Origin of the sequence: Nakamurella sp. UYEF19, from assembly GCF_040546275.1 — a bacterium.
In the GTDB taxonomy this organism is placed as follows: domain Bacteria; phylum Actinomycetota; class Actinomycetes; order Mycobacteriales; family Nakamurellaceae; genus Nakamurella.
Genome location: NZ_JBEPNO010000011.1, coordinates 56587 through 171929, shown reverse-complemented (window position 1 = coordinate 171929; position 115343 = coordinate 56587). Strand labels below are relative to the sequence as shown.

The following is a 115343-nucleotide window of genomic DNA, read 5'->3' as shown; positions in this document are numbered from 1 at the left end:
CCGAGGGCGTGTTGGACGGGTCGAAGCAGGAGATGGCCAAGATCGGCTTGACCGTCGATGCGTTCCAGATCCAGTCGATCGACGACATGAAGCTCGGCTACATCGCGGCGATGGCCGCCCCGCACAACGCCGCCATCCAACGGCAGGCGCAGATCGCGCAGTCACAGGCGGACATGGCCGCGGCCGAGGCCGAGCAGCAGTCCATGCGGGCGCAGGCCGAGTACGCCCGGCAGACCACCATCGTGCAGGCGCAGTTGGCGGCGGAGGTGTCGGTGGCCAAGGCCAAGGCCGATCAGGACGCGGCGGAGGCCGAGCAGCAGTCGGCGCGGGCGCGAGCAGAGTTCAGCCGTCAGACCAAGGTGGTGGAGGCGCAGTACGACTCGGAGATCCTGGTAGCCAAGGCGAAGGCCAATCAGGCTGCGGCGCAGGCCGAGCAGGAGTCGCAACGGGCCCAGGCCGAGTTCAGCCGTCAGACGTCGATCGTGCGGGCCAAGGCGAAGGCCGAGGTGGACAAGGCCGAATCTGAAGCGTCCCAGGCGGGGCCATTGGCGCAGGCCACTTCGCAGCGCGAGGTGTTGGCGGCGCAGACGGAATTGGCCACGCGGAATGCCGAACTCCGCAAGCAGCAGCTGGTCGCCGAAGTCGTGAAGCCGGCCGAGGCCGAGGCCGAGCGGATCAGGGTCTTGGCGCAGGCCGACGCCGAGCGGACGAGAATCCAGGCGGAGGCGGCTGCCTCGAACAATCGGGTCTCGTTGGATCAGCTGCTGATCGAGCAACTCCCACAGATCGTCCGGGAAGCCGCACAGGGGTTGGCGAAGGCCAACGTCACCGTGCTGAACGGATCCGACGGACTGGGCGAGATCGCCTCTGGACTGGTAAGTCAGGGATTGGCGATCTTCGATTCGGTCAGAGCCGGAATTGCCGCCAAACCTGAAACCGATCTTGACCGCAAAGGCATCAGTAGGGGGCCTGGAGATCGGTGAACATCGGGAAATGTCGGACGTTGCGCGTGAGAAGGCTCGAGCCGGTGAGCATCGCCGTCGCGGCGATGGCAAGGTCGGCGCCGTCGATGGTGTGGTGACTGGGCAGCCATCTTCGACCGAGCGCTCCTGCCTTCTCTGCGACATCAGCGTCCACCGGGTGCCACCGAAGGGTCGAGAGCAGCAATCGGGTGGCTTGTTCTTCCGCCGGTCTCATGCCTGCGAGCACCTCGAGTCGGGTGATCTCGCTGGCCAACAGCGGCGCCGATTCGCGGGCGTTCTCCAGTACGGCCGCTGCACCTCCATGGCCTCTCAGGTAATCGATCAGGACAGCGGTGTCGACGAGAACCGTCACGAGTCGTGGCGCAGGCGCGACCCGGATCGCAGATCGTCGACCCAAGCGGCGCCGTCCATGTCGTGGTCGCGCCAAGCTCCGAACGTGCGCCGCATGATGGCCAGGTCGTCCTCGCTCGACCGCTCCGCGCCATAGACCGTCTGAACGGCGTCACGAATCAGCGCCGCGATGGACCGCCCGGTCCGCGCCGCTGCTGCATCGAGAACCCGACGCTCGTCGTTCGACAACGAGATCTGCGTCCGATTCATCATGATGTAAGCCTACATCACTTGAAAGCTGGGTCAGGAAAGGTGGGTCAGGTCATCGGCCCTTGCATCTATGCAGAGACGAAATGCACAGAAATTTAGTTGCTCGACGACAACTATCGGTGCATGATTGCGGGCGGCAACTAGATGTACTGCGCAAGCAAGTGTGAGAGGGAGGGTGGGAGATCGTGACGAGCAACGTGACCGAGGCCGAGCAGATCGGCCACTTCGACCAGGCCGCCGAGATCGCCGACGCCCTGATCAGTCTCATGCGTCTCTACGGCAACCTCAAGGCCAAGGTCGCGAACACCGCCGATCCCGAGATTGCCGCCCTGTTCCTGCTCGTCAGGCTGGTCAAGGACGGGCCGCAGCGGGCCAAGGAGCTCGCCGAGACCACCAGCGCCGACCCGTCCACCGTCTCCCGACAGGTGGCCACGCTGGTCAAGAACGGCCTGATCGAGCGCAAGGCAGATCCGGAGGACGGGCGAGCGTCCATCCTCGTGCCGACCGAACTGGGCGTGACGCGGGTGCAGGAGCACTTCGTCAACCGCGGCCAGATGATCGAGCCGATGATCGCCGATTGGCCGGATCTCGACCGCAGCGACTTCCTCCGACTGCTCCGCTGCTACACCAACCGGCTCGAATCCCGCCGCGACGAGGTCATCCACACGATGAGCCGGACGCATTCCCTCCAGAACCCGAAACCCGTGCTGCCCGAACAACAAGCAGCGACACCACCACACCCGCAAGCCAGCACCGAGAGGTCCAACTGATGGCCACCACCGAAACATCCGCGCCGAAGAGCGTGGCCCCGCCCAGTCCGGCGGGGTTGTCCCACAAACAGATCCTCACCATCCTGGTCGGCCTGCTGCTGGGCATGCTGCTGGCCGCCCTCGACCAGACGATCGTCTCCACGGCCATCCGGACCATCGGTGACGACCTGCACGGGTTGAACATCCAGGCCTGGGTGACGACCGCGTACCTGATCACCTCGACGGTGACCACCCCGCTCTACGGCAAGCTGTCGGACATCTACGGCCGGCGCCCCCTGTTCCTGTTCGCCATCTCGATCTTCATCGTCGGGTCGGCGGCGAGCTCGTTCGCCACGTCGATGCCGATGCTGGCGGCCTTCCGCGCCTTCCAGGGCATCGGAGCCGGTGGTCTGTTCTCGATGGCCTTCGCCGTGCTGGCCGACATCGTGCCTCCCCGCGAACGGGCCAAGTACCAGGGCTACTTCCTCGCCGTGTTCGGCACCTCCTCGGTGATCGGGCCGCTGGTCGGAGGGTTCTTCGCGGGCAGCAGCAGCATCCTGGGCATCGCCGGATGGCGCTGGGTCTTCCTGGTCAACGTCCCGATCGGGGCCATTGCCCTGGTCGTCGTCTACAAGGTGCTACACATCCCGCACGTCCGTCGTAACCACCGCATCGACTGGTGGGGCGCCCTGGCTCTCGTCATCGGCATCGTCCCGATCCTCATCGTCGCCGAGCAGGGGAGCGCCTGGGGCTGGGCCTCGGGACGCATCCTCGGCCTGATCGCTGTTGCGATCGTCGGAGTCGCCGCATTCATCTTCGTCGAGTTCAAGATGAAGGACGAAGCGCTGATCCCGATGCGGCTGTTCAAGGCCCCGACCTTCAGCATCGGCCTTGGCGTCAACGCCCTCGTCGGTGTCGGTATGTTCGGCGCCATCTCGATGCTCCCGCTCTACCTGCAGTTGGTGAAGGGTGTGACTCCGACCCAGTCCGGCCTGCAGTTGCTGCCGCTGATGGTGGGCCTGATGGTAGGCGCCATCGCCTCCGGCCAGCTCACCTCCAGGACCGGCAAGTACAAGATCTTCCCGGTGATGGGTACGGCGATCCTGGTGGTGGCGTTCCTGCTGCTCCTGACGATCAAGGTCACCACCAACTACCCACAGCTGGCCGTCTACTTCGCGCTCGTCGGTCTCGGGTTGGGGCTGTGCATGCAGACCCTGCTCATCGCCGTGCAGAACTCGGTGCCGGCCCGGGACATCGGTGTCGCCACCTCGTCCGCGACCTTCTTCCGTCAGCTCGGCGGAACGCTGGGTGTCGGCGTCTTCTTGTCCTTGCTCTTCAACACGCTGCCGGACAACATCGGCAAGGCGGTCAGGGTGTCCTCGGCCGACCCCTCGTTCCAGCAGGCGGCAGGCAAGGCGGCAGCTGCTGCCGGTCAACCCGTCCAGTCCTACCTCGGGTCGCTCGGTGGTCAGTTGACGATCGACTCGTCCTTCCTGAGCAAGATCGATCCGCTGATCGCGCACCCCTACCAGGTCGGATTCGTCAGCTCGACGCACGTGGTCTACATCTGCGGTGCGATCTGCATGGCGATCGCTTTCGGGCTGGTCACGATGATCAAGCAGGTTCCGCTGCGCACCATGTCCGCGCTGCAGGAGACGCAGATGGAGCAGGCCAGCCTCGACGCCGAGACCCTGCCGACCCCGGCCGGAACGACCGCCACCGCAACGGCGACGGCCACTCTCGGATCCGCCGGGGCCGCCTCGGATGTGGGCGGTCAGGGTGTTCCCGCGTCCGCGCCATCGGAATCCGTGGACGGCACTGCCGGCCACCACGTTCCGGCACATTCGCCGGAGGCAACGGGCGAGCACGTCGCGGTGGCCGATCTGATCGCCGAGTCTGACCTCCTGGCCAACGGCCAGAGCGTGGGATCCGGAACCGATCACGGCAAGCACGAGGCCTGATCCAGCGCAGAATCCCTGACGAACACTGCGCATACGGAAGTGCACTGCGCATACGGAACTGCGCTGCGCAGACGGAACTGCGCTGCGCATACAGAAGTGCGCTGCGCAGACGGAACTGCGCTGCGCAGACGGAAGCGACCGAAATCGCCGCGTTGGCAACGAATTTGGTCAGAACCGTATGCGCAGCGCGGAACCCTCTCGCGGGCCGCCCGCCCCGGCGCCGCCGCTCCTCGCTTCAGCCCATGCAGAAGTGCGCCGCGCATACGGAAGTGACCGAAATCGCCGCTTGGACGAGGAATTCGGGCTCAACCGTATGCGCCGGGCAGAACGGTATGCGCGGAGTACGCGTAGGTCGCCGCGCGGCGGGGCTGTTACTGCCAGGGGGCGATGAACGGGAGCCGGCGGTCGTCGACGGCGGGCGTCGGGCGGCCGTCCACCGAGAGGTAACGGCGGCGCGGGCCCTGTGCCGCAATGGATTCCACCGCGCCGACCAGACGGTCGACGTGCTCGGTGGTGGTGCCGAGACCGACCGAGGCCCGGATCGCGTGACCGGTGCCGTCCTCGACGTTGCAACCAGCCGCACCCAGCAACTTGCGCACCAACGGCTGCGCGCAGAACGCGCCGTCGCGGACCCCGATGCCGTGCTCGGCCGACAGGGCCGCGGCGACCACGGCTGATGACTGGCCGGCGATGGTGAACGTGAGGACGCCGATGGTCTCCACCTGCCCACCGAAAAGGGAATGCACTGTTACACCGGGGATCTCGCGGAGACCGTCGCGGAGCACGTCGGTCAGCGACTGCTCGCTCGCGGCCAGCGATGGTCGGTCCGCCTTGGCCAGCACGTGGCACGCCGTGGCCAACGCGACCGCACCCGGAACGTTCGGCGAACCGGCCTCGTGACGGTCCGGGAGCGGCTTCCACGTAGTCTCGTCATCGGTAACGGATGCCGTCGCGCCGCCGCCGATCAGGTACGGGTCGGCCGCGGCCAGCCAATCCGCGCGACCGACCAATGCGCCGGAACCGTAAGGGGCATAGAGCTTGTGGCCGGACAGGGCGACGTAGTCGACACCGAGCTCGGCGATCGAGAACGGGCGGTGCGGCGCCAGCTGGGCCGCGTCGAGGGCGACCCTGGCTCCACGGGAGCGAGCCACCGCGGCCAGCGCCCGGACCGGCCAGATCTCGCCGGTGACGTTGGACGCGCCGGTGACGACCAGGAGAGCCGGGCCGGCGGGGCGGGTGCGCAGCGCGTCATCGACGGCACTGACGGCCTCGGCCGGCGACGACGGGGCGGCCAACCGCACCACGTTGATCCCCGGACGGTTCCAGGGCAGCAACGCGGCGTGGTGCTCGGTCTCGAACACGACGACCGTGGTCCGCGTCGGCAGGCAGTGGGCCAGCAGGTTGAAGGAGTCGGTGGTGTGCTTGGTGAACAGGACGACGTCGTCAGCGCGCCCACCGACGAAGTCGCGGATCGGTGCGCGGGAGCCCTCGTAGAGCGACGTGCAGACCTTCGAGTGCCAGCCGGCGCCGCGGTGGACGCTGGCGTACCGCTCGAGCAGCGCGTCGACGGTGTCGCGGACGATTCGCAACGCCGGAGCCGAGGCGCCGTGGTCGAGGTTGGCGTACTCCACCTGGCCGCCACCGGCCAGCGGGACCTGCGAGTGGGCGCCGACGATGTCCAGCCCGGGAGCGTGCGGGTGGACGACTCCGTGGGCGGGAGCGACGGGGGATTCGGCGCACCAGCGGGGCCGTTCGGCGGCTGACGTCGCGGAAATCCAGTCGGGACGGTCGAGAACAGCGGTCATCAAAGATCCTCAGGGTCCTTCGGACCACCGGATAGACCAGGGGCCCGCGCTTGCCGGATGCACCTCGCACCAAGCCAGGTCTTCATCCGGGGCACCCCACCGCGGTAGGAGGGTTGCCGGCCAGCAAGCCGGAGCTATCCGCTGGCACTCATGACCTTCGAGGGAGGACGCTAGCAGAGGTGACGCGAGGTGCGGAAGCCCTGTCTCTTCGCAACTTCTGCGGGCTCGATGTGACCTGGCCGACGCCGGGCCGTCTGCTCCGGTGGAGTCGGGTCCACGAGTCGACGGTGTTTGCGCAGGTCACGCTCAATCCGTGACAGGTGATGCCAGGGCTGCCTCGGCGTTTTGGAGGTCGGTCCGCTGATGTCGTATGCTTCCGTAGCTCCCAACGGACAGCCGTTGGAGCCGGGTGTTTTTTGATTCAACGGTTCCCGGCTTCATCGTCTAGGCCCCCATCGTCTAGCGGCCTAGGACTCCGCCCTTTCACGGCGGCAGCACGGGTTCGAATCCCGTTGGGGGTACGCAGTAGGCCTTGTTTCACCTCAAGGCCCCGTAGCGCAGTTGGTTAGCGCGCCGCCCTGTCACGGCGGAGGTCGCGGGTTCAAGTCCCGTCGGGGTCGCCAAACGCGGGCCGGGTCCAGTTCACTGGGTCCGGCCTGTTGTTTGAGGCCAGGTAGCTCAGTCGGTACGAGCGTCCGCCTGAAAAGTGGAAGGTCGCCGGTTCGATCCCGGCCCTGGCCACCACATCTGAACTCCCCCAGTCCGCTACGGCGAGCTGGGGGTTTTCTGCGTCAGCGCTGAGTCCTGGTCCCGCCCGCGGTCGCTGCGCTGGGCCCTCGTGAAGGCGGTGTCACGGGCCCCGGCCACGCCGACGTCGATGGCGCCCAGCAGCGATCCGTCCGGACCGGTGGCCGACACCGTCACCTCCGGCGGGCGCAGCGGCACGAGCTCGCGGAGGCGGCTGCGGATCGGGCCGAGCAGCAGGTCGCCGTTGCGGCCGATCCCGCCGGCCAGCACCACCTTCCCCGGATCGATCACGGCCACCACCGCCGCGATGACGGTCCCCAGGTGGTAGCCCTCCTCGAGGACCGCGCGGTCGGCCGCCGGTTGCCCGGCCCGTGCTGCTGCGAAGACCTGCTCAGACGACGAAACATCCGCCAGGCCCTCGTCTCTGGCCCGGTTGACGATGCTCTGCGGTGCGACCGATGTCTCCAACCGCGGATGACGGTGACCGGGGCTGAAGGTTGGGTCGCCCGGCGCGAACGGCAGGTAGGCCAGTTCGCCGGCCGCGCCCTGTGCACCCCGCAGCAGCCGTCCGTTCAGCACGATCCCCATGCCGAGGCCGGTCCCCGCCGAGACGAAGACGAAGTCGGGCCCCGACCCGCGGGCCGTCTCGGCGATCGCGGCCAGGTTCACGTCGTTCTCGATCTGCAGCGGGGCACCCAGCCGTCGCCGTAGTTCGGGCACCGTGTCCGTGCGTTCCCAGCCGGGCAGATTCGGTGCCAGGCGGATGATGTCGTTCTCGGCGTCGAACACGCCGGGACCGCCGAGGACCACGAGGGTCAGCTCGTCCCACTGCCGCCGGGCCGCCTCGACGGCGTCCCGGCTGACCTGCTCGATCTGGTCGAGCAGGATCCGACCGGAACGCAGGCGCGTCTTGACCTCGCTCCGCTGCAGCACCTCCCCGGCCAGCGTCACCACCGCCACGCGCAGCCACGCGCGCCCGACATCGAGGGCGACCACCGTCCCGGCGCGGCCGTGGATGCGGTAGACCCGCGGGGTCCGACCGGTGTTGCCGGTGCGGCGGGCCTGCTGGTCGAGCAGGCCGAGACGCTCGAGGTTGTTGACGGCGAGGGTCACCGTCGGCTTCGACAGGCCGGTGCTGGCCACGAGTTCGGCCACCGAGGCTTCCGGACGTCCGGCGATGTCGTCGAAGACCGCGCGCTCGTTGATGATCCGCACGGCGCTCGACGTCGTCACCACCAGCGGACCGCGCCGCCTGAGACCGATTCCGGATGCCATGCCGGAGATCATGGCACGGCCGTCGTTACCGGTTGCTGCGCAAGCTGACCGACGTGGTGACCGTCGCCGTCCCTGGTGCCGACACGGTGATGGTGACCCGGTGGGATTCCGCACCTGAGTAGGTGTGGTCGCCCTGCACCGCGTAGAGGCCGTTGATCGAGGTGTTGACCGCCGGATCCCCGCTGAGCGTGCCGGGGCTGCTGTGGCCGTCACCCCAGTTGATCTTGACCGTCAGGGTGTCGGTCGTCCGGCCCGGAGCGGCCACGGTCGCCAGCGGGCCCTGCACCGTCCGGGTCCGGTCGAGGGTGGCGGCACCGGCCGTCAGGTCCAGCCGCCACCGGACCTCCGGGGTCGGGTAGAAGTTCACCCCGGCAGCCTGGAGGCGGTCGCCCTGGGCGCCGAGACGACCCAGGAAGTACTGGTAGGCCGGGCTTTTCACCGTCCGGGTGACCTTCGGCGACCACGCCAGCTCGGCCAGCGCCAACAGGCGCGGCATCACCAGGTAGTCGATCTCGGACAGGTTGCGGATCGTCTCGGTCCACATCGCGCCCTCGACCCCGATGACGTCGTGGTCGGTCACGCCGGTGACGTAGGTGCTCGGGTCCCAGTTGTAGAACTGGTCGATGTCGCAACCCTTCTCGCAGGCCCACGTCTGGCCCAGCACCGCCGGCACCGTCTCGGTGTAGCGCTGGTCGAGGTAGGCATGCGTGGCCGGCGCCATGACGATCTTCATGTGCTTCTTGACCGCATCGGTGGCCGAGACGGTGTCCGGATCGCTTCCGGAGGCCGGGTTCCAGTACTCGGCGACGGATCCGGGCGCGAGAGTGGTTCCTGGCCCGGAGATCTCGGCCCAGCCCATGGCAGTTTTGCCGGTCGCCTTGACGATCCGCGCCTCACGGTTGACCAGCGCCGCATAACGGTTCTCCGCCAGGGTGGTCGACGGGGTCTCGTCGCCGCCGAGGTCGTAGTACCGGCTGGAGGACATCGCGCCGAGCTGCTGGACGATGGCCGTCAGGAGGGTCCAGGTGTTGGCGCTCTCCGGGCAGAGTGCGCTGTAGCCGACGTCGCCGGTGTAGTTCCACACCGGCGGATGGTTGGTGCTGCAGTTGATGTCGGCCGGGTGACCGTCGAGGTAGGGATTGGCGGTGTCGCCGAATTCGGCATTGATGATCGCGTTGGTGTGGCCGGGGCTGTCGACCTCCGGGATCACCGTCATGAAATGTGCTGCGGCGTAGGCGACGAACGAGCGGTACTGCGCCTGGGTCCAGAAGCCGCCCGGATCCACCGTCCGACCGTCGGTGCCCACTGCCCCCTTGGCGCCGATCGACGTCAGGCGGGGAAAACCGTTGATGACGATGCGGAATCCCTGGTCGTCGCTCAGATGCAGGTGGAAGGTGTTGATCTTGTAGGCCGATGCCTGGTCGATGAGTTCCTCGGCCACGGCGGGTGATTCGAAGTGCCGTGCGATGTCGAGCATGATGCCGCGGTAGGCGTAGCGCGGGTAGTCGGTGATCCTGGTCGAGGAGATGGTCCACGGACCGGAGCGCCGTGTCGGGCTGTCGATCCAGGACGGCAGTAGCTGACGGAGTGTCTGCACGGCGTTGAACAGCCCGTGGGTCGTCTTGGCCTGGAGAAGCACGCCGTGGGTCGTCACCTCGACCCGGTAGCCCTCGGCCTGTTGATCTGCCGAGAGGCCGGGGACCGCGCCGAGGCTCAGGGTGATGTCCCCGTTCCGGGCCGGACCGGAGACGACGGGCAGGGCAAAGCCGGTCGACGGTCGGAGGTCAGCACCCAAGGAGCGGGCGACTGATGTCGTAGCCGACTGGGTCGCGACGATCCGGCTGCCCTTGGCGAGGGTGAAGACGCCGGTGCCGGGGACGGAGGTGACCGGCTTCGGGACAACGGAGGAGATCGCCGGTGCGCTGGTGCTCAGGTAGGCAGACGCGGGAACCGCGGCAGGCAAAGGATCGGCCGCAGCCGCCGGGACCGCCAGGCCGGCGACCGTCAGCGACAGCGCGGCGAGCAGCGCGACCGTCCGAAACGGACGGAAGGGATGAAAAGCACCGTAGGCACGGGAATGTCGCATGACTGCTCCTACCGGAGAGTTGTTCGGACAGCTCACGAGAACCCAACCGCGGTTCGAACCCAGTAAGTCAGACTCCCTTACGAAGGTCAAGGATCGATCGGCGGTCGGTCGCGTCCGTCCTCGCGCCGGCCTCGTTCAGGCCCAGGGGATCGGCAGGGTGCCCAGGGCCAGCAGGCTGCCCTTGAGCTGCCGACCTCCGGTCGTGACCACACCGCACTGCAGGCTCGCTTCCGCCGGAATCTGTGCTCCGGAGACCTGCGCACTGTCGGAGGTGGCGGCGTACAGCTGCACCGACAGCCCACCGTCGGCCGTCGGGTCGGCGATGCCGGTGAGTTCGCGGACCACCCGGAGGCAACTCGCCTCCAACTCGGCGCGCGTTGCGGAATGCTGGCCGGTGAAGCCGCCGGCGAAAATCTCCAGGACATGCGGCAAGCCGCACGCGCCGCTTTCGCTTCCCTGGTCCCACGCAGCGGTCTTGATGCAGTAGCCGATCAGGTTCCGGTTGTGGCCGTTCTGCAGGGCATGACGAAGCGATTCCGTGTAGGGAGCCGCGTCCGAGTTGGTCGAGGCGATCACGTTCGGGAGAACCGAGACGACGCATGCCAACCAGTGTTGCCCGGCTGCCTCCTGGCGCGGAGAGGGTCTGGACAGGGCCGGCCAGGCCACGGCGGTCCCGGTGGGCGACCAGAGGCCGAAGATCGGCTGCGTCGCCTGACCGAGGTAGGCCGAGTTGCTGTCGTAGCAAACGTTGATGTTGGGGTCGCTGATGCTCTGGTACGTGGCCGTCCCTTCGACCACCACGGGACTCGGATCACTGATGACGCGGGTGATCTCGCCGTATCGGAGACCATTGCACGGCCCGATCTTCTGTCGCGGGTAGACCTGGATCAGCGACGCGCTGCCGCCGGCGGCCACCGTCGGGCGCTTGACGGGGTCGGTGACGCAGTCACCGACCCCGGGAGGCCCGGGAATCGGCGTGGCCTGCGCGGTTCCGGTCACGAGGTGCGGCCGCAGGCCCGACATGACCAACACCGCGAGCAGCGCGACGGCCATCACGAGTAGTCCGAGTCGGCGTGGCGTCATCTCATCGCTCGCTGACCATCGCGATTCCCCCATCTTCCGGTCCTCATCGTATCGACCCGGCGTGCCCCGAGGAGTTGGCTCCCGCCCACCGCGGCGCTACCCGCCGTCGGTGGTCTGCTGCTGGCTGTCGGGCTGCGCGGCGCCCTGGCGATGACGCCGGCTCGGCGCCGATGGCGACGCGTTCAACAGATTGAGCCCCTCATACCTTCTCGACCGTCACGGTGACGCTCGACAGCAGCTTCTTGGGCCTCCAGCGACGGGAGACGACGACGTAGTCAGCACCTTGGAGCTCGACGATTTCGCCCACTTCCGGAACAGCGCTCATGTCGAAGGTGCCGAGCTTGCTGTCGTCCTTGCTCGACGACGAAGACGCCAGGAAAATTGTGTTCATGTGACCCATCCTGCTTGAGCTTTCGCTCCGGCGGCAGCATCCAGCGACATGACGCGGGTACACCCTGCGCCGCAGTCAGAGTCCGTAGACCCGCTCGGCGTTGTGGCGACCGATCATCGCCGCGACTCGGATTGCGTCCTTCTCGGCCCAATCGCCCTGACGGATCCAGCTGCCGAGCACGTCGCCCATGCCGCGGCGCCAGAGGACGGCGCCGAGCATGTGCAACTCGGGTGGGCCGAAGGCGTCGGAGGAGTACAGCTGCTTGGCGAACGGGGCCAGCTCCAATGATTCGGCCAGCAGCGCCGTCGAGCGCGCGCCCACGTGGTTCACCGAGAGGCCGACGTCGAAGTACACCTGGTCGAAGGCCTGCGCCAGGTACCCGGCCTGCCGCTGGAACGGATAGCAGTGGAGCAGCAGAACCGGCACGGCGGCTACCACCGGGTCGCGCAACAGGGGGAGCAGCAGCATTGGATCGACCCGGTGCAGGTCGAGATCCCGGTCGCCGAAACCGACGTGGAACTGGATGGGCAGGCCGGCCAGCGCCGCCTGGTGGATACCGAAGGCCGCGAGCACCGGGGACGTCAGGCGGATGGCTCGCCCCTCGGCGACTTCCGTGGCCCACTCCTGCACCGCCGCAACGACTTCTGCGGATGACGGCACAGCCCAGTCGATGTCGAAACCGCACCGGTAGGCCACCACGGTCTTCGTGCCCACCACCTGCGGGCCGAGATCACGAAGCCCGGTGCGGAGGGCCTCCACGTAGTCCCGCGGCCGGATCCCTTTGGCCATCAGGGATTCCGCCAGGGATTCCAGCCGGATGATCTCCACCGACTCGCCTCCCGACCAGGTCGACAGCACCGGAGCCGATACGATCTGATCGCCGGCGAAACCGGTGTCGACCACCCATGTCCCGACGCCGGCAGCGGTCAACATGCGGCGGGACAGATCCTCGGTTCCCAGGGACGACCTCGCGGCAACGTAGTCGTCCGCCTCGGCGTGAGCCTCCAGCCCGAGGACCGGTGCACACCAACGCCGAACGGCAAAACCGAGCTGGGAGTCGAACTGCGTCATCCACGGTGGGATCGGATCGGGGGAGCCCTCGTTCAGCGACTCCTCGAGCGTGGCTCGCGAGATCGGCCCGGCGAAACACCCGTGCACGTGATGATCGATCAGCGAGAGGCGGGTCAACGAGTCAGCCAGCCCCGTCGGTACGGCCTGAATCAGCCCGGCAAAGGGGTCGGGTGAATTCATGCCGACCACACCCTGCGGAGCGCGACAGTCATGTCCTCCAGTGGAGTCTCGGCGTACGCGGCCAGCTCCCAGCGCCGGACGGCGAGCAAGGACTCGACGATCCGTCCACCGAGAATCTGCTGGGCGAGCGCAGAATTCGCGAGCAGTTCGGCCGCCTCGGCCGGATCGTGGGACAACCGGGGGACCGGATCACCGGGGATGGACGAGGGATTCACCGCCACCTCGTCGGGAAGTGCTGCGGCCAGCTCGATCCCGCGCAATGCCAGACCCAGGACGGTCGCCACCGCCAGATAGGGGTTGGCCGTCGGGTCGATGCACTTCACCTCGATGTTGGTGCCGGACGGGTCGCCGGGGGTGGCGCCACAGAGTCGAACTGCAGCCTCCCGGTTCTCCAGACCCCAGCACGCGTACGCGCCGGCCCAGGTACCGGGTCCGAGTCGACTCCCGGACAGCGGGGAGCCGGCGAGTACCGCGATGAATTCCGGGAGGCCGGTGACGATCCCTCCTAGTGCGGAGGCACCGGCCGGCTGCAGGCCGTGGGGCCCGCTACCACCCGACAACAGCGGCTGCCCGTCGGAGACGAACGAGATGTGCAGGTGCGCACCGTTTCCCGCAGCACCGACGAACGGGAGAGGGGAGAAGGAAATGCCGAACCCGTGCCGACCGGCCACTCGCCCGAGCAGCACCCTGGCCAGCACCACCTGATCGGCGGCGCGCAGGGGAGGAGCCGGGGGGAGGGAGATCTCGAATTGATCGGTGCCGTATTCGGCATGGACCTGCTCGACCGGAAGACCGGCAGCGGTGAACGTTCGGAGTAGATCGGTGTGAAAAGCACTGCACGCCAGCAGGGGTGCGGCGCCGTAGGGCAGCCAGGTGCCGGCCGTCAGACGTTCGCCCGTCAGGTCGGTCAGGACGAACTCGAGTTCCGAGCCCACCAGAACATCGACGCCGGCGATCTGAGCCTCCGCGACCACCGTCCGCAGCCGTCCTCGTGCGCAGCCGGGGTCGGGTCGACCCTGCTGATCGAAGAACTCCACCGGACCCCAGGCGATCTGGTCGCCGATCGCGGCCAGGGAGCCGGGCTCCAGTCGAAGGCGGAGGTCGCCGGTGACGCCGATCGCCGGGGTGAAGGCGATGCCGGCGCCGTCGACGCAGAAGGCGTTGAACGTCGGTGATGCGCCGAGTCCGCGGCGGTGGAAGGATTCCACCCGTTCCGCCGGAACGGATTTCGCCCTGATCACGCCGGCCATGTCCACGATGGTGCCGACGATCAACTCGATCCCGCCCGCCTCCAGTCGGACCTGCAGAGCGGCCAGATCGGCGGTGGTTGCGCAACCCGGCAGTGCCGGTTCGGAGAACATCTGCACGGTGAGCGTCTGCCTTCGTCGACCGGTTGTTGTGCTCACCGTACGACGGCCGCTCCGGGAAGGGTCGTGTGGGGACCGGCCCATCCGTCGCGGAGGCTCGAGCAGCTCGGTGGCCGACCCGCCGGATTCGGGTCGGCCACCGAGTTGTCACGGGTAGCTGACCACCTGGCTGGCAGTGCCAGGAAGCGCTGCGGTGACGGGCGCACCGGTGCCGTCGATGACGGAGTCGATCGATCCTGATCCGTCCAGGAAGACGGTGAGGAGGTCGTGCATCCGCACGCCGGGCTCTTGCGGGACCTGGAAGGCCGTCGTGGCCGCGATGGGCAGACCCTGGTTGAAGAAGCTGTAGCTCCCCATCCCGTAGCCCTCGAACGTCCGGACCCGCGGCGACACCACGAACGCCGGATAGCCCTTGAAGGTCGGGCTCAGCGACCAGGCCGCCTGGCTGGGCGGGTCGTACGGCATCTCGTTCTGGAAGAACACCGTGCTGCCGCCCTGGCCGTCCCAGGTCACCTCGGTCTTCTGGTAGTGCTCGACGAAAAGACCGAAGGCGCTGACGTTATCGCCGTTGACGATGACGCCGTGGTCCGCCGTGTTGACGGTCCAACCCACACCCGTGCCGTGATCGGCCCGCCACGCCCAGATGTCATCCAGCACCACGTCGGAGCTGTTGACGATCAGGCTGGTGGTGGCCTTGCCGGCACTTGCTCCGCCGATCCGGAAGAAGACATCCTGGATCTGGGTCGGATCCGAAGCCTTGCCACCCCGTTGAAGTTCGCCGCAGTGGAATCCGGTGCGGGCGCCGACCTGGAGCAGCACCGGCGAATTTTTCGGGCCGGCGTCGAAGATGACCCCGGAGAGCTTGGTGCCGGGGACGTCGAGCACCACCATGGCCGCAGTACCGCGCTGCGGGCTCAGCGTCGCGAATCCCAGCCCGAGGACCACGGTGTCGGGACGGCTGATGATGATGGGTCCACCCAGTGCGTAGACGCCGGGCGTCAGGATCAGATCCCTGCCCAGCAGCAGCGCGAAGTTGATCGCCGTCAGCGGGGTCTTCGGATTGGCGACGAAGAAGTCTCGGAGCGGCTTCGAGGTACCCGCCGTGGCCCCGCTCGACCATGACGTCCCGACCGAGTTGTGCTGCACCGCAGGGACCATCACGCGGTACGCCCCGCGGGCGTCGGTGTAGAGGTAGGGCGCGTCGGCGCTGACGGACGTGGTGTCGAGGGTGGTGTACGGCTGAGCGCCGCCGAAGCTCTGGGCCGGTGCGCCGACGGTGCCGGCGAAGACCTGGTTCCAGACCCCGTTGCTCCAGCCGGCCAGGTCGCTGTTGCGCACCAGGAACTGCTGTTGGGATCCACTCACCACAGGGGCGCCGGTGAACTTCGAGTCGGCGATGAAGCCGCCGCTGGCAAACGACGGGTTGCTGCAGTAGTCCATCAGGGAGAGGAGGCCATTGACCTGGACCCGGCGCATCGGCGCGGCCTGGGACACCGCCCAGAACTCGGTGTTCTTGCGGCAGCCGGTCTCGCCGGCGACGTCGATCGTCAGGTTGGACAGCGAGCGCCAGAAGTTGTTCAGCGCCAGGCAGCTCCCGTTGTGGTCGCATTGGTTCCTGACGTTGATCGACCCGTTGATCGTGACCGCACCTGGTTCCTTGCCGAGGCCGGCGACCTGCGTGTAGTAGCCGACGTCGAAGATCAGCGGGGAGGTGGGCGTGCCGTAGGTACCGGGTTGGAAGAACAGCGAGTACCGCTGGGGGCCGAACTGGTTTCCGATCTGCTGGGCGGCGATCGAATCGACGGTCGACTGGATCCGGGCCTGCGGCATCGACGGTGAGAACACGACGACGTTCGGGCCGAGACCGGTGGCGGGCGTCGTGGTGCTCGGTGAAGCCGGCGGGCTCGCCTGGGCTGTCGACGCTCCGGCGGTGCCGACCGGGACGAGGAGGCCGGCGAGGAGAAGGCCGGCCACGATGACAACCTTGCTGCGCTGGAGGCGCATGGAGTTCCTTTCCGCCCGACCCCTGCCGGGCTGACTGCATGAGACCTATGTTCCAGGTCACAGCAGCAGAACACCTTTGTCCAGCGGCAGCAAGTGGGGACAGAAGCGGTCAGCCGGCTGTCGCCAAGGCCATCGCGTCGGCCGTCAGTTCCACCGAGCGCAGGCGGGACGCCGTGTTGGACGACTGATGGGCGGTGATCAGCTCGTCCGCGCCGGTGAGCTCGGAAAATTCCTCGAGGTAGTCGCGCACCTCGGAGGGCGTGCCCACCGCCGAGTAGCGGACCATCTGCTCGACCTGACGGCCGGCGTCGGATTCGATGACGAGGTCGGCCTCCTCATCGGTGAACGTCCGGCCGCCCCGCCCGTACAGCAGGGACACCCTGGCCCGTTTCACCAGCAGGAGCTCCCGCTGCGCCTCCTGCGTGGTGTCGGCGGCGATCACGTTGACGGCTGCGAAGGCGTAGGGCTCGTCGAGCTGGGTGCTCGGCTGGAAATCCCGGCGGTAGATGGCCAGCGCCTCGAGGAGGGCGGCCGGGGCGAAGTGGGAGGCGAAGGCGAACGGAAGTCCGAACGCGGCTGCGAGCTGGGCCCCGAACAGCGACGACCCGAGGATGTACAGGGGCACCTCGGTGCCCTGTCCCGGCACGGCGCTCACCCCGGGGACCAGGGATTTCTTGCCGAGATAGCCCTGTAGCTCCAGGACGTCATCCGGGAACCGGTCGGAAGAGTTCGGGTCGCGCCGCATCGCGCGAGCCGTCAGCTGATCCGAACCCGGTGCCCGCCCGAGACCCAGATCGATCCGTCCGGGGTGGATGGAGGCGAGGGTGCCGAACTGCTCCGCGATGGTCAGTGGCGAATGGTTCGGCAGCATCACCCCGCCGGCGCCGAGACGGATCGTCGAGGTGTTGGCAGCCACGTGGGCGATCAGCACGCTCGTCGCCGACGAGGCGATCGAGGACATGTTGTGGTGCTCGGCGTACCAGACGCGGCGATACCCGAAGGCCTCCGCCTTCTGGGCCAGCGCGACGCTCGCGGCGATGCCGTCGCCGACACTCTGTCCCTTGTTGATCGGCGCCAGATCGAGGATGGAGAGCGGAAGGTTCATCCAACTTCCAACCTCCCCGCCGTGGTGACTATTCCGCCGGGTCAGTCCTCGGCCGCGGCCGTCGGCATCCCCGCACCGATCAGCGCCATCACCGACGAGTCGGTCAACGTCGTGACATCACCCAGTTCGCGGTGGTCGGCGACGTCGCGCAGGAGCCGACGCATGATCTTGCCGCTCCGCGTCTTCGGCAGTTCGGGTACCACCATGATCTGCCGGGGCTTGGCGATCGGGCCGATCTCGTGGGCCACGTGCGCGCGCAGCTCCTGCACCAGATCTTCGCTGGAACCGTTGGGCAGGACGTGATTTCGCAGGATCACGAACGCAACGATGCCCTGTCCGGTGGTGTCGTCGGTCGCGCCGACCACGGCCGCCTCAGCCACCGCCGGATGCGACACCAGGGCCGATTCCACCTCGGTCGTCGAGATCCGGTGCCCGGACACGTTCATCACGTCGTCGACGCGGCCCAGCAACCACAGGTCTCCTTGCTCGTCCTTCTTGGCGCCGTCACCGGCGAAGTAGTAGCCCTGTTCGGCGAACCGGGACCAGTAGGTCTCGCGGAACCGGGCCTCGTCCCCCCAGATGCCCCGCAACATGGCCGGCCACGGTTTCGTCAGCACCAGCAGACCACCCGAGCCGTTGGGGACCGGATGTCCTTCGTCGTCGACCACGTCCGCGCTGATTCCGGGGAGCGCCCTGGTCGCCGAACCGGGCTTCGTCGCGGTGACGCCGGGGAGCGGACTGATCATCATCGCCCCGGTCTCCGTCTGCCACCAGGTGTCGACGATCGGGCAGCGGTCGTGGCCGATGTTCCTGCGATACCACATCCAGGCTTCCGGATTGATCGGCTCGCCCACCGATCCGAGCAACCGCAGCGACGACAGGTCGTAGCGGGCCGGGATGTCGTCACCCCATTTCATGAAGGTGCGGATGGTGGTCGGGGCGGTGTAGAGGAGCGTCACCCGGTAGCGGTCGACGATCTCCCACCACCGGCCCTCGTGCGGGCTGTTGGGCACGCCCTCGTACAGCACCGAGGTGGTGCGGTTCGCCAGGGGCCCGTAGACGATGTAGCTGTGGCCGGTGACCCAGCCGATATCCGCTGCGCACCAGTACACATCGGTGTCCGGCTTCAGGTCGAAGACGGCGTGGTGGGTGTAGGCGACCTGGGTCAGGTAACCGCCGGTGGTGTGCAGGATGCCTTTGGGCTTCCCGGTAGTGCCGGAGGTGTACATGACGTAGAGCGGGTGCTCGGCGTCGAAGAACTCCGGGGTGTGGTCCGTGGACTGCGAAGCCACCACGTCGTGCCACCAGACGTCCCGGCCGGCAGTGAAGGCGACGTCCTGGGCAGTGCGCCGGACGACCAGCACGGAGCGCACGTCCGGGCACTTCAGCAGCGCCTCGTCGACGGCCGGCTTGAGGGCCGACGGTGCTCCGCGCCGCCAACCGCCGTCGGCGGTGATGACGACTCTCGCGTCGCAGTCGAGGATCCGATCGGAGAGGGCGGTGGCCGAGAATCCGCCGAAGACGACGGTGTGCGGCGCCCCGATACGGGCGCAGGCCAGCATCGCGACCACCGTCTCGGGAATCATCGGCAGGTAGATCGCCACCCGGTCGCCGGCCTTCACGCCGAGCTCCAGCAGGGCGTTCGCGGCCTGGCAGACCTCGTCCTTGAGCTCGGTGTAGGTGATCGATCGTCGATCGCCCGGCTCACCCTCGAAGTGGTAGGCGACCTGGCCGCCGTGGCCGGATTCGACATGCCGATCGACGCAGTTGTAGGCGACGTTGATCCGGCCACCGACGAACCACCTGGCGAACGGTGCGTCCGAGAAGTCAAGCGCCGCACTCCATGGAGTCTCCCAGGACAACCGCTCGGCCTGACGGGCCCAGAATGCGGGACCGTCCGCTTCCGCTTCGGCGTAGGCCGCTGCGGTGACGTTCGCCTGCGCCGCGAAAGCGCCCGTCGGGGCGAAGCTGCGTGATTCCTGGGAGAGGTTCGACAGCGTGCTCGTCATGCGCGGGGAAAGGTCGGCAGGACCAGGCGCTTCGCGGTCGCATTCATCACGCCGGCCATCGAGCCGTACCAGGCGAGCGCCGCCGTGACCAGGCCGAGCCAGCCGCCGACCTTCGTCATGCCGGTGGAAGCACCGAACGCACCGATGGTCAGGAAGAGGAAGGTCAGCGTGAGCACGCCGAACACGGCGATCAGCACCCCGGTCGTCCGGGTCGAGCAGATGAACATGTAGACGGTGAAAATGGTCCAGCCCAACAGGAACAGGCCGAAACCCTTGCCCTCGTCCGCGCCCATGCCGGCCAGGACGCCGCGGTCGATCAGGTACCAGACCGCCATCCAGAACGCACCGTAGGAGGTGAAGGCGACGGCCCCGAAGGTGTTGCCCTTGATGAACTCCCACATCCCGGCCAGGATCTGCGCGACACCACCGTAGAAGAAGGCGAGGGCCAGGATGCCGCCGGTCACCGATGCCGGGACCAGGCCCGCGTTGACGACCGACAGGAAGAAAGTCGTCATCGCGAACGCAGCCAGTCCAAGGGGGCCAGGGTCAGCCACTCGTGATGCCGGGGTGGAGTTCTCGGTGATGAGGGGCGACGACGGCGCGGGCTTCGTCGACGACTCGGCGGGCTGGGCCGAAGCCTTGGTTGATGCGGCTGGTGCGGTCCTCATTGCCATGCGGTGGCACTCCTTCCGATCGCCGGGCAGTGCCTGGGATCAGTTGCCGGCGGCCTCGTTGCCGCCTGTGATGAAGGTGACAGGAGTCCGAGGTGGCCGGTAGGGGCGTTGCGGCGGGAGGGCGGACGCTGCGCCGGATGACGGCCCGTGTGCGACGAGCGGTCGGTCGGACGGGCCGAACGGCGCCGCGCCTCAGAGGCGTTCGCCGGACCCGGGTTCCCCGGCAGGCGCCTCGGGCAGGTGGAGCCTCGCCATCACCCGACCGACACCCGGCGGTATCGAGTGGGAGGTCGAGAGCGAGACGACCACCATCACCAGGAAGGCGATCGGTACCGACCATGCGGCCGGTTGGGCCAGCAGGGTGGCAGCCCATCCGGCGGGGAGCGGCAAGGTGATCGTCACCAGCACAGCGCTCGTCGCGAGTCCGCCGCCGACCAGGAGCCCGGCGACAGCCCCGGCCGGGGTCAGCCTCGGCCACCAGACTCCCAGCACCAGCAGCGGGCAGAACGTCGAGGCCGCGACCGCGAAGGCCAGGCCGACCACTGCGGCCAGGCTGAGGTTCCGGCCGAAGAGGCTCAGGACGTACGGGATGCCGACGGCCAGCACGGCACCCACTCTGAACGCGCCGATCCGGCTGTGCCGCAGCACCTTCCGGCCCTGGGGGAAGAAGTCCTGGGCCAGCACCCCGGCGACCGACACGGTCAGTCCGGAAGCCGTGGACAGGAAGGCGGCGAACGCTCCAGCGGTGACCACGGCGCCGAGGGCGATCCCGGGCCAACCCGGAAACATTCGTTCCGGCAGCAGGAGGACCGTGGCATCACTCTGTCCCGTCAGCAGCAGATCGGGGACGAAGGCCCGGCCGAGGATGCCGAAAACGGTGGGCAGCAGATAGAAGCCGGACAGCAGCACCACCACGATCAGGGTCGTGCGTCGTGCTTCTCGGCCGTCCGGGTTGGTGTAGAAACGGACCAGCACGTGCGGCAGCCCCATGGTGCCCAGGCAGATGGCCAGGATCAGCGACAAGGTCGCGTACAGCGGATGGTCGATACCAGAGCCCAAGGGCTGCAGCCACTGTGCAGAGGTTCGAGCCGGCAGCCGGTCGATCACCGGCACCACATCTCCGGGATGCAGGACCACGACGGTGCCAGAGCCCAGGACGTGGGCACCAACGGTGACGGTAACCGGTCCCCGCACGGCCGCACCGTCGAGAGTGCCCACGATGTCAAGTGTTCCGAGGACCGGTGAGTGCACGGCGGTTTCCGAGGCCAGCGTGACGGTGACGTCGGATCGGGCCGTCGGGTAACCCGTTCCGACCGTGTCCCCGTCGCGGCGCCACAGCGTCAGCAGCACGAGGGCCGGCACCAGGAGGGCGGTGAACTTGAGCCAGAACAGCACCGCCTGCGAGAAGGTGATGGAACGCATGCCGCCGGCGGCCACCGAGAGGAGGACCACCAGGCAGACCAGGGCCCCGCCGAGCCACCCGGGCGCCCCGGTCTGGGTGGACAGCGTCAACGCCGCCCCGCTGAGCTGCGGGACCAGGTAGAGCCAACCGATCAGCACCACGAGCACGCTGGACATCCGCCGCACGCTCGGAGACCCCAGCCTGATCTGGGCGAAGTCGGGCAGCGTGAAGGCGCCCGAGCGACGCAACGGCGCTGCCACCACGACGAGAAGTACCAGGTAGCCGACCGTGTAACCGACCGGGTACCAGAGCGCGTCGTAGCCGTAGACCAGGATCAACCCGGCGACACCGAGAAAGGATGCGGCGGAGAGGTATTCACCGCCGATGGCGGCGGCGTTACGACTCGGTGTGACGGCGCGGGAGGCCACGTAGAAGTCGGCGACGGTATGACCTCGCCGCAGACCGAGGGTGCCGACCCCGGCCGCGACCAGTGCAACCAGGCCGACTGCCAGTGCCGCCGCGAACTGCCCGTTCACGGTCGTCGGGCCCAGTCGGTGAAGGCCTTCTCGTTGCGCTCGGCGCGGCGCACCGCCAGGGCGGCCACGATGATCATCACCGGATACACGACGAGCCCGAGGATCAACCAGGGGACGGACATCCCGAACAGTCGCCAGGTGGTCCAGGCGGGCAGTACGGCCGACAGCAGGGCGACGAGCATGAGACCACCGACGCCGCCGACCGTCACCAGCAGGGCAAGTCGCCGCTGGCTGCGCATCAGCGAGGCGACGTACCACCGACCGAGTTCGGTCTGTTCCTCGATATCCCGGGAGGGTGGTCGGTGCGGTGGCCGCCGGGCGGCCTCGGTGCGGGGATGGACGACCCGGACCCGCTCGCTCGTCATCGCCGGCCGCGGACCGCGAGCCGGTCCCGTAGTTCCCGGACGTGGCGCCGGCTGACCACGAGCTCGACATCGCCCACCTGGACGGTGGTCCGCCCGTCGATCATCCGGATCTCCTCGACGTGATCGAGCGCGACCAGCGTGCTGCGATGGATCCGCGCGAAGCCGACCTCGCCCCATCGCTGTTCGAGGACGGTCAACGGGATGCGCAGCAGGTGGCTACCGGAAGCCGTCCACAGGCGGGCATAGTCGCCCTGCGCCTCCACGTAGCGCACCTGCGACCGCCGGACGAACCGGATGACGCCGGCCAGCTCCACCGGGATCGTCTCGTCCTCGGTGCCGGCGGCCGGTGGGCTGCCGAAGGTGATCACCCGGCGGACCGCCTCGGCCAGGCGATCGGCCCTGACCGGCTTCATCACGTAGTCGGTCGCCCTGAGGTCGAAGGCATCGACGGCATGATCGTCGTAGGCCGTGACGAACACGACCTGTGGTGGCTCTGCGAACTGGGCGAGCACCCCGGCCAGTCGTAGCCCGGACAGGCCGGGCATCTTGATGTCGCAGAACACCACGTCGAAGGAATGGTGGGCCAGCATCTCCAGGGCCTGCGCTGCGCCCGCGGCGGTCCTGATCTCGTGGATCCTCTCGTCCTGCCCGAGCAGGTAGGAGAGTTCCTCCCGGGCCGGCGCCTCGTCGTCGACCACCAGCACCGACAGCGATGGTGTCGCCTCGTCGTCCACGGTGGCTGACATGATGGCGAACGGTACCGCGATCGGCGTCTCCGCGCCCGGAACCCGTTGCTCTCAACCCCTTCCGGGGGCGAACTTGGGGATTCGTAGGCGCACCATGGTGCCGGCCCCCGGCGCGGTCTCGACCACCAGGCCGTATTCGTCCCCGTACAGCTTGCGCAGTCGGGCGTCGACGTTGCCGAGCCCGACCGACGTCCGGCTGCCGGGATCGGCCTCCGGACGGTCGCGACCGTCTGCCTCGCCGTGCGCGCCCCCGCCGGCGGACAGCAGAGCGGACCTGATCCGCTCCGGGTCGGATCCGGCTCCGTCGTCCTCCACCGTGATCAACGCGTCCGGCCCGTCGTCGGCTGCGGTCAGGGACACCCGGACCGTTCCCGGCCGACCCTCCAGCCCGTGGCGCACCGCGTTCTCGACCAGGGGCTGGATCACCAGGAACGGCACCGACATCGGCAGCACCTCGGGTGCGGCGCGCAGGGACACCGCCAACCGGTCACCGAACCGGGCCTGCTCCAGGACCAGATAGCGTTCGGTGTTGCGAAGTTCTTCGGCGAGCGTGGTGAATTCGGCGCCACTTCGCAGGGCATAGCGGGTGAAATCGGCGAACTCCAGCAGCAGTTCCCGGGCCCGGTCGGGGTCCGTCCTGGTGAACGAGGCGATCGCGGTCAGCGAGTTGTAGATGAAATGCGGGCTGATCTGAGCCCGTAGGGCACGCAGTTCGGCTTCGACCATCCGGGTGCGGTCACGGTCGGCGGAGGCCAGTTCCAGCTGTCCCGATACCCAGGCGGCCACCTCCTGCACCGCCCGGACCAGCAGGGTGGAGGATTCCCGACGGTAGGCCACCAGGGCTCCGACCACGGCTCCGCCGTCGACCAGCGGGCTGGCCACGGCAATGCGGGCCGGGCAATCTGGCTTCCCGCAGGAGATCTCCGGCCCGGAGAGCATCTGCGTCTCGCCGGTGCGCAACACGCCGCGCACGTGTTCGATGGCGTGTTCGGCGTGATGGTGGGACGGTCCGTCGACGGCCAGGGTCCTGACGTCATCGGTGAGCGCGACCGCGCCGGCGTCCAGCAGGGTCCGCAGATGTTTGACGGCCCGCTCGGCGCCGGCCACCGTCAGCCCTTCGCGAAGTGCGGGTGCGGCCAGGCCGGCCGTGTGCAGGGTGGCGAACGTCGCGCGCTCGGCCGACGACTCGAGATCGGCTGTGCGGAAACGTCTCAACCGTGGCACCGCCAGTAGAGCCACCATCAGCAGGGTCACCGCCACGAGCAGCACGACCACCACGGTCACCTCGGAACACCTCGCCTCGCGGATTCCCCCGCACGGCCGACGTCCATCGTCGAAGGAGGTGTTCCCTGCTGCGCACTGTAGAGGCGATCAGTGCTCCCCGCCCGTGGCCGGAGCAGTTGGACCGGTCTGGACGGTGACCTTGGGCCCTATCGAAGGTGGATCCCCCGGCACAGGCTGGAGGCATGAGAAAGACACTGCAGAACACGGATGATCGACTGGCCGAGACGGTCCTCGTCGCGCTGAAGGCCGAACCCCTCCTGGTGGGTGACCGTATCTTCGTCACCGTCGACGGCGGCGCCGCGACGCTGTACGGCCGTGTCCACTCCGACGCCGAAGCCGAACTCGCGGAGGACATCTCGCTGGGTGTCGAAGGCATCGTCGCAGTCGCCCAGTCGATGTTCGTGTCCCGGCGTGCCAGGGGGGCCGACAGCGACATCGCCCGGACCGCGGCCCAGGGTCTGCGCCGGGCACCGGATGTGCCCGCGGACGTGAGCGCCACGGTGCGGGATCGGGTCCTCACCTTGACCGGAACGGTCGACTCGCAGTACCAGCGCGCCGCCGCCTGCCGCGCCGTCGGCGACATCGAGGACGCGCACGTCGTGGTCAACGCAATCACGATCCGCTCCGACCGATCCGCTCGCGTCCAGCAAGCTGTCTGAAAGGAATTCTGAGATGACCACCTCTGCGCTACCGATCGACCATTCCGGTCTGGAGATGATCCCGATGGTTGATTGCCTCAACCGACTGCGCTCGGCACGGATGGGCCGCCTCGCATTCTTCTCCGACGGTTATCCGATGATTCTTCCGATCAACCACGGAATGGACGGCGATTCAATCGTCTTCCGCACCGCTCAGGGATCCAAGCTGGCTGCTGCCGAGAACGAGATGCCGGTTGCCTACGAGATCGATGGCACCGACGTCGATCGGCGGGCCGGCTGGAGCGTACTGGTCCGCGGCGAGGCCCGGACCGTCGACAACCCGGGTGAGGTGGACAGGCTGAATCGTCTGGGGGTGTGGCCTTTCGCCGACGCAGTGGAACGGACCCACTGGGTGCGCATCAGCACGTCCGAGATCACCGGCCGGAAGATCGTCCTCCGTCGTTGATCGACGTCGAGCAAGCGTTCCGGCACGATGCAGAACAATTCCACACGAATAGAGGGCTCTGATGAACGCACCGGTCAAGAATGTGATCGTCGTCGGTATCGACGGCTCCGAGTCGGCGCTGGTCGCGGCGAGATGGGCGGCCCACGAGGCCCACCTGCGACGGGCGGAATTGCACCTGGAAACTGCCTATTCCGTCCCGACGGGCTATGCGGGGCCTGGTGCGATGATCCCACCCGATCTCTACGACGCGGCCCGCGACAATGCCAGGCTCGTGCTGGACCAGGCGCGGGTCGCTGTGCTGGCGGACGAACCGGACCTGGTCATCACCACCAGATCGAGCATGCAATCGCCGTACGTCGCACTCCGCGACGCCTCCACTGACGTCGCGCTGACCGTGGTCGGATCCCATGGCATGGGCGTCGTCTCGGAGACCCTTCTCGGATCGATCGCGATGAGGATCGCGACCCATGGACGTTCGCCGGTGGTGGTGGTCCGGACCGATCGGCACGACCCTCGTCCCGCCGCGCCCGTGGCGCCGGACGCTCCGGTGATGGTCGGCATCGACGGATCGGGTGAGTCCGAGGTAGCGCTGGCCTTCGCGCTGGACGAGGCTTCGACCCGCGGCGTCGCCCTGCTCGCCGTGCGTACGTGGGACCAGGCTCCGTTCGACGGGTTCCTGCGGGTCTACCCGCTCGAGATCGACCGCAGCCTGATCGATGCCCAGGAGCGCAAGCTGTTGGACGATCAGATCCAGCCGTGGGCCGACAAGTACCCCCAGGTCCAGATCACTGCGCTCGTCCGCCGTGGGCATCCCGCCGGTGCGCTGATCCGTTGCGCCACTGAGCTGAAACCGGCACTCCTGGTCGTCGGCAGCCGGGGTCGCGGCGGATTCAAAGGCTTGTTGCTCGGATCGACCAGCCACGAGTTGATCGCCTACTCCGGCAGTCCGGTGGCCGTGGTCAGGACATGACGACCGTCGCGGGGAGCCGGCGCACGGACGTGCGGGACGATCCCGGACCAGGACAGCAATGGCGGACCTTCGTGGCCGGACCGTGGCAGGACGACGTCGACGTGCGCGACTTCATCCAGCGCAACTACACCCCCTACCGGGGCGACCGATCCTTCCTCCAGGGTGCGACCGGGCGGACGACCGCGCTGTGGGGCAGGCTCACCGCACTGTTCCCGGCCGAACGGGAACGGGGTGTCTACGACGTCGACACCAGAACCCCCTCGACCATCACCTCGCATGCTCCCGGCTACATCGACCGGCCGAACGAACTGATCGTCGGGCTGCAGACCGACGCCCCGCTGCGCCGGGCGATCATGCCCAACGGTGGCTGGCGGATGGTGGAGAACTCGCTGCTGGCCTACGGATACCAGCCCGATCGGCAGGTCGAACAGATCTTCACGAAGTATCGGAAGACCCACAACGAAGGCGTTTTCGACGTGTATCCACCGGCTGTCCTCGCGGCGCGCCGGTCCCACCTGATCACCGGACTCCCCGATGCCTACGGCCGTGGCCGGATCATCGGCGACTACCGGCGGGTCGCGCTGTACGGCGTCGACGCGCTCATCCGGTTCAAGCAGGCAGACCGCGGGGCGTTGGACCTGCTGCGCTCGTCCGCCGACGTCATCCGCGACCGGGAGGAGAACGCCGAACAGATCCGGGCGCTGCGGGAACTCGAGAAGATGGCGGCCGGCTACGGATTCGACATCTCCGGGCCGGCCGGCTCCGGGCAGGAAGCGGTGCAGTGGCTGTATTTCGCCTATCTGGCGGCCGTCAAGGAGCAGAACGGCGCAGCGATGTCGTTGGGCCGTACCTCGACCTTCCTGGACATCTATCTCCAGCGTGATCTCGCGGCCGGTGTCCTGACCGAGACGCAGGCCCAGGAACTGGTGGACGACCTGGTCATCAAACTGCGGGTGGTCCGGTTCCTGCGGACCCCGGAGTACGACAGCCTGTTCTCCGGCGATCCGACGTGGGTCACCGAGGCAATCGGTGGCATGGGTGAGGACGGCCGTACCCTGGTCACCCGCACCTCGTTCCGGATGCTGCAGACCCTCTACAACCTCGGGCCCGCGCCGGAACCCAACCTCACCGTGCTCTGGAGTGACCGCCTGCCGGTGGGTTTCAAGGAGTTCTGCGCCGGGGTGTCGATCGACACCTCCGCCATCCAGTACGAGTCCGACGAGCTCATCCGCACCTCCTGGGGCGACGATGCCGCCGTCGCCTGCTGCGTGTCAGCCATGCGGGTCGGCAAGCAGATGCAATTCTTCGGTGCCAGGGTCAACCTGGCCAAGGGCCTGCTCTACGCGATCAACGGCGGTCGGGACGAGATCGACGGACAGCAGGTTGCCCCGGTCGCCCCGGCGGTGATCGGAGAGGTACTCGACTACGCCGACGTCACGGCCAAGTTCGACCACCTCCTGGACTGGCTGGCCCAGACCTACGTCGATGCGTTGAACTGCGTCCACTACATGCATGACAAATATGCCTACGAGCGACTGGAGATGGCGCTGCACGACCACAACATCCTGCGCACCATGGCCTGCGGTATCGCCGGCCTGAGCGTCGTCGCCGATTCGCTGTCGGCCATCAGGTACGCCACCGTCCATCCGGTCCGTGACGAGAGCGGTCTGGTGGTCGACTATCTGGTGGACGGCGATTACCCCGCCTATGGAAACGATGACGATCGCGCCGATGACATCGCCGTCGGCATCGTCACGCTGTTCATGCAGAAGATCCGTGCCCAGCCGACCTACCGTGATGCGGTACCGACGCAGTCCGTGCTGACCATCACCTCGAACGTCGTCTACGGCAGCGCCACGGGCAATACTCCTGACGGCCGGCGCGCGGGCGCACCCTTCGCTCCGGGTGCCAACCCGATGAACGGGCGGGACACGCACGGCATGCTGGCCAGCGGGCTGAGCGTGGCGAAGTTGCCCTATCAGGAGGCGCAGGATGGGATCTCGCTCACCGCGACCATTCTGCCCACCGGTCTTGGGCACACCCAGGGCGAGCGGGCCAGGAACCTGGTCGGGCTGCTCGATGCGTACGTCATGAGCAAGGGGTTCCACCTGAACGTCAACGTGCTCAACCGGGAGACCCTGCAGGACGCCATGGTCCATCCCGAGTTGTATCCCCAGCTCACGATTCGGGTGTCGGGCTATGCGGTGAATTTCGTCCGACTGACCCGTGAGCAGCAATTGGACGTCCTGTCCCGGACCTTCCACGGTGGTTTGTGACACGGGCCGCCTCGCTGCCCGGCCCGTCCCGCACGCCCGTCGTCACGCTCCCGACACCGTCGGTCGGTCGCCCCGGCGGGTTGCAGGCGCACAGCACGCGGTTGGCCGCAGTACGAAGTGGCGAGATCGGCAGCGTCCATTCCTGGGAACTGGTGACAGCGGTCGACGGGCCGGGTACCCGGCTCACCTATTTCCTGTCCGGATGCGCTCTGCGTTGTCAGTACTGCCAGAATCCCGACACCTGGAAGCTGCCCGACGGCAAGCCGACCACGATCGGCGAGGTCCGCGGCCGGATCGACCGCTACGCGCCCCTGCTGCGGGTTGCCCACGGCGGCCTCACCATCTCCGGAGGTGAACCCCTGGTGCAGCCGGCCTTCCTCAGGCGCATCCTGCGGCACTGTCGGGAGCTGGGACTGCACACCGCCCTGGACACCTCCGGGTACCTCGGTGCCCGCGCCGACGACGCGATGCTCGATGACATCGATCTGGTGCTGCTCGACGTCAAATCCGGTCTGCCCGAGACCTATCGACTCGTCACCGGTCGGGAACTGGCCCCCACCCTGGCGTTCGGCCGGCGTCTCGCCGATCGCGATGCCGAAATCTGGATCCGGTTCGTCCTGGTGCCGGGCCTGACGGACGCGGTGGACAACGTCGACGCCGTCGCGGACTACGCGGCCTCGTTGCAGGGCCTCGGCAACGGTGGAGCCGTTCGACGGGTGGAGATTCTACCGTTCCATCAGATGGCCCGGTCGAAGTGGCATGCCCTGGAGATCGTCTATCCGCTGGAGGACACCCGACCGCCGGATGAAGCGCTGATCGAGCGTGTCCGAGGTCAGTTCCGTGCTCGTGGACTGACGGTCTTCTAGGCCGGCCAATTCGAAACCTCGCTGCTGTGAGCAGATCTGCTCCAGGCAGATCCGCTTTCAGACTTGGCGCCGGACGACCACAGTGGTGGGCATGACCACATCACCGCAGGCCCCCGAGGTCCTGGCCGAGCAATTCACCGTCCAACTACACCGACGTCACGTCCTGCAGCTGGGGCAGGAGGTCGACGACGCGGTCGCCAACCGGCTCTGCGCCCAGCTGGTGCTGCTCGCGGCCGAGGACCCGCGCCAGGAGATCCTCCTGATGATCAACTCACCGGGCGGATCGGTCTCCGCCGGGCTGGCCATCTACGACACCATGAAGGCCATCGGCCCCGACGTGGCCACCCTGTCGATGGGGCTCTCGGCCAGCATGGGTCAGTTCCTGCTTTCCGGTGGCACCCCGGGGAAGCGGTATGCGTTGCCGCACAGCCGGATCCTGATGCACCAGGGTTCGGCCGGTGTGCAGGGGACGGCCATCGACGTCGAGATCCAGGCCGCGAACCTGGAGCACACGAAGTCGCTGATGAACAGACTGAACGCGCAGTTCACCGGGCAGAGCGTCGAGAAGATCGCTGCCGACAGCGATCGCGATCACTGGTTCACCGCGGAGGAGGCCCGCGACTACGGCTTCGTTGACCGGGTCGTCTCCTCGCTAGACGAGATCAGGCCGACCGTCCGCAACAACGGACTGGGGTACTGACATGGGCCACTACACGGTGCCGACCGTCATCGAGAAGACCCCCAACGGTGACCGGGTCGTCGACGTCTACTCCCGTCTGCTGACGGAGCGGGTCATCTACCTCGGGACCGAGATCGATGACGACGTCGCGAATGTCGTGGTCGCCCAGCTGCTCTACCTCGACTCCGAATCGAGCGGGCAGCCGATCTCGATCTACCTGAACTCGCCCGGTGGATCGATGCAGGCCACGATGGCCATCTACGACACGATGCAGTTCGTCGAGGCTCCGGTGGCCACCACCTGCGTCGGACAGGCCGGATCCGGTGCCGCCGTGCTGTTGTCGGCCGGTTCGGCCGGGCGGCGGTCGATGCTGCCCCACACCAGGGTGCTGCTGCACCAACCCTCGATCGGCGGACAGGGCACCATCTCCGATCTTGCCTTGCACACCCAGGAAGTGCTCCGAGTCCGGGCGCAGATGAACGACGTGCTCAGCCGGCACACCGGTCGGAGCGTGGCCACGCTACTGGCAGACACGGAGCGGGACAAGGTCTTCACGGCCGAGCAGGCTGTCGCCTACGGACTCGCGGACCGCATCATCCCCGCGCGGAAGGAAGTGGTTGCCCCGGCTGCCTGACCCGGGTACTCCGTCAGGCAGCCATCGAGGTGACCCCGAACGGGCGGGTCGTGGGGGCGCCGAGATAGGCACCCGTGGAGCCGATCCGAGTCGAGAGGATCTGGGCGGACGCGGCGGCCAGGAGGTCGGCCAGGCCCAGACCGACTGCCCCGCAGATGGATTCGAGCATCTCCGAGGACGGATCCTTGCGGCCGCGCTCGACCTCCGACAGATACTGGGCCGACACACCGGCCCGTTCGGAAACCTGCTGGAGGGTGCGCCCCAGTTCGACCCGTTCCGATCTGAGCACCTGACCGACCAGCTCGCGCCAGAGTGGATCCGATCCCGGCGGCGGCCCGTCGGCGGGCGGCCGGGCGGTGGGTGAGGGAAATCTGACGACTGCGCCTTCGTCTCCGGGCTTCATGGACCAACTGTAGGAGCCGGTCCCTAACGGCGATAGTGACAACCAGACGTGTTCGCTCCGAGCAGATCCCCGTCTACCTCGCAGCGATCGTGTCGAGGTCGCGCACTGCGAAGCGGTGGTGCTCCCACTCCTCCTCGAGAATCGTGTGCAGGCAGGAGCGGACGGTCTCCGGATACTGGGGTGCCCACGGGTTCTCGCACGTCGCGACCAGCTCGTCGGATGTGACGGCCGCAAGGAAGTCGCCGACCATCGCGACACGACCGGCCCGGACCTCGAGCACCTCGGCGTAGTACGACGGGTCGACGAAGATCCCCAGGTCGAGCCCGTCGTCCCCGGCCTCCGCGTTCGGCATGCCGAACCGGTGGTAGGGCTGCTCGATCTGTTGGATGGCGCGACCGAGCCAGGTGTCGGTCGCCATCACCAGATGCCGCAGCGTCTGGGCAAACGACCACTCGCCGCCGACCGACACGTCGACGGTCCCTGGCGGCATGGTCGTGACGCGATCGAGGGTCGCCGCCCAGGTCTGCTGGAGCGCCCCCCAGGCGGCGCGTAGCCCGTCCGGATCGTCGGCCCGCCGGTCGGCGCGGCCGGGAAAGCGCCGGTTGAGTTCCGCGTCGACGAGTGGGATCACATCGACGCCGTTGACCAGGAACGAGCCGTCGCCGTCGAAGAGCCAGGGCGCGTCGATGTCGGCACCCTGGACCTCGACGGCGCGCATCACGACGCCGGAGAGGTCGGCCCCGACGAAGCGTGCACCGCTCAGGACCGTGTGATCGAACTCCGCACCCCGCAGGTCGTCGGAGCGGGTGAAAGCTGCCATGGTTGCCGAGAATATGTCGTCGGTGGCGCGATGGCCACCCTCGAGCGCACGGTCGGCGGAATCATTCACACCCGGATGAATTCATCAGCGGGTGTACTGTTTTGGCCATGGAGACCCTGACCTTCGGCGCTGTCCTGGCCCGTTTCGGCCATGCACTGTCCGACCCGACCCGGGCGCGCGTGCTGCTGGCGTTGCGCGAGGCGCCGAGCTATCCGTCGGATCTGGCCGAACTGCTCGGCGTCAGCCGGCAGAGCCTGTCCAATCACCTGACGTGCCTTCGCGGCTGTGGGCTGGTGGTGACCGTTCCCGAGGGACGGCGGGCGCGTTACGAGTTGGCCGATCCCCGCCTCGCCCACGCCCTCACCGACCTGATGAGCGTGGTGCTGGCCGTCGATCCCGAGTATTGCGCCGGGCTCGGTGCCAACTCGGCGGAATGCTGCTGATGACAACGGCACCCACTCTCGTCGACGCCGATCGTCGAGCCGTCCTGCACCGGCGCATCCGTCTGTTCGTCGCGGCCACCATCACCTACAACGTGATCGAGGCGGCGGTGGCCATCACCGCGGGGACGATGGCGTCTTCGGCGGCCCTGGTCGGCTTCGGCCTCGACTCCGTCATCGAGGTGGCCTCGGCCGCCGCTGTCGCCTGGCAGTTCGCCGGCAAGGACCCGGAGGCCAGGGAGAAGGTCGCTCTCCGCGTCATCGCATACTCCTTCTTCGCGCTGGCCGCGTATGTCTCGATCGACGCGGTGCTCTCCCTGGTCGGCGGAACGGAAGCGCGGCACTCCACCCCCGGGCTCGTCCTGGCCGGCCTCAGCCTGATCGTCATGCCGTTCCTGTCCTACGGTCAGCGCCGCACCGGCCGCGAGCTCGACTCGCGGTCGGCGGTCGCAGACTCGAAGCAGACCCTGCTCTGCACCTATCTCTCGGCCGTCCTGCTGGTCGGATTGGCCCTGAACTCTTTGTTCGGCTGGACCTTTGCCGATCCGATCGCCGCGTTGGTGATCGCCGTCGTCGCCGTCAGGGAAGGGCGGGAAGCCTGGAAGGGTGACAACTGCTGTGCGCCGAATGCCGGGTCGTGCTCCGATGCCTGATCACGCCCACCCACAGAGCAGTCACCCGCACGGCAATGGCCCCGCCGGCGGGCATGACGGTCACAGCCACGGCGTTGCCCTTGACGCAGACCGCCGCTATCTGACCGGCGCCCTGGCGCTGATCGTCGTTTTCCTGATCGTCGAGGTGGTCGTCGGGGTGATCGCCGGTTCGCTGGCGTTGATCACCGATGCCGGGCACATGCTGACCGACGCCGCCTCGATCGCGCTCGCCCTCCTCGCGATCCGGCTGTCCGCCAAACCCGCCCAGGGTCGCTGGACCTACGGGTTCAAACGGGCCGAGATCCTCTCGGCCCAGGCCAATGGCCTGACCCTGCTGCTGCTCGCCGTCTGGTTCGTCTACGAGGGCATCCATCGCCTGATCGATCCGCCCGAGGTCGAAGGTCTGCTCGTGTTCATCACTGCCATGTTCGGAATTGCCGTCAACATCGTCGCGGCCTGGCTGATCTCGAAGGCCAACCGCACCAGCCTGAACGTCGAGGGCGCGTTCCAGCACATCCTCAACGACCTGTACGCGTTCATCGCGACGGCCATCGCGGGTCTGCTCGTGATGTTCACCGGGTTCGCCCGTGCCGACGCCATTGCCGCCTTGATCGTCGCGGCGTTGATGATCAAGGGCGGCTACGGGTTGGTCCGGGAGTCCGGGCGGATCTTCCTCGAGGCGGCGCCGGCAAACCTGGACCCCGACCTCATCGGACCGGCCATGGCCGCCCGCCCGTGCGTCGCCGAGGTGCACGACCTGCACATCTGGGACGTCACCTCGGGCATGCCGTCGCTGTCGGCCCACATCCTGGTCGACCCGACCGGTGACTGCCACGCCGTGCGCCGCGATCTGGAGGTCCTCCTGCGGGGCGAGTACCGGATCGATCACACCACCCTGCAGGTCGACCACGCGAAGGCCGGAAGCGTGTCCGGCGAGGAGGTGTCGCAGCTGGGGGAGAACTGCGAGGAGCCCCACGGCCGCCGTCACGTGCCCGCCGGGGACGCCGAACTTGTACCAACCGTGCCCACCGCGCCGTCCGAACATCGGCCACACTGATCCGCTGACCGAGCGCCAACGGATCGTGACCGACAAGACCAGCGTCAGCCGTCGGACCCGTGACCCACCAACAAATCGATCGGGAGCCAGGACACACCAAGGGCTTCGGCGATCGCGGTCAGCGTCTCGCTGTCGGCGCCGGCGGTGTCGTTGGCCGATTTGAATCGACCGATCATGATCTGCGCGATGGTCTCCTCGACGGAGTTCTGCGCGTAGGCCAGCCACCACGGGCAGACTTGCCCGTCCCGGTGCGATCGGCCCAGGATCTGCCGGCCGGCCAGACCGGAGTAGCGGACGTTGTGCATCAGCCCCTCTCGGGGCTGATCGGTCGCGAAGGTCCCGTCGCCCAACATCTCCCGGGCGTGCAGGGACAGCGAGGTGGTGGGAGTGAACACGACGACCGGCGCAAGCCCGCGTTGGAAGAGCAGCCGCTCCGCCTCGAGATCCTTGCCCGAGACCGCGGTTCCGTACAGTCGTGCCACCCGCACGCCGGACGCCTCCACTGCGTCGGCGATGGGTTCGGCGGCGGCGGACAGGAACTCGCAGGAGATCAACGCCTGCCTCCCCGCGGCGACGGTGCTCACTGCCCACTGAGCCGTGGTGGTCGCCCTGATCATCGACGCCTTCTGCCGCAGGCGGAGTACCGCCGCGCCTCCACGGGCCACCCCGGCCGACGGGTTCGATCGGACCGCGCGGTCGGCGGCCAGATCGGCGATCGCCTGCTGGAAGGCGCTCCACGCCGTCCGGTAGGCGGCCTGCTCGGAAAGGTCGAGTTGGACCGGCATCAGGTCCAGCGGGGCCGGACCCCAGGGGGCTGCCCGGTGCAGGGTCAAGGGTGGTGACGCCTCCGACAGCCAGCCCCGAAGACGGGCGGTGGACGCCGACTGCTCGGCGGGGTCGGCAGCGGCCCGCTCGTTCCACACCCATCGCCCGTAGTTTTTCACCAGCGGCATCCCTGACTCGGCAAGGCGTTCGCCGAAGTTCGCCCAGCGGGCGGTGGGCTCGGCGTGGACCTGGGCGAGAAGTGGCGCCAGGTAGGTCAACTCGGCCGGATGGTTGGCCGGGGTCGCCGTCATGTTCAGCACGAACGGTGCCTTGTGGTGTTCATCGGCGAACCGGGTGATCCGGCGGAAGCGCTGTACCCGTTGGGTTTCCACGTTGCGGTACAGGTGCGATTCGTCGGCGATCACCAGGTCCATCCGCCAGCGTGGCCGGCCGCGGACCAGCAGGTGGGCCAGTTCGTCCGGTGAGCAGATCAGCACCCGGAGACCTTCGGTACCGGTGGCGCGGATCGTCCGCACCCAGTGCGGCACGGTGATCTGCCGTGGCCGGTCGACCAGCACCAGCACATTCGTCGCGCCGCGATCCCTCGCAACGCCGAGGATCCCGAGCCAGGCGGTCAGCGTCTTGCCGGTCCCGACGTCGTCGGTCAGCAGCATACCCCGGGCCCCTGTGCCGCCGTGCTCGCTGCGTGCCACAGCGAGAATGGCTGCAGCACCTTCGGTCTGCATGGGCCGCGGCTCCATCGCCGGTGCCGGTCGGAGATCGTCCGGGAGGGTCGCCGGCCCGCCGTTGAGGTCGTCCTCCAGCCACCGTCGCCAGCTGAACGGCTGCGACCGATAGGGCAGCAGCTCGGGCAGGAGTTCGGGGCCGCTGTAGACGTGAACTTTCCGTGCCCGGTCGTAGACCGCGCCGGGCGGGCGGGTCTGGAACGGGACGTCCAGCAGCCAGAGTCGGCCGTCCTCGGGAACCTCGACCGGCGTCGGGCCCGGCCGCCGAGCCTTCCGTGGCTGTGCCGTCCTGGTGCCGGCCGCCTTCGCGCCGGTCTTCGCCCCGGCCGCCTTCGAACCGGACGGCTTCGCCCTGGCCGTCTTCGTCCTGCGAGGGGTCGGCATGGGCCCAAGGGTAGAGGCCAGGGTGGGCTGGAGCCGCGACGTAGGGTCGAGCGATGGCCGATCGCGAACTCTGGCTCCGGTTCCTCTCGGGACCGGACATCGACTCACTGTGCATCTCCCGCCAGGAAGTCATCGGCGCGGTGGAGCACGTGGTGGCCGAGCACGGGCGGGGCCACACGGTGTTCGAACCCCGCGTGCACCTCGTCCCGGACAACGGCGGGATCGGGCACTTCAACGTGCTGCGGGGCCATGTCTCGACGTTGGGCCCGCACGGCGTCAGCGGAATCAAGGTGGTCGGCGACTTCGTGCCGAACCATCTGCAGGGGTTGCCGAGTGAACTCGGGCTGGTGACGCTCTACGACCCGACCAACGGGGTGCCGTCGGCGATCCTCGACGCCACCGGGATCACCGAGGCCCGCACCGGCGCGATGACGGCGGCCGGCGCCAAACATCTCGCCCGCCCCGACTCGAAGATCCTGGGGCACGTCGGCGCCCGCGGCACCGCCTTCTCCAACGTCACGATGCTGGACTCGCTGTTCGAGTTCGACGAGATCCGGGTGACCAGCAGGCGTCCGGAATCCCGGGAGGCGTTCGCCGAGCAGCTGAGGGCGGAGATGAGCACGCCGGTCCGGGTGGTGGACACCGCCGAGGAGGCGTTTGCCGGCGCCGACATCCTCGTCGAGGCCTCCCGTCTCGTCGAGCCGGAGCCGCTGCTCCGCACCGGGGTCGTCGAGCCAGGAGCCTTCGTCGTGCCCTACGGGACGATCAGCGCCGTCGAACTCGACCTGCTCGAGGTGATGGACAAGGTGGTCGTCGACGACTGGCGGGAGGCACGGTCCGGTCGTTTCGGAGCGCTCCGCCGCCACGTCGACACCGGCCGGCTGAGCGAGGCGAACCTGTACGCCGAATTCGGTCGAATCGTCGCCGGGGAGATCCCAGGCCGGGAGACTCCGCAGGAGCGAATCCTGCTGTGGCACCGAGGTTTGTCCATCCTCGACGTCGCCGTTGCGCAGATGATCCTGACGCGGGCCGAGCAGGCGGAGACCGGCACCATGGTGCGCTACCGATGACGGTGCCAGAGGTCACGGAGCCGGAGAGGACGGCGCCGGAGGTGCGCGTACTGGAGGTGAACGGCCCGGCCGATCTGGATCAGGCAGCCATCGCCGCCGTGGCCGTCGGTCGTCGGATCCACCTGACACCAGCACTTCTCGAGCGGATCGGTGCTCGCCGGGTGGAGGTGCTCGCCGCCCTGCAGGACGGGCGCGCGGTCTACGGGGTGAACACCGGCATGGGCGCGCAGAGCAGCATCCGGCTCACCGCGGACCAGCAGGCTCGGCACGAGCGCGACCTGTTGCCGGCGCGGGCCGTCGGCGGTCCGCCGTGGCTGCCGCCGGAGACGGCGAGAGCTGTGCTGGCCGTTCGCCTCCGGACGTTCCTGCTCGGCGATGCCGGGGTGTCACCGGAGTTGGTGACACTGCTGGTCCGGTTCCTCGAGGCGGACATCCATCCCGCGATCCCGGCGACGGGAGTGGGCAGCGCCGGCGAGATCATCCCACTGGCCCATGCTTTCGGCCCGCTGCTCGGCGTCGGCTCGGTCCTGGAGGACGAGTCGAGTACCGCTGCGGCAGAAGTGCTCCGCGTGAACGACATCACCGCGATCGAGCTCGGCGCGAAGGAGGGCGTCGCGCTGCTGCAGGGTGTCCCGGGCACCACGGCCCAGGCGCTCCTGCTGGCCCGCAGGGTGATTGGACTGGTCGAGAACACCCAGCTGGTGGTGGCTCTCGGCCTGGTGGCCGCAGCCGCTCCCCAGGACGTCCACCACGCCGGACTGGCCAGAGCCGACCCAGAGCTGGCGCAGGTGAACACCGTGCTGCGGCAACACCTTCTCGATTCGGACGCCGAGCCGAGATCGCTGCAGGCACCGGTGTCCTTCCGGGTGGCGGGTGCCGTGCTGGCCCACCTCACCCGGGCGGTGCACGGGCTGCAGGGCGCGGTCGATCGCGCGCTGGACGGCATCACGGATTCCCCGGCCTTCCTGGACGGTGACTTCCATGCCACCCCCGGTTTCCACGGTCTCGATCTGGCTGCTCACCTCGACGCCGTCAGCGTGGCGCTGGTCCACGCGGCCGAGGTGTCGGCCGCCCGGACGCATCGGATGCTCGAGGCCAGGGTCACCGGCCTGGTGGCCCAGTTGGCCGCGGACCCGGAGCAGCGGACCGGTCTGATCGCCGTCCACAAACGAGCTGTCGGGGTGGTGCACCAACTGCGCCGGACGACCTCGTCCAGCCTCGTCGGGTCGATGGAGACCTCTTTCGGCCAGGAGGACGTCCAGACCTTCAGCTGGGAGGCGGCGGCCAACGCCCGTACCGCGCTGGAGGGCTGCGTCGAGGTGCTCGCCTGCGAACTGCTGACGGCGTCACACGCGGTCGAGATGTCCGGCCGCCGGATCGGGGCGGGACTTGCGGCCGCCCTCGCGGCCGTCCGGACCGTGGTCGAACCGATCCGCCAGGACCGGTCGTTCGGGCCGGACATCGAAGCCCTTCGACACCTGCTCGGTGCGAGCCTGTTGCTCCGCGATCGACCGTCCGGGGTCTGAAACACGACTGAGCGCCTGCCAGTCGCCGCCGCGTGAGGCTGCACCGATGAGTCAAATGTTGGTAAATGTGTGGGGTCGAGCCGCGCCACACACGCTCCGCAGTGCCGTCCTGACGGATGACGACTACCGATTTGCCCAGTTCAGACCGGTTCGGCGGGTGCATCGACCGGTCATCGGGCGCGGTGACCCCGGGTTAGCCCCGGATGCGCCGCGTGGGATCCTTGTGTGCTGGATCACGACTGTTACGGCTTTGTAACCGCCGCCTGTTGACTTCACCATCATTGAGTGGGAAGTTCTGTTCGCATTCGGTGGTCGATGGTCGGCCCACCGTGAAATCGGAGGTCAAAGGTGACTGGCTCGGACTTCGGGGCGTTACTGGGCAAGACTGGCATGAATCGTCGGACGATGCTGCGGGTACTGGGCGCGGGTGCGGCCAGCGCCGCCGCCGTGCCACTGCTCGCCGCCTGCACCGGCACGTCTGCCGCAACTACCAGCACAACCAGCTCCACCACCAGTGCGGCCACCTCGGCGGCCGCCACCAGCAGTTCGAGCGTGGCTACTTCGGGTGCGGCAAGTTCGGTTGCCTCCTCCGCTGTGGGTTCCAGCAGCGCGTCGAGCAGCATCAAGCAGCTCGGCGGCACGGTGTCGTTCGGTTCCAACCAGTCCGACGCCGTCCCGAAGGCGGCCTACCAGGACGTGTTCGACGCCTTCACGAAGGCTTCGACGACTTCCGTCAAGGTCAATACGATCGACCACAACTCCTTCCAGGAGAACATCAACAACTACCTGCAGGGCAGCCCGGACGAGGTCCTCACCTGGTTCGCCGGCAACCGCATGCAGTTCTTCGCCGCCCAGGGCCTGCTGACCCCGATCGACGACGTCTGGTCAGGCTTCCAGGACCAGTACTCCGACGCCTTCATCAAGGCATCCACCGCCGCCGACGGCAAGAAGTACTTCGTCCCGTTCGACAACTACCCCTGGGCCATCTTCTACCGGCCCAGCGTGTTCAAGGCCAAGGGCTACGTCGTCCCGAAGACCCTGGACGAGTTGAAGACGCTGTCAGCCAAGATGTTGAAGGACGGCCTCACACCGATCGCCTTCGGGGACAAGGACGGCTGGCCCGCGATGGGCACGTTCGACTACCTGAACCAGCGGATCAACGGCTACCAGTTCCACATGGACCTGGTGGCCACCCACAAGGAATCCTGGACCGACCCGAAGGTCAAGACGGTCTTCGACACCTGGAAGGGCCTGTTCCCCTACCTGCAGACCGGTGCCCTCGGCCGGACCTGGCAGGAAGCAGCCTTGTCCCTGGTGAAGAAGGAGGCGGGGATGTACGTGCTCGGCTCGTTCGTAGCCCAGCAGTTCCCGAAAGGCGACACCGACATCGACTTCTTCGCATTCCCGGAGGTCGACTCGAACATCGGCATGGACGCCGTCGAGGCGCCGATCGACGGGTTCCTGCTGAGCAGCAAGGGCACCTCGGAGCAGAGCAGGCTGCTGATGACCTTCCTGGCGTCGCCGGAGGCGCAACTGACCTACCTGAAGAAGGACTCCAGCGTCGTAGCCGCCAACAAGACGGCAAGCACCGCCAACTACACGCCGCTGCAGAAGCGCTCGGCCGAGCTCATCGGCTCGGCCAAGACCATCTCGCAGTTCCTGGATCGCGACAGCCGGCCCGACTTCGCCAGCCCGGTCGTCATTCCGGCGCTGCAGCAGTTCCTGAAGGACGGGGACTCCGACTCGGTGACGAAGAGCCTCGAGGCCCAGGCCAAGACGATCTTCACCTCCTAACCAGTCACGCTCGTCCGGGCCGGCCTCCACGGCCGGCCCGGACGGGTTCTCGAGGCAGAAAGAGTCCACCTTGTGACCGCAACGCAGCAGACACCGGTTCCGCAGGCCCCGATCGAGAAGCCGTTGGCCAAGAATCGCCGTGTGCGAAGGCTGACCACGAAGGACCGGGTCGTCATCTCGTTGATGATCGGTATTCCGACCCTGATCGAGGCCGTTCTGGTCTGGTTCCCGGCCATCGGTTCGATCATCCTGTCGTTCGCCAAGTGGAACGGTGTCGGCTCGTTCGGAAAGATCGAATGGATCGGCACGACCAACTACGCCAACGTATTCGGCATCGATCCCAATTTTTGGCCGGCCGTGCGGCACAACCTCATCTGGTTGGCCTTTCTCGCGTTCATCGCCAGCCCGGCCGGCATCTTCCTCGCTGTCCTCCTTGATCGGGAACTGCCTGGCAGCAAGATCATGCAGAGCATCTTCTTCCTGCCGGTGATGTTCTCCCTGGCCCTCGTCGGGGTGATCTGGCAGTTGATCTTCTCGCCCGACCAGGGCCTGATCAACGGTGTTCTGGGCACCAAGATCGACTGGTTCGGCAACCCGAACATCAATCTCTGGGCGGCGCTGATCGCGGCCAGTTGGAAACACATCGGGTACATCATGGTGCTCTACCTGGCCGGCCTGAAGGGTGTCGACCCATCGCTGCGGGAAGCGGCGGCGATCGACGGCGCCACCTCCCGGCAGACGTTCTTCCGGGTGGTCTTCCCGGCCATGAAGCCGATCAACATCGTCATCGTGGTCATCACCGTGATCGAGGCGCTCCGGGCCTTCGACATCGTCTTCATCATCAACAAGGGCACCAACGGCCTGCAGTTGCTCGCCACGATGATCTACACGAACAGCGGAGCGGCGGCCCGTGTCGGGTACGCCTCCGCCCTTGCCGTCATCCTGCTGGTGATCGCGCTGGTCCCGATCATCAGCTACCTGACCCAGGCATTCAAGGAGGACAAGCGATGACTTCCAGGGCGAGCGAAGCGACGGGCAGTGTCGCGGGCCTGCAGCCTCCCGCCTCGGAACCCGTGGCGCGCAGGAGGGAGAAGAAGGCAGCCATTCCGACCGGCTCGCCGCTGACCCGCGGCAGCAAGGGCGGCCGCATCGGGATCCTCATCTTCCTGATCATCGCCGCCGCACTGTGGACGATCCCACTGCTGTGGACCTTCTACACCTCGTTGCGCCCCAACGACTACTTCGCCGACCACTCCTTCTTCTCGGTGGGTGGTCCGTACAACTTCCAGAACTACGTCGACGCCTGGCAGCAGGCCCAGCTGCCCAAGTTCTTCCTGAACTCGGCGATCATCACCATCCCCGCCGTGGCCCTGACGCTCATCCTCGCCTCGTTCGCCGCGTTCAAGCTGTCCCGGGTGTCCTGGCGGTTCAACGTGCCGCTGCTGATCCTCTTCACCGCCGGAAACCTGCTGCCGCAGCAGGTCCTGGCCACCCCGCTGTTCCAGATCGCCAAGCACACCCCGCTGCCGGCGTCGATCTCGGATTCCGGCTCGTTCATCAACACCTACTACATCGTCATCGCGGTCAACGTCGCATTCCAGCTCGGTTTCTGCACGTTCGTCATGAGCAACTACATGAAGGCGCTGCCGATCGAGCTGACCGAGGCGGCGCAGGTCGACGGCGCGAGCATCTGGAAGCAGTACTGGAAGATCATCCTTCCTCTCTGCCGGCCCGCGCTGGCCGCCCTGGCAACGCTCGAGGTCATCTTCATCTACAACGACTTCTTCTGGGCGTTGCTGCTGGTGCAGAAGGGCGATCGCCTTCCCATCACCTCCGGTCTGAACAACCTCAACGGGCAGTTCGCCACCAACTACAACCTGTTGTCGGCGGGCGCCCTGATGTCCGCGATTCCGGTGCTGATCGTGTACCTGGTGCTGCAGCGTCAGTTTGTCGCCGGTCTGACCCTCGGAGCCAACAAGGGATGACGGAGGACCTGAAGGCGGCCAGGGGTTCCCTGGCCGCCACCCTTCCCGACCGTGCAGAACACTTCTCAGCGTCGATGGCCAAGGTCACCGAGCGGCTCGGCGGTGCTCTCGCGTTCGGAGGAGACTACAACCCCGAGCAGTGGCCGGAAAGTGTGTGGCCGGAGGATGTCTCGCTGATGCAGGAGGCCGGCGTCAACCTGGTGTCCGTCGGGATCTTCTCCTGGGCACTGCTCGAACCCGCTCCGGGCCAGTACGACTTCGGCTGGCTGGACCGGATCCTGGACCTGCTGCACGCCGGCGGGATTGCCGTCGATCTGGCCAACGCCTCGGCCACCCCGCCGCCCTGGCTGTCCCACCGCCACCCGGAGTCGATGCTCGTCGACGTCGACGGGGTCACCCGGAATTACGGTGGGCGGCAGGCGTTCTGCCCGTCCTCGGCCGCCTACCGCGACGCTGCGGCCGCCCTGACAACCGCGATCGTCGATCGTTACGCGGCCCACCCCGCCGTGGTGATGTGGCACGTGCACAACGAATACGGCAACCACAACTGGAGTTGCTACTGCCAGGTCTCCGCCGAGGCGTTCCGGAAGTGGTTGCAGCGTCGGTACTCCACGCTGGACGAGCTGAATTCGGCCTGGGGCACCACCTTCTGGAGCCAGCACTACTACGACTGGGCCGAGGTGCTGCCGCCCCGCACGCCCGCCTACCAGACCTTCGCCAATCCCACCCAGCAGCTGGACTTCTCGCGCTTCTCCTCCGACGAGCTGCTGGACTGCTACCGGGCCGAGGCGCAGATCGTCCGCGACCGCTCCGGTCTTCCGGTGACGACCAACTTCATGCAGTTCTGGAAGCCGATGGACTACTGGCGTTGGTCGCAGGAGATGGACCTGATCAGCAACGACCACTACCGGTTCGCCGCGCTGGGTCCCGACGGTGCCACCCACGATCTCGCGATGGCCGCCGACCTGGTGCGGTCGCTGGCGGATGACGCACCCTGGCTGTTGATGGAGCATTCGACGTCCGCGGTCAACTGGCAGCCGCGAAACCCGGCGAAGGCTCCCGGACAGATGAGACGTGACAGTCTGTCCCACGTTGCGCGTGGCGCCGACGGCGCCCTGTTCTTCCAGTGGCGGGCCTCTCGCGCCGGCGCGGAGAAGTACCACTCCGCAATGCTTCCGCATGCGGGTACCGACAGCCGGCGCTGGCGCGAAGTCTGCGATCTCGGTGCCGACATCGCGGCCTTGGCGGACGTCGCCGGCAGCCGGACCCGGTCCCGAATTGCGATCGCCTTCGACTGGCACTCCTGGTGGGGTGTCGAGCTCGATTCGCACCCCAGTGTCGACGTCGACCAGATGGAACGGGTCCGCCGCTGGCACCGGCTCCTCTGGCAGAACGGTTACACGTGTGACTTCGTCCACCCCGACCGTGATCTGAGCCGCTACCAGGTGGTCCTGGTCCCGGCGCTCTACCTCTGCACCGATGACGCCGCAGCCAATCTTGCCTCGTTCGCCGAGAACGGCGGCACGGTGGTGGTGGGGTACTTCTCCGGGATCGTCGACGTCGACGATCACATCCGCCTCGGCGGCTATCCCGGGGCGTTCACCGATCTGCTCGGCATCCGCACCGAGGAATTCTCCCCGATGCTGGCCGGAGACGTTGTCCCGCTGACGGTTTCGCCCGATCTCGATTACGGTCCGCCCGAGAGCGGCGAAGGCGATCCCCCTGTGGGCAGTACCTGGTCGGAGCTGATCGGCCGAGTGGAGCCCGACGTCGAGGTGCTGGTGTCCTTCGCCGGTGGCCAGTGGGCCGGCGAACCGGCTGTCACCCGTCGGGTCCTCGCCGCCGGTAGAGGATCGGTGCCCGGCTCCGCCTGGTATGTCGGGACCGAGTTGGGCACCGACCTGCTCGCCGGGCTGTTGGTCAAGGCGTGCGCCGCGGCCGGGGTGCAACCGGTCCTGGACATGGAAAGCTGGCCGGCCGGTTTCGACGCCGTCGTCCGGGAGGACGAACACACCAGCTACCTCTTCGCGTTCAACCACGGATCCGAGGCAGTCCCCCTTGTGTGCGAGGGAACAGATCTGCTCACCGGAAAGCCATGGGACACCGGCACTTCACTCCCGCCCGGCCAGGTCGCGGTGGTGGCAACGCCGCTGGTCGCCGCCCCATGACATTGCCGATCAGGACATGGCCGGTCATGACATGGCCGGTCATGACATTGCCGGTCATGACATTGCCGGTCACGACATTGCCGGTTACGACATTGCCGGTCACGACACTGCCGGGCGGACGCATCTCATCGATCCCGGGGAAAGGACGACTACCGTGCTGGCGACACAACGACGTGAGCTGATTCTGGCCGAGGTGGAGCGGGCCGGGGGCGTCCGGGTCAGCGAACTGACCGAACTGCTGGGTGTCTCGGACATGACGGTCCGCCGTGACCTGGAGCAGCTCGAGGCCCACGGCTGGCTCAGGAAGGTGCACGGCGGCGCCGTGCTCGCCGTCAGCAGCGTCGAGGAACCCGGGTTCGAGGCCAAGAGCTCCATGCAGCAGCCGGCGAAGCGTGCCATCGCCGCCAGGGCGGTGTCGCTGGTCGAGCCGAACTCCTCGATCGCCATGTCCGCCGGCACCACCACGTGGATGCTGGCCCGAGGTCTGCAGGGCGCCACCGAGCCGCTGTCGGTGGTCACCAACTCGACGACCGTGGCAGACATGCTCGCCGCAGGCGGGCAGCCGCTGCACATGAGCGTGGTGCTGACCGGTGGCGTCCGCACGCCGAGCGCGGCCCTCGTCGGGCCGATCGCGGACCGCGCCATCGCTTCGTTGCACGTCGACCGGCTGTTCATCGGCGTGCACGGCATGGACGCCCGGGCCGGTTACACCACGCCTAATCTCGCCGAGGCCCAGACCAACCAGGCGCTGATCGCCAGTGCCCGTCAGGTGGTGGTGCTGGCCGATTCGACCAAGTGGGGGACCGTCGGCCTTGCCGACTTCGGCCGGTTGTCCGTGGCCGACGTCCTGATCACCGACGAGGGCATTTCCGATGAGGCCAGGCAGGTTCTCGAGGATCAGGTCGGGGAATTGATCGTGGTGCCGGTGCACGAGGGTGCGCTCGCCGGCAACGACTGGAGTTCTTCATCGCGAAACGGAGAAATAGTCCGGTGACAGCTGTTTCCAAGGCCGGCGGATTCGCTGTGGACGGGTCGTCGGGTGGGGCACCGACACAGGATCCCGCCGGGAACCTGGTGCACCTTCGCCGGGAGGGCGTCAGCGTGCTGATCGACGCCCGCGGTCCTGGACAGCCCGTGGTGCTGCACTGGGGTGCGGACCTGACGGAGTTGTCGCCGTCCACCCTGTCGTCGCTGGCCCGAGCCATGGTCCCGGCGGTGCCGCGCGCCGTCACCGACGAACCGCTGCCCCGTGGTCTGCTGCCCGAAACCGCGGGGGGCTACCGCGGACGGCCCGGTCTGTCCGGGCACCGCGCGGGCGGCAGCGCGCCGACGCTGCTGCAACTGGCGAGCGTGCAGATCGACGGGAAGACACTGTCCGCCGGGGATCCCGGGAGTGGCGCCTCGGTCGAGTTCGAGCTCGTCGACGAGGCCGCCGGGCTCTCGGTCCGCTCGTGGTGGTCGCTGCGGGTGTCCGGTCTGCTCGAGGTCCGTCACCAGGTCACCAACACCGGGCAGAGTGCGTACGAACTTCGCGAACTGGCTGTCGTGCTGCCCGTCCCGCAGCAGGCCCTGGAACTCATGGACTTCACCGGACGCTGGTGCCGCGAAAGAGCTCCCCAGCGCAGGCCTTTCGTCATGGGCGCAGTGACCAGGGAGAACCGACGGGGACGGACGGCAGCCGACAGTGCCTTCCTGACGATCGCCGGGAGCCCGGGCTTCGGCAACCGTCACGGATCCGTCTGGGCGACGCACCTGGCCTGGAGCGGCGACCAGATCACCTGGGCCGAGGCGCAGCCCGACGGCACCAGGATGCTGGGTGCCGCAGAACTGTTGTCGCCTGGTGAGATCGAGCTCGCGCCGGGTGAGTCGTACGCCACGCCCACAGTTTTCGGCGCCTTCTCGAGCGCCGGCCTGGACGGGGTCTCAGACCGCTTCCACACCTACCAGCGTTCGCTTGCCTCCCACCCGTCATCGCCCCGGCCGGCCGTGCTGAACACCTGGGAGGCAGTGTATTTCGATCACGACCTCGCCCGGCTGAACGACCTCGCCGACCAGGCGGCAGCTCTGGGCATCGAGCGGTTCGTGCTGGACGACGGCTGGTTCGGCGGCCGCCGCGACGACACGACTTCGCTGGGTGACTGGGACGTCTCGTCGGAGGTCTGGCCGGATGGCCTTGGACCCTTGGTGTCCCACGTCACCGGGCTCGGGATGCAGTTCGGCCTGTGGGTCGAGCCGGAGATGATCAACCTGGACTCCGATCTCTACCGCGCCCACCCGGACTGGCTGCTCGCACCCCCGGGGGTGATCCCTGCGCAGGCCCGCCAGCAGCAGGTGCTCGACGTCGCCAACTCCAGCGCAAGGCAGTACCTGTTCGCCAAGATCGACGGTCTGGTCAAGGAATACGGGATCAGCTTCCTGAAATGGGACCACAACCGGGATCTCGTCAATCCGATGCACCAGGGACGTCCCGGCGCCCATGCCCAGACGTTGGCCGTCTACCGCCTGATGGACGATCTCAAGGCGGCCAATCCGTCACTGGAGATCGAGAGCTGCGCCAGCGGCGGGGCTCGGGTGGATCTGGGCATCCTGGCCAGGACCGACCGCGTCTGGGCCAGCGACTGCAACGACGCCCTGGAGCGGCAGCACATCCAGCGGTGGACCGGGTTGTTGCTCCCGCCGGAGCTGATCGGCGCGCACGTCGGGCCGGCCACCTCGCACACCACCGGCCGCACCCAGGGTCTCGCGTTCCGGGCCGCCACCGCGCTGTTCCAGCATTTCGGCGCAGAGTGGGACATCAGCGCGGCCAGTCCGTCCGATCGTGCGGCGTTGGGCGCCGTGATCGCTGCCTACCGGCGGCTGCGGCCACTGCTGCACACCGGCACCGTGGTGAACGCCGATCACCCGGACCCGGCCGCCACGGTGTCGGGAGTGGTGGCCAAGGACGGCTCGGCCGCCGTGTTCTCGTACGCCCAGCTGACCAGCGGCGTCGGCGAAGGTCCGGTGCCGATGCGGTTCCCGGGGCTGGATCCGGATCGCGACTACACCGTGACGGTGCTCGACCCGACCGGCGAGACCGGGTTCGTGCACCGCGAGCCACCGCTGTGGATGGCGGACGGCTCCGTCACGCTGTCCGGTCGAATTCTGGAGACGGTCGGCCTCGCGGTGCCGGTGCTGCACCCCGAGCAGGCCCTGCTGCTGGAGCTGACCGCCCGGTAGAACGGGACCGGCTGCCCGTCGCACCGGTATGACCCCAGCTGCACCGGTATGACGACGGGCGGGCCTACCGGTGACGGCTGGGTCATACCGCTTGGCCCGGGGCGTTGGCTGGGTCATACCGCTCGGCTGCACCTCTTGCCGTCGAGATCATCCGGCCCGCCGCGGATCAGGCCCTCTTGAACACTGCCTTGACGATGAGATGGTTGTGCACGCCGGCGCCCATCTTGGTCCAGTTGAGGCTCCACTCGGTGCGGTCCAGGTCGCCCTCGGCGGTGACCGTGACAGCGCCCGGTGCGGCGGAGTTGATGGTGCCGACGAGTTCGAGCGGGTGGGTCTGCCCGTGTGCGGTGAAGGTGCCGAGCAGGGTCAGCTTTCCGTCGGTGGCCGGCTTCACGCCGGTCAGCGTGTAGGTGAAGGTCGGGTACTTGGCGACGTCGAAGAAGTCGTCGGTCGCCAGGTGGGCGTCCCGCTTGGCCATGCCGGTGCCGACCGAGGCCGGGTCGATGACCAGGGTGCCGGTGACGGTTCCGTCGTCGGTGGCGACACCGGTGCCGGAGACTGCCTTGAACGTGCCCTTGACGGGCAGGAGCCACATCGCCTTGGTGCGGAACTCGATGCTGGTCGCCGCTGCGTCCAGCGTCCACGTGCCCACGTAGGCGGCCAAACTGGTGTCTGCCATCGGAAGAACCTCCACAGGTTTTGTCGGATCCGGTGAACCGGAGATCGTGGATGACCCTACACGAATACTTCGGATGGCCGAAGTGTTTGGTCGTGGTGCGGTAATCTGGATCTCATGAGGGCCAGCCGTCGCGACCGCAGCGAGGAGGTCCCGACGGCGTCCGTCGAGGCGGAGGGCGAGACCCTGCAGGAGTGCCTGCGCAAGCTCGTGCAATTGCTGCCACAGGTCACCAGGGGCCTCCGTCGGCGGCATGTGCCGATGGGTGTGCAGGAGGCGAAACTCGGCCCGCGCCATGGGGTTGCGCTGTCCTTGCTGAGCGAACACGGTCCGCTCACCGTCGGCCGGCTGGCGTCAGAGCTCGGCCTGACGCTGCCCACCGTGAGTGGGATCATCGCCGACGTCGAACAGGCCGGTTTCGTCGAGCGCTCCGCCGATCCGGAGGACCGGAGACGGACGATCGTCACCCTTCTTCCGCAGCACGACAAGGCCCTCTCGACCTGGCTGGACGGCGCGACGGCGCCGATGGCCCGGGCGCTCGACAAACTCAGCCCCGGTGAGCGCACCACGTTCCTCAAGGGCATGACCTTGCTGGAGGCCGAGTTGAACGATGGTCAGCAGCTCCCGCCGCCCTGTCCGGGAATGCCCTGTTCGTGACCGCACGACGGACCGGCGTCAGCCCGGTGCGGCGGTGCTGACAGACTGACGATGTCAGGAACAGACCCACCGGTCACGCTCCTCGCCCCTTGCGGGACCAACGTCGACCGGGAGAACGGAGGACATCTTGCCCACCAAGATCACCGTCATCTACGACAATCCGACCGACCCTGATGCCTTCGAGGCGGGCTACGCCGACGGGCAGGTGGATCTGGCCTCGGCGCTGCCGGGACTGCAGTCCATCGAGACCTCGAAGGTGTGGCCGAAGGAGGACGGTTCGCCGACCCCCGCCTACCGCACGATCGACCTGTACTTCCCCGACTACGCCACGGCCAGTGCTGCGGTCTCCACGGAGCAGGCGGGTGCGCTCTTCCCGAGTATTTTCGGTCTTGCGACCGGCGGCGTGCGGATCCTCTTCTCCGAGGTCGAAGTAGCCGTGACGTTCTGATGCTCACGGCTCGGACATACTGCTGGCTATGGGGAAGATGAGCTTGGGACTGGACGACCGGTCCGCGCGGCTGATCCACGGCAGGGATGTCTGGATGCAGATCAAGGGCCTGTTGTCGGGGTACAACGACGTGCGGGCCGCGATTGCCTTCGTCGGGTCGGACGCCGATCAGTACCTGCCGCTGCGCGGACCGGCCACCATCGTGGTCAACGCGGGTGATGCCGCGCTGGCGTCGGGTGCCACCGATCCGCAGGTGCTACTGCGATGGACCCGCCGCGGTGTCCGGGTCCACTCGTTGGATTCTCTGCACGCCAAGGCGTTGCTCGCGGTGGGCAATCCGTCCTTCGTCGTCGTCGGTTCGGCGGACGTGACATCGTCGTCCGGCAGATCGTTCGACGAGGCGGTGCTGGTCGCCGACGAGAGCGAGACGGTGGAGGAACTGCACGGTGCACTGCAGGAGTGGAAGCGCAGGGCGGGTGAACCGTTGACGGAGGCCTGGTTGCAGGAAGCCTCCTCGCGATTCCGTCCGCCGGTTCCCCACCGCGCAAGCTCGGCGGATCGGCAGGTCGAGCGTGTTGCGGCGGCGGCACCCGTGCGTCCGCCCGCACCGGTGAATGTGTCGGCGCCCCGGCCGGAACCCGTTGCATCGGAAACCTTCACATCCGAACCTGCCGCATCCGAACCCGCCGTACCAGCGTTGCTGGAACCGTCAATCGTGGAGCTGTCACCGATGCCCGAGAGCGTCGCAGGATCTGAGGACGAAGCCGGGGCTGCTCAGCCACCGGAGGCCGTCGCGGTATCGGAAAGTGCAATCGACCCGGGAAATGCAGTCGCACCGGAAACGGCGGGCGAACCGGAACCCGCGGTCGTGCCGGACAGCGCGGTCGTGCCGGAGAGCTCAGCCGTACCGGCGACTGCCGTCGAGCCGGAGAGCGCCGCCGTTACGGAGAGCGCAGCCTTACCGGAGAGCGCGACCGCACCGGAGACTGCCGTCGAGCCGGAGGACGACGGGGTGGTCGAACCGGTGGAGTGGCCGCGGCCCAAGTACATCTATCTCGCCACCCTCACCCAGGACGGAAGGGCCTCCGAGTCGGCGCAGGAGCAGCTGGAACAGCTCCGGTCCGAGTACCGGGCGCCGACATCGACCTCGCGTGCTGCCGTCCTGGACGTCGATGTGTTCTGGAGCGACGAGGCGCCCCGCTCGTCCGGCAAGCCGCGCCCGACCTATCGCGCGGGCTGGCACATCGTGCCGATCTCGGTGCCGGCGTCCGGCCGTCCCGCGGTGCTCTCGGCCGTCACCTCACCGGGGCGGGTGCTGCACTCGTACACCGAGTACGTCGGCGGTCCGGCGCGCACCTACTACTACCTGCTACAGCATCGGGCCGGGCCGTCCACCACCTTCCGCAAACTGCGGGAGGCGTTGACCGCAGTCGGCGAGAAGCCGTCGTACGACCACGCGTACATGATGCAGCACAAGGTGGCGGCCATCCTGGACCTCTGGCCGGAGATCGACTACAGCGACTGAACCTCGATGTCCGCTGACTGCCCGACCGGATCGTCGAGCAGGCCCAGCCGAAAGGCAGCGACCTGCGGCTCACTCACCGCTATCCCCGAATGTCGGTCCGTAGCCAATCAGTCGGCCTGTTCGGCGTGGAGCGGGGACAGAGCGGGGTCTGGCGAGGCACACTGGCCGAGGCGACGTGTGCGGCGCCGGACCGATCGGCGCAGATGGCGAGGGATGAATGATGCAGGATCGACCACCGACCAGGACCCGCAGCACGCGATTCGGACGATTCGGACGGCTCCTCACGGCGTCGTCGTTGCTGGCCTCCGGTCTCTTCGCGGTCGGAGTGGCCGCGGCGCCGGCCGCCCTCGCGGACCCGAGCCCGGCGCCGGCCGGCAGCAGCCAGCTGATCACCGTCGGCGCTCCCAGCAGCAGCTCCACGACGGCTACCGTGACCGCCTGGCAGCGGGGGAGTGACGGGATCTGGCGGGTCGCCATCGGCCCGGTCGGCGGGATGGTCGGCGGCGCCGGGATCGGCGCAGCGTCGGAGGGCAGCGAGCGCACGCCCGCCGGCACGTTCGCCCTGACCCAGTCGTTCGGCCGTCAGGCGAATCCCGGCACCCGCATGCCGTACTTCCAGACGGACACGAGCGATTGGTGGGACGAGAACCCGTCGTCACCCACGTACAACCTGCACGTCCGGCAGTCCTCCAGCCCCGGCGGCGCCAGCGAGAACCTCTACAACTCCGGCAGCGTGTACGACTACGTCGTCAACATGGACTACAACCTGGCTCGGGTGCCAGGCGCGGGGTCGGCGTTCTTCCTGCACGTCTCCGACGGCACGCCCACCGCGGGCTGCGTCTCGGTCTCCCGCACCACGATGGCGGCGATCCTGCGGTGGCTCGACCCCGCGCAGCATCCCTACATCTCGATCCGGGTCGGCCCCCCCTGGAAGGCGCCGACGCCGTCGGTGCCGGTCGGTCGCGCGGATTCGATGAAGGCAACGGGCGCCCGGCAGATCACCGTCGCGGGCTGGGCATTCGATCCAGGTTCGCCCAGTTCCGCGCAGGTCAGGGTCACTGTCACGGGTCCGGCCGGCACCAGCTCGGCCACCGTCCGGACCGGAATCGGACGACCGGACGTCGCCCGTGCCTACACCTGGGCCGGCGCCGGAGCCGGCTACCGGGCGGTCGCGACGGCACAGGGCCTCGGGCAAAACCTGGTGTGCGTCAGCATCATCCCGGCCAGATCACCCAGCCGACCGGTCTCGATCGTCTGCCACCACCTGCTGGTGCAGAACGAGTTCGGCCGACTGGACTCGTTGTCAGTCAGGGGCAACGTCATCATTGCGGTGGGATGGGCGCTGAACCCGACCAGACGCGAGGCGGTGGTGGCGATCCGGCTGTACGACACCGCGGCCAGGTCCACCGTCATCGGTGACATCCGCGCGACCCAGAGCCGTCCGGACGTCGCCCGCGTCTACCCCGGCTACAGCGCCGGACACGGCTACCGGATCAGCTTCCGGGCGCTGTCGAAAGGCACCCACACCGTCTGTGCAGTGGCACTTCCGGAGTATGGGAGCTACAGCGCGGCCACCCTCGGCTGCAAGAAGATCGTCGTTCCCTAGCAGGTGGCCTGCAGCATGAACGGTGAATTCTGAGCCGCTCCGGCAAGGTCTCGGACGTGGACGTTGACCGCTCCGCCCACACTTCCGCCCCCGAGATAGTCGATGAACACCAGGTAGGTGGAGGCCGTCGACCACAGCGTCGCAACGACCGCGCAGCCGACCATGCTGTGGTTGAACTGGACCTGATAGTTGCCGGTCGACGGCCTACTGGCGCTGAGCACCGTCGTTCCACCGTAGTAGAGATTGCCGACGACGTCGATCAGGACGCTGTCGGACTGCGTGTAGAAGCCGGTCACGTCGATGATCAGGTGGGTGGGGCCGCCGAAGTTGTAGATCGTCAGGCCAGCGGGACTGTCCGACAGGCTGAGATTTGCGCCGACCGTCATCCCGGTCGCTTTGAGGTAGGTCCCGAAGTTGGCGAGCGGTCGGGCAGTCCCGGTCGGAAAGCCGATGAGGTATCCGTTGTTGGCCGACTGGGTCGTCGTCACGGACGCCGTGATCGCCTTCGCATGGGCCGGGATGCCGCAACCGCCGGACTTTCCACCCTGAGGAGCGAACCCCATTGCTCCCGTGACCGTGATTGCGCGCTGCGTCACGGAGGTGAAGATCCCGTGCCCGCCGTCTCCCTTCCGGCTGTCGACGATCCGGCAGGGCGTGATCGGATGGAAGACGGTGTCACCGATGCTCGGAAGGGTGGACAGCGGTTGGGAGGTCCGGCCGGACGCAACTGGTCCAGGATCCGCCGGTGTTCTGAGCCCGGCGGCTCCCGAGGCGGAACTGCTCGCGAGCACGACGCAGGCGACAACCGGAATCAGCAGAACAGTTCGTAGATTCATCACGGCCACGTTCCTTCGGGAGGCTATTGATCCAGACCGTATTCCCCCTGTCAATACCCCTGTCAGGGCTCGCGCCCCCGGGCAGCCCTCAAGCGGTGCGGGTCTTCTTCCGGTTCATCGTGTCCATCGACATCTCCTCGAGTTCCAGGCCTTTCGTCTCGGGGATCTTCGCCAGCACGAAGAAGAAGGACAGCAGCGCGAACAGGGCGTAGAGCCCGTAGGTGAGGCCGAGCGAGAAGTCCCGCAGCGGCGGGAAGGTCACCGTGATGAGGAAGTTGAAGACCCAGTTCGCGGCGGTGGCGATGGCCATCGCCATGGCGCGGATCCGGTTCGGGAACATCTCGCCGAGCAGCACCCACATGACCGGGCCCCAGGATGCGCCGAAGAACACCACGAACAGGTTCGCGCAGATCAGCGTGGCCACCCCCCAGAAGCCGGAGAGTTGAGGTGCCAGAACACCTTTCGCGTCCGGCACCAGGGTCGCCTGGGCGAACCCGAGTGCCATCACGGCCAGCGAGACGAACATTCCGACGGAGCCGATCAGCAGCAGCTTCCGCCGGCCGATGCGGTCCACCAGCAGGATGGCGATCACCGTCACCACGACGTTGGTGACCGAGGTGATCACCGAGGCGGTGTAGGAGAAAGAATCCTTGAAGCCGACCGACTTCCAGAGCGACGTGGAGTAGTAGAAGATCACGTTGATGCCGACCAGCTGCTGGAAGGCGGCGAGCAGGATGCCGACCCAGACCAGCGGGTGCAGCCCGAACCGCTTGCCGCGCAGATCCTTGAACGAGGGCTTGTCGTCGCGGGTCACAGACCTGCGGATGTCGGCGATCCGGTCGGTGATCTGGTCTGGGGTCTCGCCCAGCACCCGGCGCAGCACCTTCGCGGCCGCCTGGTCCTTGCCCCTGGCCACCAGGAACCGTGGCGATTCGGGGATGCCCAGCGAGAGCAAACCGTAGATGATCGACGGGATCACCCCGACCAGGAACATCCACCGCCAGGCCTCGAGGCCGAACCACTTCGTCCCGAGGGCGCCCCCGTCGCCGCCCGCGAGCCAGGCGTCCGAGAGCAGCGCGACGAAGATGCCCAGCACGATGGCCATCTGCTGGAGCGAGGCGAGTCGACCCCGCAGGCCCGCCGGTGCCACCTCCGAGATGTAGGTCGGCCCGATCACCGACGCGACGCCGATGCCGAGACCACCGATGAAGCGCCAGATGCCAAGTTCCCAGACCGAGAACGACAGCCCGGAGCCTATGGAGGACACCAGGAACAACACGGCCCCGGCCAGCATCACTCTTGGCCGGCCCCAACGATCAGCGAGCATCCCGGCGTACCAGGCGCCGACGGCGGAGCCGATCAGCGCCACCGCGACGACGAACCCGGTGACCCCGGAGCCGAGGGAGAAGTGGCTCTCGATCGAGTCGACCGCCCCGTTGATGACGGACGTGTCGAAACCGAACAGGAACCCGCCGACGGCGGCCGCGATCGAGATCGCGGTGGCCCTGGCCGGGTGGCGCTCGCCGTGGTCCTCGTACCGTGCATCTCGTACGGCGCTGTTGTCCACCATCGATCAGAACCTGCCCTTCGCTGCGTACGCCACCGTCGCGGACGTCCTCGTCCTACGGGAGCAAGTGACCCGTTCGGACCGCGGTTATTCATCCTGATCGGTGCCGCGCCTCGATGCGCCGGACTTCTGGCTGGTACCGGTGGTTGTCCGGGATTGGTTTCGGGAATGATGTCGGGTGATCATCGTTGATCCGTCGACCCCAGGAGCCATGCCATGACCCAGACCTCCCAGCCCGTCCACGTCGTTGCCATCATCACCGGTAAGCCCGGTACCGGTGACCTGATCGAACCCATGCTGAAGGACCTGGCAGCCGGAACGCACGGCGAGGCGGGTTGCCTGCTGTACGGCCTGCAGCGTGGCATCGAGAACCCCGACCAGTTCACCACCGTCGAGAAGTGGACGAGTCTGGAAGCTCTCGGCGAGCACATGCAGAGCGCCCACATCCAGAAGGCGCTCACCTCGGCCGGCGAGTACCTGGCGGGACCGCCCGTCATCGTCCCCGGCCTGCCGGTGGTCGCCGGCGATGCCGCGAAAAGCGACTACTGATCTCTCATGTGGCATGACCTGCTGAGCGTCCAGATCCCGGTTCCCGAGAAGATCATCCGCACCGTTGCCGTGTACGTGCTGATCATGGTGCTCTTCCGGATCATCGGGAAACGTTCCATCTCATCGCTGAACACGATGGACTTCGTGGTGATGTTCCTGCTCTCCAACGTCGTGCAGAACGCCATCATCGGCAACGACAACTCGTTGGTGGGCGGAGCCATCGGTGCCGTGACGCTGGTGGTGACCAACGCCGTCGTCAACCGCCTCGCCTACGCCTTCCCGGCGTTCAGGGTGATCGTCGAGGGCCGGTCGACCGAGGTCATCAAGGACGGCAAAGCGGATCAGGCCGCGCTTCGTCGCCTCGGTCTGCGCCGGGCGGAACTCGACCACGCCATCCGGCTGCAGAACGGTGACGACATCGAAGAGATCGGGACCGGGACCCTGGAGCCGGGCGGGCAGCTGGTGCTCACCCTCAAGCCTGCGGAGCAGGATGCCACCCACGCCGACATCCAGGCCCTGCACCGGCGTCTCGACCGGATCGAGGCGCTGCTGACGGAGCGGTGAAGGGTTGGGTCGGAACGCCGGACGCGCTGGGCAAGATGCATGTCGCGGCAGTCAGAACGCCGTCGGTTCGCCGAGCAGGCGACGCGGGTTGACCACGCGGACGGCCCGGTCGGCCGCGTCGCCCAGCCGTAGTTCGCTGGTGGTCGCGTAAGGCCGGTCGGTTCCATTCACCACCACGTCGATCCCGAGCACCCGGATCAGCGCATCGAGGCCACGGGGGCCATAGGACGACGTCTCGACGAAGCTGAGCTTGTCGATCGGCGGCGGGTTACCGCCGCCGCGTACCGAGAAGCGTTCGTGGTGAACAGGTGCCAGCCCAGCACCGGCGGCGAAGCAGATCCGCAACGCCGGCAGCAGGGACCGACCGGCCACCGCCCACGACCACCAGGACGCCGTCATCTGTGCCGTGTAGTCGACCACCGCCGGCCACCACGACGGAAGGGTTCCGGATGTGCTGTGCACCGGGACCGGGCCAGGGTGGATCAGCACCGGCTTGTCGGCCAGTTCGCACAGGCGAAGGACCGGAGCCAGTCGCTCGACGTCTCGCGGATTCGTCATCGATGTTGCCGGAATTTGGAGGCCGATGAAGCCTGCAGTCAAACGTGTTTCGAGATCCTGGAGGTTCGGGTCGCTCGAATGCACCGCGGCCCAGGCGTGGAACGGCGGCGGCAGTTCCGCGGCGCCGTCGTGCCAGGCGGTCAGTAGCGGGCCGGCGATCTCGGGCGCCATGTTCTCGATGCCGAGGGGGCTGGACAGCGAGACCAGGGCGGCGGCTGACCCGGTTTCCTGCGCGACCCTGGTCTCGAGATCGTGATGCGCCGGACTCACCTCGTAGGGCGGTTCCCCAGGAAGGTGGAGGGTCCAGCCGTCGAGCCGGAGTGGGCCGGTGAAGCTGCGGAGCGCGTCGATCAGCGCCGGGGGCCACAGGTGCTGATGCACATCGATGGTCCCTGGGGGGTGGATCAACGAATCAGCTCCGCTCACCCATGTGCAAAGACCAGGATCCGTTCGGACGGGTCCCGCACTGGGAAATCGGACGCATCCGTGTAAAAGTATAGGGATGAAGCAGTTGCCGGTCCTCGAGCCGTTCTGGCCAGGACGCCGCGGCGACGCCTTCGACGGCTGGTGTTGTCAGGTCTGACCGACCTCGACCGGTCGAGCCGCACATCCTGCGCGCCTGACCCGCTGTGCACAACACCCCCTCCTGTGGCATCCGTACATCCGGGATGCCCCCGTCGAAAAGGAACCACCGCATGTCCGTCACCGACGACTACCTGGCCAACAACCGCGCCTACGCCGCCACGTTCAGCGGCCCGCTGCCGCTCCCGCCGTCCAAGCACACTGCCGTCCTGGCCTGCATGGATGCGCGCCTCGACGTGTACCGCATCCTCGGTTTGCAGGACGGTGAGTCGCACGTCATCCGGAACGCCGGCGGCGTCGTCACCGATGACGAGATCCGTTCGCTCGCGATCAGCCAGCGACTCCTCGGCACCGAGGAGATCATCCTGATCCACCACACCGACTGCGGCATGCTCACCTTCACCGACGACGCCTTCAAGGCCGGCATCGCCGAGGAGGTCGGCGTCAAGCCGCCATGGTCGGCGGAGTCGTTCAGCGATCTTGACACCGATGTGCGGCAGTCGTTGCAGCGCATCAGGAACAGCCCGTACATCCCGAAGAAGGACAAGGTCCGCGGCTTCGTCTTCGACGTTGCTACCGGGCTGCTGCGCGAGGTCGAACCGGCCTGATCGGAATTCCTGGTTGTCGACACTCGTTGACAGCCGACGTGGGCGGTGGCTCCAACGCCTGCGAACCATCCGTTTCGTGTCGAGAAGGAACATCGTGTCCAGTCAGCTCCTGAAGTTCCCGAACCCGGTCAACGAGTACGCGGCCCGCTCGGTGGCGGGCCTGGTGGTGGTGCTGAGTCTGGCCACCGTGATCTTCCGGACGGAGTGGCTGCTCTGGCCGCTGGCCATCGGGTTCCTGCTCCGCGTCGCATCGGGGCCGCGGTTCTCGCCGTTCGGGCAGCTGGCCACGAAGGTCATCGCTCCGCGTTTCGGCCCGGCCCGGCTGGTGCCCGGTCCCCCGAAGCGGTTCGCACAGGCGGTCGGGGCCACGTTCAGCGTCGCGGCGCTGGTCTTCTTCCACGCCGGGATCCCGCTCGTCTCGTGGCTGCTGGTCGGCGTGATCATCGTCTTCGCCGTGCTGGAGTCGGTGCTCGGATTCTGCATGGGCTGCACCGTTTTCGGTCGTCTGCAGGCCATCGGGCTCATCCCGGCGTCAGTCTGCGAAGCGTGCAACGACATCCGACTTCGGCAGCAGAAAACGGCGGTCAGCGCCCGGGCGTGAGCTTCCACCAGCGCAGGAGTTCGTCGGCCTGATCCAGGCCGGTCAGCAGGACGTCGGCACCGAGCCCGGCCATCGATTCCACCGAGTGCCGGCCGGTGCCGACGAGGGCGCAGCGCACGCCGAGGGCACGGGCGCACAGGAGATCTCGTGGTGTGTCCCCGACGATCCAGCACTGATCGGGTGAGAACTCCCAGCCCGAGGCGGTCAGCTTGCGCACGGACGCTTCCGCGACCTCCAGCCGGGTGGCGCCATGGTCGCCGAAGCCGCCAACGGCCGGGTCGATCGGCGGGACCAACCCGCCGGCGAGCAATTTCAGCATCCCGACCGTCTCGATGTTCCCGGTGACCACCGTCTGCCGGACGCCTGCTGTCTCGAGCAGGTCGAGCAGGTCCCGCACCGCCGGCAACGGCCGGACGTGCTCGTCGAAGTCGGCGGCGCGGGCGGTGGCGAGCTGGTCAAGACGGGCCAGAACCTGCGGGATCAGCGTGTGGTCTGCGTCGATGGACCCGAGAAGCGATCCGGCAATCTCGGGATCGATCCGTCCGCCGAGATCCAGTCCCCTACCCTCAGGGCGACGGCCCGCGATGTCCTGCACCGCGTCGAGAAAGGCCGTGACGGCAACCCTTCCCGAACTGAGCAGGGTGCCGTCGATGTCCCACAGCACCGCGGTGACGCCGGTTCCACCGTCCGGCATTCCCGTCGGCATCGGGCCGGGACCGGAGGGCGGGCTGTCCGTCACCGTCGTCAGGCCTTGAATTCCTCGGGTCGGTCCGGCTCTGTCGCCGCCAGCGCCGTGATGGTCTCGTCGATGCCGTAGTCATGCCCGTACACGGGCGTACCGGGCTGCTGGCGCCAGGATTCTTCCAGGGTGCCGCCGTCGACGGCGTCGAAGCCGAGCTCCTCGACCAGGGCGAAGGCAGCCTGCTTGGCCGGGCCGTCGGCGCCGGCGATGGGCAGCGCGATCCGGCCCTCCGCACCCTGGGGCTTCCCGCGGTTCAGCAGGTGCTTCCACCAGATGCCGTTGAAGACCTTGACGACGGGCACACCGAGATGCTTTGCCACCCAGACACTCTCGGGGGTGCCGGACTCGATTTCCTGGATGAGCCCGTCGCGTTGCTTGGGATAGTAGTTGTTGGTCTCGATCACCGGCGTTCCCGGCTCGGCGCCGGCGAGCAGGTCCCCGGCGAGATCTGGGACGTTCTTCTGCGGGATGCTGACGATCACCAGATCGGCGTCGTTTGCCGCCTGGTTGGCCCAGACCGCGGTCGCCCCGGTCTCGGTGGCGAGATCGGCGAGGGTCTCCGGGTCACGTGAATTGCTCACTGCGACCTGGTGGCCAAGGGCCGTCAGCCTGCGGGTGAGGGTGCCGCCGATCTGTCCCGCTCCGATGATGCCGATCTTCATGGTTGTGTGCTCCCGTTCGTTCGGTCCCTGATTCTTCTCCAACCGTCAACCAGCTCCATCACGGGGCTATTCCGGCATTTCCGCATGCTTGACCGGAGCCAGTGAAACGCCTCACCTGGAACGGATCTCGTTCTCTTCCTGCTCTCGGTTGACCGGAACCCGATGCCCTGTTACGTTTTCCGCAGAGGTCATGAGTTCCAGCAATCAGCTCCGGCTCGCTGGACAGCAACCCTCCGCTCGTGGCGGGGTGCTCCGGATGACGACCTGGTGGTGTTCGCATCGAACATCGCAAGCGCGTGGTTGCGTGTCGCAACCTCTGTGAGAATGGAACAAGCGGAGGAATGGAAACACACGCTGTGAACGCCCTGGACCTGCAGCCCACTGCGCTGCGGTCCCTGCTCGGCGCCTGCCGTCGGCACGTCGACCTGCAGAGAGTGTCCAGCGCACTCTGTTGTTGACCTGCCGCTGAGTCTTGGATCGCCCGGGCTGATTTTCGAGTTCGATCGCCTGTGCGCGAGTACTTCTCCGGACTTTCCACGCTGCTCACCGTCGACGGATCTGCCCGGCCGGCGCTTCTCCGGCATGCCTTTCGGCCTGCTGCCGTGCTCATGACGCGATGCTGCTGATCCCGTCGCCGGCCCACTCCCACCCACTCTTGGAGTTCTGCTGTGTCTGCACCCTCCCTTGCCGGCCCGTCTCTGCGCTCTTCGCAGATCGCTGACGTCCCGGGGTCGATCCCCCCGGCGTCGATCGTTCCAGCGTTGATCCCCCCGGGGTCGATCCCCCCGGCGCCGATCGTTCCGGCGCCGATCGGCGATGTCGCAGTGGCCCGCCGGGTCTCCGCACTCAGCGTGGCAGCTCCGTATGCCCTCCCCACTCGGGGATTTCGGTCCTCCGTCATCCGGTTGGTCAGCGGGGCGCCGGCACCGGAAGCCCTGCCGCTCGACGATTTCGGGCGAACGGCCGCCGAACTGTTTGCCGACGCCGGTACCGGTGCTGCCGCTCTGGCCTACGGTCCGCATGCCGGGCAGCCGGCCCTGCGGGACTGGATCGCCGGTCGTGAGGGCGTTGACCTGTCGTCGGTGCTGGTCACCAACGGAGCCCTGCACGGGGTGGCGCTCGCCTTCGGCGCGCTCCTGGAACAGGGCGACGTGGTGGTGCTCGACGACCCGGTGTTCCCGGACACCGTCCGCATCGCCGAGCAGTACGGTGCACGGGTGCTACCGGTGCGGGTCGGGCCCGAAGGCATTGATGTGCAACGCATCGAGGACCACCTGCTGGCCGGCGTGCGGATCCGGATCGTGTACACGGTGGCCGATTTCCACAATCCGTCCGGCGGCGTGCTGCCGGCCAAGGAGCGTGCGCGGCTGGTGGAACTGGCCGAGCAGTACGGCTTCGTCATCGTCTCGGACAACCCCTACCGGGACACCACCTTCGACGGCAGCTACGTCGAGGACTTCGCAACCGGTTCGCCACGGGTGATCAAGGTGGGGACCTTCACCAAGACGCTGGGAGCCGGACTTCGACTGGGCTGGGTGATCGCGCCGGTCGGGTTGCTCGGGCATCTGGAGAACCTCCGCCGACGGACCGACTTCCACTCCAGCACGCTGAGCCAGGAGCTGATCCTGCCGCTGCTGAACCAGCCCGGCTGGTTCGACAACCTGCTGGTGCACAACAGGTCTGTGCACCGCGCCAAGGCCGAGGTCTTCGTCGACGCCTTGCGGGCCGAGCTCATCGGCGACCTGCAGTTCACCGCGCCCGCCGGCGGCTTCTTCGTCTGGGCCCGGTTGGCCGACCACGCGCCTGCTGCGAGCGACGTGGTGACGGCGGCCGCCGAGCGGGATCTGCTGCTCACCTCCGGCCGGCACTTCGCTCCCGACGGCGGATCCCAATGGGATCGTCATCTCCGTTTCGCATTCTCGGCACCGACCCTGTCCGAGCTGCCGGTGGCCGTCGGCCGCCTACGCGCCGCGCTGGATGCCTGTCGCTGAATCGCCTGCCCTGAGGACGATCTCACTTCCTGCCTGACGAAAGAGGTTCCACCATGTTCAGTTTCGATCTGCTGGCCACCCGGCGGAAGCCGAACGCCCACCGTCGACGAGTCGTCGGGACGGCAGCTGCAGCCGCCGTCGCCCTGGTCCTGAGTGCCTGTGGTTACAGTTCCACCGCCGCGTCGTCCTCGACCGCCGCCGTCTCGCCGGCCGCCGCCGCCGTCTCGCCGGCCGCCGCCGACGGCTCGGCAAGCGGCGTTGACTTCTCCGGTGTCACCCTGCGGATCGGCGAGACCGGTTACGCCACCCAGCAACTGCTGCTCAAGAGCGCCGGTCTGGACAACACCCCCTACCTGCTGACGGGGAGCGTCTTCCAGGGGGGGAACCTGCAGCTCGAGGCGCTCGGCGCGGGTGCAATCGACCTGGCCAGCGCCAGCGAGATCCCGCCGATCTTCGCCGCGCAGAGCGGTGGTGCCGGGTCTCTGGTCACGGTGGCCGTTCGTCAGGGCACCACCCTGCTGCAGGAAGTCGTGGTGCCGGCCGGAAGTGCAATCAAGACCGTCGCCGACCTCAAGGGCAAGAAGGTCGCGTACGTCCAGAACACCACCGCTCACCTCTTCCTGTTCGAGAGCCTCGAGAGGGCCGGGCTGAAGTGGAGCGACATCACCCCGGTCGCGCTGTCCACGAGTGACGGGCTTGCCGCACTGCTCGCCGGTCAGGTCGACGCGCTGGCTTCCTACGGCAACGCGATCGTCACCGCGCACGCCAAGGGCGCGACCACGATGGTCGACGCGAAGGACCTGCTGTCGGGCAACTACCCCTTCCTGGTGCTGCCGAAGACGTTGAAGGATCCCAAGCTGGTGGCCGCGATCGAGGACTTCTTCTCGCGTGAGCAGCGTGCCTACAACTGGGCCAGGGCCCATCCGGACGACTGGGCCGCCGTCGTCGCAGCCCAGACCAAGCAGCCGGTGGCGCAGGCCAAGAAGACGTTCGTCGACGGCGAGAAGCAGAGGCCGAGCCGCTTCGTCACGATCACCGATGCCCAGATCATCTCGCAGCAGGGCGTTCTCGACACCTTTGTGAAGGCGGGCCTGATCAAGAAGTCGTTCGACATCAAGCCGTTCTGGACGACCGCCCTGAACCCCGCCATCACGAAGATCGAGGGTGAGTACGTTGCCGGGTGACGCGCTGATCAACTTTGTCGGCGCTGATCAACTTGCCGGAAATGGGACCGCCGGGACAGAAATCGGCGACTTCGTCAGCGCAGTCTTGGTGAGCGCGGCGATCGACGGTTCGGCGGCCGGCCGTGCCGTTGCCGTTACTCCCACACCGCCCACGGACATCCCGATGACGGTGGTGCGGGCGCAGGGCAACGGTCGCACGAAGCGGCGCCGGGTGCCACGATCGCTGATCAAGGTGCTCAGCCCGCTGGCTCTGGTCGGGTTCTGGCAGCTCGCCAGTTCCGAAGGGTGGCTGTCGGACAACACGCTGGCCTCGCCGTCCCGGGTGGTGGCCAAGGCCGGGGAACTGCTGGACAGCGGAGAACTGCAGTCGGCCATCGTGGCGTCCGCGGGTCGGGTGGGGCTCGGCCTCCTCTTCGGGTTGTCGGCCGCGGTCGTGTTCGCCGTGGTATCCGGGCTGTTCCGCTGGGGCGAGGACATCGTCGACGCCCCGATCCAGATGCTCCGCACCATTCCGGTGGTCGGCCTGATCCCGCTGCTGATCATCTGGTTCGGCATCGGGGAGGAACCCAAGATCATCCTGATCTCGCTGGGTGTCTTCTTCCCGCTCTACCTGAACCTGTTCGCCGGGATCCGCGGCACCGACCCCGGACTCGTCGAAGCGGGCCGGACCGTCGGGCTCAGCCGCTGGGGCCAGACCGTGCACGTCATCCTGCCGGCGGCGATGCCCAGTGCCCTTGTCGGACTTCGCTATTCGATCGGGGTGTCCTGGCTGATCCTGGTGTTCGCCGAGACGATCAACGCGACCTCCGGCATCGGATTCCTGATCAACCAGGCGCGCGACTTCTACGAGACCGACACCATCGTGCTCTGCCTCGTCCTCTACGCGGTCCTCGGACTGCTCGCCGATCTGCTGGTCCGACTGCTGGAAAGGGTGCTGCTGTCATGGCGACCGACGTTCGCAACGAGGTGAGTGGGTCGGCGACCACGGATACCGGGGCGAGTGCCGCTGCGGTCCGGGTCCGGGGTCTGTCCAAATCGTTCGGCGACCGGAAGATCCTGGACGAGCTCGACCTGGACATCGCACCGGGGGAGTTCGTGGTGCTGCTGGGCGCCAGCGGTTGTGGCAAGAGCACGCTGCTCCGGGTGCTGGCCGATCTGGACCGGGAGGTCGACGGTCGGGTGGAGGTGGCCACGCGTCGGGCGGTCGCCTTCCAGTCGCCGCGGCTGTTGCCGTGGAAGAAGGTCTGGCGCAACGTGGTGCTCGGTCTGCCGGGCCGTCCCGACCGCGCCAGGGCCGAGGCGGCGCTGGCCGAGGTCGGGATGGGTGATCGCACCACCGTGTGGCCGAAGGTGCTCTCCGGTGGTGAGGCCCAACGGGTCTCGCTGGCGAGGGCGCTGGTACGCGAGCCCGATCTGCTGCTGTTGGACGAGCCGTTCTCGGCGCTCGACGCGCTGACCAGGCTCACCGCGCAGGCGCAGGTCGCCGACCTCTGGACGCTGCACCGCTGTGCCGTGCTGCTGGTCACCCACGACGTGGAGGAGGCACTGCTGCTGGCCGATCGCGTACTGGTGATGGACAGCGGGGTGATCGCGCACGAGGTGGTCGTCGATCTGCCCCGGCCCCGCGACGTCGGTGATCGGGAGTTCGTCCGGCTCCGCGCAGACCTGTTGGAGCGTCTCGGTGTCGATGACCGCTGACCATCTTGCTGGCAACTCCCTCGCGGTGCAGTCCTTCAGCCTCGAGAACCTCGACCACGTCGACCGATCCGCGGAGGCGGTGGAGCGTCGTGCGGCTTTCGTGGCGCATCTGCGTCGGGTGCTGCCGCTGGAGCGCCTCGCTCTGGCCCGGGACGAACGGGAGGCTGCCGCGACCGACCGGTCCGGCATCCGTCTGCCCGGATCGCCGGTCGCCGTCGCCTTTCCCGAGTCGATCGAGGAGGTGCAGATCCTCCTCCGAGCAGCCACCTCCCACCGGGTTCCGGTGATTCCGCGCGGCGGTGGCACCGGCCTGTCCGGCGCCGCCGTCGCCTCCGACGGGTCCCTGGTGATCTCCACCGAGCGGCTCACCAGGATTCTGGAGATCTCGCCCGATGACGAGATCGCCGTGGTGCAGCCGGGTGTCCTCACCGCTGACCTGGACCGGGCGGTCGCACGGCACGGCCTGATGTACGCACCGGACCCGGCCAGCCACGAGATCTCCACCATCGGCGGGAACATCGCGACCAATGCGGGCGGCCTGCACTGCACGAAGTACGGCGTCACCCGCGAGTCGGTGCTGGGTCTGACCGTCGTCCTCGCCGACGGCACGCTGTTGCACACCGGACGGCGAACCATCAAGGGCGTCACCGGATTCGACCTGACGGGCCTGTTCGTCGGTTCCGAGGGCACACTCGGGATCGTCGTGCAGGCGACCCTCCGACTGCGTCCCCGCCCGGTGAAGACCACGACCCTGACGGCGTTCTTCCCGTCGTCCGAAGCGGCCGCACACGGGGTGACGGCGATCGTCCGGTCCCGCGTGCAGGCCTCGGTACTGGAGTTCCTGGATTCCGGAGCCCTGCGGGCCATCGACACCGCCCAGCAGACCGATCTCGCCACCCGGGGTACTGCCCTGCTCATTGCCCAGACTGACGGCTATGGCGCAGATCTGGAGGCCGACGTGTTGGCCGCGGCGCTGACCGAGGTCGGTGCCGCGGTCGAGGTGCTCGACGAGCTGCAGGCCGGGCGCTACCTCTGGCTCCGCCGTTCCGGGCGCGGCCCTTTCACCGACACCTGGTTCGTCGGCGAGGATGTCGCCGTTCCGCGGTCCGTGCTGGCGGAGATGATCACCACCATCGGGGAGATCGGCGAGCGCCACGGACTCGAGGTGGCGGTCGTCGCCCACGCCGGTGACGGCAACCTGCACCCGATGCTCTCGGTGGCGATGTCGCCGGTGGACGGCGGCAGCCCCCCGGCGAGGTTGCACCAGGCCGCCGACGAACTCGTCCGGGCCGCCCTCGCGTTGGGCGGCACCATCAGCGGCGAGCACGGGGTCGGCATCGCAAAGCGGCCGTGGCTGTCCGCCGAGATCGGCGACACCAGCCTGCAACTGCAGCGACGCCTTGCCGAGGTCTTCGACCCCGCCGGCATTCTCGTTCCGCACACCTGGCTCGCCCGGACCTGATCTGCCCCTCGTCGGCGCATACCGAACTGCCTGGCGCACATGAAAAGGCCGGGATTCGGCCTTGGGTTGGCAAAACCGGGCGTTTCCGTATGCGCCGGACTCCGGTCAGGCCGGTACTTCGTAGATCAGTTCCAGACCGTCCTCGTCGTCCCACTGCTCGCCGACGTGGGTGAATCCGTATTGCAGGATCAGGTTTCTCGACGCCTCGTTGTCGGGTGAGACGGTGGCCCGCACCACGGTGACGAAGGGCTCGACGGCCGCCTGTGCGAGCAGCGAAACGAATGCGGCACGGGCATAACCGCGACGCCGGAAGGCGGGATCCACGGCGTAGCCGACCTCGACCATGCCGTGCTCGTCGGGCGGACCGTGGTAGCCGGCGCGGCCGACCGTCAGGTGTCGCTCGAGATCCCAGATGGCGCCGGTGATCCAGTCAGCACTCGCGGGGTCGGCGACGATCTGGTCGCGTCGTCGGGTCCACACCGAGCGCCAGTCCGGCCCGACGAAGCATTCCGAGAGCGGGATGGGTGACCTCTCTTCGGCTGTGGGAAGATCACCGGCCGCGATCGCTGCGAGCGCGTCGCTGCACAACCGTACGATCTCGATCCGCGGGGCGCCGTCTTCCGCACGTCGGGGATCCATGGACCGAGCATCGCACACGGATCAGGTTGCGTCACACCGATTTCCGCTCGACCTCAGCCAAATCGAATGCATGGCATGATCGGGTGCTTGGGCGTACCGCTGGCGAGGGCCTACGTCGCAGCATTCCTTCACGATCCGCTCAGGAAAGAATCCAGCGCGTCCTGCGCCTCGGCCACCCCTGACTTGCTGAGCGCGTGAAGACGTACAAGGTCGCGATCGGCGATCGCCAGCAGCGTCATCAGCTCGCCCGAACGCTCGTATCCCTCCTCCCACATAAAGGTCGGCTCACCGACGTCGCCTGCTGCGACAGCCAGATCAGCCAGGCGGTCCCCCGCATCATCTTTGCCCAGGGCCGCCAAATACCTCAGCGCATCACGATCGTCCTGTTCAAGCGGTGGTGTGCCCATCTCAGACCTCAATACACAAGACCGTTCTGTTGTCGACCGGCACCGCGGATACATGCTCCGGCTCCACGTCGACCGATTTGAAGCCACGTCCTCAGGCAGTGTCACGCATCAGGGTGGACCCTTGTATCCCCTTGAGTGAGGGGTTAAGCATGGACACTGGCGCTCGTTTTACCTGACCTGCTGCCCATGACGAACCCGACCGCGCGATCGCGCGCATACGAAAGTGCCCGAAACCTGGCCTGCAGCAAATATTTTGGGCGGAACGGTATGCGCCGGGACGGCCTGTATGCGCACTCCTCCACGGGCGCGCCGCCCGGGGGTCGGGGCGCGGTGGTCAGCAGGTGCGAAGGAAGCGGTCGAGGACACGGGTGCCGAACTCGAGGGCGGCAACGGAGACACGCTCGTCGATCCCGTGGAACAGGGCCGAGAAGTCCAGGTCGGCAGGGAGTTGCAGTGGGGCGAAACCGAAGTGCCTGATGCCGAGCAGGCTGAACGACTTCGCGTCGGTGCCCGCGGAGAGCATGTACGGCAGCACCGCCGCCGTCGGGTCCTCGCTCACGAGCGCGTTCGTCATGGCGTCGACCAGGGCACCGTCGAAGGTGGTCTCGACGGGCGGCAGGTCGTCCCATTCCCGTTCGATGTCGGGGCCGAGGATCTCGCCGAGTTCCTGGTAGAACGCGGTCTCACGTCCCGGCAGGATCCGGCAGTCCACCGTCGCCGCCGCCGACGACGGCACCACATTGCCCTTGTAGCCGGCATGGAAGGTGGTCACCGTGGCGGTATCCCGCAGCGTCGCGCCCACGATCCTCGATAGATTGCCCAATTTCGCCACCGCAGCATCGAGATCGTCCTCCGGAAAGCTGATCCCGGTCAGATCGGTGACGCCGGCGAGGAACTCGGCCAGCGCCGGCCGGATGATCTGCGGGAACCGGTGCTGCTGCAGTCTGGTGATGCCGGCCGCGAGGGTGGCCACCGCGTTGTCGGTCTGGAGCATGGAGGCGTGTCCGGGGGTCCCCCTGGTCTTCAGGCGCATCCAGGTGACGCCCTTCTCCGCCGTCTCGATCAGGTAGGCCCGGACCGGATCTCCGGTAGCGGTGGTGAACGTGGTGGAGAAGCCGCCCACCTCGCCGATGGCCTCGGTGACCCCCTCGAACAGCTCCGGCCGGTGCTCGACCAGCCACCGCGCGCCGAAGAAGCCGCCGGACTCCTCGTCGGACAGGAACGCGAACACCAGGTCGCGGGGCGGTTTCACGCCGTCGCGGACGAACTGGCGGAGCACCGCCAGGGACATGGCGACCATGCCCTTCATGTCGACAGCCCCACGGCCCCAGAGATAGTCGTCACGGACCTCACCGGACAGCGGATGCACCGACCACTCCGACGCGTCGGCCGGTACGACATCGAGGTGGCAGTGGATCAGCAACGCACCGCGGCCGGGATCTGCGCCGGGGAGCCGGACGATGACGTTGCCGCGGCCCGGTGCGCCGGCCTCGACGTAGACCGGGTCGAGGCCGACATCGGCGAGTTGTCCGGCGATCCACTCCGCGGCGGTGCGCTCGGTGATGCTCGATCCGGAGTCGCCGGTATTGGTGCTGTCGATCCGGATCAGCTGCTGGGCCAGGTCGAGCACCTCGTCCTGCGCCGAGACGGCCCTTCCGGCAGGCGGAACGCTCACTGCTCGGGGACCGTCACGCTCAGGAAGTCGGTGACACGACGGAGCCGGAACCCGATCGATTCGTAGAGGCGGATGGCGGTGGTGTTGCCGGCCGCGGTGTGCAGGAAGACCTTCTCACCGTCCGCGACGATGCCCGCGGCAACGGCCCTGACCAGCCTGGCGCCGAGACCCTGCCCGCGGAACGCGACATCCGTGCAGACGGCGCTGATCTCGATCCAGCCCCGAGGATGCATCCGCCGTCCGGCCATCGCGATCAGGTCACCGTCGCGGCGAATACCCAGGTAGCCGCCGAGTTCCACCGTCCGCGGCCGGAACGGGCCAGGCCGGGTGCGTTCGATCAGTTCGAGCATCTCCGGCACGTCGGACTCGCCCAACAGTCGGGCTTCCGGGTCCGGCTCCTTCGTCAGGTCGACGTCGACCAGTTGCACGCCGCCACCGACCGAGGTGAAGTCCCAGCCCTCCGGTGGCCGGACCCCTTCGCCGGCGACGGCGAAGGTCCCGCCCCGGCCGACCAGCGTGGCCGCGTCCAGCCAGGCCTGCGGATCGTGGTGATCCTCCAGTGCGACGAACGGAGCGACCTCGGGGTCGAAACGCGCGGCGAGCCCGACCCGTTGTGCCAGGTGCGCCTGCGGTCCGGTCAGTGCCGCCCAGGCCGCGTTGTCGAGGACCGGATCTCCGAGACTCGGGTCCTGCCGAGCGCGGAGCGCCTCCAGGGGTGAGGGATCCTGCGTCTGCGTCACGGTCACGATGTTGCCCCGGCCGGCTCCCGATGGCGGCCACGGGCGGCCGGTGTGGCCAACCCGAGGTGGTCGCGCAGTGTGGTGCCCTCGTAGTCGCTACGGAAGACACCGCGTTCCTGCAGGATCGGCACCACCTTGTCGGCGAACTCCCCGAGACCGTCCGGAGTGATGTGCGGGACGAAGATGAAACCGTCGCTGGCGTCGGCCTGGACGTACTCGTCGATGGTGGTGGCGATGGACTCCGGGGTGCCGAAGAAGTTCTGCCGCGCGGTCTTCTCGACGACGACGTCCCGCAGCGAGAGTCCCTTGGCCGCAGCCAGTGCCCGCCACTCGCCAGCGACGGCCACCGGGTCGGCGTTCATCCGCACGCTCGCGCGGCCCTTCGAGATGGTGCTCTCGCCGACCAGCGGATCGACCTCGGGCAACGGACCGTCCGGGTCGTAGGAACTGAGGTCACGGTTCCAGAGCTGCTCGGCGAACTTGATCGCCGTCTGGCCGCTGACCTGCTGGCGCCGCACGTGCGCGGCGTACTCCTGCGCCTCTTCCTCGGTGTCGCCCAGGATGAACGTTGCGGCCGGGAGCACGAGCAGCTCGTCGTGGCGACGGCCGTACTGTGCGAGCCTGCCTTTGACGTCGGCGTAGAAGGCCTGGCCGGCCTCCAACGTCCCGTGGCGGGAGAAGATGGCGTCGGCAGTCGAGGCCGCGAACTCGCGTCCGGCGTCGGAGTCACCGGCCTGGAAGATCACCGGCCGGCCCTGCGGGCTGCGCGGCACGTTGAAGTTACCGTGGATGTCGAAATGATCGTCCTGCACTGCGAACCCGCCCGGATTGCCGCGCAGCAGGAAGGTGCCGGACTCCTTGTCCGCCACGATCTCTTCACCCGTCCAGGAATCGAAGAGTTCCGCAGTCGCGTGCAGGAAGTTCCGGGCCCGGTCGTACCGCTCCTCCTGGGCGAGATAGCCGCCACGACGGAAGTTCTCGCCGGTGAAGGCGTCCCAGGAGGTGACGACGTTCCAGGCCGCACGACCGCGCGAGAGGTGATCGAGGGTGGCGAACTGGCGCGCGACGTCGTAGGGCTCGTTGAAGGTCGAGTTGATGGTGCCGGTCAGCCCGATCCGGTCGGTGACGGCCGCGAGTGCCGTCAGCACGCCGAAGGTGTCCGGTCGCCCGACGACGTCCAGGTCGTAGATCTTGCCGCCCTGCTCGCGCAGTCGCAGACCTTCGGCCAGGAACAGGAAGTCGAACTTGGCGTCCTCGGCGATCCCGGCGAACCGCTGGAACGACTCGAACTCGATGTGGCTGCCCGACCGTGGGTCGCTCCACACCGTGGTGTTGTTGACGCCCGGGAAGTGGGCGGCCAGGTGAATCTGCTTGCGTGGCCTTGTCTTGTCAGACCTTGTCATCTTCAGACCTTCTGCAGGGTCGAGTAGCGGTTGGCCGGGCGTTCCAGCCCGAGAAGTCCACGCAGGGAATCGGACTCGTAGGCGGTGCGGAACAGCCCGCGCTCCTGCAGTTCCGGGACGAGGCGGTCGACGATGGTCTCCAGATCGTCCGGAAGGGCCCCGGGACGCAGGCGATAGCCGGTGATGCCGGCGTCCTGCCAAGCGGCCAGTAGATCTGCGAGCTCGCCGGCCGACCCGGTGAAGATCAGCGCGTCCGAGGTGTAAGCGGCACCGGACAGCTTGTCCAGACGAGCCTTTCGGTCGGCGCCGGACTCCGCAGCGCTGTCGAGGAAGACCACCAGGTCGGCGTAGACCGCCAGCTCCTCAGTGTCACGTCCGACCGCCGACCGTTCCGTCCTGACCTGACGCACAATACTTGCTGCGTCAGCGATGTCGGTCGGTGTCACGAACACGATGTCCGCGGACCTCGCGGCGAATCGGTACGGCACCCGCTGGTGGGCGAGCGCCGTGACGATGGGCTGGCCCTGCGGTGACCGGGGGACGATCGACGGTCCCTTGACCGAGAAGTACCGGCCCTCGAAGTCGATGTAGTGCAGCTTGTCCCGGTCGATGAAACGTCCGGTCGCCGCGTCACGGATCTCGGCGTCGTCCTCCCAGCTGTCCCAGAGTCGCCTGATCACCTCGACGTAGTCGGCAGCTTCGTCGAAGAGATCCGAGACGGCCTGCTGGACAACCGGTTCCGCCAGGTTGTCCAGGGTGATCTCCGGGAGGTCCCGTCGGCCGAAGTGTGCCGCGGTCCGAGCGTCGGGGGAGACCTGGATGCGGACGCCGGCCCGTCCGGTGCTGACGTGATCCAGGGTGGCTATCGACTTCGACACGTGGAACGGTTCGGTGTGGGTGGCAAGGGCCGTCGGCACCAGCCCGATGTGACTCGTCAGCGGGGCCACCCGCGCCGCGATGAGCACGGCGTCGAGCCGCCCGGCAACCTGGTCGGTCCGCTCGTCGTTCCCGCCGGGCTGCAGCGGCGTCGCCGTCTGGAGGCCGAACGAGTCCTCCAACGTGACGAAGTCGGCCAACCCCCGCTCGGCGGTGCGGATGAGATCGAGCCAGTAGTCGGCGGTGAAGAGCTCCGTCGGGCGTGCCGCCGGCTCGCGCCAGGCGGCAGGATGCCAGCCCGCCCCGTCGAGGGCGATGGCCAGGTGAAGTGGTGTCTTGTTCGATGCGCTCACGCGGAAACCTCTTGATCGGGGACATCCGCCCTGTCGACCGTGCGGATCTGGGTAGGACGTGTCGACATCGTGGACACCACAAGCGCTTGCGGAGCCGGTCGGCGTCCGCCAGGTCATCACCTGGAGCACCCCGCCGCACATGGAGGGTTGCTGATCAACCAGCCAGGGCTTGTGGTTGACACTCATTACCTGCCAACAACGATAGCACCGGCCGATGTTCCCCGGCCCCCGGCCCGGAGCGTGGCGACTGAAACGCTTCACTCCGGAAGTGTTCCAGGAGCGCGGTTCTGGATGGGGCATCACGGGCGCTTCCGGACCGCAACGGGTTGACCCGCCGAACGCCCGTGGACTAACTTCGAAGCAGGTCATGAGACCCAGCGACAAGCTCCGGCTCGTTGGGCGGCAACCCTCTTCCACGGTGGGGTGCTCCGGATGACGACCAGGTGGTGCCCGACCCGGGCACCGCAAGCGTGTGGTGGCCTTCGGTCATCTGGACGGACGGAATCGTGTGAACGAGTCGAGGATCCCGAGGTCGCCGATCGGCGTCCGCCGTCGGCACGTCGACCTGGGGCGACTGTCCAGCGCGCTCTGTCCGGTCTGACCGGTTTTCCCTCCGGTTCTGACCAGTGCCCGTTACTGGGCTGCCCCGGCGGGAAACATTTGGCGGTCGATGTTGTTTTCCCCGGTGTGGAACCGGGGCAGCGTCGCCTCCAGTGAAATCGGAACGACTGCGAATCCGGCCTCCTCTCCCTCGCGGAGACGAGGCTCCGTCCCAGGGAGTGATATGTCCACCATCGTGACCATCGCGGGGAGCCCGTCGGTCAACTCGAGCACCGACGCGCTGCTGTCCTACGTCAGCCGGCGGATCACCGGGGCCGGCCACACCGTGCTGCCGGTGGTGATCCGGGACCTGCCCGCGCAGGCCCTGCTGAGCGCCGATGTCAACGACAGCGCGATCGCCGAGGCGGTCGAGGCGGTGGACGCAGCCGACGCCGTGGTCGTGGTGTCGCCGGTCTACAAGGCGGCGTACTCCGGCCTCTTGAAGGTATTCCTGGATCTGTTGCCGCAGAGGGCTTTCCGCGGTAAGGCCGTGCTCCCGCTCGTCACCGGTGGATCACCCGCCCACGTCCTCGCCGTCGACTACGCTCTGCGCCCGGTGCTGACCAGCCTGGGGGCCGACCACGTCGGGCAGGGGTGGTTCGTGCTCTCCTCCCACATCCGTGTCTACCCGGACGGCGGTGTGCTCATCGATCCGGCCTCCGCCGGCCCGGTGGCCGAGGTGACCGAGAACTTCCTGGCCGCGCTGGCCCGTCATTCCCCGGTTCAGTTGCCGCCCGGTCCGCGCCGGGTGTCGCCGGTGGCGGGTGACCCGGATCTGTCCGTCCTGTACGTCGAGCCGGGTGACCCGGAACTGGCGCCGCTGCTGGACGACCTGAGCGTCGAATACACCACCCGCTACGGCCGGGTTTCGGCCTACACCCAGCTCACCGAGGTCCCGGTGACCGACTTCCTACCGCCCGACGGCGCCTTCCTGGTGCTGACCGAGAACGGTGAGACGGTGGCCGGCGGGGCCATCCGTCGCTATGACGACGCGACGGCCGAGGTCAAGCGGGTCTGGACGTCCTCGCGTCACCGTCGTCGAGGACTCGGCCGGCGATTGATGGCGGAACTGGAGCGGGCTGCCCTCGACCTCGGCTACCGACGGATTCACCTCACCACCGGCCCGCGCCAACCGGAGGCGACCAAGCTGTACCTCGCGTCGGGGTATCAGGCGAGATTCGACGTCACGGCTGATCCGGAGACCATCGGCCCGCTGGCCTTCGCCAAGGAACTGGTCCCGGGTGCCGGTCTGGCCGACTGGGAGCAGCCCGAGCGTGAGCCCGAAACGGTCGGTGCCGGTCGATGAGCGCCCGATCGACGAGCGCCTGGTCGAATGGTGCGGAGAAGCCGAGCCTGGTGTTCGTCGGCGGCGGCCCGCGGACCGTCTCGCTGATGGAACGGATCGCGGCGAATGCCGACCTGATCCCGGCCGGTGGATTGGATGTGCACATCGTCGATCCGTTCCCGGTCGGCGGCGGCCGTATCTGGCGCCGCAACCAGTCGCCGCTGCTGTGGATGAACTCCGTCGCCAAGGACGTCACCGTTTTCCTCGACGAGTCGGTCGTGTGCGCCGGGCCGATCGTGCCCGGCCCGCCGCTCGACCAGTGGGTCGCCGGGGTTGGCCGTCAGGTGCTGATCGACAACGGACTCCGCGCGGCGGCCGATGCTTTCAAGGCGCACGACTTCGCCAGCCGCGAGATCCAGTCGCTGTACCTGTCGTGGACCTTCGAGAGCGTGCTATCCAGTCTGCCGGCCTCGGTGACGGTGACCCGGCACCTGCAACGGGCCGTCTCGGTGCGGGAGACCTTGCTGACCGGCGGTTCGCCTGACGGCGCTTCTGCCGGCACTTCGTCTGCGCGGCAGGCGGTCCGGCTGGCCGACGGCACGGCGCTGACCGCCGATCTGGTGGTCCTGGCGCAGGGGTACCTCGACCGTCACCCGACGCGCGCGGAGAAGGAACTGAGCGCCGCGGCGTCCGAGCACGACCTGGTCTACATCCCGCCCGGCTACACCGCCGACGTGGACCTGAGCGGTCTGCGGCCCGGTGCCGACGTGCTGGTGCGCGGTTTCGGCCTGGCGTTCATCGATGTGATGGTGCTGGTCTTCGAGGGTCGCGGTGGCCGCTTCGTCGAGGGTCACGAGGGCCTGACCTACCTTCCCGGCGGAGCGGAACCGGTGCTGCACGTGGGGTCTCGCCGGGGGGTGCCGTATCACGCCAAGCTCGGCTACTCGCTCGGGTCTGCCGCGCCGGTGCCGCCGGTGTACTTCACCCCGGCCGCGCTGGAGTCGTTTGGCCCCGACCATCCGGCGGACTTCCGGACCCAGCTCTGGCCGCTCATCGTGAAGGAGCTGACGGCTGTGCACTATCGCCGTCTCTTCGAATTCCACGCCGAGCGCACCCGCGTCGGATGGGAGGAGTTCTCGGCGGTGCTGGACCGTACCGACCCGACCGCCGTCACCGATCAGGACTTCGCCGACTACGTCGCATCGGCGGTGCCCGACCCGGCCGACCGGTTCGACCTGGCCGCGATCGACCGTCCGCTGGCCGGTCGGGAGTTCCCCGATCACGGCGCCCTTGCCGACGCGCTGGTCGGGGAGATCAGCGCCGACCTGGCCCGCCGGGCCGATCCCGCCTACTCGCCGGACCACGCCGTCTTCAACGGGCTGCTGACGGTCTACGGCGTGCTCGCGGGCGCCGTGGTCGGTGGCCGGGTCAGCGCGCAGGACCGGGTCCAACGCGTGGAAGGGGCTTTTCATGGCCTCTTCTCGTTCCTGGCCAGCGGCCCGCCGCCCCGCCGCCTGCACGAACTGCTGGCCCTCCACCGGGCGGGATTCATCGATTTCGTCGGACCCGACATGCAGGTCCGCGTCGAGAACGGCCGCTTCGTCGGCTCCTCGCCGGCCGTGGCCGGGACGGTGGAAGCCGACGCGCTGATCGATGCCCGACTGCCGCGTCCCGACGTCAGGGCCGCGTCCGACCCAGTCATCGCCCGGCTGCTCGCCGACGGCGAGGTCGCCGCGGAGGACTTGGTCGCCGAGGACGGCCGCAGCCTCGGCGGCGGTCAGTTGCTGGCCGACGCCAGTTGTCGCGCCGTCCGGGCAGATCGCACCGTGCACCCGACGAGATTCCTGCTCGGGCCATCGGTCTCCGGTTCCGCCGGGTCGGCGGGCTTCGCCCGTCCCGGTTTCAACGGCGCCGGCTTCCGCCAGAACGACCAGGTCGCACGGGAACTGCTGCGCCTCGCGGCTGTTCGGGGCATGGTGGCGACTGCGCCGGACCCAGACACTTCATCCCCTCTCAAGGAAAGCGAGTCCAGCCATGCCCGTTGAGTTCCTCGGAATTGCCGGTACCAACGACGCCAGCGAGGTGACCACCCGCACCGGCGGGAGTCTCGATCTCGACTACACCAAGCGGTTGGCTCGTGCCCACGAGGACAACGGTTGGGACAGAATCCTTTTCGCCTACCATTCCGGATCGCCGGATCCGGCGCCGGTAGCGGCCTTCGTCGCAGCGCACACCGAGCGCATCAACCTGGTGCTGGCCCAGCGGCCCAACGTCTCGGCCCCGACGTACGCGGCGAAGACGTTCGCCACCCTCGACCAGATCTCCGGCGGGCGGTTCGAGGTGCACTTCATCACCGGCGGATCGACGGCGGACCAGGCGGCCGAAGGCGATTACCTGGACAAGGATTCCCGCTACGAGCGCACCCGCGAGTACATCCAGATCGTCAAGCAGGCCTGGACCTCTCACGACCGGTTCGACTACGACGGCAAGTACTACCAGATCAAGGCCTTCGTCTCCGACATCTTCCCGGTCCAGCAGCCACGCCCGCGGGTGTCCTTCGGCGGTTCGTCGGCCGCCGCCTATGCCGTCGGTGCGGCCGAGTCCGACATCTACGCCCTCTGGGGTGAGCCACTGGCGGGAACGAAGGAGCAGATCGCGTCCATCGACGCTGCCGCGGCGACGGCCGGCAAGCCCCGGCCGACCTTGCAAGTGGCCTTTCGACCGATCATCGCGCCGACCGAGGAACTGGCCTGGGAGAAGGCCGAACGCATTCTCGGACGCATCAAGGACCACGCCGCCGGACGGCCGACCTTCCGTCGCTCGGGATCTCCCGAGAATGCCGGCTCGCAGCGCCTTCTCGCTGCCGTCGCGGAGGGTGAACGGCATGATCGCGCCCTCTGGACGGCGCCGACCGGACTGACCGGCGGAGGCGGGAACTCGACGGCCCTGGTCGGTACCCCGGAGACGGTGGCAGCGGCCCTGCTGGACTACTACGACCTCGGAGTCCGGATCCTCTCGGCCCGCGGGTACGACATCCTCGACGACGCCATCGATTTCGGTCGCTATGTGATCCCGCTGGTCCGCGACGAGGTCGCCCGCCGCGACCGCGCCACTGCAGCCGCCTGACATCCAGCAGTATCGATCCAACAGGAGCAAGAGATGACCACCACCCTGACGTCCGACTTCGTGAACGATTGGCAGACCTGGCATTCCGCTCGGGAACGAGCGCTGGCCACCCCGCACGGCTGGCTCAGCCTGACCAGCTTCCACTGGGTGCCGCAGGCCCCGTCGGCCCTGCCGGGGCTGCCCGGCCTCTTCTCCGTGCAGGACGGCCATGCGGTGCTCACCGCGACCGCGGATGACGGCTACACCGTCGTCGGCGACGAGAACGGACTGGCGGTGCCGGTGGACGGCACGGTGCGGGCCGAGGTCGCCGAAGCCAGGGCCCTGCAGTGGGTGTCGATCGGCGACGTGCAGATCGAACTGGCCCTCCGAGGGGGCCGCTATGCCATCCGCACCCGCGACCCGCAGGCCTCGGCGCTGCTCGGCTTCGCCGGCGTGCCGACCTTCGACATCGACGAGAAGTGGGTGGTGACCGGACACTTCGAGCCTTTCGACGCCCCTCGTCAGATCGAGGTGTCGACGGCCCGGGACGATCTGGTCCAGTCGATCACCGGCGTCGGGACGGTGACGATCGTCCTGCAGGGGCAGTCGGTCGAGTTGACGGTCACCGCGGGTGGCGCCGGTTCGCTGAATGTGCCGTTCCACGACGGGACGAACGGCGAGACGACCGCGCGCTGGCGCGCGGTCGCGACCACGGCTCCGGACGCCGACGGCCGGGTCACGATCGACTTCAATCGTGCGATCAACTTTCCGTTCTCCTTCTCCGACTTCGGCACCTGCCCGGCGCCGCCCGCCGGCAACGTCGTGCCGATCGCCGTCACCGCCGGGGAACTCGCGCCGGCGACTGCCGCGTGATGACAGCCGCGACACCGGAGGCAACCGAGACAGCCGCCGGGATTGGAGGGATCGGTGCGCCCGAGCAGAGTGCGCTGTCGATCGTCGTCGTCGTGGGGAATCCGAAGGCCGGGTCGAGGACGCTGACCGCTGCAGCGGCGCTCGCGGCCGCGGTGGCCGGCGCGCTGCCGGCATCCACCACGACCGTCGTCGACCTGGCCGGGATCGCCGGCGGACTGCTGGCGCCGTGGTCGTTGTCCGAGGAGGCATCGATTGCGGTCGCCGCGGTCCGGTCCGCCGACGTCCTGGTGGTGGCGACGCCGACGTACAAGGCCTCGTTCACCGGTCTGCTCAAGCTGTTGCTCGACACGCTGCCCGCGGGATCGCTCGCCTCGACCGTGGTGCTGCCACTGACGGTGTCCGCGGGGCCGGCCCATCGTCATCTGGCCGACTGGCAACTGCGGCCGGTGCTTGGCGAACTCGGTGCGGTGACGCCGGTTCCGTCACTGCTGCTGTCGGAGAGCGAGTTGCCCGAACTGGACGCCGTCATCGCGGCGTACGTCGCGGCGCACGGCCGGCAGGTGGCTGCGGCGGTCGGGGCCCTGCGCTGAGGGTCACCGGTGCGGCCGGTGATACCGACTGCGACGTCAGCGATTTCCCCACGCGGGTGAGGCGTTCAGCATGCCGGCGTCGTTCTTCCACTTGACTTCCGGTTTGTACGGCTTCGCGGTGTTCAGGATCCAGAGTCTGTTGACCTTGCCGGCCTTGCCGTCGTCCCCGAGGTTGCTCTTGTAGGCGATCTGCGTGCCGTTCGGCGAGAACACCGGGCCCTGGCTGTTCGAAGGGGTGGTGGTGAGGACGGTGACGGCGCCGCCCTTGGCCGGCACCAGGGCGATCTGGCCGTTCCCGTCGACGAGGCGGCGGAAGACGATCTGGGAGCCGTCGGGGGAGTAGTCCGGGTCCGCGTCGTGCGAGCCTTCGTCGGTGATGGGCGTTGGCTGTCCCACCCCATCGGTGGTCTGGGTGTAGAGACGGCCGTCGTTGGCGGTGGCCGAGGTGGAGCCCCAGTAGACGATGGATTTCCCGTCCGGTGCGAACGCCAGGTCGTCGCCCGGGTAAAGACCGTCGGAGATGGGGAGCGTCTTGCTGACCGTCCCCTTCAGATTGACCACCATGAGTGTCCGGAGTCCGAGCTTCCCTTGGCAGGCGATGACCAGTTGCTGGGTGTCGACCGGGTTCCAGGCCGGCCGGCTGATCTGCTGGCAGTCGGCAGGGCGGTTGAACAGGACGCGGTCACCTTTTCCATCCGGCGCGACCACCCTCAGGGTGTTCTGGTTGGCGGCATCGCCCTGCAGGTAGATGACCGATCCCCGCTGCAGCGCGATCAACGGGTTCTGCGCGTGGTCCTTCGGTTCGGTGAAGGGTCCGCCCACCACGCCGGTGTAGGAGTCCACGTAGAACAGCGCGAAAACCGTCTTCCCATTCAGCGTGTACTGCCGCGACACGACGATCGTGCCGTCCGTGATCGGTTCGGACTGCGGGAGGCCGGCGACCGGGACCGCGGTGTTCTCCGTCTGCGGGGCGCTGCTGCTGTTTGCGCCGGACGTTGCCACGCCCGAGGTCGCCGGACCGACCAGTGCGCCACCCGACTTCGCCGGACCCGAGGTCGCCGGACCTGAGTTGGTCGTGCCGCCTTTCGGGGTGGTTGCGGCCGACGTCAGCCCGGTGACGCTGCCGGTGCCGGCGATGCTGGCCTTGCGCTGCACCAGGAAGATCCCGCCGACGATGGCGACGATCAGCACCAGTGCACCGATGGCGAGCGGCAACAGCCGCCGGCGAGACCGCCGCGGGCGAGGGAGTAACTCGGGATGGTCCCGAGCGGTGGCCAGCCCCGGGCCGAGCTGCTCGGCGAGATCCGCGGGCAGGCTTCCGGCCGACGTGTAGCCCTGGGAGGCCCCGTGCTGGGGCCCGCCGTCGAACTGCGACGCCCGCGGGTCGGTGTGCGAAGGCGTCACCGGGAACAGGGCAGTGGAGTGCGGTGGCCGGGACTGCGGTGGCCGGGACTGCGGTGGCCGGGACTGCGGTGGCGGGGACTGCGGTGGCGGGGACTGCGGTGGCCGGGACTGCGGTGGCCGGGACTGCGGACCGGAACGCTCCGGACCCGTCTGCGGCCCCACCGGCCCGGGGCCGCCCTGGGTACCGCCGGTGCCGCCCGGCGTGCCGACGTGCCGGGTCGCGTCAGGGTCAGGGTCGGGGGCGTCGATGCGCTCGGTGCTGGTGGTGCCGGCGGCCACGGTGAGGTCGCCGGTGTCCGACGGCCTGATCTCACCGGTCCCGATGGCCGCCCGGGCCGCGACGGCCAGCTCCTTGCAGGTCTGGTATCGATCTTCGCGGTCCATGGCCAGCGCTTTGGCGACTACCTTGTCGAAGGCCGGCGGCAGGTCGGGGACGAGCTCGGTGGGGATCGGCGGCGGCCGGTGCATCCGGGCGTACACCTTGGCCGCCAACGTCTCCCCGGGATACGGGATCACCCCGGTCAGCAGTTTGTACAGCACGCAGCCGAGCGCGTAGACGTCGCAGCGGCCGTCCAGTTGCTTGCCCTCGATCTGCTCGGGCGCGGCGTAGTCGAGGGTGGCGACCACGCCGCCGGCCTGGGTCAGAGCCGTTGCCTGGGCCTCGATCTCGCCCATCGCCTTGGCGACGCCGAAGTCGGTGAGGAAGACCCGCTCGTGATCGCCGTCGACGTCGTCGGTCAGCAGGATGTTGGCCGGCTTGACGTCCCGGTGGACGATGTTCTGCCGATGCGCGAAATCCAGTGCGGAGGCGACCCTTTCGACGATGTGCACCGCGCGTTCCGGTGGCATCCCGGCGTCGTATTCGGCCAGCGCGCCGGCGGCGGTGTCGCCGTCGATGAACCGCATGCTGATCCACAGCATGCCGTCGTCCGCCCCGCTGTCGTCGATGGCCACGATGTTGGGGTGGTCGAGACGGGCGACGGTGTCCGCCTCCCGGCGGAACCGGCCGACGAAGGAAGGATCGGCGCCGAGGTCGGTACGCAGTAGCTTGAGCGCAACGCGCCGGGGCAGCCGGGGATGCCGCGCGAGGTAGACGACGCCCATGCCGCCCGCGCCCAGTTCGCGCTCGATGGTGAAGCCGGCAAAGATCTCGCCAGGAGCGAGCAACATGCACGGCATTCTGCCAGTCCGGACCGGTGGTGGACCCGTCTTTGTCGGCATTGCTTCCAGGGGCCCGATCCGGCCGCTCGGCACCCCGGGATCTCGCTCGCCCGGAGGGGTGTCGTGGGAGAATGATAGCCGTGATGACATCGGGTGACGGCCAGGACCTGGCGGTCCGGCGGGAGACCATCAAGTCGCTGGTGCTCAAGGACGGGTTCGCCCGGATCGAGGATCTCACCAGGTTGCTCGGGGTCAGCCTGATGACGGTGCACCGCGACCTGGATGCGTTGTCCCACCAGGGTTATCTGACCAAGATCCGCGGTGGTGCGACGGCCAACCCAAACGCGCTGCTGGAGTCGAGGGTCAGCGAGCGGATGGTCGCCATGCGCGCCGAGAAGACCGCGATCGCGGCCCACGCGGCCAAACTGCTGAGCCCGGGGCAGACGGTTTTCCTGGACGACAGCACCACTGCCATGGCCATGGTGCCGCACATCATCGCGTCGGCCCCGATCACGGTGGCGACCAACTTCGTCCCGGTGATCGGCAAGCTGGCCGGGGTGGCCGGCATCGAGCTGATCGTCCTGGGCGGGGTCTACCACTCCGTGCCCGAGGCCTGCTTCGGCAGTCGCACGGTGGAGAGCATCGGGCATCTGCACGCCGACCTGGCGTTGATGTCGACCACCGGCATCAACGGGATCTCCTGCTACCACCGGTCCGAGATCACCGTCACCTCCCGGGAGGCGTTCATGGCGAACTCCACCGTCAAGGTGCTGCTGGTCGACCACGCGAAGTTCGGCCGGCCCGCCACCCACCTGCTGTGCCGCCTGTCGGCCTTCGACCTGGTGATCAGTGACACCGGGATCGACAAGGAGGACGAACTCCTGCTCCGCTCCGAGGGCATCAACCTCGAACTGGCGTCCCCCGCCTCGGCGTAGCCGCCAGGAACAGAGCGACAGGACAGGCGCTCGAGTGAGCGAGGCGCTGAGATCCACGCAGAGGCATTGGACAGCCCCTGCCGGACACATCGGGCACGCCAACGTGCGGGGTGCTCGGCTGCGAGACCGCGCTACTGGCCAGTACGTGCGGATTTGCCCACCGACTATGGCGTACTCATCCGCACGTTCTCGACGATTCTGGTCCGCCGCGCTGACCGACACCGCGAATCGGGACGCTCTCGGCCAGTGCCGCGGTCTCCTAGACGGATGCGACCGGTAGCGCCGAAGGGTTGGCGCAGTGGGCGATGGTGCCGGTACGCAGGAAGAGTGCGACCTGTCCGACGACGGTCTCCGCCGAGTGGTGCGCCACGTGCTGCGAGGCTCCCGCGAGGTGCGGGGTGGCGACCACTCGGGGCATGGCGAGCAACGGGTGGTCGGCCGGCGGGGGTTCGGGGTCGAACACGTCGAGTCCGGCACCGGCCAGGTGCCCGCTGGTGAGCGCCGCCGTCAGGTCGTCGGTGCGGACCAGCTCGCCGCGGGCGTTGTTGATGAAGAACGAACCCGGCTTCATGGCGGCGAAGAACGTCGCATCGGCCATGCCGGTGGTCTCCGGCGTCAGGCGGGCGTGCAGGCTGACGATGTCGGCGGTGGCCAGCAGTTCGTCCAGGGCCACCGACCGCGCGCCGGCCGAGTCGATCTTCGACGCATCGGTGTAGGGGTCGTAGACCAGTACCTTTGCCCCGAAGGCCAGCAGCAGCCGCGTCACGTGCGCACCGATCGCCCCGTAGCCGATCAGACCGACGGCACAGTGGCCGATCTCGGGTCCGGTCAGCGCGTAGCGGTAGTACTTCCCCTCCCACCGACCGTCGGCCAGGCCACGCGACCCGGCGCCGATGTTCCTGGTCACCGCGATCATCAGCCCGACGGCGAACTCGGCTGCGGCAGAGAGGTTCCGGCCCGGCAGGAAGGCCACCGGGACACCGGCCTCCGTCGCAGCTGCGATGTCGATGTTGACCGGTCCACCGCGGGTGGAACCCACGACGCGGAGCTTCCCCGCCGACTCGAACACCGCGGCGGTGATCGGCGCAAGATGGGTGACGATGACGTCGACATCCGCTGCCAGGACGGCGATCTCGGCTGGGTCGCCAGCTGCTTCCCGTACCCCGTCGACGTCACCCATCGGCTCGTCCGGCCACCGGCTGACGTGGGTGATCAGTTCCAGCGGTCCGAACTCGGCGAGCTGCTGCCGGCACTGGTCGGCGAGATCGTCGGCGGTGATGAAACTGTCGCCGGCACACAGAATGCGTAAGCTCACGTACTTCTCTCTTCTCGGCCGGCGCGCAGCGTCTTCAGCGGATGCGCAATTCGGTGTCGTCGTCGAACAGGTACACGCGTGCGGGTGCGGCGGTGAACCGGATGGTGTCGCCCGGCCGGTAGTCCACGTCCGGTGGGAGCTGCGCCACCACCGGGCCCTCGAGTCCCTTGACGGCCAACGTGATCAGGGTGAATTCGAGCAGGTTCTCGATCACCAGGGCCTCGCCGATCAGGGCCGGCCCGGTCTCGCCGGCCACGGCGCAGTCGGCGGGGCGGACCCCCACCGACACCGTTGACCCGTCCGGCGCCGAGACCGCGGCGGTGACGAGCACACTGTCCGCACCGAGGCGGACGGCGACCTCGTCACCGGACCGCTGCACCACCCCGGCCAGCATGTTGATCTTCGGTTCGCCGACGAAGTCGGCCACGAACTTGTTCGCTGGGTCGTCGAAGACCTCCTCAGGGGTGCCCAGCTGACGGATGATGCCCTGGTCCATCACCGCGAGCCGATCGGCCAGCGACAGCGCCTCGAGCTGATCATGCGTGACGACGATGGTGGTGTAACCGAACTCGCGCTGCAGCACCTTGAGCTCGCGCCGCACCCGCTGCCGTGCGGAAGCGTCGAGGTGCGACAGCGGCTCGTCCAGCACCAGGACCTTCGGGTTCCGGATCAACGCACGGGCCAGTGCCACCCGCTGCTTCTGCCCGGACGACAGCGACGCCGGGCGCAGCGTCAGCAGGTCGCTCATCTCCAACCGGTCAGCCAGGTTGGTGACGAGCTGGTCGGCATTCGGCACCTTCCGTGCCTTCAGCCCGTAGGCCAGGTTCTCTCGGATGTTCAGCGGCGGGTAGAGGGCGTAGGACTCGAAACCAACGCCCACGTTGCGCTTCCCGGGGGCCAGATCCTTGATCGACGTCTCGCCGATCCGGATGTCGCCGCCGGTCACCGTCTCGAGCCCGGCAATCATCCGCAGGGTCGTGGTCTTGCCGCAGCCCGACGGGCCGAGCAGCGCGATCAGCTCACCGGGCTGGATCTCCATGTCGATACCCTTGACCGCTGCGAACGACGGGCGACCGCGGGTGATGTAGGTCTTCTGCAGGTTGTCGAGGGTCAGGCTGTTGGCCACCTGGCCGCCGCCCGCGGGGGTATGGCCGCGTCGGCGCGAGATGCTCTTGCTGACCACGGTTTCGGACATGCTCAGACTCCAGACTTCGAAATGGTGACGGTCTGCCGGTTGCCGGGCGCGTGGTGGACGGCACCGCTGATGCGGCGGGTGTCGACGCTGGGGTCGTCGGTGCCCTCGAAGAGGTGAACCCCCGTCAGCGGGATGGACAGGCTGACCGCGCTGCCCTCCTCGAGGGCCTCGCTGCCGTCCGCCACCACGATGACGTCGGTGTCGCCGACCTTCACCGAGAGTTCGATCTGCCGGCCGAGCCGTTCGGCGAGATCGATGGTCCCGCTGCAGCTCAGCACCGAGGCAGACCCCTCGACGGCCTGGTGACCGGCGTGCAGATCGCCCGGTCGCATCCCGATCCGGACCCTGCGCGCGCCGCCGAGATCGGTGGTCACCGGGAAGCGGATCGCGCCCTGCAGGGCCACCACATGTCCGTCGATCACCTCGGCGTCGAAGAGGTTCATCTCCGGCTGACCCAGCGCCCTGGCGACGAAGGTGTCGAGCGGTCGCAGCCAGATGTCCGCCGGCGTGCCGACCTGGACCATCTCGCCCGCCCGCAGGACGCCGATCCGATCACCGAGGGACAGCGCCTCCTGGTAGTCGTGGGTGACGTAGACCGTGGTGGTGTTCGACATCTGGCCGAGGCGCTTGAGTTCGGCGCGCATCGACGCCCGCAGTTTGGCGTCCAGGTGCGAGAGCGGCTCGTCGAGCAGGTACACGTCGGCGGGCCGGACCAGGACCCGACCCAGTGCGACGCGCTGGCGCTGGCCGTTGGACAGCTCCCGAGGGAGGCGCTGCTGGAGGTGGTTGATGCCGAGGGTGGTCGTCACCGTGTCGATGCGTTCCTGCTGCGCCGCAGCGGAGAACGATCCGGACCGTCCGGAACGCAAGGGGGAGGCGAGGTTCTCGAAAACCGTCTTCTGCGGGTACAGCGCGTAGGACTCGAAGGCCATCGCGACATTCCGGTGGTACGGCTCGACTCCCGTCATGTCGACACCGGCGATCTTCACCACGCCGGCATCGATCTCCTGCAGGCCGGCGATCGACTTGAGCGTCGTCGTCTTGCCCGCGCCGGACGGGCCGAGCATGCAGAAGAACTCGCCGTCCCCGATGTCGAGATCGATGTCGCGCAGCGCCATCTTCTTGCCGTAGGTCTTGCTCAGCCCCTGCACCGTCAAGGTCGCCATTACGCTTTCACCGCTCCGAAGGACAGGCCCCGCACCAGGTATCGCTGGATGCACAGGGCGAGGATGAGTGGGGGCAGTGCGCCGATCAGGGCCGCCGCGGCGGCGTGGTTGTAGAAGACCTGGCCGCCACCGCCCTGGTACGTGCCGATGGCCACCGTCACCGTCTTGATCTTGGAATTGGCCAGGACCAGCGGGAAGACGTAGGAATTCCACGCGAAGATGAACGACAGCAGTGCTCCGGCGGCGATGCCGGGCCGGACCAGCGGCAGCGCGACCCGGATGAAGGCCTGCGTCCGGGTGTAGCCGTCCAGCAGGGCCGCCTGCTCGAGATCGGCGGGCAGGTCCTGGAAGTAGGAGCGCAGGATCCAGACCACCAGCGGCATCGTCACCAGCTGCAGCACCCAGATCAGCCCGAGCCTGGTGTCCAGCAGCCCGAGAGACTTGTAGATCAGGAACAGCGGCAGCAGCACCATCAGCTCCGGAGCGAACCGGAACGAGAGCATCTGGAACATCAGGTCGTCGCTGCCCTTGTACTTCCAGCGGCCGGCCGCGTAGGCGGCCGGGATGCCGATGACGAGCGAGACCAGCACGGCGCCGATCGACGTGATCAGCGATTCGATGAGACCGCTGCGGAGGTTGGCGCCGGTGTCGCCGCCGAGGACGTAGGAGAAATTCTCCAGCGTCGGGCTGAAGCTGAAGAAGGTGACCTGCTGGTCGGCAGTCGATTTCAGCGACAGCAGGATCATCCAGAGGATGGGGAACAGCGAGAAGGCGAACCAGGCGACTGTCAGCAGCTCACCGCCGATCACCCCGGGCGTGATTCTCTTCTGCCCGGGCATCAATTCTCTGCGGGCCATTTCTCTACTCCTCTGCCCCGGCGGCGCGCGCCTGGGCCTTGCCAAGGACGCCGACCAGGAGACGTGCGGTGATGAAGACGAGGACCCAGAGGATGAACATGTAGGTGGTACCCCTGGAGTACTGCTGGGCCTTGATCAGGTCGTTGAACGCGTTGATCTGCAGGGTGGTGGTGGCGACGCCGGGGCCGCCACCGGTGAGCACGTACGGGATGTCGAAGATCTTCAGGCAGTCCATGAAGCGGAAGATGACCGCCACCAGGATGTACGGCCAGATCAACGGCAGCATCAGTCGCCGGAACATGTAGATCGGACCGGCGTCGTCGACGGCCGAGGCCTCGAACGGTTCCTTCGGCAGGGATCTGATCCCGGCGAGCACCAGGATGGCGACGAACGGTGTGTAGATCCAGATGTCGACCAGCACCGCGGAGTAGAGCGCGCTGCTGTCGGAGAGCCAGTTGAAGTTCCCCAGCCCGAGAACGTGGTTCAGGACGCCGAAGTCGGCGTTGAACATGAACTTCCAGACGGTGGCGGCGATGGCCGGAGCGATCATCAGCGGGAGGATCAGCACCTTCTCGAAGATGCGCCCGATCAGGGTGGACCTGTTGAGCAGCAGGGCCACTCCGACTCCCAGCACCGTCTCGATGACGGTGGCCAGGACCGCGTACTGGATGGTGATCCAGGTGGCGTGGCCGATGAACACCGACGAGTCGGGGTTGAGCACTCTGGCGAAGTTCTTGAAACCCACCCAGGGCGGGTTCTTGAGCGTGGTGGCCGTCGAACCCTGGAAGGTGAGGATGATGCCCTTGATGAACGGGACCAGGATCCCGATGATCAGCAGGACCGCCGGCACCGACAGCAGGTAGGGCCGGGCGCTGCGGCGGGTCTTGGAGACGACGGGTGGAGCCGACCGGGTCTTCGGCGCCGGCGGCGTCTTCGGCAGTGCCGGCTCCTGCGTGATCGAGGACATGAGATCAACTCCGTTTCGAGGAATGACGCCGGCGCCGCAAGGAGCGTGGTGCCAGTTGGACTCGCGGCAGGGCGATGTCGTGGCCGGTCCACCCCGATCAGGGCGGGCCGACCACGACGGTTGCTCAGTTGTTGTTCAGCGCGTCCGCGTTGGCCTTGGCCAGTGCATCGAGCGAGGTCTTGGCGTCCGCACCGCCGTAGATGTCCTGCAGCGCACCGGCCCAGGCCTCGGTGGTGTCGAAGAACTGGGTCTGCGGGGTGAACTGGATCTTGGTGGATCCGATCACCTTCTCGAAGGTCTCCAGGTACCCGGGGTAGGAGGAACCGATGACCGTCTTGAAGGCCCCGTCGAATACGGTCTTGCGGACCGGATCGGCGAAGCTGCCGGACGCGGCGGCCTTGCTGAGCACCTCGGAGCTGGTGGCCCACTGGATGAACAGCCAGGCGGCGAGCTTGTTGTCGTCCTTGGCCGCCTTGTTCATGGCCAGCGACCAGGTCCAGAGGTTGGTGCCGTAGCTGCCGTCCGGACCGGCCGGTCCGGCGTCCCAGCCCAGCTTGCCGGCGACCTTGGTGCCCTTGAACTTCGGGTACGTCGCGGAGTCGGCGTCGTAGACCATCATGGCCTTGCCGTCGGCGAGATCCTGGGTGCAGTTGGGGTATTCGTACGCCGTCCAGCCCGACGGGCCCGCCGTCTTCGCCAGGTCGGCCCACTTCTTGGTGAACGCGACCGCCTTGTCCGAGTTCATCGTCGCGGTGTACTGACCGTCGGCGAAGGAGTAGTCCTTGCCGCCCTCGCGGGTGAACTGGGTCATGAAACCGGGGTGGATGGTGGCCCACGACTTCGACCCTCGGAAGGCGACACCGTAGGTACCGGCGGACTTGTCGGTCAGATCGGTGGCCAGCTGGATGAAGTTGTCGAAGGTGGTGGCCGGCTTGATGCCCTTCTTGTCGAAGACCTCCTTGTTGTAGGCCACGACGTTGGTCTCGAAGCCCCACGGGATGGCCCACTGACCGCCGCTCCCCAGCGCCGACCCCTTCTTGAAGTCCCAGCGGGTGGACGTGCGCAGACCTTCGAAGATGTCCTCGAAGTTGTAGTCCGGCGACGTCTTGGACGAGTCGGTGATGTAGGGCGCCAGGTCCTCCATCCATCCGGGAGGACCGTACTGCCAGATGAAGTAGGCGCCCGTCATGAAGACGTCGTAGGTCGAGGAACTGCCGGAGAGCTCGGAGGTGAGCTTGGTGAAGTAGTCACCCTCGGGGATGTCGTCGAAGGCGATGTTGATGCCGGTCTTGGCGGTGAAATCCTTGAACAGCCCGGCACTGTCGAACGCCGAGACGTACGGGTGAGGGGTCCGCAGCATGCGCAGCGTCTTGCCCTTCGCCTGCATCCAGTCGAAGGCCTTGCCGCCGCTCACGGAGGAGCCGGCGATCGCGCTGGCCGCCGTCGTCGCAGCTGACGTAGTCGTACCGACCCCGGACGCGGCGGCGGTCGAACTGCCGCCACAGGCGGCCAGGAGTGGAGCGGTGGCCAGGGCGGCGCCACCGATACCCATGGCGCGGAGCAGGTTTCGGCGGGATAGCCGGGTACCCGACGGCGTGACGGCGGGGGGTGGGTTGACCGTGGGGTCACTCATGGAAGGTCCTCCGGGTGGATGGTGGATGCAGGGGCGGTGCAGGGGCTGGCGGTGCAGTGGCAGGGCGGGTTCCGGGCGGTGCTCAGGACCGGACGAGTGCGGTCTCCAGTGGCACGTTGAACGACAGGAGTGCACATCCTGTGTCCGCCGTGCCGCCGAGGCGGATGCAGGTGAGAGCGCCGTTGTCCAAGCGGGGCAACGACTGTCGGTAGTGGGAGAGCGGTATGCCGAGCAGGGAGCAGAGGGCAAGTCGGATCAGGGTGTTGTGGGCGACGACGAGTACGGATTCGCCGGCGTGCCGGGCAGCGATCGCGCGGAGCGCCGAGACCCCCCGCGCCGCCGCCTCGGGCGGCGCCTCGGCCTGCGGGAAGGACCCGGCGATCGGATCCGACTCGAACCGGGCGGCGGCCGTCGGATGCAGGCCGCGCATCTCGTGGATCGTCAGTCCCTCGGCGATGCCGAAGTGGACCTCCCGGAGATCGTTTTCGACGGTCGGGGCCATGCCCAGTGCCGATGCCACCGGTGCAGCGGTTTCCAGCGCCCGCCGGACGGGGGAGCTGTAGAAGGCGTCGAGCCGATGAGTACCGGCCCAGTGGGCCAGGGTGTCCGCCTGCTCCCGGCCGACGTCGGTCAAATCGACGTCACTGGTGCCGGCGTAACGGTTCTCGGCGTGCCACACTGTCTGGCCGTGCCGGGACAACCACAGCGTCGCAGGCAGTGCGACCGGTGGGTGCAGCTGGTCGGACGCGTGCCCGGATGACGGCTCGGAGCCGACAGGACCGGCTCCGTTCCGAGCCGGGTAGTGCTCTTGCGCCACGTGATCCACCTCACCGTTGGGATGCTGGCGTTCATATAACAACGGCGACGTTAAAACCGCAACCCCCTCGGCCAAAGAAGTGAGAACTCTGCGTTCAGCGGCTAGATCGGCCGGTGGATGAGCGGAGTTCCGAATGGCGCTTCAGCAATGATCCACGGGAGACGCGTTCTTGATCTGCATGAACTCCTCGCTTGTGTCTCAGGTCACCTCCTGTTAGATTCCCTGGGATTGATAACAGGAGGGCCGGGATACTTGTGTCCCCGCACCCGCACCAGACATGAGGTCGTCGATGACATCACTCCGCCCGGGCACCTCCACGGGGCCGCACCCGGACATGCCGACCGGGCAGGGCCGCCTGAACCTGGACCAGCGCGCCGCCGATCTCGGCCGGGCGACCCAGGAGACCGCCGACGTGCTGGTGATCGGGGCCGGCGTCACCGGTGCCGGATGCGCGTTGGATGCAGCCACCCGCGGGCTCTCCGTCGTGGTGATCGAGGCCGACGACATCGCGATCGGGACGTCCTCCCGCTCCGGCAAGACCTTCCACGGCGGGCTCCGGTATCTGGAGCAGCTGAACTTCGGACTGGTCCACCACGCCATCGTCGAGCGCGATCTGATGGTCCGCACGGTCGCGCCGTACATCTCCCGACCGGTGCCCTTCCTCTACCCGCTGACCAAGCACTGGGAGCGGCCCTACGCCGGGGCCGGGATCCTGATCTACGACCTGTTCGGCCTGCGGGGCAAGGCCGTCCCGAAGCAGCGGCACTTCACCCGGCGCGGAGCCGTGAAGCAGGCGCCGTCGCTGGACGGGAGCACCGTGACCGGTGGTATCCGGTACTACGACGTGCTGATGGACGATGCCCGCCACACCATGGCCGTGCTGCGGACCGCCGCCTCCTACGGCGCCAAGGTGGTGACGAAGGCTCCGGTCGTCGACTACCTGCGCGACGGCGAGCGGATCACGGGGGTGGTCGTCGAGGACCGGTTGACCGATGCCCGCCATGAACTGCGCGCGAAGGTGGTGATCAATGCCGCGGGGATCTGGTCCAGCGATCTGCAGAAGTTGGCCGGTGCCAACACCTTCACGGTGGCTCCGGCCAAGGGGGTGCACCTGCTGCTGCGTGGTGACGCGATCGACGCGCAGACCGCCATCCTCGCGAGGGCGACGGATTCGATCATCATCGCCCGCCCGTGGCTGGGCCACTGGCTGGTCGGCACCACCGACACCCCCTGGGACGGCACCAAGGGCGAGCCGGTGGCCGAGGTGGAGGACATCGAGTACCTGCTCCGCGAGCTGAACGTCTATCTGAAGAAGAAGGTCACCGCGGACGACGTGCTCGGGGTCTTCGCCGGGTTGCGGCCGTTGCTGAAGCCCATCGACAAGGACGGCGAGACCACCTCGGCGCTCTCGCGCGACCACTCGATCATCCCGGGCCCCGACGGGCTGGTGACCATCGTCGGCGGCAAGTACACGACGTACCGGTTGATGGCACAGGACACCATCGATGCCGCGGTGAAATCGGCCGGGCTGAAGGGCGTTCCCCCGTCGCCGACCGCGCGGACCCCGTTGGTCGGCGCAGCCGGATATGCCGCCCTGGTCAACAGGTTTCCCCTGTTGGCACGCGAGTTCGACCTGCCCCTCGCTCAGATCGAACGCTTGGCCTTCCGCTACGGCAGCCTCCTCGAGGATGTCCTGGCACTCGGCGCGTCCGACAGTTCGCTGCGCACCCCGAGGGCCGATTGGGGCGGCTACCTGCCGGCGGAGCTGATCTACGCGGTGACGGCGGAGGGGGCGCTGACGCTGAAGGACGTGCTGGTGCGACGCACCCACCTGGCCATCGAACTGCCCGACGGCGGTCTGGCCGCCGCCGGCGAGATCGCCGCGCTGCTGGCACCCGTCATCGGGTGGGACGAGGCGACGACGGCCACCCAGGTGGAGGACTACCTGTCCGAGGTCGAGTCCGACCGCGCGGCGCTGGAGAAGCTGCGTGCCGGGGTCAAGGGTGAGCGGAAGCCCTACAGCCCAGCGGATTCGGACAGTTCGGCGCCGAACCCCGGCCCGACGTCATGATGGTCGGCGACGCGACGGCGGGCGGTGACCTGCCGGACAGTGACGTGCCGGCGGGCGGTGACGAGGCCGACGCTGGGCCGGTGCGATTCGGCGGGGTGATCTTCGACCTGGACGGCGTCGTCGCCGATACCGAGCACCTCTGGGACGCGTCGTGGGCGGCGTGTTCCGTCGCCGCCGGCCAGCCGTGGGGCCACGCCGATTCCGAGACGCTGCTGGGGTTGTCGGTGCCGGAGTGGTCGGCCGAGCTGGCCAGGCGCAATGGTGACCACAGCCCGGAAGGGGCAATCCGGGCCGCGAAGTTCTGCATCGACTACATCCTCTCCGCGATCGACGACGGCCGTGGCGAACTGATGGACGGCGGACGTGAACTCGTCGAGTACGCCGCAGCCCGTGGACCCATCGCCCTTGCCACCTCGTCCGCCCGGCCGATCATCGACCACCTGTTGACCAGAAACGGGTTGGCCGGGATGTTCTCGGCCACGGTGTCCAGCGCCGAGGTCCCCCGCGGGAAGCCCAGTCCGGACGTCTACCAGGAGGCGGCCCGTCGTTCCGGTCTGGACACCGGCCCGGCCATCGGCATCGAGGACTCCTCCAACGGGATCCGGTCCGCCCACGCGGCCGGGCTGTACGTCATCGCCATCCCCAATCGGCAGTTTCCGCCCGCGGCGGACGTACTGGCCCTGGCCGACCACGTCGCACCAGATCATGCCGCAGCGCTGGCGCAGTTGAAGGTACTGCTGCCCGATACGGTGTCGCAGTAGCCGGCGTTCCACCTCAGCGAAAGTTCCGCACCAGAGAGGGATGTGAGCATCGTGGCCCACGTGTACAACGATCCGGCCGACTTCAAGGACGAGGCGACGGCCGGATTCGTGGCTGCCTATGCCCGGTACGTCGAGAAGGTCGACGGGGCCTCGGCTGTCATGCGCCGGGGTGGCCCGCGACCCGGCAAGGTCAGCGTGGTGATCGGCGGCGGGAGCGGCCACTACCCGGCCTTCTGCGGGGTGGTCGGGCGTGGCCTGGCCGACGGCGCGGTGATCGGTGACATCTTCACCTCCCCCTCCAACGAGCAGGCCTATCGCACCGGCCTGGCCCTGGACGGGGGCGCCGGCGTGCTCTTCAGCTTCGGCAACTACGCCGGCGACGTGATGAACTTCGGTACCGCTCAGGAACGACTGCGCGCGGACGGGATCGACTGCCGCACCGTCCTCGTCACCGATGACGTGGCGTCGGCAGATCGCGACCACGTGTCGAGCCGCCGCGGTGTGGTCGGAGACTTCGTGGTGTTCAAGATCGCCGGGGCCGCCGCGGACCGCGGTGACTCGCTCGACCGCGTCGAGGAACTCGCCCGGAAGGCCAACGCCCGCACCGTGAGCTTCGGAGTTGCGTTCGACGGGTGCACCTTCCCGGGCAGGGACGCCCCGCTGTTCCACGTCGAGAAGGGTTCCATGGACGTGGGTCTTGGCATCCACGGCGAGCCCGGGATCCGGACGGTGCCCTGGATGCCGGCACACGAGTTGGCCCACGTCCTGCTGGAGCCGTTGCTGGCGGAACGGCCCGACCGGCCGGACGGGCCTCACCGGCCGGACGGGCCGGACAGTCCGACCAAGGTCGCGGTGATCCTCAACGGGTTGGGAGCGACCAAGTACGAGGAACTCTTCGTGCTGTGGAAGACCCTCTCCGGGATGTTCTCCGCCGTCGGCCTCGAACCGGTGCTGCCGGAGGTCGGCGAGATCGTCACCAGCCTGGACATGGCGGGGTGCTCGCTGACCATCACCTGGCTCGACGACGAGCTCGAAGAACTGTGGTGCGCGCCGGCGGACACCCCGGCCTTCCGCCGTGGTGCGGTGGCGGATCTGCCGCAGTTCGAGGTCGGCAGCAGTCGGTCGACGGCGACCGCCACCACGTCCAGGGCCGCCGCGGCAGTGCCCGCGTCGGCGCAGTCGCAGGAGGCCGCCGTCCTGGTGCGGGCGGCCATCGCGACCATGCTGGACGTCGTCGTCCGGAACGAGGACGAACTGGGTCGGATCGATGCCATCGCCGGTGACGGCGACCACGGCGTCGGCATGGTGCGTGGTCTGCGAGCCGCCAACGAGGCCGCCCGTCAGGCCGAGAGCGTTGGGGTGGCCGGTGTTCTCACTGCCGCCGGAGCGGCCTGGGCCGACCGCGCGGGCGGGTCGTCCGGCGTGCTCTGGGGTGCCATCCTCACCGCCTTCGGCGCGCAACTGGGCGATCAGGACCGTCCCGACGCCGCCCGGGTGGCCCAGGCCGTCGCCGCCGGGGCCGACGCCCTCACCCGGCTCGGACAGTGCCAGGTGGGCGACAAGACGATGTACGACGCGCTGCGGCCGTTCGCCGACGCGCTGAGTGAGCGGGTCGCCGGCGGTGATCGGCTCACCCCGGCCTGGGCCTTCGCGGCACAGGTGGCCACCGATCGTGCCGGGGCCACCGCCGCACTGGTTCCGAGACTGGGCCGGGCGAGACCGTTGGCCGAGCGCAGCGTCGGAACCCCCGACGCCGGCGCGACCTCGATGGCCATGCTGCTCACGGCCGTCGGCGCACTGCTGGCCGAGAAGACCCTCCAGGAAAGGTGATGACAACCATGGGGAGCTACCGCGTACTCGTCGGCAGCGACAACGCCGGCGCCGACTACAAGAAGGCCATTCTCGCCGATCTCGAGGCCGACCCCCGGGTCGGCGCGGTGACCGACGTCAGCGTCGCGTCCGGGCTGGCTGACGGCTGCTCCTATGGAGAGGTCGGGATCGCCGCCGGGCGGGCGATCATGGCGGGGGAGGCCGACCGCGCCGTGCTGATCTGCGGAACCGGTATCGGCATGGCGATCTCGGCCAACAAGGTGCCGGGCATCCGCGCCACCACCGCCCACGACTGCTTCAGCGTCGAGCGCTCGATCCTCTCCAACGACTGCCAGGTCCTGACGCTCGGCCAGCGGGTCATCGGTCTCGAACTGGCCCGCCGGCTCGTCGGCGAGTGGTTCGGCTACGTCTTCGACCCCTCCTCGCACTCGGCCGCCAACGTCGAGGTCATCACCGTGTACGAGGCCCGCGCAGATTCCACGCCCCGGTGACATCCACATCGATGACGCACCAACGGGTCTGGATCGGGGTCGACGTCGGAACGTCGATGGCCAAGGCCGCCGCGTTCGACGTGTCGGGTGAACTGCTGGCCGTCGCCTCCCGGCCGGTCCCGTTGAGCCATCCCGGCCAGGCCAGGGTCGAACAGGACCCGGAGGTCATCGTCGGGAGCGTGCAGGCCGTCCTCGCCGAAGTCTGCGCTGCCGTCGGCAACCACCGACCCGAACTGGTCGCCCTCACCGGCCAGGGCGACGGGTGTTGGCTGTTCGACGCCTCCGGTGTGCCGGTGCGGACGGCCATCTCGTGGATGGACGGTCGCGCCGCGTCGATCCTGGCGGAGTGGGAGGAGAACGGCACCAGCGACGCGATGTTCGCCGAGAACGGGAACATCATGTTCCCGGGAGCGCCCGCCCCGATCCTGGCCTGGCTGGACCGCAACGAACCCGAGGTGCTGGATCGGGCGGCGACGGCCGGCTACATCAAAGACTTGCTGTTGCAACGGTTCACCGGTGTCCGTGCGACCGATGCGACCGACGCCTCGCTGCCGTTCGGATCGCTGACGGCGGGCGAGGACTACTCGGCGGAGGTGCTCCGGCTCACCGGGCTGACCCATCGCGCGGGCCTCCTCGCACCCATCCAACTGCCTCTTCCGTCGGGCACGCTGACGGTCGGCGGCGCCGGTGCCACCACGCTGGTCCCTGGGACCCCGATCCTGGCCGCTCCGTACGACATCCCGGCCTGTGTCATCGGTTCCGGGATGCTCGAACCGGGTGACGGTCTGCTGATCGCCGGCACCACGTTGGCCTGCTCGGTGCTGACCGACGAGGTGGATCTCTCCGGTCCGAAGGCCGGCATGACGATCACCATGCCGCAGCCGGACCGGTGGCTCCGCGTGATGGCCGCCATGGTCGGAACAGCCAGCCTGGACTGGGCTCTCAAGATTCTGGACGTGCCGTTCTCCTCGCTCAACGCGTTGCTGGAGGACACCGCGCCCGGGTCCAACGGGGTCGAGGTGTTGCCGTTCCTGGCCCCGTCCGGCGAGCGCGCGCCGTTCGTCGACCCCGCGGCACGGGCGCAGTTCACCGGGCTGAGCCTGACCTCGACCCGTGGCGACATGATCAGGGCGCTCTGCGAGGGCCTGGCCTACAGTGCCCGGAGTTGTTTCGAGGCAGCAGGTCTCACCGGCGACGTGTACATCTGCGGTGGGGGCAGCCGGTCGATTGCGTGGATGCAGATCTTCGCGTCGGTGCTCGGCCGACCCGTGTTCCTGGCCAAGGAAGGCGAGGTGGGTGCTCGCGGTGCCATCCTGGCCGCCGCGGAGGCGATCGGGGCGCCGCTGGACGCCGAAATCTGGACCGGCCCCCATCGCGTGGTGGAACCGGACGCGACGGCCGTCAAGCTGTACGCAGCGGGCTACGACCGGTTCGGCCGGCACCTGAGCGCCGCGAAGGCGCTCTGGATGCGCTGATGGCGGTGCCGGTGTGGGTGGGAATCGATGTCGGAACCACGGGGGCGAAAGTCGTGGTCACCGGGCTCGATGGGCAGGCGCTCTGGTCGGGTTCCGACCGCTACCCCAGAATCGTTGCGCCACAGGGTGATGTGGCCGGGATGGAGCAGGACGCGTCACTCTGGTGGTCGGCGGTCGCCGGTCTGCTGCGATCGATGCCGCCGGATCTGGCGGTCCGGGCGGTTGCGGCGACGAGCCAGGCCCCGTCCCTCGTCCTGGTCGACGCGGCCGGGAGGGCCATCGGTCCGGCCCTGCTCTGGGCCGACCGTCGCGCCCAGGCCGAGGCGATCGAGATCGACGCGCTGCTGACGGCCGTGCACCCCGACGACCCCCTGGCGACACCGGCCGATTCGTACTTCGGCACGGCCAAACTGCTGTGGTGGGCCAGGTATCGGCCCGCGTTGCTCGAGGCCGCTACCGGCGTTCTGGCCACCAACGGCTACGTCGTCCGGCAACTCACCGGCGTCGGCAGCCTGGATCTGTCCACTGCCACCATGTTGCAGGGCCATGGTTCGCAGGGGTTCTCGCCCGTTCTCTCGGCTGCGGGCGTACCGACCGGTCTGCTGCCCCCGGTGAGCCCGTGCACAACCCTCGTCGGTGAGGTCACGGCGCAAGCTGCTGCGTTGACCGGTCTTCCGGTCGGGACGCCCGTCGCGGCCGGGGCCATCGATGCGGTGGGGACCGCCCTCGAGGCCGGAGTGCTGGAGCCGGGTGATCCGTTCGCCGAGATGACGGGCTTCTCCACCGTCGGGATGGTCGCTGTCCCGGCCGGTACCCCCGCCCAGGGCTTCATCCGGTGCCGGCACTGCTTCGTCGACACGGATCTGGTGATCAGCGCACAGGTGACCAGTGGCGCCGTGCTGGACTGGATCGTGGCGTTGACCGGTGGCGACCGAACCGTTCTCGACCCGCCGGCACTGCTGGCCCGGCAGCGCCCGGCCGGCGTACGCATGGTGCCGAGCCTGGCCGGGGAACGTACCCCGACCTGGAATGCCTCGGCCCGGGGCGAATTCTCCGGGCTGGCGCTCGACACCGACGCCGTCGACCTGGTACTGGCGGCGATGGAGGGAACCGCGATGGCGTTGGCGGTGGACCTGGATGGGCTGGCCGCCAACGGCCTGGACATCCCGCTGATCCGCAGTACCGGCGGTGGCTCGGTGAACGGGGCGTGGCTGCAGATCAAGGCCGACACCACCGGGCGGCCGGTGGAACGGCCCGTCTCCGGATCCGGCGCCGCCCAGGGCGCGGCGTATCTCGCCGGCCTCGCCGTCGGTGATCTGGAGGGTGCCGACCAGGTCCGGGAGTTCAGCGCCGCGGTGTCCGGCCGGTACCTGCCCGACCCGGTCAGGGCCGCCGCCTACCGTGAGCGGCGCGCGGCCGGTGCCCAGATGCCGGCTCCCGCTCCGCCTTCAGACACCAGCATCCGCGAGGTCGCCCGATGAGCGCGTCGGCACGATCGGACGGTCCCGTCACCCTCGGCATCGACCTCGGCACCCAGGGGGTCAGGGCCGTCGTGATCGACGCCGACGGCGAGATTCTCGGCAGTGGCGCGTGTCCGCTGCGCAGCGACCATCGCGACGGAGTTCGTCACGAGCAGGACCCGCAGGAGTGGTGGTCCGCCCTCTGCCAGGCGACCAGGACGGCGACGTCCGTCCTCGGGGGTCGACCCTTGGCCGGGCTGGCCATCGATTCCACCTCCGGGACCATCCTGGTCGAAGGTGCGGACCTGCAGCCGCGGACTGCCGGCTTGATGTACGACGACAGTCGGGCGTCGTCCCAGGCGGATCGTGCGGCCGAGGCAGGCGCTGCGGTGTGGGCCGCCTTCGGCGTGACGATGCAGCGGAGCTGGGCGCTGCCGAGGGCGTTGTGGCTGCTGGAGAACGCGGCGTTGCAGCCGGGTGACCGGATCGTCCACCAGGGTGATCACATGGTCTCCCGGCTGACCGGGACGGCCACCCCGACCGATTCCAGCCAGGCACTCAAGACCGGCCTCGATCTCCTGACGTTGCAGTGGCCCACCGCGGTCTTCGACCGGATCGGTCTCGACCCCGCGCTGCTACCCGCTGCCGTCCTCCCAGGGACGCTGCTCGGCACGGTCAGCCGGGTGGCCGCGGAGATGACCGGGATCGCTGCGGGAACGTCGGTCCGGGCTGGGATGACGGACGGCTGCGCCGCCCAGATCGCCTCGGGCGCAATGGAACCCGGTCGCTGGAGTACGGCCCTGGGCACGACCATGATCTTCAAGGGCGCGACCGCGGACCCGCTGATCGACCCGACGGGCGCGGTCTACGGGCACCGCAGCCCGGACGGCGGCTGGCTGCCCGGCGGCGCATCCAGCGTCGGCGCCGGGCTGATCTCGCGGGACTTCGCCGGCGCGGATCTGGCGGCACTCACGCTGCTCGCCGCCGGACTCGAGCCGGTCGGCGGGGTCACCTACCCACTGGCCGGGGCGGGGGAGCGGTTCCCGTTCGTCGAACCACGGGCGGTCGGCTTCTCGGTGGGGGTTCCGGAGGTTCCCGGCGCCGATTTTGCGGCTGTGCTGCAGGGGGTGGCCTTCGTAGAACGACTCGCCTACCGCAAGTTGGCGGCCCTGGGCGCCGAGATCAGCGGCCCCATCAGCTTTTCCGGTGGAGCCACGGCCAATCACTACTGGAACCAACTCCGATCCGACATCCTGGGCCGCCCGGCGGTGGTACCGATCTCGGCAGAGGCGGCCGTGGGCATGGCCATCCTGGCGGCGGCCGAGCCCGGGCAGGTCGGGGCGACGGCAGCGCGGATGGTCCGGATCGCCCACCACTACGAGCCGGACCTGAGCCGGGGAGCACGTTTCGCGGAGGCCTACCAGCGGTTCGTGACCGCACTGGTCGATCGAGGCTGGCTCGGGGCGGACGCCGGTTGATCTCGGTGGATCGGGCGGGTGACGATCGGCCGCGCGTGATATCCATGATCGGTGACCATGACCGATCCGAACTTCGCTTCCCTGCCTCATGTCCTGGCCAGGGTGGAGGGCCGGATGGGCCACCTGACGCTCAATCGGCCCGAGCGGATCAACGCGTTGAGCATGGACATGGTGCTGACGGCCGCGCAGGCGCTGACGAGTTGGCGTGATGATCCGCAAATCGACGTGGTGCTCATCGACGGGGCCGGCCCACGTGGTCTGTGTGCCGGCGGCGACATCCGCGAGGTGTACGAGGGCCTGCAGGGTCACGGGGTAGCACCGGGGTCGTTCTGGGCCGCCGAATACCGGATGAACGCCGACATCGCGCACTATCCGAAGCCGGTCGTCAGCTTCATGGACGGGATCGTCTTCGGTGGGGGAGTGGGTATCTCGGCGCACTCCCAGGTCCGCATCGTCACCGAGCGGTCGCAAATCGCCATGCCGGAGACGGCCATCGGTCTGTCGCCCGATGTCGGGTCACTCTTCCTGCTGGCCCGTTCGCCGGGCCGGTTCGGCACCCATTGCGCTCTGACCGGCGCTCGTCTGGACGGACCGTCGGCCATCCACGCCGGCCTGGCCGACCATCTGGTGGGATCTGAGGAGCTGCCAGGTCTGGCGGAGTCACTGCGCAGCGGGGTGGTGCCGTCCGGTCTCGAAGCCCTTGCGGCCGGTGTCCCGTCGGCCGGGCACGCCGGGTGGATCGACGAGTGCTACGCCGGCGACTCGGTTTCCGACATCCTGGTGGCCTCGCGTGCCTCCGACCAACCGGCGGCTGCTGCTGCTGCCAAGAGGCTCGCAGCCATGTCGCCGACGGCACTGCACGTTACCCTCGAGGCGGTCCGGCGGGCGGCGGACCTGACGGTGGACGAGGTGCTGGACCAGGACATGCGGGTGGGCAGCCGATTTCTGCCGCACCCCGACTTCGCCGAGGGCATTCGGGCGCAGATCATCGACAAGGACCGAAGGCCGCAGTGGGCACCGTCCCGCCTGGAGGACGTCAGCCGCGCGGAGGTGCTGGCCTTCTTCGAGCCGCTCGACTGATCGGCGCCCTTCTCCTGCTGCGCTGATCTGGGCTTTTGCTCTCCCGCGACAGTTTCGTACCGTCAGGACCGGGTACCTGCGCGGTATGGGTGACTACGAAGCATCGACCACTGTCCAACTTGCGCCGGAGAGGTTGTTCGCCTATCTGTCGAACGTCCAGAACCTGCCGGCCTACATGCCGAGGCTGACCTCGGCCCGTCCCGCCGGCGGAGACAAGGTGGACGTGACCGCGCACATCGAGCCAGAAGGCGGTCCGGAGCGGGACGTCGAGGGCGAGGCCTGGATCAAGGTGGTGGAAGACGGCCGGAAGCTGCAGTGGGGGGCCGCCGGCCCGCACGACTACCACGGCGAACTCGACATCGACGCGGGCTCCGATGCAGGCAGTTCGACTCTCACCGTCCGCCTGCATACTGAGCGGGTCGAGGGTGATCAGATCCAGCACGGTCTGGGCGAAACGCTCAACGGGATCAAGAAGGCGGTCGAGCAGGCGGACCGGTCCTGACGCCCTCGAGGTCCAACGTCGTCGAAGAACAGCCAGAACAGAAGGAATACCGCAGATGGTCAGCGTCAGAAGAACTTTCACCGTCAGCAAGCCGATCGAGACAGTGGTGGACTACCTCTCCGACTTCGCCAACGCATCAAGCTGGGACCCGGGCACGAAGACCTGCACGCCGCTGCAGAAGGGCCCCGTCGCCGTCGGCTCCACCTGGCGCAACGTCTCCGTCTTCCGGGGCAAGGAGCAGGAGCTGACCTACAAGCTGGTGACCAGGGAACCCGGTCACCTCGTGTTCGAGGGAACCAACAAGACCGTCACGTCCACCGACGACATGACGTTCACCTCCGTCGCGGGTGGGACCTCGGTCAACTACCTCGCCAACATCGAGTTCCACGGCCTGATCAAGCTTTTCGGCTGGGTGGCCAAGGGTGAGTTCGAGAAGCTCGGTGACAAGGTCGAGGAGCAGATGCCACGGGTGCTCAACGCGCTCTGACGCGTGCAATCGACGAGTCGAACGACGAAGGAGCCCCGCCGGGATCGGCGGGGCTCCTTCTGCATCTCAGGCGAAGTGCGCGGGCTGGATCAGCCGGCGAGCTCGGTGATCGCCGCGTGGCCCGGGCGGACCGCCGTGGTGGTGGCGGAGATGCCCGCGAGCTTCATCAGCTTGCGGACGTCCTCGGCCTGCTCGGGCAGCATCACCGTGATGACGGTGCCGCCGGCGCCGGCCCGCGCGGTGCGGCCGGAGCGGTGCAGGTAGGCCTTGTGCTCGGTCGGCGGGTCGAGGTGGACGACCAGCTCGACGTCGTCCACGTGGATCCCACGGGCCGCGATGTCGGTGGCCACCAACACCTTTGCGCTGCCGGTGGAGAACGCGGCGAGGTTGCGCTCGCGGGCGTTCTGCGACAGGTTGCCGTGCAGGTCGACGGCCGGGATGCCGTTCTTGGACAGCGCCGCTGCCCACTTCTTGGCGCCGAACTTGGTGCGGGTGAACAACATCTTGCGTCCGCCGCCGAGGGCCAGCTGACGGATGACCTCGTTGCGGTCGTCCTTGTTGACGGCGAAGACGTGGTGGGTCATCGTCTCGATGTGCGACGAGGCGTCGTCGACCGCGTGCACGGCCGGGTCGGTGAGGAAATCGTTGACCAGCACCGAGATCCCGTTGTCGAGCGTGGCGGAGAACAGCAACCGCTGGCCGTTCGGGCGGGTGGCCCGCAGCAGCCGGCGGACACCGGGCAGGAAGCCGAGATCGGCCATGTGGTCGGCCTCGTCGAGCACCGTGACCTCGACGTCGCCGAGGTTGCAGACGCCCTGCTTGATGAGGTCCTCGAGGCGGCCGGGGCAGGCGATGACGATGTCGACACCGGCGCGCAGCGCGCTGATCTGCGGGCCGAAGCCGACGCCGCCGAAGATGGTGACCGTCTTCAACCCGGCGGCGGTGGCCAGCGGTTCGATGGTGCGCGACACCTGGAGTGCCAGCTCGCGTGTCGGGAGCAGCACCAGACCGCGCGGGCGGTTCGGGGTGCGACGTCCACCGGTGAGCCGGACGACCAGCGGAACGGCGAAGGCAATCGTCTTGCCGGAGCCGGTGCGGCCGCGGCCGAGGACGTCCCGACCGGTCAGCGAGACCGGAAGGGTCGCAGCCTGGATCGGGAACGGGTTGACGGCGCCGAGGACGGCGAGCGGCTTGATGAGCTTCTCGGGCACACCGAGCTCGGCAAAGCTGATGCCGACGACCGGCGCGGCATCCGCGGTGACGGTCTTGGCGGCGGCGAACAGCGAACCGGCCGTCACCGGCGACGGGCGATCCGCGGCGGGACGATCGTTGCTGCGGGGGGCGTGATCGGCGAAGACGACCGGCGAACGGTCGTCGGCGGCGGCATTGCGACGACCGCCACGGCCACGCGGGTTGCGGCTCGCGTCGCCTCCACGCTGCTGGCTGTCGTTGCGGGCCGGACGATCCGTGCGGGCCGGACGGTCACCGGTCGGGCGATCACCACGGGCCGGACGGTCGGTCCGGGGTGCGCCGGCGCCGCGGGGGGCGTCCGAGCGGCCGTTGGTGCGGTCGCCCTGACGTCCGGCGTCGGGGCCGGCCTCGCGGCGGGCCCTGGTGGAGTTCGCGGCCGGGATGCTGTCGGCGAAGGCGCCGGTGGAGAACATGCTGCCGGTGGACGATCCCGCCGGGTACGAGCCGCTGGAGTAGATGGTGGTCGAGCCGCCGGCGCGCGGGCCGCCGGTACGCGGAGCACCGGAACGCGGTGAGGCAGAACGGCTCTGGCCGCCGGCGCGGCGGGCACCGGCGGATCCGCCGGAGCGTCCACGGCTGGAGTTGGAGGAGGAGTTGTTCGGGGAGGTCATGGAGCTGGTACGTCCTTGCTGTGCCCGAAGGCACGGTGGCACACGGCCCTTGGCAGCGGCCGCGCTGATGGTTGGCCGTAATGCTGACCAACCCGGCAGGAATGCGACCGGCGGACAAGAAGGCGCCATCTTTGGTGCCTGCAGCAACGACCCGAGCGCACCGGTGGTGCTACTCGACCAGTTCATCGTACCCGTACACACCTTTGCGTGGCGCATCACCCATTGAGACGTGGCACACCACGCCCCGTGCTCGACATCGCTGCTCGACATCGCTGCTCGACATCGCTGCGGGGGCGGGCTCAGGGTTTCGTGAGGCTCGGGGTGCTCGCCTCCTCCTCGAGATCGGCTCCGGCGAATTGCGAGTTGTAGAGGCGGAAGTAGGCGCCCTCGGCATCGAGCAGCTGCTCGTGGCTGCCCTGTTCGACGATTCGCCCGGCCTCCATCACCAGGATCAGGTCGGCGTCCCGGATCGTCGACAAGCGGTGTGCGATCACGAAACTCGTGCGATCGGTCCGCAGTGCCGCCATCGCGTGCTGCACGAGGACCTCGGTCCGGGTGTCCACCGAGGACGTCGCCTCGTCCAGGATCAGCAGCGACGGATCGGCCAGGAACGCCCGGGCGATGGTCAGCAACTGCTTCTCACCCGCGCTGACATTGCTGCCCTCGTCATCGATCACGGTGTCGTAGCCGTCCGGCAGGCTGTGCACGAAGCGGTCGACGAAGGTGGCTCTGGCCGCGCCCATGATCTCCTCCTCGGTCGCTCCGGGTCGCCCGTAGGCGATGTTGTCGCGGATGGTGCCGCCGAACAGCCAGGTGTCCTGCAGCACCATGCCGATCCGTGAACGCAGGTCGCTGCGGGCCATCTCCCTGGTGTCGACGCCGTCGAGAGTGATTCGACCCGAATCGATCTCGTAGAACCGCATGATCAGGTTCACCAGCGTCGTCTTGCCGGCGCCGGTCGGTCCGACGATCGCCACGGTCTGGCCGGGTGCGGCGACGAGCGAGAGGTCCTCGATCAACGGAGTATCGGGCAGGTACCGGAACGACACGTCCTCGAACTCCACCCGCCCCCTGGTGGACGTGACCGCCACGACCCGTTCGACGTCAGCCGACTGCTCCGTCTCGTCGAGTAGCTCGAAAACCCTTTCGGCAGAGGCGACCCCGGACTGCAGCACGTTGGCCATCGAGGCCACCTGCGTGAGCGGCTGGGTGAACTGGCGGGAGTACTGGATGAAGGCCTGGACGTCGCCGAGGGTCATCGTGCCGCTCGCGACCCGCAGTCCCCCGACGACCGCAACGGCGACGTAGCTCAGGTTTCCGATGAACATCATCGAAGGCATGATGAGGCCTGATACGAACTGGGCGCCGAAGGACGCTTCATATAACTCGTTGTTCTTGTCCTGGAACGTTTTCTCCACCTCCGGCTGCCGGCCGAACACCTTCACCAGGCTGTGGCCGGTGAAGGCCTCCTCGATCTGACCGTTGAGCGCCCCGGTGTGTCGCCACTGCGCGACGAACATCTTCTGCGACCGCTTGGCGATGACGGTGGTGACGAGCAGGGACAGCGGGACGGCGATCAGCGCGATCAGCGCGAGCAGTGGCGAGACGATCAACATCATGACGAGGACCCCGACCAACGTCAGGAGCGAGGTCACCAGCTGGCTCATGGTCTGCTGCAACGACTGCGAGATGTTGTCGATGTCGTTCGTGACGCGGCTCAGCACCTCTCCGCGCTGCTGCCGGTCGAAGTAGGCCAGCGGCAGGCGGTTCATCTTGTCCTCGACGTCCTGGCGGAGCCGGAGGACCGTCCGCTGGACGATGCCGTTCAGCAGGTAGCCCTGCAGCCAGGAGAAGACCGAGGACGCGACGTACAGGGCCAGCACGATCATCAGCACCTGACCGAGCGCACTGAAGTCGATGCCCTGGCCCGGGACGATGTTCATGCCCGACAACAGGTCTGCGAACGATCCCTGCCCGCGGGCGCGGGCGGCGTCGATGGCCTGCGCCTTGGTCAGACCGGCCGGCAGCTGCCGGGCGATGATGCCGTTGAAGATCAGATCCGTGGCCCGGCCGAGGATCTTCGGGCCGAGGACGCTGAACGTCACGCTGATCACGGCGAGCACCAGCACCAGGTACACGCCGAGCCGCTCGGGCGCCAAGCGGGCGAAAAGGCGCTTGGCCGACGGTCCGAAATTCAGCGACTTCTCGGCAGGCATGCCCATGCTCGCCATCGGCCCGCCGGGTCCGCGACGGGCCGGCCCCGCCGCGCGGATGGTGGCCTTGTCGTCCTCCGACTGGCCACCCTTGGCCTGTGGTGCCGTGGTCGTCATGCCGCCACCTCCGCACTGATCTGCGAGCGGACGATCTCTGCGTAGGTCTCGCAGTTCTGCACGAGCTCGGCATGTCGGCCGATGCCGACGATCCGGCCGTCCTCCAGGACGATGATCTGGTCGGCGTCCATGATCGTGGAGACACGCTGGGCCACGATCACCACCGTCGCGTTCCGGGTCTGCGGTTTCAGCGCGGCGCGCAATCTGGCGTCGGTGGCCAGGTCCAGCGCCGAGAAGGAATCGTCGAAGAGGTAGATCGAGGGCTCCCGGACCAGCGCTCGCGCGATGGCCAGGCGCTGGCGTTGACCACCCGAGACGTTGGTGCCGCCCTGGGCGATCGGCGAGTCGAGGCCGTCGGTCATCTTCGAGACGAAACCCTTGGCCTGCGCGACCTCCAGTGCGGCCCAGAGGTCGTCATGTGTCGCCTCCGGATTGCCGTACCGCAGGTTGCTGGCCACCGTCCCGGAGAACAGATAGGGCTTCTGTGGAACGAGACCAATTCTCTCCCAGAGAGTCTGGGGGGCAAGCTCGCGGACGTCGATGCCGTCCATCCGGACGCTCCCGCTGGTGACGTCGAAAAGTCTTGGTATCAGCGACATCAGCGTCGTCTTGCCGGCTCCCGTCGAACCGATGATGGCCGTGGTCCGGCCGGGTTCGGCCCGGAAGCTGATGTCACGCAGCACGGGTTCGCCGGCCCCCGGGTAGCCGAAGTCGACCCGGTCGAACTCGAGAGTCCCGGTGCGACGCAACGGCATCACCGGCTTCACCGGCGGCTGGACGGAGCTTTCGGTGTCCAGCACCTCGGTGATCCGCTCGGCGCAGACGGCGGCCCGCGGGATCATCACGGCCATGAAGGTGGCCATCATGACGGCCATCAGGATCTGCATCAGGTAGGCCAGGAAGGCGGTGAGCTGGCCGACCTGGATCTGGCCGGCGTCGACGCGGTGCCCGCCGAACCACAGCACGGCTACCGACGACACGTTCAGCACCAGCATCACGGTGGGGAACATCAGTGCCTGGTAGCGGCCGGCCTTCATCGCGGTGTCGGTGACCGACTGGTTGGCCTGCGCGAACCTGGTCCGCTCCTGCGGCTCCCTGACGAAGGCGCGGACGACCCGGATCCCCGAGATCTGTTCGCGCAGCACGCGGTTGATCGTGTCGATGCGGGTCTGCATCTTGCGGAACTGGGGCACCATCCGGCTGATGATGAGGCCGACGGCGAGGACGAGCACCGGCACGCTGACCAGCAGCAGCCAGGACAGACCTGGATCCTCCGACAGCGCCATGATGATGCCGCCCACGCAGGTGATCGGGGCGGCGACGAGCAGGGTGCACGTCATCAGCACCAGCATCTGCACCTGCTGCACGTCATTGGTGTTGCGGGTGATCAAGGACGGCGCCCCGAAGTGGTTGACCTCGCGGTCGGAGAAGGCGCCGACCCGGTGGAAGATGGCGGCCCGGACGTCCCGGCCGAATCCCATGGCGGTCCGGGCTCCGAAGTAGACGGCCACCACCGAGCAGATGATCTGCAGCAGCGTGACGCCGAGCATGAAGGCCCCGCTGGAGAAGATGTAGCCGGTATCGCCCTTGGCCACCCCGTTGTCGATGATGTCGGCGTTCAGTCGCGGTAGGTACAGCGACGCGATCGTCCCGATCAGCTGGAAGACGACCACCAGGGTCAGGGGTTTGCGGTAAGGAGCGAGATAGGTTCTGAGCAAACGAAGCAGCATGTGCATGTCCCCGGGTTGGGCGTGATGATTCCTGGCTGGGTGGTGACGGCCGTCGTCGGCTGATCGGTGCTGCGTGAGTCCGCGCGATGGGGGCGTCAGGGCGCGTGGGCGCGCAGGCCGTCCAGCAGCAGATCGACGATTTCGTCGGGTTTGAGCGGGTTCTCGTCGGTGATGCGTGGGTGGGTTCCGGCGAAGGTCACCAGCCGCAGCATGCGGGCGAATTGCGGGGCGTCGACCCGTAGCTGGTCGACGTCCGGGCCGATGACGCCCATCAGAGCCTGTGGAGTGCGGTCGTCGTGGTGGACCGGTGCGATGGCCTCCCGGAACCGGGTGTTGTGCTCCGGCGGCCCCATCATCCGCAGCGCCGACATGAGCTCCCAGACGCTGTCCAGCCTGTCGGCGATGATCTCGACGGCCCGTCGCAATCGATCCCGGAGCGGAAGGGTCATGTCGATGGATTCAAGCAGCACGATTGTCGGGGACGGGTCGAAAACCTGCTTCACCACAGCGATGATCAGGGACTCCTTGTCCGCGAACACCCGGAAGATGGTGCCCTCGGCGATGCCGGCCGCGTCGGCGATCTGCTTGGTGGTGACGTCCGACCCGTACTTCCGGAGCAGCGGAAGCGCCACCTCCACGATCCCGGCGCGGCGCTGCTCGGCCGGCAGTGGAGCCGCTCTCGTTCCTGCATTTCTCACCCGACCACCGTAACTGAGTGAGGACTCACTCACAAGTGATTTCCAGCGAACCCGAATTCGTCCTGGGAAAAGTGTCCGGATCCGGAGCGCAACGCGGTCCACCTGCTGAACGTCCGGCCAGAAAGAGCCTGACGACCAAGGCAGGAGGACCGCCAAGATGAACCGCCCAGCAGTGGAAACCCCCCGGCACGAGATCGACTACCTGGTACTCATCGCATTGATCCTGATCGTCTCCCTCCTGCTGTACCTGGCGGGCTGATCACCATGCCGTTCCACGCCTTCCCGTCCGGCCGCGCCGGCTACTCCGAGCCGGCCGTGCGACCGGAACTGCCGTCACCGACCGGTGTCTTCAGGTTGCTGGCGCTGGTGGCGGCCATCGCCGGTTCCTCGCTCGTCACCCTGGTGGCCGAGGGTTCCTCCGTCACGGCCTCGCCCCTCGCCACCATGCCGGCCACGTCGGACAGCGGGATCTCCGGCAGCATGAACGCCAGGAACAACGCGATCACGATGGCGGGCAACAGGTACCAGAACACCGGAGCCAGGGCGTCTGCGTAGGAGTTGACGATCGCGCTGTGCAGTGGTTCGCCGACGGCCTTCACCTGGGACGGGACGAGGGTGCCCGGCGTGATCCCGGAAGCTGCTGCCTGGCGGCCGTTTTCGCTGAAGGCTCCGGTCAGGTTGGTGACCAGACGACTGGTGAAGATCGACCCGAAGACAGCCACGCCGAGCGACGCACCGACTTCGCGGAAGTAGTTGTTGGTGCTCGTCGCGGTGCCGACATCGTTGGGCGACACTGCGTTCTGGACCACCAGCACGATCACCTGCATGATGAAACCCAGGCCGGAGCCCAGCACGAACAGCATCGCGCAGACCAGAGCGATCGGTGTGGTACCGGTCAATGTGGTGAGCCAGAGCATGCCCACTCCGGTGACGGCCGCGCCGAGGATCGGATAGATCTTGTAGCGGCCGTTCTTGGTGATGCGGCTCATCGAGACGACCAGCGTGAGGATCAGTCCGACGATCATCGGGATGGTGAGCAGGCCGGAGACGGACGCCGACGTGCCGGACGCCATCTGCAGGAAGGTCGGGATGAAGGCGAGGGCGGAGAACATGCTCAGCCCGAGGACCAGCCCGATCGCCGTCGCGATGAGGAAGGCCCTGTTGCGGAACAGGCTCATCGGGATGATCGGCTGTTCGGCCCGGTTCTCGACCACGATGAACGCCATCACGGAGGCGGCGAACGCGACGATCAGGCCGATGATGGTCGGCGACGTCCAGGCGTGCTGCTTGCCGCCCCAATCGGTGAACAGGATCAGGCAGGTGGTCGCGGTGGACAGCAGGAGGACGCCGAGGTAGTCGACGCGGCCGTTGTAGTGCTTGCGCGGCAGGCTCAAGGTCTTGTAGCCGATGATGAAGGCCGCGATGCCGACCGGGATGTTGATGTAGAAGCACCACTCCCAGCTCAGGTGATCGGTGAAGAAACCGCCGAGCAGCGGGCCGCCGATGGCGCAGACGCCGAATACGGCGCCCATCGGACCCATGTACTTGCCGCGTTCCTTGGCCGGCACGATGTCGGCGATGATCGCCTGCGAGAGGATCATCAGGCCACCGCCGCCCAGGCCCTGCAGGCCGCGGAAGATGACGAACTCCCAGAAGCTGGTGGACAACGACGCGCCCAGGGAGGCGAGTGTGAAGAGCGCGATCGCGATCAGGAACAGTCTTCTCCTGCCGAACAGATCCCCGAACTTGCCATAGATCGGCATGACGATCGTGGTGGCCAGCAGGTAGGCCGTCGTCACCCACGCCATGTTGGACACGCCGCCCAGATCACCGACGATCGTCGGCATCGCGGTGGACACGATCGTCTGGTCGAGGCTGGACAGGAACATGCCCGCCAGCAGCGCCGAGAAGATGAGCCAGATGCGGCGTTGGGTCAGCACGATGGGCGCTGCGGCGGTGGGAGTCTTGCTCGTTGTCGTCATTGCTGTCCTCCGATGGTGCGTCAGGGCATGGCCGTTCGTGGCAGGGCTGTTTTTTTGGCTTCTCGGTCGGACGTTCCGGGGTGTTCTGGACGGCTAGCCCGTGAGCAGGGTGCGGAGCGCAGCCGACGCATCGTCGAGGTGCGCGCTCACCGGTCGCTGTCCGTCGGACAGGAACCATTCGAATCCGCCGCGTCGCAGAGCGGTCTGGGCGACGGCGGCCATGGTGGTGCAGGTGCTGTCCACGCCCGGAAGTCCGCGCCGGGCGGCGATCAGCTCGGCCAGGATCCGCTCGTGCTCGACGCCTCGGGACAGCTGCAGCGCAAGGACTTTCGGCTCCGACTGGATCAGCTGGAAGGCACGGGTGATCTCCTCGCGCCCTTCGGTCTCGATGGCCAGCGTGGGGTCGAGCAGGGTCATCAGGTCGGCGAGCAGGTTGCCGGTCGGGCCGCCGTCGACGAACGCCTGCTGGGACCCGGTGGTCCCGATGGCCGGCGCGTCCCCGACGATGGCGGCTTCCTTGGACTCGAAGTAGTTGAAGAAGGTGCGGATCGACACCCCGGCGTCGGCGCAGATCATCTCGACGGTGACCGCGTCGAGTCCGTGCTCCACCCCCAGCCGCCGCGCGGCCGAGCTGAGCGCCCGCTTGGTCGCGAGCTTCTTCGCCTCGCGCAGGCCCGGCTCGCGGACGGCCGGCTGGGCGGGCGCGTCGATCACTTCTTGCATGACATGCATTATTGCACTTGATGCAGCATTGGAGTCAAGGGTGGTGGTGGTCACTGCTGCCGCTCGCACTGCTGCTGCCTTCGGTGCGGGTCACCGGCACTGCGGGCAACGGAGCGGATAGCCGGTCCAGCCCAGCCCGACCAGCACCTCGGCCACCTCGAAGGCGACTGCGCACGGTTGCTCGGTGACGTCGTACCAGCCGTATCGCAGGGTGTGCAGTCCGACCGTGGTGTGGCTGTTGTCGCGCTCCATGTCGCGAAACCGCCCCTCGCCGGTGTGGCCGACCCTGCCGTCGAGTTCGACGACCAGGCCGAACTCCTCGTAGACCACGTCGACGTAGCGGCTCCGGCCGGGGCGGGTGCGCTGCCTGCCCGCGGCGGCCAGCCCGTGAGGCCGTTCAACATCGTGCAGGTAGCGGTATTCGAGGGTGCTGTGAACCCCCGTTCCGACGTCGGTCAGCAGCCCGGTGAGCAGCTTGCGGTTCGGCATCCGGGTGCGCCGGTCCATCGTCAGCCGTAGGGACTCGGGGGTGACGAGCCGCCGCTGGACCGCGGTGGTGACCCAGTGCAGGCAGGCGTCGGCGGAGGCTTCGGAGCACAGGTCGAGCACCGTGTCCGCGATCCGGGTCCGTGGCGGCGCTGCACTGCCCGACGAGGCCCGCACCTGCTCGCGTTCCTGCCGAAATCGGAGCCAGTCCCGCTGCGGCGGCGTGGTTCCGGACGGAACGAGGATCTCGATGGGGAGCCTCTGTTCGTCGTCCAGACCGTGGAGCGATGCTGCCGTCGAACCGGCCGCGCGGGATTCGCTCCCACCAAGAAGGACCCCGGCCCACACCCGGCCCAGCCAGCTCGGTCCGGTGTGGGGGACGAGAAAGATCCCCCGCTCGAGGGGCCCCCACGAGCCGTCCTTCAGCAGACGGTAGACGGCCTTGGTGGTCAGACCCGTGGCGAGGGCCTGACTGCGTGAGACGACGCCGGCCTGGGCGGCCGCGAGTCTCAACAGGGCGTCAGGAGGGTTCTGCCGGGTCCGCACCCGTGAACTCTGCCGGATCTGCGGCTGGTCGCCCCGGGGATATCCACAGACCGTCGATACCGAATGCGATATGTACCTGTAGTCAGGTACATATCGCATTCGGTATCGGGCACTGAGCCGGTGCGGTCGCTGTGACCGCTTCTCGAACTGCGATCGAGATGACCAGGAGGGTGGTCGCGGGCCCGGAGAGGGCACGTCAGCCGTCCATCCTCGTCCGGGCTGTCGGTCGCAACCAGCACAATGGGCCAGGTGAGCAGGAAACAGGAGGCGAAGGTGGTGACGGCCGATCCGGTGCGCCCGCCGAGCGCCTCGCTCGAGCGCTTCTCGCCGTTGGTCCGCGACTGGTTCACCAACAGCTTCGCCGAGCCGACCCTTGCCCAGGCGGGTGCGTGGGATGCCATCGGGCGCGGTGAGAACACCCTGGTGGTGGCGCCGACCGGCTCCGGCAAGACGCTCGCGGCGTTCCTGTCCGCCATCGACACCCTGGTCACCGCGCCGCCTGGGGAGGCCGGGGCTCGCAAGTGCACCGTGCTCTACCTGTCGCCGCTCAAGGCGTTGGCCGTCGACGTCGAACGCAACCTACGGTCGCCGCTGGTCGGTATCGGGTCGCTGGCCGCCCGGAGTGGTCTACGCGTCCCGGAGATCTCGGTCGCGGTCCGGTCGGGCGATACCCCCTCGGGTGATCGACGGGCCTTCGCCAAGGACGGCGCCGACATCCTGATCACCACCCCGGAGTCGCTGTTCCTGCTGCTCACCAGCCGCGCCCGGGAGATGCTCAGCGGGATCACCACGGTCATCCTCGACGAGGTCCATGCCGTCGTCGGCACCAAACGTGGTGCCCACCTTGCTGTCTCGCTCGACCGGCTGGACGCCCTGCTGGACCGCCCTGCGCAGCGGATCGGGCTGTCGGCGACTGTGCGGCCCATCGAGGAGGTGGGGCGGTTCCTCACGGGCGGGCGCCCCGTCACCTTCGTCCGTCCGGTGTCGACCAAGGTCATCACCGTCGAGGTGGTGGTCCCGGTCCCGGACATGTCCGCGCTCGGTGAACCGAGCGGTGACCTGTCCGGCGCCGCCGCCGGCGAACTCCCGCGGACCTCCATCTGGCCGCACGTCGAGGAGAACATCGTCGACCTGATCGAGTCCCACCACTCGACGATCGTCTTCGCCAACTCCCGTCGCCTGGCCGAGCGACTGACCGCCCGGCTCAACGAGATCTACGCGGAACGCCAGGCCGCCCTCGCGGATGCGCGCGGTGACGAGGACGGCGATTCCCCGCCGTCCGGCATGGCTACCCCCGCACAGGTGATGGCGCAGTCCGGAGCCAGCTCCGGCGCGCCGGCCGTCCTGGCACGGGCGCATCACGGTTCGGTATCCCGCGAACAGCGGGCGCTCATCGAGGACCAGCTCAAGACCGGGGTGCTGCCCGCGGTGGTGGCCACGTCGTCCCTCGAACTCGGTGTCGACATGGGCGCGGTCGATCTGGTGATCCAGGTCGAGGCGCCGCCGTCGGTGGCCAGCGGGCTCCAACGGATCGGCCGGGCCGGGCACCAGGTCGGAGCGCCCAGCCACGGCGTGATGTTCCCGAAGTACCGCGGGGACCTGATCTCCGCCGCGGTGGTGGCCGGCCGGATGAAGACCGGCGCGATCGAGGCGCTGCGGGTGCTGCTGAACCCACTCGACATCGTGGCCCAGCAGATCGTGGCGATCTGCGCGATGGATGCGATCACGGTGGACGACCTGCACGCGCTGCTGCGCCGGTCAGCTCCGTTCGCCGCACTGGGCCGGGGCGCGTTGGAGTCGGTGCTGGACATGCTGTCCGGGCGCTACCCGAGCGAGCAGTTCGCCGAACTCCGCCCGCGACTGACCTGGGACCGGGTGACCGGGGAACTGACCGGTCGGCCCGGCGCCCAGCGGCTGGCCGTCACCTCCGGCGGGACGATTCCCGACCGTGGCATGTTCGGCGTCTTCCTGGCCGGTGGCGGCGGTCCCGGTCGTCGGGTCGGCGAGCTGGACGAGGAGATGGTCTACGAGTCGCGGGTCGGCGACGTCTTCGCCCTGGGTTCCAGCTCGTGGCGGATCCTCGAGATCACCCACGACCAGGTGCTGGTCGTCCCCGCGCCGGGCGTGCCGGGGCGGCTGCCGTTCTGGAAGGGTGACACCCTCGGCCGTCCGGCGGAGCTCGGCCGCGCGCACGGCGAGTTCGTGAGGGAGGTCGGTTCCCTGACGCTGGGAGACGCGCACCAGCGGCTGACCGGTGACGGCCTCGACGTCTTCGCCGCCGACAACCTGGTTGCCTACCTGCAGGAACAACGGGAAGCGGTCGGCGTCATCCCCGACGAGAAGACGCTGGTGGTCGAACGTTTCCGCGACGAGCTGGGGGACTGGCGGCTGGTCCTGCACTCGCCGTACGGCGCCGCCGTGCACGCTCCATGGGCCTTGGTGGTCGCGGCCAGGATGCGGGAGCGGTTCGGGGTCGACGTCCAGGCCATGCATGCCGATGACGGCATCGTGCTGCGGTTGCCCGACGTCGAGTACGACGGTGATGCCCCCGAGATGCTGGACGCCATCGCACTCGACCCGGAGACGCTGGAAGCCGAGGTCACTGCGGAGATCGGTGGCTCAGCGGTCTTCGCATCACGGTTCCGCGAGTGCGCAGCGCGGGCGTTGCTGTTGCCGCGCAGGCAGATCGGCAAGCGGCAGCCGTTGTGGCAGCAGCGTCAGCGGGCCAGTCAGCTGCTCGAGGTGGCCGCCCAGTACCCGTCGTTCCCGATCGTCGCCGAGGCCGTGCGGGAGGTGCTGTCGGACGTCTTCGACGTCCCGGCGCTGGTCTCGCTGATGCGTCAGATCGCCTCCCGGTCGG

General features: G+C 68.0%; 99 protein-coding genes, 3 tRNA genes and 4 riboswitches (2 of these 106 only partly in view). Of the genes, 55 read left to right on the top strand and 47 right to left on the bottom strand.

Annotation, left to right across the window (positions count from 1 at the left end; all coding sequences use genetic code 11):
• A protein-coding gene (locus ABIB25_RS16450) for an SPFH domain-containing protein (RefSeq protein ID WP_354529573.1) crosses the window boundary here: on the top strand, positions 1-983 show its 3' portion. It extends 388 nt beyond the left edge of the window; the window shows 983 of its 1371 coding nt (coding positions 389-1371); the start codon falls outside the window, past its left edge; the stop codon is at positions 981-983.
• Here ABIB25_RS16450 and ABIB25_RS16445 read toward each other — a convergent pair.
• Both ABIB25_RS16445 and ABIB25_RS16440 read right to left on the bottom strand, forming a co-directional pair.
• On the bottom strand, positions 958-1335 hold the full coding sequence (locus ABIB25_RS16445) for a type II toxin-antitoxin system VapC family toxin (protein WP_354529542.1): 378 nt from the start codon (positions 1333-1335) through the stop codon (positions 958-960). The genes ABIB25_RS16450 and ABIB25_RS16445 overlap by 26 nt on opposite strands.
• The gene (locus ABIB25_RS16440; RefSeq protein ID WP_354529541.1) at positions 1332-1586 is read right to left on the bottom strand and encodes a ribbon-helix-helix domain-containing protein; all 255 of its coding nucleotides are present in this window, start codon (positions 1584-1586) and stop codon (positions 1332-1334) included. The genes ABIB25_RS16445 and ABIB25_RS16440 overlap by 4 nt, the downstream gene beginning before the upstream one ends.
• Positions 1587-1768: 182 nt before the next feature.
• On the opposite strand from ABIB25_RS16440, the gene ABIB25_RS16435 reads away from it, so the two are divergent.
• Positions 1769-2353 carry a MarR family winged helix-turn-helix transcriptional regulator gene (locus ABIB25_RS16435; RefSeq protein WP_354529540.1) on the top strand — a complete coding sequence of 195 codons (585 nt, stop codon included), beginning with the start codon at positions 1769-1771 and terminating at the stop codon, positions 2351-2353.
• A complete protein-coding gene (locus ABIB25_RS16430; protein WP_354529539.1) occupies positions 2353-4293 on the top strand; it encodes an MDR family MFS transporter in 1941 nt (646 codons plus the stop codon). Before ABIB25_RS16435 ends, ABIB25_RS16430 begins: the two co-directional genes overlap by 1 nt.
• 371 nt (positions 4294-4664) lie before the next feature.
• Here ABIB25_RS16430 and ABIB25_RS16425 read toward each other — a convergent pair whose 3' ends face one another.
• Entirely contained in the window at positions 4665-6098 is a 1434-nt protein-coding gene (locus ABIB25_RS16425; protein WP_354529538.1) for an aminotransferase class V-fold PLP-dependent enzyme, read from the bottom strand.
• Positions 6099-6139: 41 nt separating this feature from the next.
• Positions 6140-6254: riboswitch (SAM riboswitch) on the bottom strand.
• Positions 6255-6546: 292 nt separating this feature from the next.
• On the opposite strand from ABIB25_RS16425, the gene ABIB25_RS16420 reads away from it, so the two are divergent.
• The 3 genes from ABIB25_RS16420 (at position 6547) to ABIB25_RS16410 (ending at position 6842) form a co-directional block, all read left to right on the top strand.
• Positions 6547-6619: transfer RNA gene (locus ABIB25_RS16420), tRNA-Glu, on the top strand.
• Positions 6620-6644: 25 nt separating this feature from the next.
• Positions 6645-6721 (top strand) — tRNA-Asp (locus tag ABIB25_RS16415).
• A gap of 44 nt (positions 6722-6765) precedes the next feature.
• Positions 6766-6842, top strand: a tRNA-Phe gene (locus ABIB25_RS16410).
• Between the two features lie 21 nt (positions 6843-6863).
• Here ABIB25_RS16410 and ABIB25_RS16405 read toward each other — a convergent pair.
• From ABIB25_RS16405 to ABIB25_RS16340, 14 genes are all read right to left on the bottom strand, one after another.
• Complete coding sequence (locus ABIB25_RS16405) at positions 6864-8120, bottom strand: ROK family transcriptional regulator (protein ID WP_354529537.1); 1257 nt, start codon at positions 8118-8120, stop codon at positions 6864-6866.
• Between the two features lie 25 nt (positions 8121-8145).
• A complete protein-coding gene (locus ABIB25_RS16400) occupies positions 8146-10206 on the bottom strand; it encodes a beta-N-acetylhexosaminidase (protein ID WP_354529536.1) in 2061 nt (686 codons plus the stop codon).
• 135 nt (positions 10207-10341) lie between these two features.
• Positions 10342-11289: a hypothetical protein gene (locus tag ABIB25_RS16395; protein WP_354529535.1), complete on the bottom strand. Its 948-nt coding sequence runs from the start codon at positions 11287-11289 to the stop codon at positions 10342-10344.
• Positions 11290-11488: 199 nt separating this feature from the next.
• Positions 11489-11680 carry a hypothetical protein gene (locus ABIB25_RS16390; protein WP_354529534.1) on the bottom strand — a complete coding sequence of 64 codons (192 nt, stop codon included), beginning with the start codon at positions 11678-11680 and terminating at the stop codon, positions 11489-11491.
• A 75-nt stretch (positions 11681-11755) separates the two neighbouring features.
• Positions 11756-12931, bottom strand: a complete 1176-nt coding sequence (locus ABIB25_RS16385; protein WP_354529533.1) for an amidohydrolase family protein — start codon at positions 12929-12931, stop codon at positions 11756-11758.
• A complete protein-coding gene (locus ABIB25_RS16380; RefSeq protein WP_354529532.1) occupies positions 12928-14337 on the bottom strand; it encodes a type I glutamate--ammonia ligase in 1410 nt (469 codons plus the stop codon). Before ABIB25_RS16380 ends, ABIB25_RS16385 begins: the two co-directional genes overlap by 4 nt.
• Positions 14338-14445: 108 nt before the next feature.
• Positions 14446-16302 (bottom strand): pectate lyase-like domain-containing protein, encoded by a 1857-nt coding sequence (locus ABIB25_RS16375; protein WP_354529531.1) that lies wholly within the window; start codon positions 16300-16302, stop codon positions 14446-14448.
• A gap of 109 nt (positions 16303-16411) precedes the next feature.
• Complete coding sequence (locus ABIB25_RS16370; RefSeq protein WP_354529530.1) at positions 16412-17407, bottom strand: LLM class flavin-dependent oxidoreductase; 996 nt, start codon at positions 17405-17407, stop codon at positions 16412-16414.
• A gap of 41 nt (positions 17408-17448) precedes the next feature.
• The gene (gene acs, locus ABIB25_RS16365) at positions 17449-19416 is read right to left on the bottom strand and encodes an acetate--CoA ligase (protein ID WP_354529529.1); all 1968 of its coding nucleotides are present in this window, start codon (positions 19414-19416) and stop codon (positions 17449-17451) included.
• The gene (locus ABIB25_RS16360; protein ID WP_354529528.1) at positions 19413-20090 is read right to left on the bottom strand and encodes an acetate uptake transporter; all 678 of its coding nucleotides are present in this window, start codon (positions 20088-20090) and stop codon (positions 19413-19415) included. Before ABIB25_RS16360 ends, acs begins: the two co-directional genes overlap by 4 nt.
• Before the next feature lie 192 nt (positions 20091-20282).
• Positions 20283-22028, bottom strand: coding sequence for a sodium/solute symporter (locus ABIB25_RS16355; RefSeq protein WP_354529527.1), 1746 nt, complete (start codon positions 22026-22028; stop codon positions 20283-20285).
• Positions 22025-22393, bottom strand: a complete 369-nt coding sequence (locus tag ABIB25_RS16350) for a DUF485 domain-containing protein (protein ID WP_354529526.1) — start codon at positions 22391-22393, stop codon at positions 22025-22027. The genes ABIB25_RS16355 and ABIB25_RS16350 overlap by 4 nt, the downstream gene beginning before the upstream one ends.
• Entirely contained in the window at positions 22390-23139 is a 750-nt protein-coding gene (locus ABIB25_RS16345; RefSeq protein WP_354529525.1) for a LytR/AlgR family response regulator transcription factor, read from the bottom strand. The genes ABIB25_RS16350 and ABIB25_RS16345 overlap by 4 nt, the downstream gene beginning before the upstream one ends.
• Positions 23140-23190: 51 nt before the next feature.
• Positions 23191-24423 (bottom strand): sensor histidine kinase, encoded by a 1233-nt coding sequence (locus tag ABIB25_RS16340; RefSeq protein ID WP_354529524.1) that lies wholly within the window; start codon positions 24421-24423, stop codon positions 23191-23193.
• A gap of 182 nt (positions 24424-24605) precedes the next feature.
• On the opposite strand from ABIB25_RS16340, the gene ABIB25_RS16335 reads away from it, so the two are divergent.
• From ABIB25_RS16335 to ABIB25_RS16305, 7 genes are all read left to right on the top strand, one after another.
• Entirely contained in the window at positions 24606-25082 is a 477-nt protein-coding gene (locus tag ABIB25_RS16335; protein WP_354529523.1) for a BON domain-containing protein, read from the top strand.
• A gap of 13 nt (positions 25083-25095) precedes the next feature.
• Complete coding sequence (locus ABIB25_RS16330) at positions 25096-25527, top strand: pyridoxamine 5'-phosphate oxidase family protein (RefSeq protein ID WP_354529522.1); 432 nt, start codon at positions 25096-25098, stop codon at positions 25525-25527.
• A 61-nt stretch (positions 25528-25588) separates the two neighbouring features.
• Positions 25589-26497, top strand: coding sequence for a universal stress protein (locus ABIB25_RS16325; RefSeq protein ID WP_354529521.1), 909 nt, complete (start codon positions 25589-25591; stop codon positions 26495-26497).
• Entirely contained in the window at positions 26494-28773 is a 2280-nt protein-coding gene (gene pflB / locus ABIB25_RS16320; protein WP_354529520.1) for a formate C-acetyltransferase, read from the top strand. Before ABIB25_RS16325 ends, pflB begins: the two co-directional genes overlap by 4 nt.
• Complete coding sequence (gene pflA / locus ABIB25_RS16315) at positions 28770-29639, top strand: pyruvate formate-lyase-activating protein (protein WP_502919827.1); 870 nt, start codon at positions 28770-28772, stop codon at positions 29637-29639. The genes pflB and pflA overlap by 4 nt, the downstream gene beginning before the upstream one ends.
• A 91-nt stretch (positions 29640-29730) precedes the next feature.
• Entirely contained in the window at positions 29731-30339 is a 609-nt protein-coding gene (locus tag ABIB25_RS16310) for a ClpP family protease (RefSeq protein ID WP_354529519.1), read from the top strand.
• A 1-nt stretch (position 30340) separates the two neighbouring features.
• A complete protein-coding gene (locus ABIB25_RS16305; RefSeq protein WP_354529518.1) occupies positions 30341-30952 on the top strand; it encodes a ClpP family protease in 612 nt (203 codons plus the stop codon).
• Between the two features lie 13 nt (positions 30953-30965).
• On the opposite strand, the gene ABIB25_RS16300 is transcribed toward ABIB25_RS16305, so the two are convergent.
• Together ABIB25_RS16300 and ABIB25_RS16295 are read right to left on the bottom strand one after the other, a co-directional pair.
• Positions 30966-31355: a helix-turn-helix domain-containing protein gene (locus ABIB25_RS16300; protein ID WP_354529517.1), complete on the bottom strand. Its 390-nt coding sequence runs from the start codon at positions 31353-31355 to the stop codon at positions 30966-30968.
• Between the two features lie 73 nt (positions 31356-31428).
• Positions 31429-32175, bottom strand: coding sequence for a DinB family protein (locus ABIB25_RS16295; protein ID WP_354529571.1), 747 nt, complete (start codon positions 32173-32175; stop codon positions 31429-31431).
• Positions 32176-32276: 101 nt separating this feature from the next.
• Here ABIB25_RS16295 and ABIB25_RS16290 point away from each other — a divergent pair, with 101 nt between their 5' ends.
• Genes ABIB25_RS16290 through ABIB25_RS16280 form a run of 3 tightly spaced genes read left to right on the top strand, consistent with a single transcriptional unit; the run spans position 32277 to position 34325 of the window.
• The gene (locus ABIB25_RS16290) at positions 32277-32618 is read left to right on the top strand and encodes an ArsR/SmtB family transcription factor (RefSeq protein WP_354529516.1); all 342 of its coding nucleotides are present in this window, start codon (positions 32277-32279) and stop codon (positions 32616-32618) included.
• On the top strand, positions 32609-33268 hold the full coding sequence (locus ABIB25_RS16285; RefSeq protein WP_502919826.1) for a cation efflux transmembrane domain-containing protein: 660 nt from the start codon (positions 32609-32611) through the stop codon (positions 33266-33268). The genes ABIB25_RS16290 and ABIB25_RS16285 overlap by 10 nt, the downstream gene beginning before the upstream one ends.
• Positions 33261-34325, top strand: coding sequence for a cation diffusion facilitator family transporter (locus ABIB25_RS16280; protein WP_354529514.1), 1065 nt, complete (start codon positions 33261-33263; stop codon positions 34323-34325). Before ABIB25_RS16285 ends, ABIB25_RS16280 begins: the two co-directional genes overlap by 8 nt.
• A gap of 44 nt (positions 34326-34369) precedes the next feature.
• Here the strand turns inward: ABIB25_RS16280 and ABIB25_RS16275 are convergent, their stop codons facing one another.
• Complete coding sequence (locus ABIB25_RS16275) at positions 34370-36220, bottom strand: DEAD/DEAH box helicase family protein (protein WP_354529513.1); 1851 nt, start codon at positions 36218-36220, stop codon at positions 34370-34372.
• A gap of 53 nt (positions 36221-36273) precedes the next feature.
• On the opposite strand from ABIB25_RS16275, the gene ABIB25_RS16270 reads away from it, so the two are divergent.
• The 8 genes from ABIB25_RS16270 to ABIB25_RS16235 all read left to right on the top strand — a co-directional run bounded on the left by ABIB25_RS16270 (position 36274) and on the right by ABIB25_RS16235 (position 47979).
• Entirely contained in the window at positions 36274-37290 is a 1017-nt protein-coding gene (locus ABIB25_RS16270) for an ornithine cyclodeaminase family protein (protein ID WP_354529512.1), read from the top strand.
• Complete coding sequence (locus ABIB25_RS16265) at positions 37287-38816, top strand: aromatic amino acid lyase (RefSeq protein ID WP_354529511.1); 1530 nt, start codon at positions 37287-37289, stop codon at positions 38814-38816. Before ABIB25_RS16270 ends, ABIB25_RS16265 begins: the two co-directional genes overlap by 4 nt.
• Positions 38817-39221: 405 nt before the next feature.
• Positions 39222-40610 carry an ABC transporter substrate-binding protein gene (locus ABIB25_RS16260; RefSeq protein WP_354529510.1) on the top strand — a complete coding sequence of 463 codons (1389 nt, stop codon included), beginning with the start codon at positions 39222-39224 and terminating at the stop codon, positions 40608-40610.
• Between the two features lie 72 nt (positions 40611-40682).
• Positions 40683-41621: a carbohydrate ABC transporter permease gene (locus tag ABIB25_RS16255; protein WP_354529509.1), complete on the top strand. Its 939-nt coding sequence runs from the start codon at positions 40683-40685 to the stop codon at positions 41619-41621.
• Complete coding sequence (locus tag ABIB25_RS16250; RefSeq protein WP_354529508.1) at positions 41618-42595, top strand: carbohydrate ABC transporter permease; 978 nt, start codon at positions 41618-41620, stop codon at positions 42593-42595. Before ABIB25_RS16255 ends, ABIB25_RS16250 begins: the two co-directional genes overlap by 4 nt.
• A 74-nt stretch (positions 42596-42669) precedes the next feature.
• On the top strand, positions 42670-44763 hold the full coding sequence (locus ABIB25_RS16245) for a beta-galactosidase (protein ID WP_354529570.1): 2094 nt from the start codon (positions 42670-42672) through the stop codon (positions 44761-44763).
• Positions 44764-44917: 154 nt separating this feature from the next.
• Complete coding sequence (locus ABIB25_RS16240) at positions 44918-45757, top strand: DeoR/GlpR family DNA-binding transcription regulator (RefSeq protein ID WP_354529569.1); 840 nt, start codon at positions 44918-44920, stop codon at positions 45755-45757.
• Complete coding sequence (locus tag ABIB25_RS16235) at positions 45754-47979, top strand: alpha-galactosidase (protein ID WP_354529507.1); 2226 nt, start codon at positions 45754-45756, stop codon at positions 47977-47979. The genes ABIB25_RS16240 and ABIB25_RS16235 overlap by 4 nt, the downstream gene beginning before the upstream one ends.
• 166 nt (positions 47980-48145) lie before the next feature.
• Here the strand turns inward: ABIB25_RS16235 and ABIB25_RS16230 are convergent, their stop codons facing one another.
• Complete coding sequence (locus tag ABIB25_RS16230; protein ID WP_354529506.1) at positions 48146-48658, bottom strand: YceI family protein; 513 nt, start codon at positions 48656-48658, stop codon at positions 48146-48148.
• Positions 48659-48772: 114 nt separating this feature from the next.
• Here ABIB25_RS16230 and ABIB25_RS16225 point away from each other — a divergent pair, with 114 nt between their 5' ends.
• The 4 genes from ABIB25_RS16225 (at position 48773) to ABIB25_RS16210 (ending at position 52891) form a co-directional block, all read left to right on the top strand.
• A complete protein-coding gene (locus tag ABIB25_RS16225) occupies positions 48773-49312 on the top strand; it encodes a MarR family winged helix-turn-helix transcriptional regulator (RefSeq protein ID WP_354529505.1) in 540 nt (179 codons plus the stop codon).
• A gap of 127 nt (positions 49313-49439) precedes the next feature.
• Positions 49440-49760 (top strand): EthD family reductase, encoded by a 321-nt coding sequence (locus tag ABIB25_RS16220; RefSeq protein WP_354529504.1) that lies wholly within the window; start codon positions 49440-49442, stop codon positions 49758-49760.
• 28 nt (positions 49761-49788) lie between these two features.
• Positions 49789-51285 carry a phospholipase D-like domain-containing protein gene (locus tag ABIB25_RS16215; protein WP_354529503.1) on the top strand — a complete coding sequence of 499 codons (1497 nt, stop codon included), beginning with the start codon at positions 49789-49791 and terminating at the stop codon, positions 51283-51285.
• A 220-nt stretch (positions 51286-51505) separates the two neighbouring features.
• A complete protein-coding gene (locus ABIB25_RS16210; RefSeq protein WP_354529502.1) occupies positions 51506-52891 on the top strand; it encodes a L,D-transpeptidase family protein in 1386 nt (461 codons plus the stop codon).
• Here the strand turns inward: ABIB25_RS16210 and ABIB25_RS16205 are convergent.
• Both ABIB25_RS16205 and ABIB25_RS16200 read right to left on the bottom strand, forming a co-directional pair.
• The gene (locus ABIB25_RS16205) at positions 52888-53727 is read right to left on the bottom strand and encodes a hypothetical protein (protein ID WP_354529501.1); all 840 of its coding nucleotides are present in this window, start codon (positions 53725-53727) and stop codon (positions 52888-52890) included. The two genes, ABIB25_RS16210 and ABIB25_RS16205, sit on opposite strands and share 4 nt — an antisense overlap.
• Before the next feature lie 88 nt (positions 53728-53815).
• The gene (locus ABIB25_RS16200) at positions 53816-55297 is read right to left on the bottom strand and encodes a sugar porter family MFS transporter (protein ID WP_354529500.1); all 1482 of its coding nucleotides are present in this window, start codon (positions 55295-55297) and stop codon (positions 53816-53818) included.
• Between the two features lie 213 nt (positions 55298-55510).
• Here ABIB25_RS16200 and ABIB25_RS16195 point away from each other — a divergent pair, with 213 nt between their 5' ends.
• Together ABIB25_RS16195 and ABIB25_RS16190 are read left to right on the top strand one after the other, a co-directional pair.
• Positions 55511-55843: a putative quinol monooxygenase gene (locus ABIB25_RS16195; protein ID WP_354529499.1), complete on the top strand. Its 333-nt coding sequence runs from the start codon at positions 55511-55513 to the stop codon at positions 55841-55843.
• Between the two features lie 6 nt (positions 55844-55849).
• Positions 55850-56407, top strand: a complete 558-nt coding sequence (locus ABIB25_RS16190) for a DUF421 domain-containing protein (RefSeq protein ID WP_354529498.1) — start codon at positions 55850-55852, stop codon at positions 56405-56407.
• A 51-nt stretch (positions 56408-56458) separates the two neighbouring features.
• Here the strand turns inward: ABIB25_RS16190 and ABIB25_RS16185 are convergent, their stop codons facing one another.
• On the bottom strand, positions 56459-57391 hold the full coding sequence (locus ABIB25_RS16185; protein ID WP_354529497.1) for an amidohydrolase family protein: 933 nt from the start codon (positions 57389-57391) through the stop codon (positions 56459-56461).
• Between the two features lie 269 nt (positions 57392-57660).
• Between ABIB25_RS16185 and ABIB25_RS16180 the strand changes: the two genes are divergently transcribed.
• Positions 57661-58155: a beta-class carbonic anhydrase gene (locus tag ABIB25_RS16180; protein WP_354529496.1), complete on the top strand. Its 495-nt coding sequence runs from the start codon at positions 57661-57663 to the stop codon at positions 58153-58155.
• Between the two features lie 94 nt (positions 58156-58249).
• On the top strand, positions 58250-58756 hold the full coding sequence (locus tag ABIB25_RS16175) for a DUF4395 domain-containing protein (protein WP_354529495.1): 507 nt from the start codon (positions 58250-58252) through the stop codon (positions 58754-58756).
• Here the strand turns inward: ABIB25_RS16175 and ABIB25_RS16170 are convergent.
• Together ABIB25_RS16170 and ABIB25_RS16165 are read right to left on the bottom strand one after the other, a co-directional pair.
• Positions 58740-59495, bottom strand: a complete 756-nt coding sequence (locus ABIB25_RS16170; protein WP_354529494.1) for an HAD family hydrolase — start codon at positions 59493-59495, stop codon at positions 58740-58742. The two genes, ABIB25_RS16175 and ABIB25_RS16170, sit on opposite strands and share 17 nt — an antisense overlap.
• Before the next feature lie 5 nt (positions 59496-59500).
• Positions 59501-60202 (bottom strand): NADPH-dependent F420 reductase, encoded by a 702-nt coding sequence (locus ABIB25_RS16165; RefSeq protein ID WP_354529493.1) that lies wholly within the window; start codon positions 60200-60202, stop codon positions 59501-59503.
• Between the two features lie 144 nt (positions 60203-60346).
• Positions 60347-60461: riboswitch (SAM riboswitch) on the top strand.
• Positions 60462-60501: 40 nt separating this feature from the next.
• Here ABIB25_RS16165 and ABIB25_RS16160 point away from each other — a divergent pair.
• From ABIB25_RS16160 to ABIB25_RS16135, 6 genes are all read left to right on the top strand, one after another.
• Positions 60502-60618 (top strand): putative leader peptide, encoded by a 117-nt coding sequence (locus ABIB25_RS16160; protein WP_354529492.1) that lies wholly within the window; start codon positions 60502-60504, stop codon positions 60616-60618.
• A 303-nt stretch (positions 60619-60921) separates the two neighbouring features.
• Positions 60922-62151, top strand: a complete 1230-nt coding sequence (locus ABIB25_RS16155; RefSeq protein ID WP_354529491.1) for an aminotransferase-like domain-containing protein — start codon at positions 60922-60924, stop codon at positions 62149-62151.
• 53 nt (positions 62152-62204) lie between these two features.
• On the top strand, positions 62205-63335 hold the full coding sequence (locus ABIB25_RS16150) for an ABC transporter substrate-binding protein (RefSeq protein WP_354529490.1): 1131 nt from the start codon (positions 62205-62207) through the stop codon (positions 63333-63335).
• 163 nt (positions 63336-63498) lie between these two features.
• On the top strand, positions 63499-64305 hold the full coding sequence (locus tag ABIB25_RS16145; RefSeq protein WP_354529568.1) for an ABC transporter permease: 807 nt from the start codon (positions 63499-63501) through the stop codon (positions 64303-64305).
• The gene (locus ABIB25_RS16140; protein ID WP_354529489.1) at positions 64278-65033 is read left to right on the top strand and encodes an ABC transporter ATP-binding protein; all 756 of its coding nucleotides are present in this window, start codon (positions 64278-64280) and stop codon (positions 65031-65033) included. The genes ABIB25_RS16145 and ABIB25_RS16140 overlap by 28 nt, the downstream gene beginning before the upstream one ends.
• Positions 65023-66495: an FAD-binding oxidoreductase gene (locus ABIB25_RS16135; RefSeq protein ID WP_354529488.1), complete on the top strand. Its 1473-nt coding sequence runs from the start codon at positions 65023-65025 to the stop codon at positions 66493-66495. Before ABIB25_RS16140 ends, ABIB25_RS16135 begins: the two co-directional genes overlap by 11 nt.
• A gap of 105 nt (positions 66496-66600) precedes the next feature.
• On the opposite strand, the gene ABIB25_RS16130 is transcribed toward ABIB25_RS16135, so the two are convergent.
• The 6 genes from ABIB25_RS16130 to ABIB25_RS16105 all read right to left on the bottom strand — a co-directional run bounded on the left by ABIB25_RS16130 (position 66601) and on the right by ABIB25_RS16105 (position 72588).
• Positions 66601-67134: a GNAT family N-acetyltransferase gene (locus ABIB25_RS16130; protein WP_354529487.1), complete on the bottom strand. Its 534-nt coding sequence runs from the start codon at positions 67132-67134 to the stop codon at positions 66601-66603.
• Positions 67135-67262: 128 nt separating this feature from the next.
• On the bottom strand, positions 67263-67541 hold the full coding sequence (locus tag ABIB25_RS16125) for a hypothetical protein (protein ID WP_354529486.1): 279 nt from the start codon (positions 67539-67541) through the stop codon (positions 67263-67265).
• 334 nt (positions 67542-67875) lie between these two features.
• Complete coding sequence (locus ABIB25_RS16120; RefSeq protein WP_354529485.1) at positions 67876-69216, bottom strand: M20/M25/M40 family metallo-hydrolase; 1341 nt, start codon at positions 69214-69216, stop codon at positions 67876-67878.
• Entirely contained in the window at positions 69213-69929 is a 717-nt protein-coding gene (locus ABIB25_RS16115) for a GNAT family N-acetyltransferase (RefSeq protein ID WP_354529567.1), read from the bottom strand. The genes ABIB25_RS16120 and ABIB25_RS16115 overlap by 4 nt, the downstream gene beginning before the upstream one ends.
• 29 nt (positions 69930-69958) lie before the next feature.
• Positions 69959-71359, bottom strand: a complete 1401-nt coding sequence (locus ABIB25_RS16110; RefSeq protein ID WP_354529484.1) for an NtaA/DmoA family FMN-dependent monooxygenase — start codon at positions 71357-71359, stop codon at positions 69959-69961.
• A gap of 2 nt (positions 71360-71361) precedes the next feature.
• Positions 71362-72588 carry an LLM class flavin-dependent oxidoreductase gene (locus ABIB25_RS16105; protein WP_354529483.1) on the bottom strand — a complete coding sequence of 409 codons (1227 nt, stop codon included), beginning with the start codon at positions 72586-72588 and terminating at the stop codon, positions 71362-71364.
• A gap of 77 nt (positions 72589-72665) precedes the next feature.
• Positions 72666-72778: riboswitch (SAM riboswitch) on the bottom strand.
• A gap of 173 nt (positions 72779-72951) precedes the next feature.
• Positions 72952-73065, top strand: a riboswitch (SAM riboswitch).
• Between the two features lie 307 nt (positions 73066-73372).
• Here ABIB25_RS16105 and ssuE point away from each other — a divergent pair.
• The 5 genes from ssuE to ABIB25_RS16080 are packed head-to-tail and all read left to right on the top strand — an operon-like array spanning position 73373 to position 79041.
• Complete coding sequence (gene ssuE, locus ABIB25_RS16100; protein ID WP_354529482.1) at positions 73373-74494, top strand: NADPH-dependent FMN reductase; 1122 nt, start codon at positions 73373-73375, stop codon at positions 74492-74494.
• Positions 74491-76518, top strand: a complete 2028-nt coding sequence (locus tag ABIB25_RS16095; protein WP_354529481.1) for an FAD/NAD(P)-binding protein — start codon at positions 74491-74493, stop codon at positions 76516-76518. Before ssuE ends, ABIB25_RS16095 begins: the two co-directional genes overlap by 4 nt.
• Positions 76508-77599 (top strand): LLM class flavin-dependent oxidoreductase, encoded by a 1092-nt coding sequence (locus tag ABIB25_RS16090; protein WP_354529480.1) that lies wholly within the window; start codon positions 76508-76510, stop codon positions 77597-77599. The genes ABIB25_RS16095 and ABIB25_RS16090 overlap by 11 nt, the downstream gene beginning before the upstream one ends.
• A 33-nt stretch (positions 77600-77632) precedes the next feature.
• On the top strand, positions 77633-78451 hold the full coding sequence (locus ABIB25_RS16085) for a DUF1684 domain-containing protein (RefSeq protein WP_354529479.1): 819 nt from the start codon (positions 77633-77635) through the stop codon (positions 78449-78451).
• Positions 78451-79041, top strand: coding sequence for an NADPH-dependent FMN reductase (locus tag ABIB25_RS16080; RefSeq protein WP_354529478.1), 591 nt, complete (start codon positions 78451-78453; stop codon positions 79039-79041). Before ABIB25_RS16085 ends, ABIB25_RS16080 begins: the two co-directional genes overlap by 1 nt.
• 36 nt (positions 79042-79077) lie before the next feature.
• Here the strand turns inward: ABIB25_RS16080 and ABIB25_RS16075 are convergent, their stop codons facing one another.
• On the bottom strand, positions 79078-81615 hold the full coding sequence (locus ABIB25_RS16075) for a protein kinase domain-containing protein (protein WP_354529477.1): 2538 nt from the start codon (positions 81613-81615) through the stop codon (positions 79078-79080).
• A gap of 134 nt (positions 81616-81749) precedes the next feature.
• Here ABIB25_RS16075 and ABIB25_RS16070 point away from each other — a divergent pair, with 134 nt between their 5' ends.
• The gene (locus tag ABIB25_RS16070) at positions 81750-82541 is read left to right on the top strand and encodes a DeoR/GlpR family DNA-binding transcription regulator (protein ID WP_354529476.1); all 792 of its coding nucleotides are present in this window, start codon (positions 81750-81752) and stop codon (positions 82539-82541) included.
• Between the two features lie 259 nt (positions 82542-82800).
• Here ABIB25_RS16070 and ABIB25_RS16065 read toward each other — a convergent pair whose 3' ends face one another.
• The 7 genes from ABIB25_RS16065 to ABIB25_RS16035 form a co-directional block, all read right to left on the bottom strand.
• A complete protein-coding gene (locus ABIB25_RS16065; RefSeq protein ID WP_354529475.1) occupies positions 82801-83856 on the bottom strand; it encodes a 2-hydroxyacid dehydrogenase in 1056 nt (351 codons plus the stop codon).
• Positions 83857-83890: 34 nt separating this feature from the next.
• A complete protein-coding gene (locus tag ABIB25_RS16060) occupies positions 83891-85051 on the bottom strand; it encodes an ABC transporter ATP-binding protein (RefSeq protein WP_354529474.1) in 1161 nt (386 codons plus the stop codon).
• 2 nt (positions 85052-85053) lie between these two features.
• Positions 85054-86217 (bottom strand): ABC transporter ATP-binding protein, encoded by a 1164-nt coding sequence (locus ABIB25_RS16055; RefSeq protein ID WP_354529473.1) that lies wholly within the window; start codon positions 86215-86217, stop codon positions 85054-85056.
• Positions 86217-87074 carry a carbohydrate ABC transporter permease gene (locus tag ABIB25_RS16050; protein WP_354529472.1) on the bottom strand — a complete coding sequence of 286 codons (858 nt, stop codon included), beginning with the start codon at positions 87072-87074 and terminating at the stop codon, positions 86217-86219. The genes ABIB25_RS16055 and ABIB25_RS16050 overlap by 1 nt, the downstream gene beginning before the upstream one ends.
• Before the next feature lie 4 nt (positions 87075-87078).
• A complete protein-coding gene (locus tag ABIB25_RS16045) occupies positions 87079-88041 on the bottom strand; it encodes a carbohydrate ABC transporter permease (RefSeq protein ID WP_354529471.1) in 963 nt (320 codons plus the stop codon).
• 124 nt (positions 88042-88165) lie between these two features.
• Positions 88166-89674, bottom strand: a complete 1509-nt coding sequence (locus tag ABIB25_RS16040; protein WP_502919825.1) for an extracellular solute-binding protein — start codon at positions 89672-89674, stop codon at positions 88166-88168.
• Between the two features lie 82 nt (positions 89675-89756).
• On the bottom strand, positions 89757-90392 hold the full coding sequence (locus ABIB25_RS16035) for a histidine phosphatase family protein (protein ID WP_354529565.1): 636 nt from the start codon (positions 90390-90392) through the stop codon (positions 89757-89759).
• Positions 90393-90780: 388 nt separating this feature from the next.
• Between ABIB25_RS16035 and ABIB25_RS16030 the strand changes: the two genes are divergently transcribed.
• The 10 genes from ABIB25_RS16030 to ABIB25_RS15985 all read left to right on the top strand — a co-directional run bounded on the left by ABIB25_RS16030 (position 90781) and on the right by ABIB25_RS15985 (position 102126).
• Positions 90781-92562 (top strand): glycerol-3-phosphate dehydrogenase/oxidase, encoded by a 1782-nt coding sequence (locus ABIB25_RS16030; RefSeq protein WP_354529470.1) that lies wholly within the window; start codon positions 90781-90783, stop codon positions 92560-92562.
• Positions 92559-93323: an HAD family hydrolase gene (locus ABIB25_RS16025; RefSeq protein ID WP_354529469.1), complete on the top strand. Its 765-nt coding sequence runs from the start codon at positions 92559-92561 to the stop codon at positions 93321-93323. Before ABIB25_RS16030 ends, ABIB25_RS16025 begins: the two co-directional genes overlap by 4 nt.
• Positions 93324-93374: 51 nt before the next feature.
• Positions 93375-95153, top strand: coding sequence for a dihydroxyacetone kinase family protein (locus ABIB25_RS16020; RefSeq protein ID WP_354529564.1), 1779 nt, complete (start codon positions 93375-93377; stop codon positions 95151-95153).
• Positions 95153-95644 (top strand): RpiB/LacA/LacB family sugar-phosphate isomerase, encoded by a 492-nt coding sequence (locus ABIB25_RS16015; RefSeq protein WP_354529468.1) that lies wholly within the window; start codon positions 95153-95155, stop codon positions 95642-95644. Before ABIB25_RS16020 ends, ABIB25_RS16015 begins: the two co-directional genes overlap by 1 nt.
• On the top strand, positions 95641-97119 hold the full coding sequence (locus ABIB25_RS16010) for an FGGY family carbohydrate kinase (protein WP_354529467.1): 1479 nt from the start codon (positions 95641-95643) through the stop codon (positions 97117-97119). Before ABIB25_RS16015 ends, ABIB25_RS16010 begins: the two co-directional genes overlap by 4 nt.
• Positions 97119-98600, top strand: coding sequence for a xylulokinase (locus ABIB25_RS16005; protein ID WP_354529466.1), 1482 nt, complete (start codon positions 97119-97121; stop codon positions 98598-98600). Before ABIB25_RS16010 ends, ABIB25_RS16005 begins: the two co-directional genes overlap by 1 nt.
• On the top strand, positions 98597-100057 hold the full coding sequence (locus ABIB25_RS16000) for an FGGY-family carbohydrate kinase (protein WP_354529465.1): 1461 nt from the start codon (positions 98597-98599) through the stop codon (positions 100055-100057). Before ABIB25_RS16005 ends, ABIB25_RS16000 begins: the two co-directional genes overlap by 4 nt.
• Before the next feature lie 57 nt (positions 100058-100114).
• Complete coding sequence (locus tag ABIB25_RS15995; protein WP_354529464.1) at positions 100115-101137, top strand: 3-hydroxyisobutyryl-CoA hydrolase; 1023 nt, start codon at positions 100115-100117, stop codon at positions 101135-101137.
• Between the two features lie 85 nt (positions 101138-101222).
• Positions 101223-101639: an SRPBCC family protein gene (locus ABIB25_RS15990; protein ID WP_354529463.1), complete on the top strand. Its 417-nt coding sequence runs from the start codon at positions 101223-101225 to the stop codon at positions 101637-101639.
• A 55-nt stretch (positions 101640-101694) separates the two neighbouring features.
• On the top strand, positions 101695-102126 hold the full coding sequence (locus ABIB25_RS15985; protein WP_354529462.1) for an SRPBCC family protein: 432 nt from the start codon (positions 101695-101697) through the stop codon (positions 102124-102126).
• Positions 102127-102215: 89 nt separating this feature from the next.
• Here ABIB25_RS15985 and ABIB25_RS15980 read toward each other — a convergent pair whose 3' ends face one another.
• The 7 genes from ABIB25_RS15980 to ABIB25_RS15950 all read right to left on the bottom strand — a co-directional run bounded on the left by ABIB25_RS15980 (position 102216) and on the right by ABIB25_RS15950 (position 112483).
• Entirely contained in the window at positions 102216-103988 is a 1773-nt protein-coding gene (locus ABIB25_RS15980; RefSeq protein ID WP_354529461.1) for a DEAD/DEAH box helicase, read from the bottom strand.
• A gap of 299 nt (positions 103989-104287) precedes the next feature.
• Entirely contained in the window at positions 104288-106318 is a 2031-nt protein-coding gene (locus tag ABIB25_RS15975) for an ABC transporter ATP-binding protein (RefSeq protein WP_354529460.1), read from the bottom strand.
• Positions 106315-108048: an ABC transporter ATP-binding protein gene (locus tag ABIB25_RS15970; protein WP_354529459.1), complete on the bottom strand. Its 1734-nt coding sequence runs from the start codon at positions 108046-108048 to the stop codon at positions 106315-106317. Before ABIB25_RS15970 ends, ABIB25_RS15975 begins: the two co-directional genes overlap by 4 nt.
• 95 nt (positions 108049-108143) lie before the next feature.
• Positions 108144-108746 carry a TetR/AcrR family transcriptional regulator gene (locus ABIB25_RS15965; RefSeq protein ID WP_354529458.1) on the bottom strand — a complete coding sequence of 201 codons (603 nt, stop codon included), beginning with the start codon at positions 108744-108746 and terminating at the stop codon, positions 108144-108146.
• A gap of 299 nt (positions 108747-109045) precedes the next feature.
• A complete protein-coding gene (locus tag ABIB25_RS15960) occupies positions 109046-110728 on the bottom strand; it encodes an MDR family MFS transporter (protein ID WP_354529457.1) in 1683 nt (560 codons plus the stop codon).
• A gap of 93 nt (positions 110729-110821) precedes the next feature.
• Positions 110822-111451, bottom strand: a complete 630-nt coding sequence (locus tag ABIB25_RS15955) for a TetR/AcrR family transcriptional regulator (protein ID WP_354529456.1) — start codon at positions 111449-111451, stop codon at positions 110822-110824.
• 90 nt (positions 111452-111541) lie between these two features.
• Positions 111542-112483 carry a type IV toxin-antitoxin system AbiEi family antitoxin domain-containing protein gene (locus tag ABIB25_RS15950; protein WP_354529455.1) on the bottom strand — a complete coding sequence of 314 codons (942 nt, stop codon included), beginning with the start codon at positions 112481-112483 and terminating at the stop codon, positions 111542-111544.
• A 240-nt stretch (positions 112484-112723) separates the two neighbouring features.
• Between ABIB25_RS15950 and ABIB25_RS15945 the strand changes: the two genes are divergently transcribed.
• A protein-coding gene (locus ABIB25_RS15945; RefSeq protein ID WP_502919824.1) for an ATP-dependent helicase crosses the window boundary here: on the top strand, positions 112724-115343 show its 5' portion. It continues 2312 nt past the right edge of the window; 2620 of the gene's 4932 nt are visible here — the first part of the coding sequence; the start codon lies at positions 112724-112726; the stop codon falls past the right edge of the window.

Bases quoted from the DNA above. Each gene is read 5' to 3' on its own strand.
- ABIB25_RS15975 (WP_354529460.1), bottom strand. From the start codon at position 106,318: ATGACGACCACGGCACCACAGGCCAAGGGTGGCCAGTCGGAGGACGAC.
- acs (WP_354529529.1), bottom strand. From the start codon at position 19,416: ATGACGAGCACGCTGTCGAACCTCTCCCAGGAATCACGCAGCTTCGCC.
- ABIB25_RS16195 (WP_354529499.1), top strand. From the start codon at position 55,511: ATGACCCAGACCTCCCAGCCCGTCCACGTCGTTGCCATCATCACCGGT.
- ABIB25_RS16215 (WP_354529503.1), top strand. From the start codon at position 49,789: ATGGGGAAGATGAGCTTGGGACTGGACGACCGGTCCGCGCGGCTGATC.
- ABIB25_RS16075 (WP_354529477.1), bottom strand. From the start codon at position 81,615: ATGTTGCTCGCTCCTGGCGAGATCTTTGCCGGCTTCACCATCGAGCGC.
- ABIB25_RS16330 (WP_354529522.1), top strand. From the start codon at position 25,096: ATGACCACCTCTGCGCTACCGATCGACCATTCCGGTCTGGAGATGATC.
- ABIB25_RS15960 (WP_354529457.1), bottom strand. From the start codon at position 110,728: ATGACGACAACGAGCAAGACTCCCACCGCCGCAGCGCCCATCGTGCTG.
- ABIB25_RS16140 (WP_354529489.1), top strand. From the start codon at position 64,278: ATGGCGACCGACGTTCGCAACGAGGTGAGTGGGTCGGCGACCACGGAT.
- ABIB25_RS16350 (WP_354529526.1), bottom strand. From the start codon at position 22,393: ATGACGAGCGAGCGGGTCCGGGTCGTCCATCCCCGCACCGAGGCCGCC.
- ABIB25_RS16180 (WP_354529496.1), top strand. From the start codon at position 57,661: ATGTCCGTCACCGACGACTACCTGGCCAACAACCGCGCCTACGCCGCC.
- ABIB25_RS16375 (WP_354529531.1), bottom strand. From the start codon at position 16,302: ATGCGCCTCCAGCGCAGCAAGGTTGTCATCGTGGCCGGCCTTCTCCTC.
- ABIB25_RS16300 (WP_354529517.1), bottom strand. From the start codon at position 31,355: ATGAAGCCCGGAGACGAAGGCGCAGTCGTCAGATTTCCCTCACCCACC.
- ABIB25_RS16345 (WP_354529525.1), bottom strand. From the start codon at position 23,139: ATGTCAGCCACCGTGGACGACGAGGCGACACCATCGCTGTCGGTGCTG.
- ABIB25_RS16040 (WP_502919825.1), bottom strand. From the start codon at position 89,674: ATGAGTGACCCCACGGTCAACCCACCCCCCGCCGTCACGCCGTCGGGT.
- ABIB25_RS16015 (WP_354529468.1), top strand. From the start codon at position 95,153: ATGACAACCATGGGGAGCTACCGCGTACTCGTCGGCAGCGACAACGCC.
- ABIB25_RS16190 (WP_354529498.1), top strand. From the start codon at position 55,850: ATGTGGCATGACCTGCTGAGCGTCCAGATCCCGGTTCCCGAGAAGATC.
- ABIB25_RS15980 (WP_354529461.1), bottom strand. From the start codon at position 103,988: ATGACCTCCCCGAACAACTCCTCCTCCAACTCCAGCCGTGGACGCTCC.
- ABIB25_RS16045 (WP_354529471.1), bottom strand. From the start codon at position 88,041: ATGTCCTCGATCACGCAGGAGCCGGCACTGCCGAAGACGCCGCCGGCG.
- ABIB25_RS15955 (WP_354529456.1), bottom strand. From the start codon at position 111,451: ATGCAAGAAGTGATCGACGCGCCCGCCCAGCCGGCCGTCCGCGAGCCG.
- ABIB25_RS16370 (WP_354529530.1), bottom strand. From the start codon at position 17,407: ATGAACCTTCCGCTCTCCATCCTCGATCTGGCGCCGATCAACAAGGGA.
- ABIB25_RS16200 (WP_354529500.1), bottom strand. From the start codon at position 55,297: ATGGTGGACAACAGCGCCGTACGAGATGCACGGTACGAGGACCACGGC.
- ABIB25_RS16280 (WP_354529514.1), top strand. From the start codon at position 33,261: ATGCCTGATCACGCCCACCCACAGAGCAGTCACCCGCACGGCAATGGC.
- ABIB25_RS16285 (WP_502919826.1), top strand. From the start codon at position 32,609: ATGCTGCTGATGACAACGGCACCCACTCTCGTCGACGCCGATCGTCGA.
- ABIB25_RS15995 (WP_354529464.1), top strand. From the start codon at position 100,115: ATGACCGATCCGAACTTCGCTTCCCTGCCTCATGTCCTGGCCAGGGTG.
- ABIB25_RS16005 (WP_354529466.1), top strand. From the start codon at position 97,119: ATGGCGGTGCCGGTGTGGGTGGGAATCGATGTCGGAACCACGGGGGCG.
- ABIB25_RS16125 (WP_354529486.1), bottom strand. From the start codon at position 67,541: ATGGGCACACCACCGCTTGAACAGGACGATCGTGATGCGCTGAGGTAT.
- ABIB25_RS16090 (WP_354529480.1), top strand. From the start codon at position 76,508: ATGCCCGTTGAGTTCCTCGGAATTGCCGGTACCAACGACGCCAGCGAG.
- ABIB25_RS16050 (WP_354529472.1), bottom strand. From the start codon at position 87,074: ATGGCCCGCAGAGAATTGATGCCCGGGCAGAAGAGAATCACGCCCGGG.
- ABIB25_RS16400 (WP_354529536.1), bottom strand. From the start codon at position 10,206: ATGCGACATTCCCGTGCCTACGGTGCTTTTCATCCCTTCCGTCCGTTT.
- ssuE (WP_354529482.1), top strand. From the start codon at position 73,373: ATGTCCACCATCGTGACCATCGCGGGGAGCCCGTCGGTCAACTCGAGC.
- ABIB25_RS16205 (WP_354529501.1), bottom strand. From the start codon at position 53,727: ATGAATCTACGAACTGTTCTGCTGATTCCGGTTGTCGCCTGCGTCGTG.
- ABIB25_RS16145 (WP_354529568.1), top strand. From the start codon at position 63,499: ATGACGGTGGTGCGGGCGCAGGGCAACGGTCGCACGAAGCGGCGCCGG.
- ABIB25_RS16060 (WP_354529474.1), bottom strand. From the start codon at position 85,051: ATGTCCGAAACCGTGGTCAGCAAGAGCATCTCGCGCCGACGCGGCCAT.
- ABIB25_RS16150 (WP_354529490.1), top strand. From the start codon at position 62,205: ATGTTCAGTTTCGATCTGCTGGCCACCCGGCGGAAGCCGAACGCCCAC.
- ABIB25_RS16260 (WP_354529510.1), top strand. From the start codon at position 39,222: ATGCTGCGGGTACTGGGCGCGGGTGCGGCCAGCGCCGCCGCCGTGCCA.
- ABIB25_RS16000 (WP_354529465.1), top strand. From the start codon at position 98,597: ATGAGCGCGTCGGCACGATCGGACGGTCCCGTCACCCTCGGCATCGAC.
- ABIB25_RS16245 (WP_354529570.1), top strand. From the start codon at position 42,670: ATGGCCAAGGTCACCGAGCGGCTCGGCGGTGCTCTCGCGTTCGGAGGA.
- ABIB25_RS16295 (WP_354529571.1), bottom strand. From the start codon at position 32,175: ATGGCAGCTTTCACCCGCTCCGACGACCTGCGGGGTGCGGAGTTCGAT.
- ABIB25_RS16225 (WP_354529505.1), top strand. From the start codon at position 48,773: ATGAGGGCCAGCCGTCGCGACCGCAGCGAGGAGGTCCCGACGGCGTCC.
- ABIB25_RS16085 (WP_354529479.1), top strand. From the start codon at position 77,633: ATGACCACCACCCTGACGTCCGACTTCGTGAACGATTGGCAGACCTGG.
- ABIB25_RS16230 (WP_354529506.1), bottom strand. From the start codon at position 48,658: ATGGCAGACACCAGTTTGGCCGCCTACGTGGGCACGTGGACGCTGGAC.
- ABIB25_RS15990 (WP_354529463.1), top strand. From the start codon at position 101,223: ATGGGTGACTACGAAGCATCGACCACTGTCCAACTTGCGCCGGAGAGG.
- ABIB25_RS16025 (WP_354529469.1), top strand. From the start codon at position 92,559: ATGATGGTCGGCGACGCGACGGCGGGCGGTGACCTGCCGGACAGTGAC.
- ABIB25_RS16385 (WP_354529533.1), bottom strand. From the start codon at position 12,931: ATGAATTCACCCGACCCCTTTGCCGGGCTGATTCAGGCCGTACCGACG.
- ABIB25_RS15970 (WP_354529459.1), bottom strand. From the start codon at position 108,048: ATGCTGCTTCGTTTGCTCAGAACCTATCTCGCTCCTTACCGCAAACCC.
- ABIB25_RS16080 (WP_354529478.1), top strand. From the start codon at position 78,451: ATGACAGCCGCGACACCGGAGGCAACCGAGACAGCCGCCGGGATTGGA.
- ABIB25_RS16070 (WP_354529476.1), top strand. From the start codon at position 81,750: ATGACATCGGGTGACGGCCAGGACCTGGCGGTCCGGCGGGAGACCATC.
- ABIB25_RS15985 (WP_354529462.1), top strand. From the start codon at position 101,695: ATGGTCAGCGTCAGAAGAACTTTCACCGTCAGCAAGCCGATCGAGACA.
- ABIB25_RS16250 (WP_354529508.1), top strand. From the start codon at position 41,618: ATGACTTCCAGGGCGAGCGAAGCGACGGGCAGTGTCGCGGGCCTGCAG.
- ABIB25_RS16390 (WP_354529534.1), bottom strand. From the start codon at position 11,680: ATGAACACAATTTTCCTGGCGTCTTCGTCGTCGAGCAAGGACGACAGC.
- ABIB25_RS16030 (WP_354529470.1), top strand. From the start codon at position 90,781: ATGACATCACTCCGCCCGGGCACCTCCACGGGGCCGCACCCGGACATG.
- ABIB25_RS16110 (WP_354529484.1), bottom strand. From the start codon at position 71,359: ATGACAAGGTCTGACAAGACAAGGCCACGCAAGCAGATTCACCTGGCC.
- ABIB25_RS16265 (WP_354529511.1), top strand. From the start codon at position 37,287: ATGACGGTGCCAGAGGTCACGGAGCCGGAGAGGACGGCGCCGGAGGTG.
- ABIB25_RS16135 (WP_354529488.1), top strand. From the start codon at position 65,023: ATGACCGCTGACCATCTTGCTGGCAACTCCCTCGCGGTGCAGTCCTTC.
- ABIB25_RS16405 (WP_354529537.1), bottom strand. From the start codon at position 8,120: ATGGCATCCGGAATCGGTCTCAGGCGGCGCGGTCCGCTGGTGGTGACG.
- ABIB25_RS16095 (WP_354529481.1), top strand. From the start codon at position 74,491: ATGAGCGCCCGATCGACGAGCGCCTGGTCGAATGGTGCGGAGAAGCCG.
- ABIB25_RS16430 (WP_354529539.1), top strand. From the start codon at position 2,353: ATGGCCACCACCGAAACATCCGCGCCGAAGAGCGTGGCCCCGCCCAGT.
- ABIB25_RS16395 (WP_354529535.1), bottom strand. From the start codon at position 11,289: ATGACGCCACGCCGACTCGGACTACTCGTGATGGCCGTCGCGCTGCTC.
- ABIB25_RS16305 (WP_354529518.1), top strand. From the start codon at position 30,341: ATGGGCCACTACACGGTGCCGACCGTCATCGAGAAGACCCCCAACGGT.
- ABIB25_RS16210 (WP_354529502.1), top strand. From the start codon at position 51,506: ATGCAGGATCGACCACCGACCAGGACCCGCAGCACGCGATTCGGACGA.
- ABIB25_RS16130 (WP_354529487.1), bottom strand. From the start codon at position 67,134: ATGGATCCCCGACGTGCGGAAGACGGCGCCCCGCGGATCGAGATCGTA.
- ABIB25_RS16425 (WP_354529538.1), bottom strand. From the start codon at position 6,098: ATGACCGCTGTTCTCGACCGTCCCGACTGGATTTCCGCGACGTCAGCC.
- ABIB25_RS16440 (WP_354529541.1), bottom strand. From the start codon at position 1,586: ATGATGAATCGGACGCAGATCTCGTTGTCGAACGACGAGCGTCGGGTT.
- pflB (WP_354529520.1), top strand. From the start codon at position 26,494: ATGACGACCGTCGCGGGGAGCCGGCGCACGGACGTGCGGGACGATCCC.
- ABIB25_RS16335 (WP_354529523.1), top strand. From the start codon at position 24,606: ATGAGAAAGACACTGCAGAACACGGATGATCGACTGGCCGAGACGGTC.
- ABIB25_RS16275 (WP_354529513.1), bottom strand. From the start codon at position 36,220: ATGCCGACCCCTCGCAGGACGAAGACGGCCAGGGCGAAGCCGTCCGGT.
- ABIB25_RS16310 (WP_354529519.1), top strand. From the start codon at position 29,731: ATGACCACATCACCGCAGGCCCCCGAGGTCCTGGCCGAGCAATTCACC.
- ABIB25_RS16160 (WP_354529492.1), top strand. From the start codon at position 60,502: ATGGAAACACACGCTGTGAACGCCCTGGACCTGCAGCCCACTGCGCTG.
- ABIB25_RS16055 (WP_354529473.1), bottom strand. From the start codon at position 86,217: ATGGCGACCTTGACGGTGCAGGGGCTGAGCAAGACCTACGGCAAGAAG.
- ABIB25_RS16360 (WP_354529528.1), bottom strand. From the start codon at position 20,090: ATGGCAATGAGGACCGCACCAGCCGCATCAACCAAGGCTTCGGCCCAG.
- ABIB25_RS16270 (WP_354529512.1), top strand. From the start codon at position 36,274: ATGGCCGATCGCGAACTCTGGCTCCGGTTCCTCTCGGGACCGGACATC.
- ABIB25_RS16325 (WP_354529521.1), top strand. From the start codon at position 25,589: ATGAACGCACCGGTCAAGAATGTGATCGTCGTCGGTATCGACGGCTCC.